General features: G+C 71.3%; 73 protein-coding genes and 1 pseudogene. 24 read left to right on the forward strand and 50 right to left on the reverse strand.

From position 1 onward, the window contains the following. Nucleotides 1-230 precede the first annotated feature (230 nt). Nucleotides 231-926, forward strand: a complete 696-nt coding sequence (locus ABZ707_RS17595; RefSeq protein ID WP_360174971.1) for a hypothetical protein — start codon at nucleotides 231-233, stop codon at nucleotides 924-926. Between the two features lie 268 nt (nucleotides 927-1,194). Here ABZ707_RS17595 and ABZ707_RS17600 read toward each other — a convergent pair whose 3' ends face one another. Together ABZ707_RS17600 and ABZ707_RS17605 are read right to left on the reverse strand one after the other, a co-directional pair. Continuing rightward, entirely contained in the window at nucleotides 1,195-1,332 is a 138-nt protein-coding gene (locus ABZ707_RS17600; protein ID WP_360174974.1) for a hypothetical protein, read from the reverse strand. 52 nt (nucleotides 1,333-1,384) lie between these two features. Next, on the reverse strand, nucleotides 1,385-2,173 hold the full coding sequence (locus tag ABZ707_RS17605; RefSeq protein ID WP_360174977.1) for an SDR family oxidoreductase: 789 nt from the start codon (nucleotides 2,171-2,173) through the stop codon (nucleotides 1,385-1,387). Nucleotides 2,174-2,288: 115 nt separating this feature from the next. Here ABZ707_RS17605 and ABZ707_RS17610 point away from each other — a divergent pair, with 115 nt between their 5' ends. Together ABZ707_RS17610 and ABZ707_RS17615 are read left to right on the forward strand one after the other, a co-directional pair. Next, nucleotides 2,289-2,978: a helix-turn-helix domain-containing protein gene (locus tag ABZ707_RS17610; protein WP_360174980.1), complete on the forward strand. Its 690-nt coding sequence runs from the start codon at nucleotides 2,289-2,291 to the stop codon at nucleotides 2,976-2,978. A 195-nt stretch (nucleotides 2,979-3,173) separates the two neighbouring features. Further along, entirely contained in the window at nucleotides 3,174-3,695 is a 522-nt protein-coding gene (locus tag ABZ707_RS17615; RefSeq protein WP_360174983.1) for an ATP-binding protein, read from the forward strand. A gap of 111 nt (nucleotides 3,696-3,806) precedes the next feature. Here ABZ707_RS17615 and ABZ707_RS17620 read toward each other — a convergent pair whose 3' ends face one another. Then, complete coding sequence (locus ABZ707_RS17620; RefSeq protein WP_360174986.1) at nucleotides 3,807-4,325, reverse strand: GNAT family N-acetyltransferase; 519 nt, start codon at nucleotides 4,323-4,325, stop codon at nucleotides 3,807-3,809. 197 nt (nucleotides 4,326-4,522) lie between these two features. On the opposite strand from ABZ707_RS17620, the gene ABZ707_RS17625 reads away from it, so the two are divergent. After that, on the forward strand, nucleotides 4,523-5,092 hold the full coding sequence (locus ABZ707_RS17625) for a WHG domain-containing protein (RefSeq protein WP_360175992.1): 570 nt from the start codon (nucleotides 4,523-4,525) through the stop codon (nucleotides 5,090-5,092). A gap of 91 nt (nucleotides 5,093-5,183) precedes the next feature. After that, nucleotides 5,184-6,377 carry a GDSL-type esterase/lipase family protein gene (locus tag ABZ707_RS17630; RefSeq protein ID WP_360174989.1) on the forward strand — a complete coding sequence of 398 codons (1,194 nt, stop codon included), beginning with the start codon at nucleotides 5,184-5,186 and terminating at the stop codon, nucleotides 6,375-6,377. Nucleotides 6,378-6,415: 38 nt separating this feature from the next. Here the strand turns inward: ABZ707_RS17630 and ABZ707_RS17635 are convergent, their stop codons facing one another. From ABZ707_RS17635 to ABZ707_RS17660, 6 genes and pseudogenes are all read right to left on the reverse strand, one after another. Then, nucleotides 6,416-6,898 (reverse strand): poly-gamma-glutamate biosynthesis protein PgsC/CapC, encoded by a 483-nt coding sequence (locus ABZ707_RS17635; RefSeq protein ID WP_360174992.1) that lies wholly within the window; start codon nucleotides 6,896-6,898, stop codon nucleotides 6,416-6,418. Next, nucleotides 6,895-8,319 carry a poly-gamma-glutamate synthase PgsB gene (pgsB, locus tag ABZ707_RS17640; RefSeq protein WP_360174995.1) on the reverse strand — a complete coding sequence of 475 codons (1,425 nt, stop codon included), beginning with the start codon at nucleotides 8,317-8,319 and terminating at the stop codon, nucleotides 6,895-6,897. The genes ABZ707_RS17635 and pgsB overlap by 4 nt, the downstream gene beginning before the upstream one ends. A 487-nt stretch (nucleotides 8,320-8,806) precedes the next feature. Next, nucleotides 8,807-9,395: pseudogene (locus ABZ707_RS17645) on the reverse strand (WYL domain-containing protein); the annotation flags it as partial. Nucleotides 9,396-9,549: 154 nt separating this feature from the next. Continuing rightward, entirely contained in the window at nucleotides 9,550-10,170 is a 621-nt protein-coding gene (locus ABZ707_RS17650; protein WP_360174998.1) for a hypothetical protein, read from the reverse strand. 162 nt (nucleotides 10,171-10,332) lie between these two features. Beyond that, nucleotides 10,333-11,769: a rifampin monooxygenase gene (gene rox, locus ABZ707_RS17655; protein ID WP_360175001.1), complete on the reverse strand. Its 1,437-nt coding sequence runs from the start codon at nucleotides 11,767-11,769 to the stop codon at nucleotides 10,333-10,335. Between the two features lie 400 nt (nucleotides 11,770-12,169). After that, nucleotides 12,170-12,709 (reverse strand): YbhB/YbcL family Raf kinase inhibitor-like protein, encoded by a 540-nt coding sequence (locus ABZ707_RS17660; RefSeq protein WP_360175004.1) that lies wholly within the window; start codon nucleotides 12,707-12,709, stop codon nucleotides 12,170-12,172. Nucleotides 12,710-12,943: 234 nt separating this feature from the next. Here ABZ707_RS17660 and ABZ707_RS17665 point away from each other — a divergent pair, with 234 nt between their 5' ends. Continuing rightward, nucleotides 12,944-13,666: a GntR family transcriptional regulator gene (locus ABZ707_RS17665; RefSeq protein WP_360175007.1), complete on the forward strand. Its 723-nt coding sequence runs from the start codon at nucleotides 12,944-12,946 to the stop codon at nucleotides 13,664-13,666. 111 nt (nucleotides 13,667-13,777) lie between these two features. Here ABZ707_RS17665 and ABZ707_RS17670 read toward each other — a convergent pair whose 3' ends face one another. The 7 genes from ABZ707_RS17670 to ABZ707_RS17700 form a co-directional block, all read right to left on the reverse strand. Further along, nucleotides 13,778-13,972, reverse strand: a complete 195-nt coding sequence (locus ABZ707_RS17670) for a ferredoxin (RefSeq protein ID WP_360175010.1) — start codon at nucleotides 13,970-13,972, stop codon at nucleotides 13,778-13,780. Nucleotides 13,973-14,071: 99 nt separating this feature from the next. Beyond that, entirely contained in the window at nucleotides 14,072-15,295 is a 1,224-nt protein-coding gene (locus tag ABZ707_RS17675; RefSeq protein WP_360175013.1) for a cytochrome P450, read from the reverse strand. Between the two features lie 89 nt (nucleotides 15,296-15,384). Continuing rightward, nucleotides 15,385-16,572, reverse strand: coding sequence for an FAD-dependent oxidoreductase (locus ABZ707_RS17680; RefSeq protein WP_360175016.1), 1,188 nt, complete (start codon nucleotides 16,570-16,572; stop codon nucleotides 15,385-15,387). Next, nucleotides 16,569-16,766 (reverse strand): ferredoxin, encoded by a 198-nt coding sequence (locus ABZ707_RS17685; RefSeq protein WP_360175019.1) that lies wholly within the window; start codon nucleotides 16,764-16,766, stop codon nucleotides 16,569-16,571. The genes ABZ707_RS17680 and ABZ707_RS17685 overlap by 4 nt, the downstream gene beginning before the upstream one ends. A 69-nt stretch (nucleotides 16,767-16,835) precedes the next feature. Then, nucleotides 16,836-17,480, reverse strand: coding sequence for a TetR family transcriptional regulator (locus ABZ707_RS17690; RefSeq protein ID WP_360175022.1), 645 nt, complete (start codon nucleotides 17,478-17,480; stop codon nucleotides 16,836-16,838). 4 nt (nucleotides 17,481-17,484) lie between these two features. Beyond that, nucleotides 17,485-18,699, reverse strand: coding sequence for a cytochrome P450 (locus tag ABZ707_RS17695; protein WP_360175025.1), 1,215 nt, complete (start codon nucleotides 18,697-18,699; stop codon nucleotides 17,485-17,487). A gap of 174 nt (nucleotides 18,700-18,873) precedes the next feature. Beyond that, a complete protein-coding gene (locus tag ABZ707_RS17700) occupies nucleotides 18,874-19,881 on the reverse strand; it encodes an amidohydrolase family protein (protein WP_360175028.1) in 1,008 nt (335 codons plus the stop codon). Between the two features lie 276 nt (nucleotides 19,882-20,157). Between ABZ707_RS17700 and ABZ707_RS17705 the strand changes: the two genes are divergently transcribed. Both ABZ707_RS17705 and ABZ707_RS17710 read left to right on the forward strand, forming a co-directional pair. After that, complete coding sequence (locus ABZ707_RS17705; RefSeq protein ID WP_360175030.1) at nucleotides 20,158-20,592, forward strand: protein-tyrosine phosphatase family protein; 435 nt, start codon at nucleotides 20,158-20,160, stop codon at nucleotides 20,590-20,592. An 89-nt stretch (nucleotides 20,593-20,681) separates the two neighbouring features. Then, complete coding sequence (locus tag ABZ707_RS17710) at nucleotides 20,682-21,269, forward strand: hypothetical protein (RefSeq protein ID WP_360175033.1); 588 nt, start codon at nucleotides 20,682-20,684, stop codon at nucleotides 21,267-21,269. Between the two features lie 33 nt (nucleotides 21,270-21,302). Here ABZ707_RS17710 and ABZ707_RS17715 read toward each other — a convergent pair whose 3' ends face one another. From ABZ707_RS17715 to ABZ707_RS17735, 5 genes are all read right to left on the reverse strand, one after another. After that, entirely contained in the window at nucleotides 21,303-22,085 is a 783-nt protein-coding gene (locus ABZ707_RS17715) for a GNAT family N-acetyltransferase (RefSeq protein ID WP_360175036.1), read from the reverse strand. Nucleotides 22,086-22,235: 150 nt separating this feature from the next. Next, a complete protein-coding gene (locus ABZ707_RS17720) occupies nucleotides 22,236-23,105 on the reverse strand; it encodes an endo alpha-1,4 polygalactosaminidase (protein WP_360175039.1) in 870 nt (289 codons plus the stop codon). 156 nt (nucleotides 23,106-23,261) lie between these two features. Further along, on the reverse strand, nucleotides 23,262-23,984 hold the full coding sequence (locus ABZ707_RS17725; RefSeq protein WP_360175042.1) for a VOC family protein: 723 nt from the start codon (nucleotides 23,982-23,984) through the stop codon (nucleotides 23,262-23,264). A 387-nt stretch (nucleotides 23,985-24,371) separates the two neighbouring features. Next, entirely contained in the window at nucleotides 24,372-25,439 is a 1,068-nt protein-coding gene (locus tag ABZ707_RS17730; RefSeq protein ID WP_360175045.1) for a nitronate monooxygenase, read from the reverse strand. Nucleotides 25,440-25,524: 85 nt separating this feature from the next. After that, entirely contained in the window at nucleotides 25,525-26,235 is a 711-nt protein-coding gene (locus ABZ707_RS17735; RefSeq protein ID WP_360175047.1) for an SDR family oxidoreductase, read from the reverse strand. Between the two features lie 368 nt (nucleotides 26,236-26,603). Between ABZ707_RS17735 and ABZ707_RS17740 the strand changes: the two genes are divergently transcribed. Next, a complete protein-coding gene (locus ABZ707_RS17740) occupies nucleotides 26,604-27,596 on the forward strand; it encodes a helix-turn-helix domain-containing protein (protein WP_360175049.1) in 993 nt (330 codons plus the stop codon). Between the two features lie 54 nt (nucleotides 27,597-27,650). Here ABZ707_RS17740 and ABZ707_RS17745 read toward each other — a convergent pair whose 3' ends face one another. The 3 genes from ABZ707_RS17745 to ABZ707_RS17755 all read right to left on the reverse strand — a co-directional run bounded on the left by ABZ707_RS17745 (nucleotide 27,651) and on the right by ABZ707_RS17755 (nucleotide 33,141). Next, nucleotides 27,651-31,856 carry a carboxypeptidase regulatory-like domain-containing protein gene (locus ABZ707_RS17745; protein WP_360175052.1) on the reverse strand — a complete coding sequence of 1,402 codons (4,206 nt, stop codon included), beginning with the start codon at nucleotides 31,854-31,856 and terminating at the stop codon, nucleotides 27,651-27,653. A gap of 333 nt (nucleotides 31,857-32,189) precedes the next feature. After that, complete coding sequence (locus tag ABZ707_RS17750) at nucleotides 32,190-32,654, reverse strand: molybdopterin-dependent oxidoreductase (RefSeq protein ID WP_360175055.1); 465 nt, start codon at nucleotides 32,652-32,654, stop codon at nucleotides 32,190-32,192. A 163-nt stretch (nucleotides 32,655-32,817) separates the two neighbouring features. Continuing rightward, nucleotides 32,818-33,141 carry a GNAT family N-acetyltransferase gene (locus tag ABZ707_RS17755; protein WP_360175058.1) on the reverse strand — a complete coding sequence of 108 codons (324 nt, stop codon included), beginning with the start codon at nucleotides 33,139-33,141 and terminating at the stop codon, nucleotides 32,818-32,820. A 229-nt stretch (nucleotides 33,142-33,370) separates the two neighbouring features. Between ABZ707_RS17755 and ABZ707_RS17760 the strand changes: the two genes are divergently transcribed. Further along, entirely contained in the window at nucleotides 33,371-34,228 is an 858-nt protein-coding gene (locus tag ABZ707_RS17760; RefSeq protein WP_360175061.1) for an NmrA/HSCARG family protein, read from the forward strand. A gap of 64 nt (nucleotides 34,229-34,292) precedes the next feature. Here ABZ707_RS17760 and ABZ707_RS17765 read toward each other — a convergent pair whose 3' ends face one another. The 5 genes from ABZ707_RS17765 to ABZ707_RS17785 form a co-directional block, all read right to left on the reverse strand. After that, the gene (locus tag ABZ707_RS17765) at nucleotides 34,293-34,814 is read right to left on the reverse strand and encodes a hypothetical protein (RefSeq protein WP_360175064.1); all 522 of its coding nucleotides are present in this window, start codon (nucleotides 34,812-34,814) and stop codon (nucleotides 34,293-34,295) included. A 441-nt stretch (nucleotides 34,815-35,255) separates the two neighbouring features. Continuing rightward, nucleotides 35,256-36,599 carry an NtaA/DmoA family FMN-dependent monooxygenase gene (locus ABZ707_RS17770; RefSeq protein ID WP_360175067.1) on the reverse strand — a complete coding sequence of 448 codons (1,344 nt, stop codon included), beginning with the start codon at nucleotides 36,597-36,599 and terminating at the stop codon, nucleotides 35,256-35,258. Between the two features lie 33 nt (nucleotides 36,600-36,632). After that, nucleotides 36,633-37,841: an LLM class flavin-dependent oxidoreductase gene (locus tag ABZ707_RS17775; protein ID WP_360175070.1), complete on the reverse strand. Its 1,209-nt coding sequence runs from the start codon at nucleotides 37,839-37,841 to the stop codon at nucleotides 36,633-36,635. A 219-nt stretch (nucleotides 37,842-38,060) separates the two neighbouring features. Next, a complete protein-coding gene (locus ABZ707_RS17780) occupies nucleotides 38,061-38,150 on the reverse strand; it encodes a putative leader peptide (protein WP_319678986.1) in 90 nt (29 codons plus the stop codon). Between the two features lie 245 nt (nucleotides 38,151-38,395). Beyond that, complete coding sequence (locus tag ABZ707_RS17785) at nucleotides 38,396-39,061, reverse strand: NAD-dependent epimerase/dehydratase family protein (RefSeq protein WP_360175073.1); 666 nt, start codon at nucleotides 39,059-39,061, stop codon at nucleotides 38,396-38,398. A gap of 127 nt (nucleotides 39,062-39,188) precedes the next feature. Here ABZ707_RS17785 and ABZ707_RS17790 point away from each other — a divergent pair, with 127 nt between their 5' ends. From ABZ707_RS17790 to ABZ707_RS17800, 3 genes are all read left to right on the forward strand, one after another. Then, entirely contained in the window at nucleotides 39,189-39,803 is a 615-nt protein-coding gene (locus ABZ707_RS17790) for a TetR family transcriptional regulator (protein ID WP_360175076.1), read from the forward strand. Between the two features lie 139 nt (nucleotides 39,804-39,942). Beyond that, nucleotides 39,943-40,500, forward strand: coding sequence for a sigma-70 family RNA polymerase sigma factor (locus tag ABZ707_RS17795; RefSeq protein ID WP_360175079.1), 558 nt, complete (start codon nucleotides 39,943-39,945; stop codon nucleotides 40,498-40,500). Beyond that, on the forward strand, nucleotides 40,497-41,531 hold the full coding sequence (locus ABZ707_RS17800; RefSeq protein ID WP_360175082.1) for a hypothetical protein: 1,035 nt from the start codon (nucleotides 40,497-40,499) through the stop codon (nucleotides 41,529-41,531). The genes ABZ707_RS17795 and ABZ707_RS17800 overlap by 4 nt, the downstream gene beginning before the upstream one ends. 94 nt (nucleotides 41,532-41,625) lie before the next feature. Here the strand turns inward: ABZ707_RS17800 and ABZ707_RS17805 are convergent, their stop codons facing one another. The 6 genes from ABZ707_RS17805 to ABZ707_RS17830 form a co-directional block, all read right to left on the reverse strand. Further along, on the reverse strand, nucleotides 41,626-43,062 hold the full coding sequence (locus ABZ707_RS17805) for a glycerophosphodiester phosphodiesterase family protein (RefSeq protein ID WP_360175085.1): 1,437 nt from the start codon (nucleotides 43,060-43,062) through the stop codon (nucleotides 41,626-41,628). Nucleotides 43,063-43,199: 137 nt separating this feature from the next. Next, on the reverse strand, nucleotides 43,200-44,720 hold the full coding sequence (locus ABZ707_RS17810) for an aldehyde dehydrogenase family protein (protein ID WP_360175088.1): 1,521 nt from the start codon (nucleotides 44,718-44,720) through the stop codon (nucleotides 43,200-43,202). A 305-nt stretch (nucleotides 44,721-45,025) separates the two neighbouring features. Next, nucleotides 45,026-45,961, reverse strand: a complete 936-nt coding sequence (gene hemC, locus ABZ707_RS17815) for a hydroxymethylbilane synthase (RefSeq protein WP_360175091.1) — start codon at nucleotides 45,959-45,961, stop codon at nucleotides 45,026-45,028. A 122-nt stretch (nucleotides 45,962-46,083) separates the two neighbouring features. Continuing rightward, entirely contained in the window at nucleotides 46,084-47,541 is a 1,458-nt protein-coding gene (fumC, locus tag ABZ707_RS17820; protein ID WP_360175094.1) for a class II fumarate hydratase, read from the reverse strand. Beyond that, nucleotides 47,538-49,199, reverse strand: coding sequence for an NAD-dependent malic enzyme (locus ABZ707_RS17825; RefSeq protein ID WP_360175097.1), 1,662 nt, complete (start codon nucleotides 49,197-49,199; stop codon nucleotides 47,538-47,540). Before ABZ707_RS17825 ends, fumC begins: the two co-directional genes overlap by 4 nt. A 302-nt stretch (nucleotides 49,200-49,501) precedes the next feature. Next, nucleotides 49,502-50,530, reverse strand: coding sequence for a ricin-type beta-trefoil lectin domain protein (locus tag ABZ707_RS17830; protein ID WP_360175100.1), 1,029 nt, complete (start codon nucleotides 50,528-50,530; stop codon nucleotides 49,502-49,504). Nucleotides 50,531-50,717: 187 nt separating this feature from the next. Here ABZ707_RS17830 and ABZ707_RS17835 point away from each other — a divergent pair, with 187 nt between their 5' ends. The 3 genes from ABZ707_RS17835 to ABZ707_RS17845 all read left to right on the forward strand — a co-directional run bounded on the left by ABZ707_RS17835 (nucleotide 50,718) and on the right by ABZ707_RS17845 (nucleotide 57,246). Continuing rightward, a complete protein-coding gene (locus tag ABZ707_RS17835) occupies nucleotides 50,718-51,338 on the forward strand; it encodes a sigma-70 family RNA polymerase sigma factor (RefSeq protein ID WP_360175103.1) in 621 nt (206 codons plus the stop codon). Then, nucleotides 51,335-52,555, forward strand: coding sequence for a hypothetical protein (locus ABZ707_RS17840; protein WP_360175106.1), 1,221 nt, complete (start codon nucleotides 51,335-51,337; stop codon nucleotides 52,553-52,555). The genes ABZ707_RS17835 and ABZ707_RS17840 overlap by 4 nt, the downstream gene beginning before the upstream one ends. A 170-nt stretch (nucleotides 52,556-52,725) precedes the next feature. Beyond that, entirely contained in the window at nucleotides 52,726-57,246 is a 4,521-nt protein-coding gene (locus ABZ707_RS17845; protein WP_360175109.1) for an FtsK/SpoIIIE domain-containing protein, read from the forward strand. 83 nt (nucleotides 57,247-57,329) lie between these two features. On the opposite strand, the gene ABZ707_RS17850 is transcribed toward ABZ707_RS17845, so the two are convergent. After that, entirely contained in the window at nucleotides 57,330-57,635 is a 306-nt protein-coding gene (locus tag ABZ707_RS17850) for a hypothetical protein (protein WP_319678970.1), read from the reverse strand. Nucleotides 57,636-57,748: 113 nt separating this feature from the next. Next, nucleotides 57,749-58,546, reverse strand: a complete 798-nt coding sequence (locus ABZ707_RS17855) for a hypothetical protein (RefSeq protein WP_360175112.1) — start codon at nucleotides 58,544-58,546, stop codon at nucleotides 57,749-57,751. A gap of 185 nt (nucleotides 58,547-58,731) precedes the next feature. Between ABZ707_RS17855 and ABZ707_RS17860 the strand changes: the two genes are divergently transcribed. Together ABZ707_RS17860 and ABZ707_RS17865 are read left to right on the forward strand one after the other, a co-directional pair. After that, nucleotides 58,732-66,072: a hypothetical protein gene (locus ABZ707_RS17860; RefSeq protein ID WP_360175115.1), complete on the forward strand. Its 7,341-nt coding sequence runs from the start codon at nucleotides 58,732-58,734 to the stop codon at nucleotides 66,070-66,072. A 41-nt stretch (nucleotides 66,073-66,113) separates the two neighbouring features. Beyond that, nucleotides 66,114-68,681 carry a right-handed parallel beta-helix repeat-containing protein gene (locus ABZ707_RS17865; protein WP_360175118.1) on the forward strand — a complete coding sequence of 856 codons (2,568 nt, stop codon included), beginning with the start codon at nucleotides 66,114-66,116 and terminating at the stop codon, nucleotides 68,679-68,681. Between the two features lie 145 nt (nucleotides 68,682-68,826). On the opposite strand, the gene ABZ707_RS17870 is transcribed toward ABZ707_RS17865, so the two are convergent. Both ABZ707_RS17870 and ABZ707_RS17875 read right to left on the reverse strand, forming a co-directional pair. Further along, a complete protein-coding gene (locus ABZ707_RS17870) occupies nucleotides 68,827-69,444 on the reverse strand; it encodes a histidine phosphatase family protein (RefSeq protein ID WP_360175121.1) in 618 nt (205 codons plus the stop codon). Beyond that, on the reverse strand, nucleotides 69,441-70,961 hold the full coding sequence (locus ABZ707_RS17875) for an FGGY family carbohydrate kinase (protein ID WP_360175124.1): 1,521 nt from the start codon (nucleotides 70,959-70,961) through the stop codon (nucleotides 69,441-69,443). The genes ABZ707_RS17870 and ABZ707_RS17875 overlap by 4 nt, the downstream gene beginning before the upstream one ends. Nucleotides 70,962-71,327: 366 nt before the next feature. On the opposite strand from ABZ707_RS17875, the gene ABZ707_RS17880 reads away from it, so the two are divergent. From ABZ707_RS17880 to ABZ707_RS17890, 3 genes are all read left to right on the forward strand, one after another. Beyond that, nucleotides 71,328-72,113: a DeoR/GlpR family DNA-binding transcription regulator gene (locus ABZ707_RS17880; protein WP_360175127.1), complete on the forward strand. Its 786-nt coding sequence runs from the start codon at nucleotides 71,328-71,330 to the stop codon at nucleotides 72,111-72,113. A 68-nt stretch (nucleotides 72,114-72,181) separates the two neighbouring features. Then, nucleotides 72,182-73,198, forward strand: coding sequence for a 2-hydroxyacid dehydrogenase (locus ABZ707_RS17885; protein WP_360175130.1), 1,017 nt, complete (start codon nucleotides 72,182-72,184; stop codon nucleotides 73,196-73,198). A gap of 108 nt (nucleotides 73,199-73,306) precedes the next feature. Beyond that, nucleotides 73,307-74,758, forward strand: a complete 1,452-nt coding sequence (locus ABZ707_RS17890; RefSeq protein ID WP_360175133.1) for an FGGY family carbohydrate kinase — start codon at nucleotides 73,307-73,309, stop codon at nucleotides 74,756-74,758. A 15-nt stretch (nucleotides 74,759-74,773) separates the two neighbouring features. Here ABZ707_RS17890 and ABZ707_RS17895 read toward each other — a convergent pair whose 3' ends face one another. The 5 genes from ABZ707_RS17895 to ABZ707_RS17915 are packed head-to-tail and all read right to left on the reverse strand — an operon-like array spanning nucleotide 74,774 to nucleotide 84,997. Then, entirely contained in the window at nucleotides 74,774-78,862 is a 4,089-nt protein-coding gene (locus ABZ707_RS17895; protein ID WP_360175136.1) for a hypothetical protein, read from the reverse strand. 39 nt (nucleotides 78,863-78,901) lie between these two features. After that, on the reverse strand, nucleotides 78,902-79,780 hold the full coding sequence (locus tag ABZ707_RS17900; protein ID WP_360175139.1) for a carbohydrate ABC transporter permease: 879 nt from the start codon (nucleotides 79,778-79,780) through the stop codon (nucleotides 78,902-78,904). After that, nucleotides 79,777-80,781: a sugar ABC transporter permease gene (locus ABZ707_RS17905; RefSeq protein WP_360175142.1), complete on the reverse strand. Its 1,005-nt coding sequence runs from the start codon at nucleotides 80,779-80,781 to the stop codon at nucleotides 79,777-79,779. Before ABZ707_RS17905 ends, ABZ707_RS17900 begins: the two co-directional genes overlap by 4 nt. Beyond that, nucleotides 80,778-82,082, reverse strand: coding sequence for an extracellular solute-binding protein (locus tag ABZ707_RS17910; RefSeq protein ID WP_360175145.1), 1,305 nt, complete (start codon nucleotides 82,080-82,082; stop codon nucleotides 80,778-80,780). The genes ABZ707_RS17905 and ABZ707_RS17910 overlap by 4 nt, the downstream gene beginning before the upstream one ends. Then, nucleotides 82,079-84,997 carry a family 78 glycoside hydrolase catalytic domain gene (locus ABZ707_RS17915; protein ID WP_360175148.1) on the reverse strand — a complete coding sequence of 973 codons (2,919 nt, stop codon included), beginning with the start codon at nucleotides 84,995-84,997 and terminating at the stop codon, nucleotides 82,079-82,081. The genes ABZ707_RS17910 and ABZ707_RS17915 overlap by 4 nt, the downstream gene beginning before the upstream one ends. Nucleotides 84,998-85,380: 383 nt before the next feature. Here ABZ707_RS17915 and ABZ707_RS17920 point away from each other — a divergent pair, with 383 nt between their 5' ends. After that, nucleotides 85,381-87,006 carry an alkaline phosphatase D family protein gene (locus ABZ707_RS17920; RefSeq protein WP_360175151.1) on the forward strand — a complete coding sequence of 542 codons (1,626 nt, stop codon included), beginning with the start codon at nucleotides 85,381-85,383 and terminating at the stop codon, nucleotides 87,004-87,006. Between the two features lie 67 nt (nucleotides 87,007-87,073). On the opposite strand, the gene ABZ707_RS17925 is transcribed toward ABZ707_RS17920, so the two are convergent. The 6 genes from ABZ707_RS17925 to ABZ707_RS17950 form a co-directional block, all read right to left on the reverse strand. Further along, nucleotides 87,074-88,645, reverse strand: coding sequence for a PHB depolymerase family esterase (locus ABZ707_RS17925; protein ID WP_360175154.1), 1,572 nt, complete (start codon nucleotides 88,643-88,645; stop codon nucleotides 87,074-87,076). 166 nt (nucleotides 88,646-88,811) lie between these two features. Further along, nucleotides 88,812-90,845 (reverse strand): SpoIIE family protein phosphatase, encoded by a 2,034-nt coding sequence (locus ABZ707_RS17930; protein WP_360175157.1) that lies wholly within the window; start codon nucleotides 90,843-90,845, stop codon nucleotides 88,812-88,814. Nucleotides 90,846-90,970: 125 nt separating this feature from the next. Beyond that, on the reverse strand, nucleotides 90,971-91,639 hold the full coding sequence (locus tag ABZ707_RS17935) for a peptide deformylase (RefSeq protein ID WP_360175160.1): 669 nt from the start codon (nucleotides 91,637-91,639) through the stop codon (nucleotides 90,971-90,973). A 167-nt stretch (nucleotides 91,640-91,806) separates the two neighbouring features. Beyond that, nucleotides 91,807-93,108 (reverse strand): ThuA domain-containing protein, encoded by a 1,302-nt coding sequence (locus ABZ707_RS17940; RefSeq protein WP_360175163.1) that lies wholly within the window; start codon nucleotides 93,106-93,108, stop codon nucleotides 91,807-91,809. Nucleotides 93,109-93,402: 294 nt separating this feature from the next. Then, nucleotides 93,403-93,846 carry an SPW repeat protein gene (locus ABZ707_RS17945; protein ID WP_360175166.1) on the reverse strand — a complete coding sequence of 148 codons (444 nt, stop codon included), beginning with the start codon at nucleotides 93,844-93,846 and terminating at the stop codon, nucleotides 93,403-93,405. A gap of 265 nt (nucleotides 93,847-94,111) precedes the next feature. Beyond that, complete coding sequence (locus ABZ707_RS17950) at nucleotides 94,112-94,600, reverse strand: MarR family transcriptional regulator (RefSeq protein ID WP_360175169.1); 489 nt, start codon at nucleotides 94,598-94,600, stop codon at nucleotides 94,112-94,114. A 946-nt stretch (nucleotides 94,601-95,546) separates the two neighbouring features. On the opposite strand from ABZ707_RS17950, the gene ABZ707_RS17955 reads away from it, so the two are divergent. Continuing rightward, the gene (locus ABZ707_RS17955; RefSeq protein WP_360175995.1) at nucleotides 95,547-97,370 is read left to right on the forward strand and encodes a non-ribosomal peptide synthetase; all 1,824 of its coding nucleotides are present in this window, start codon (nucleotides 95,547-95,549) and stop codon (nucleotides 97,368-97,370) included. 68 nt (nucleotides 97,371-97,438) lie between these two features. Next, nucleotides 97,439-102,139: an amino acid adenylation domain-containing protein gene (locus ABZ707_RS17960; RefSeq protein ID WP_360175172.1), complete on the forward strand. Its 4,701-nt coding sequence runs from the start codon at nucleotides 97,439-97,441 to the stop codon at nucleotides 102,137-102,139. The last annotated feature ends 87 nt before the right edge of the window (nucleotides 102,140-102,226 follow it).

Raw genomic sequence — 102,226 nt, forward strand, 5'->3', positions numbered from 1 at the left:
GCGAAAGGGCAGCCACTTCCTTGCCTTCCTCGGCCTCGCCGCAGCCCTCACCTGCTACAAAAGACTCGCGAAGCTCGCCACGTGAGACATCCTCTAAGCCGGCAAGATACCCCAAAAGACTTCGCACTCCGCATCGCCGTGATGACGCACGCGAGGCCTTGCGGCCAGGCCCCGGAACGGCGCGGGCCGCCTGTAAAGGGGACAGCCGGGTAGGCGGCATAATGATCCGCATGATGGAGATACCCGGGTACGACGGTCGCCCTCTTGTCCACCAGCCGGAGCTGCTGGAGGAACCTCTTTTCTGGCTTGGCCACCTGTACTCGTGCGCTCACGACGAGGACGCGGAAGAACTGCTCTTCGGTGCGGACTACGAGGCGGCCGAGGTGTTCCACCGGGATCTGCTGGAGAGGGCGAAGTGGCCCGTCTTCACTGTCCCGCTGACCGCCGGACACCTCCTCCGCGTCGTCTACCGCGCGTGGAAGGACGACCCCGGTGTCGACTATCTCCTGCAACACTCCATCTGGGAGCGAGCTCTGTTGCTGGCCAAGGACGACGGGCACTTCATGGGTCCCGCCCTGTCCTGGCCCGAGTTGTTCTCTGCCGCCGACAACGGGCTGCCCGGAGGCAGCACAGCCGATTCACACCGCCGACTCCTGCTACTGTTGCCCGCGCTCGGAGACGACAGCATCCCAACCAACGCGACACACCGCCTGGTGGCAGCTCTCAGTGAAGTTACTGCCGTTGAGACCCCCGAAGAACTCGCTGTCGCTCTCGTTGAAGGCCAAGGCGCGGGAGGGGTCTCCCGCTGGAGCAGCAAGAACGGTGTTCGCGTGGACGACGGCGCGTACTCGTACCGGAACCCGTCCAATGGCTTCGCCCTAACGCCGGAAGACCTGGCGCTCGTGTCGGCTGCCTTCATGTCCTGAGCCAGGTACCTAACAGTGCCTGGTCAGGTCGGTGTTGGTGTGGGTATGTCGCGGTGACAGGTGGGGCAGGCACCGGCCCATGTCGCGAGGATGATCTGCGGCTCCGTCGTTGCCGCTCACGGCCCCGGCCGACCGGCGATCAGAATGTTGTCTCCTCGGTGACTGCCGCCGGTTCAGCTCCTACGGCGCCGTCACTTTGGGCCGGTGTCCTTCGCCGACGTCCGTGTCCGGGGCAGGACGAGATGGGTCAGGGCCAGTCCGATTAGGCTCAGGACCCCACCCGCCAGGCCGGTCCGCCGACCACCACTCCGAGGGCGTACGCAGTCACCGCTTGTCCGGCGGCTCCCACGGAGACCTCAAGATCGTTTCCGACCTGAGGCGGCAGCCCGGCGACCAGATACGTCATTGTCAGCTCTCGAACCGCTCCCCCTGCTCGCCGGGGCAGCTGAGAAGCGCGTTCAGACGACCTTGGTCGCTCCCGCATCGACGAGCCAGTTTGCGCCGATCACACTCGGCATGGTCGGAGAGGCCAGCAGCAGCACCGTCCGAGCGATCTCGGAGGGGTCGATCAGAGTCTCAGTGAGCATCCCGTTGTGTTTCGGCAGACTTGCCACTAGTGTGCCATGATCGACGCCCGCCTTGTCCGCCACCTGAGCGATGTATCCGTCCTTGCCCGTCACCAGGTTCGTGCGCGTCGCTGACGGTGAGATCGCATTGACGCGCACTCCGGAGGGCGCCACGCGCTCTGCGAGCTGTCGGGTGAAAGCGTTCAGAGCCGCCTTGGCGACGCTGTAGGGCATCGGCTCCGCACCCGGCCGACGGGCGCTGTCGGAACTGATGTTGACCACGGCGCCTCGGGCTTCGACGAGTGAGGGCAGGGCAGCGCGGATGGTGCGAACCGCCGCGTGAAGATTGAGATCGAAACCTGCCGCCCACGTGCCGTCCCCGCCGTCGAGCGGATCGCCGAACGCCTCGTCCGGCACGACGCCACCCCCGGCATTGTTGACAAGGACATCGAGCCTGGAATCACCGGCCAGGACGGCCTCGACCATGCGCTGCGGGCCGTCCACCGTGGAGAGGTCGGCGGATACGAAAGCGGCTCCCGTGGCCTTGAGCTCGGGGGTGACGCTCCGCGCCGTCGCGGTCACGATTGCACCCTCCTCCTGAAACGCCCGAACGATTGCGAGGCCAATTCCCTTACTGGCCCCAGTGACCAGCACACGCTTGCCGACGAGCTGAAGATCCATCACGTACTCCCTGGTGAGAAGGTTCTGACGCCATAAGTGAAACACCATCGCCTCACTTGGTCAATAAGTGAGACGCATGTGCCTCACTTACCGATGTGGAGGGTAGGGTGACCCCGTGGACGAGAAAGGAGGAGGCGGCATGGGCCCCTCCCGCCGGATACGCGCTGACGCCGAACGCAACATGGCCCGCATCCTGGACGCAGCCGAGGCGGTGCTGGCGCTGGATCCCCACGCATCCCTGGAGCGGATCGCCGACGCCGCCGGACTCGGCCGGGCCACCGTTCACCGCCGTTTCGCTTCCCGCACCGCACTGCTGGACGCCCTGGCGGAGCGGCTCACTCAGCGCTACCTGCTCGGACTGGCGGAAGCGCGGGTGGAGACCGCGCCGCCCCTCATCGCGCTGCACCGTCTGACGCAGACCGTCTTCGCACTGAAACTCAGCCATCGCTTCGCCATCCAGCTCACCGCAGCCCTCACACCGGCCGTCCTCGACGGCCTCGACCTGCTCTTCGCCCGCCTGCGAGGCACAGGGGCCATCACCGCCACGGACGCCGCCTGGTGCCGGCGCGTCTATCTGGCCCTTCTCCACGAGGTCCACGACCTGCCCGCGGACTCTCCGACCCTGATCTCATCGACCACCTCGGACGACACCGAGGCGAAGGTCAACCTCCTCGTCCGAACGACACTCGGCGCGCTGGGCGGCTCCTCCGAGACCCGGGTACACCAAGCCCCCGACCCCATGGCCGAGGCACTCAACAGTGATCCGCTCCTCCCGCATGCCCTCGAAGACTCCGGTTGCGGCTGACCGACGGCTGCGCCGGCCCCGGCCCGGACCGCTTCTCTCGACCCGGAGCGGGCGCCGGTATGACGTGGTGCGTCATCCTGCGGATGAACGCGGACCGGGGGCCGCACCGTGTACGCCGCGCCGGCGACGAGCAGGACGGAGCCCGCTCCACGCGAGCCCAGCACAATCCCAACAAGAGGCTTTAGAGTCGGGCCCATGATCGTATGGCTCAACGGCACCCACGGCGTCGGCAAGACGACAACCAGTGCACTTGTGCAGCAATTGATTCCGGATTCACGGGTGTTCGATGCCGAGAAGGTCGGCGAGACACTCATGGACATCACGCCGGGGCTGCCCTGGACGGGCAACTTCCAGGATTGGCCGCCGTGGCGGCCGCTCGTCGTCGAGACCGCCCGCCGCGTCCTCGACTACACCGGCGGCACTCTGGTGATGCCCATGACTGTCCTGGTCGAGCAATACTGGCGCGAGATCAGCTCGGGCCTTGCTCAACATGCCATTCCCGTACAGCACTTCGTTCTCCACACTGACCAGGACACCCTCCGTGGACGCATCGAGGGGGACACTGTTATGGGTCCCTCCCCATTCCGTCTCACCTACCTTGAGCCCTATGCCGAGGCGGCCCGCACGTGGCTGCACGACGACGCCGAGGTCGTCGACACCACGCACCTCACGCCCGCCGAGGCAGCTCTCCGGATCGCGGAGGCCGTCAAGGGCTGAGGCCGTGATCACAGAGGCCCGTATCCGTGTACGCCACGCGACCGTCCGTGCCCTGCCGACACAGCCGGCCCCGGCCCGGTCAACTGAACCGCTGCAAAGCTCACCCGGAAATCAACACCCGGACGGCACGACCGAGGACCACACGCCGAGCCACTGCTCGGCGCCGTACTCCTCGAACCGCTCCACCTCGGTGAACCCCAGCTTCACCGCGAGGCGCATCGAGCGGTCGTTGGCGGTCTGGGTGCGGAGCACCACCGGCTCGCTGGGAAGTGCCTCGGCGGCGTACCCGTATCCCCACGCCTCCGGCAGAAGCATGTAGCCGAGCTCGACCTCCCCGGCCTCCGGACGGACGTGCCCCGGACGCCCCGCGTCGCGCCGATCGAGCGTGATCATGCCGATCATCGCTCCGTCGAGATCGATCACGAAGAGGCCAGGGCGCCGCCCGGGCACCTCAGGCACCGCGCGCTCGATCTCCTCACGCGGGCGAGGGCAGCCGATGTAGGCGCCCACCTCTGGCGAGGCGAACAGGTCAATGAACGCCGCACGGTCCCGGGCCCCGGGCTCACGGAGCACGAGCCGCTCCGTCCTGATCCGGGCAGGCGGCCAGGCGACAGCTCCGAGCTCGGTCATGGCGGGCAACCTATCGCACACCCGCCGGGCAGCAGTCTCATACGACCGACAGCGGCAGGGGCTTCCGACCCGTCGGCCGATCCGGATGTCCGACCCCGGTCCAGGGCCCCCGGCCCAGGGCACTGTCAGCGCCATGGATACATTCCTAAAGATATTAGGCAAATGCATAATGGTAGTCATCGAATGGAAGGAAGATGATGGTGAGAGCAGGGCTGACCCCGGAACGCCTGACCCGGGCGGGCGCGGAGCTGGCCGACGAGGTCGGCTTCGACCAGGTAACCGTCTCGGCGCTCGCCCGGAGGTTCGACGTCAAGGTCGCGAGTCTGTACTCGCACCTGAAGAACTCCCAGGACCTCAAGACCAGGATCGCCCTGTTCGCCTTGGGGGAACTCGCCGACCGGGCCGCCGACGCGCTGGCCGGCCGCGCCGGCAAGGACGCCCTGGCAGCCTTCGCGAACGCCTACCGCGACTACGCCCGGGAGCATCCGGGCCGCTACGCCGCCGCCCGTCTCAGACTCGATCCCGAGACGGCGGCCGCCAGCGCCGGGGTACGGCACGCACACATGACTCGGGCGATCCTGCGCGGCTACGACCTGGCGGAGCCGGACCAGACACACGCGGTCCGGATGCTCGGCAGCGTCTTCCACGGTTACGCCAGCCTGGAGATGGCCGGAGGCTTCGAGCACACCGCCGTCGACCCGCAGGAATCCTGGGCCTGGATCCTGGACTCCCTCGACACTCTGCTGCGCAACCGGACCGCGCATTGACCGGCCGGAGGGCCACACCGCCGCACGCGGCCCGCCGCGTGGCGCACCGGCGCACCCGAACCACGCACACCTTGATCTGAAGACTGGAACAATGACCACTGAGCACACCTGGATCACCACACCTGTCACCGCTGACTTCCTGCGCGGTCACCTCGAGGTGGAACCGACGGAGCACGGCCTGTTGCCGCACCGGCTGCCCGCTCGGGCTCGTCTGCAGATCCCCGACGACCAACTGGCCACGGCCGAGGCGCAGCCCTCCGGTGTGCGCCTGGCGTTTCGTACCCGGGCCACGGCCATCGAACTGGACACACTGCCCACCAAGCGGGTGTACCAAGGTTTCCCGCCCCCGGCGGACGGCGTGTACGACCTGCTGGTCGACGGCCGTCTCGCAGCCCAGGCCACGGTGGCCGGCGGTAACGTCCGCACGATCGTCGACATGGTCACCCAGGCCGCCGAACTGTCCGAGGGGCCTGCCGGCACCGCCCGGTTCACCGATCTGCCGTCAGGTGACAAGGACGTCGAGATCTGGCTTCCGCACACGGAGATCACCGAGCTGATCGCCCTGCGCACCGACGCGCCCGTCGAGCCGGCGCCGGACAGCGGACGCAGGGTGTGGCTGCACCACGGCAGTTCCATCAGCCACGGCTCGAACGCCGCCCACCCGACCGCCATCTGGCCCGCCCTGGCCGCGGCCCGGGGCGGTGTGGAGCTGGTCAACCTCGGGTTCAGCGGGAGCGCCCTGCTCGACCCGTTCACCGCCCGTGCGATGCGGGACACCCCCGCCGACCTGATCAGCCTCAAGATCGGCATCAATGTCGTCAACGCCGATGTGATGCGCCTGCGCGCCTTCGCACCCGCGGTCCACGGCTTCCTCGACACCATCCGCGAGGGGCACCCGGCCACGCCGCTGCTGGTCGTGTCCTCCATCCTGTGCCCGGTCCAGGAGGACACTCCCGGCCCTCTCGCGCCCGACGTCGACGGCGGGACCTTGCGGTTCAGGGCCACGGGCGATCCAGCCGAACGCGCCGCCGGACGCCTGACGCTCAACGTCATCCGCGACGAACTCGCCCGGGTCGTCAGCCGGCGGGCGGCCGACGACCCCAACCTGCACTACCTCGACGGCCGTAACCTCTACGGCACAACGGACTACGCGGAGATCCCGCTGCCCGACGAGGTGCACCCCGATCCCGCCGGACACCGTCGCATCGGCGAGAATTTCGCACGGCTCGTATTCGGCGACGGCGGCCCCTTCGCTGCCCGGCCTGGCAGGGGGCCAAAGGGCTGAGCTTGCCCGGGCCAGATCCCGGTGTCTCGGTTGGGGGGTCAGGCGGACGGCAGAGCGCCGAGCAGAATTCCCGCCGTCAGGACGGAAAAGGCCGTGAGTGTGACCGCGCCGGTGGCGAGCACGGTCGCACCCTTGCGCTGCCGAACGAGCTGGTACGTGATGAGGCCCGGCACAATGAAACCCAGCGTCTGGTTCGCGTACACCAGCGGGAATTCGAGCGACAGGACCATCATCACAGCGCCCTGGAGCAGGACGCCGAGCATCACGACCGCCGAGAACAGACGTTTTCCGTAGAGGATCACAACGCGCTGCACGAGCAGTGTGGTCCCATACGTCAGGACAGTCACACCGACGGCCAGAACAACACGCTGAAGGTCTTCGACAAGAGTCAGCGCCAGCCAGCCCGGCGTGATCATGCCACCCGGAGAAAGATTGGTCGTGAGGTAGCAGACCAGGGAAAACATCAGGCCCACACCGATGCCGACAGCGGCGATCTCCGGGGTGAGGACTGCGGGGATCAACGCAACTCCCCCGGCTGCTGTGGCGCCGTCGAATCGGAGGGGTCCGGGGGGTTCGAGGGATGCGAGTGGTTCGAGTGGTTCGGCATGTGCGGCATGTGCGGCATGTGCGGATACCCGGGCTGGTGCGGCCGTGGGCGGCGGGACGAGGGGCGCTCCACTGGGTCGGTGGCACCGGGCGCACCGGGAACGGGACCACCGGCGCCGGCGCCCGGCCCCTCTCGCTGCTCCCCGTGCACCGTCCCGTCCGACGGCAACTCGGCCAGATGCTCCAGCAGCGACTCGCCCTGACCATGGATATTGCCGATCGCCACCAGCGAGGTGTCCGGTCCGAGCATGCCGAGCAGATCCCGGGTGAGCTCGCCGGGATCGCGTTTTTCGCCGCCCAGGTCCACCGCCCGCGACCGCCATTCGGCCGGGATCGCGTCGATCGCGCTCTTCGCCGGGTGCCCGATCACAAAGACCTTCTCCGGCCGGAGTTCGGGGATGATCCCGCCCATCTGGCCATTGCGCTCGACCCGGTCGGGACGGCAATTGATGACCACATGGAGCGGACGGCTGACGGCGCCCAGACCAAGGAGCCGGTCGATGTTCATCAGCGTCGACTCGGGGTCGTTCGCCGCGAAGACATTCGCGAACCGCAGCCGCTTCCCGTCGTGCGTGAGATAGCGCTCCACGGAAAGGACACCCGGGTCCGGCGGCGCGTCGTACATACCCCGGAGCGCCGTCCCGCGCTCCACACCCAGCAACTCGGCCACTTTCAGCGCGATGGCCACGTTCTCCTTGAACGTGAACCAGCTGAAGCCGCGCAGCTCCTCGTCGGAGACCGTCTCCGGGTCCGCGTAGATCAGCCGGCAGTTCCGGGCATCGGCCTCCTCCTGAAGGATCGCGAACCGGTCCTTCTCCGCGGTGACACACACGCCGTCCTCCGGCATGGCACGGGACAGCGAACGCGCCACGTCGTCCAGAGTCGGACCCATCTCGGCGAGATGATCCCCCCGTACGTTGCACAGCACCCCGATTGTGGACCGGATCAGCTTCGACTGGTTGATCTCCTGGAGCGCCGGCGTGACAGCCATGCACTCGACCACCAGGGCGTCGGGGCTGTACGCCACGGCACGCCGCACAATGCCGATCTCCTCCACCACATTGGCCACACCGAACTTACGGTGGATCGGCTCCTCGGTCGCATCCGGATGGATGAACCGAGCCGCCGTACCCGTGGTCTTGGCCACCGTGACCAGCTTGCCGCCGCGCAACGCGCCCGCGCACAACCGGGTGATGGAGGACTTACCACGGATCCCGTTGACCAGTACCCGGACAGGGATGCGGTTCAGGTTGGCGAAGTGCCGCGCCTGTTCGACGACCCCCGCGACCAGCAGGACCGCGCTGCACGCGAGCAGCACGAAATAGAGGAAGAGCACGGTCGGTCAGATCCTTTCGGCGGGGACTGACGCGCCGTCGCGCCTGCGCCGCCCCGGAACCTGCCGACGCGACAGTTCCGGGGAGCGGCAGCACCGAGGCGCGCGACAGACCCGGCCCCGTTGTGTGGCACCACCCGCATTGAAGGCGCGGTGCACCTGTTCCGTGACGGTGTCGGTACGGCCGCGCTCGCTCACCCACTGTTGCGACACGACGAGAACGTCCCCGGCGGGGTTGAAGCGGCAGCAACATCGGGGCGGGACCGGACGTGCAGGAGGATATCGCCGCCGCCCGCGAGGTACGGGTGCCGACACGCCACCCGTACCCACGCCCCTGCCGACGGCGGACAGGGCGGCCGCGCGGGCCGCGAGTGCCACGCGACCGGCGACCGGGGCGCTCCCCTCCGATCAGCCGGCAGGAAGTCACGGTCCCGTGGCCCGGTGGAAACCACCGGAGCCGGATTCCATGGTGGTGGAGACCGCACCGGGCTTACGGGACCGGATATGCCCCGCCGGTCGCGGCTTTCGCACAACGGCGGGCCAGCTCCGCGAAGGCGTCCCTGAGCTCGGCCGGGCCGACGACCTCGATGTCGGCGTCGAACCTGCCGATGGTGGCGGCCAGGCCCGGCCACGACCACGAGCCCAGCACGAGCCGGCAGCGGTCCGCGCCGACTGCCTCGACGACTCCGTCACAGATGTAGCGGGACACCGCGGCGGCGGGCAGACCGAGGATCACCTCGCCGCGGCAGGGCCAGTCACCGGAGCCGTCGGCCCCCCGGAACCCGCCGGCCACCTCGCCTCCGGGCAGTTCGCGCCGGGTGAAGCGGGGCCCCGTGGGGGTGCGCGGGGTGATCCGGTCCGCGCGGAAAAGTGCGCCAGTCCTCGCGGTCGAGGTCCCAGGCGACGAGGTACCAGCGTCCTCCCCAGGTGACGAGATGGTGAGGCTGCACCCGGCGCACAGCGGGTTCGGGGCTGTCGTCAGCGGCTCCGCGTGGGGACACTGAGGCGTAGTCGAAGCGCAGCACCTCGCGGGCGTGGACAGCGGCACTGAGCGTCATGAGCACACCGTCCGCAACCGGGAGGGCGCGCCCCGTACGGAACGCGCGGAGGAAGCAGGCAACCCACAGCCTGGCCCGCGCGCCAACTGAAGAGCCGGCCCGGCAGGGGGACGCTCGCGATGGCCACACGCGCCCTTCGCCGGTCCCGTCCGTTCTGGCGTGAGGCGCCCGACAGTCAGTCGGACACGATGTGGAGGATCGCCGTCCCCTCCGCGCCTGTCGCCGCCTGAATCACCACGGCACGGGGCTGGGGACTCGGCCGGGCGGCGTCCCCCAGACCGCCGCAGGAGTTGCTGCTGCCGTTGCTGCGGAGGACTGTGATGCACCCCTGCCCCGGGCCGGTCGCCCCGCCCTCGGAGCGGCCGTTGCCCGACTTCACCGTGTATTCGACCTTGTTCGGGCCGACCTCGGTCACGGACAGGGTCGCCGGACCGGCCGGGCCCTTGAAACGGAACGTCACCGGCTCCGATACGGCGATCTCGCAGGTGCCGTCCGCACAGGCGCCGACGTTACGTCCGTCCGCCGCCGACACCGACGGCTTGGCCGACGGCGGCGCGGCGGACGGCTTCCGCGCGGAGGGCGGCGGCTTCTGCGCGGAGGGCGGCGGCTTCTGCGCGGAGGGCCCGGCGGACGGGGACTTCGAGATCTGCCGAGTCGGTGGGGCCGCCTCGCCGGCCTCGTCCGGGCTGCCGCAGCCGGCCACCGTCAGGCTCGCCAGCGCGGCAAGCGCGATGCCCGTCCCCCACCGGTCCGAACGCCCGGCCCGGGGCCTGCGTGCCAGTGCCGTCGCGGCCATGATGTCCCCCTGTTGTCCATTCCTGCATGGGTTGTTCGGCAGCCACTCTTCCTCCTTGCCACCGTCGCCGCTCGCTACGCCGGCGGGAAGAGAAGAAAGAGCATACGAGGACGAGGGGCGGTGCCGGGACGCGCGAGCCCGGCACGGGGCACACAAGTCGCCTCAACCGACGGCGGCGCCGAACCATGTGGGCAGCCGGCTGAGCAGATCCTGCTGATCCTCGCCGACCCAGGCCACATGGCCGTCCGGCCGCAGCAGCACGGCGGGCACGTCCAGTTCCTCGCTGACATCAACGACATCGACGACATGGTCGACCCGGTCTGCCCAGCCCGCCACCGAGAGCCGGCCGGTCTGGTCGAGCAGCAGCCCCCGGCCGCCGTGCGTCAACTCGTAGAGGCGCCCGCGCTTCAGTCCCACGTCCCGCAGCCGCCGGCCGAGCAACCCGTGGCCCTCGCCGAAGTCGTAGCGGACGTCCACCGCGGTGATGATCCCGGTCACGTACCGGTTCACCTCCTCGAAGTCCATCAGCTTCGAGAACAGCTCCCGCAGCGCGACCGCACCCGGGTCCGTCCCCAGCAGCGTGATCTGCGCACGGGTGTTGTCCAGCACGTCGGCGGCCACCGGGTGCCGTTCGGCGTGGTAGCTGTCCAACAGCCCGTCCGGGGCCCAGCCGTTGATCTCGGCGGCGAGCTTCCAGCCGAGGTTGAACGCGTCCTGCACACCGAGGTTGAGCCCCTGCCCGCCGGTCGGCGGGTGGATGTGCGCCGCGTCGCCGGCCAGCAGCACCCGGCCGACCCGGTAGCGCTCGGCCTGCCGGGTGGCATCGCCGAACCGGGACAGCCAGCGCGGCGAGTGCACGCCGAAGTCGCTGCCCGCGACAGCCCGTAGCCGCTCCCTGAACTCCTCAAGGGTCGGCGCGGTCGCACGGTCCTCGGTCACCCCTTCGGCGGGCACGATGACGCGGTACACCCCGTCTCCGATGGAGACGGCGCCGAACCGCAGCTGGGTCTTGCGGACTTCGGCGACGAGGGCGGCGATCGTCGCCGGATCCTCGGTCACCTCCATCTCGCCCAGCAGCGTCTCGACCGTGGCCGGCTCGCCGGGGAAACCGACACCGAGCCGCTTGCGCACCGCGCTGCGGGCGCCGTCACACCCGACGAGGTAGCGCGAGCGCAGGAGCGTGCCGTCGGCCAGTTCAACGCTCACCCCGTTCTCGTCCTGGCTCAGCCCGACCAGTTCGCAGCCGCGCCGGATCTCGGTGCCGAGTTCGAGGGCGCGCTCATGGAGCAGCCGCTCGGTGACCGGCTGCGGCGTGGCGAGGCCGTACGGGTGAGCCGTGTCCAGCCGGTCCGGCCATCCCTTGTGGACACCGCCGAAGAAACCACCGGCCTGGAACTTCTTACTGACCGCGAGGAACCGGTCCAGCATTCCGCGCTGGTCCATCATCTCGACGCTGCGCGTGTGCAGCCCCTGCCCCCGGGACTGCCTGGTCGGTTCGGTCAACTTCTCCAGCACGACCACATGCACTCCGGCCAGCCGCAACTCGCAGGCCAGCATCAAGCCGGTCGGTCCGCCGCCGACCACGATCACATCAATCATCAGAACGCCCGTCTCACAAAAATGGATTTCGGCAAGCCGCCCCGCGCGGCGCACACGCGCACCACCGCGCCGAGCCCCCGCGACCGCGCCGCGAGTCCCTCCCGCGGTGCGACGTTCGTGCGCGTGCCCGACACAACACACGCTCGTCGCGAATCTGGTGTTTCCGCAGGTTCTGGGCCTGGGCCGACCATTCTGCGGCACGATACGGGCCTTGCCGCAAGCCCCCCGGTGCGCTATACGTTGAAGAGGGCAAGGAGCGAATGCTCTCCTTGCCCTTTGCCGTGCGCTGGAGCCGGACAGGCTCGTGCCGAAGCGGACACCGGGCCGGCCGGCGCGGCAGGCGTCCTTGAGCAACCGTGGGGAAGCAGCGACCGCTGCTTCCCCACGGCCTGAGGTGTCGTCAGGCAGGCGTCTCGGCGGTGACGGTCAGGACCGCGCGGCCGAGGATGTGGCCGGCGATGGTGAAGCCCAGGAAGGCCGGGGTGGCCTCGGCCGGGACGCCGATGGACTCCACGTCGAGCGCGTGCACCACGATGACGTAGCGGTGCGGGCCATGTCCGGCCGGCGGGGCGGCGCCGATGAAGCGGGCCGAGCGCGCGTCGTTGGGCAGTTGGAAGGCGCCCTCGGGCAGACCGGAACCGTTGTCGTCACCCGCGCCCTCCGGAAGCTCGGTGACGGTGGCCGGGATGTCGGCAACCGCCCAGTGCCAGAAGCCGGAGCCGGTCGGGGCGTCCGGGTCGTACACCGTCACCGCGTAACTCTTGGTGCCCTCGGGAGCGCCGCTCCACGACAACTGCGGGGAGACGTCCTTGCCGCCCGGGACGCCGAAGAGGCCGGAGAACTGCTCGGCGGGCCAGGGGGCGCCGTCGGCGACGGTGGTACTCGTGACGGTGAAGGTCGCCGCCTCGGGGAGGCGGGCGAAGTGGTCGTTGGCGGTCATGCCGCTGTTCCTTTCGGGGTGCTACGGGGGGTTCTACGGAGGTACTGGCGGTCGCGGTCGACGTGGTGGGTGCCCATGGTGGATGCGGTCCCGGCGGGCATGCTGCTGGTGACAGCGGACCTCGGTGACAGCGGACCTCGGTGACGGGGTGAACGCGGAAGGGACCGCGTCGCCCCTCGTGATCGACCATAACACTAATAATCGATTATCCATGAGATCGTCTATGCTGAGCGCATGACTCAGACGGCTGACACCCCGGCCCCCTCGGGGAAGCAGATGCTCTCGGAGCGGGTCCATGCCCGCCTGCGGGACGCGATCATGCGGGGGGTGTACGCCCCCGAGCAGGCCCTGAAACCGCAGGAACTGGCCAAGGAGTACAAGGTCAGCCTGGCGGTGGTGCGCGAGGCCCTGGTCCGGGTGGTCGGTGAGGGGCTCGCCGACCGGCTGCCCAACAGGGGCTTCGCGGTGCCGGCCCTCTCCGACCGGCGCTGGCAGGAGATCACCGAGGCCCGCAGGACGATCGAGCCGGTCGTCCTGCGCATGGCCGTCGAGCGTGGCGACATCGAATGGGAGGCCCGGGTACGCGCCGCCCATCACCGGCTGTCGCGGACACCGGTGCGTGCCGCCGAGGAGGGCGAGTCCTACAGCAGCGTCTGGGCCGAGGCCCACCGCGTCTTCCACCGCACCCTCCTGGAGGGCTGCGGCAACCCGGTCCTGCTGGACACCTTCGACCGGCTGTGGACGGCGAGCGAACTGGCGCGCAGATGGTCCGGACATCGCACACCGGCTCGTGACCACGTCGGCGAGCACAAGCGGCTCGAAGCGGCGGCGCTGGCCCGCGACGCCGACGCGGCTGCCCAACTCCTCGATCGGCACCTGACCCGCACCGCCGCCGCCCTCTCCCCAGACGACGACTGCTCACATCCCCAGGGGAAGAGCCGCGACGCGTCTCGCTGACCACTCTGGCCATGTCGCCCGAGCAGCCGGCGGACGCGTTGCGAAAGTGACACCGACCGCCCGGGGCCGGACGGGACTTCCGCAACGCGTCCTGGTAGGCGAGGCCGGGGGCTACTCCTCCAGGCGAATGGCGAGAGCCGGGCAGACGGCGGCGGCATGACGGACGTCGTCCGCGTCGCCTGCGGGGGGTGCGGCGTCAAGGAGGACGGCGACGCCGTCCTCGTCACGCTGGTCGAATACCTCGGGCGCGGCCACAACACACTGGCCGGAGGCGACACACCTGTCCTGGTCGAGGCTGACTTTCATGATGCTCCTTCAGAAGGCGGACAAGGGAGGAAAGCAGAGGTGGAAGACGGGAAGTGGGACGTCCGCACGCCGTGCGGAACACCGCGGAGGCGGGACACTTCACCAGGTGACGGGAAGCTCATAGACACCGTAGACAGACCCGTCGTGTTTGAAGGGGATGTCCTCCAGCGCGGCCGCGAGCCGCAGAGTGGGGACGCGCCGGTAGAGAGTGGCATAGACGACCTGGAGTTCCATCCGGGCCAGCGGCTGTCCCAGGCACTGGTGGACACCGAAGCCGAAGGCCACATGATGGCGGGCGTCACGGTGGAGGTCGAGGCGGTCCGGGTCGGGGAAGGCGTCCGGGTCGCGGTTGCCGATGTCGTTGGGGATGACCAGCCCCTCACCGGCCCGGATGACCTGTCCCGCGACCTCGATGTCCTCCAGCGCCACCCGGCGCCGTCCGCTGTGCGTGATGTGCAGATAGCGCAGCAGTTCCTCGACCGCCCCGGCGACGAGCTTCGGGTCCTCCGTCTCACGCAGCGCGGCCAGTTCCTCCGGGTGCTGGAACAGGGCCAGGGTGCCGAGCGCGATCATGTTCGCCGTCGTCTCGTGGCCCGCGATCAGCAGCAGCACCCCGATCCGGGCCGCTTCCACCTGGGACAACTCCCCCGCGGTCACGCGCTCGGCCAGCCGGGAGAGGAGATCGTCCGCGGGCCGGGCCCGCTTCTGGGCCACCAGAGCGTCCAGGTAGTCCAGCAGACGCCCGTGGGCGGCGCCGCGCTCCTCCGTTGTGGCATCGCGATTGATGATCTTCTTGCTGTTGTCCTGGAAGAACTCGTGATCGGCGTAGGGGACACCGAGAAGCTCACAGATGACCAGTGAGGGCACCGGGAGGGCGAACTCCTCGACCAGGTCGACAGGACCGGAGCCGGCGAGCATGCCGTCGATGAGATCGTCCACGATGCGCTGCACCCTCGGCCGCAGCGCCTCGACTCGTTTGATCGTGAACGGCGCGGTGACCATCCGGCGCAGCCGCGCGTGTTCCGGATCGTCCATCAGAATGAAACCGATGCTGTTGCTTCTGCTCGCGGCCGGGCTCGGATATCCCGGACGGGTGATGTCGGCGCTGACACGGGGGTCGGCCATCAGCGCCCGCTGGTCGGCGTACCGGGTCACCAGCCACGGTGTACTGCCGTCCCACAGCCGGACCCTGGTGAGCGGCCCCGCCTTCTGCTGTTCCCGCAGGGCGGGCGGCGGATCGAACGGGCACCCGGCCGCGCGGGGCATCGGGAACTCCGGAATCCCGCTCGTCCGCCCTCCGGCCGAGGACATGGTCTCCGTCATGGCGTCCTTTCCTGTGCGTGACAGTGCGACCCGCCTCGCGGCCGGCGGCACACCGGCGTTCACGGGAGGGTCGGAAGGAGAATGAGGGTTTACGGCGCCGGCGCGAGAGCGGCGTAGGCATCCACCAGGCGCTGCCGGTGCAGACGGGCCTGTCTGGGCATGTTCCAGCCGAGGACGCCGGTGACCGCGCCGCCGGCGCGATAGACCGCGACAAAGCGGCGGTCGGCCATGTCCCCCTCGACAACGCTCAGTTCGGCGTCGGCAGAGGGTGCCCCGTACACCTGGATCCTCGCGTCGAACTGATCCGTCCAGAAGGAGGGCACGGGCCGGTAGGGGCGGACATCGCCCAGGATCGCGCGGGCGACCGCGATGCCCTGCTCAGTGGCGTTGGTCCGGTTCTCCCAGCGTACGTGTGTGCCGAGCCCGTCGTGGTGCCAGCGGGTCACATCCCCGGCCGCATAGATGCCGTCGGCCGCCCGGCAGCGTGAGTCGCACACCAGGCCGTCGTCCAGGGCCAGACCACTGTCCGCGAGCCACTCCGTATTGGCACTCGCACCGATCGCGACAACAACCACATCGGCCGGCAGGGTCTCACCGGTGTCCAGCCGTACCCCCGTGACACGGCCGTCCGCCGCCGTCAGACCACCCACACCGGTCCCCGGCAGCAACCGCACGCCGCGCTCGGTGTGCAGACGGGCCAGACACACCGCGGCATCGGGGCCGAGCTGAGCGGCCATGAGGGCCGGCTGAGGACCCACCAGAGTGACATCCGCCCCCATGCCGCGAGCGGTCGCGGCGATCTCGCCGCCGAGCACACCGTCACCGACAACAACAAGCCGTGCCCCGGCCCGCAATTCCCCGCGCAGGGCCAGCGCGTCGTCAAGAGACCGCAGTACATGAGCGCCTGACAGGCCCGTCTGCTCCGGAAACACCCGGGGACTCAGACCGGTGGCGATCACCATGGCATCCGCTCGCAGAACCCGTCCTGCGGCGGTCCGGACCGCCCTCGCCCCGGCATCGAGTGCGACAGCGGGATCGGCGAGAACGATCTCGGCGCCCAGCGCCGCCAGCGTTCCCGGGTCACGCAGCCTGACACGGTCGGCGTCCCAGCGCCCCGAAAGCACCTGCTTGGACAGGGGCGGCCGGTCATAGGGCAGATGCGCCTCGGCGCCGAGGAGTGTCACATCACCCGGGTAACCGCCGCGGCGTAACGCCTCGACCGTCGCGAGCCCCGCCGCGGAGGCGCCCACCACCAGAACACTGGCCGGAGCGGTCATGAGACATCCAGCGCGATGGCCGCGGCGGGACAGACCTGGGCGGCTTCGCGCACCGCCGCCTGCGACGACTCGTCCGGCTCCGCCTGCAACAGCACCACGATGCCGTCGTCTTCGCGCTGATCGAAGATGCCGGGCGCGATCAGGACACACTGCCCGGCACCGCAGCACTTGTCCTCGTCCACAGTCACTTTCATGGGGGGGTTCTCCTCGGTCACGGGGCGTGGGGCCCGCCCGCGGGCGGGGCTCCGGACAGTCGGCGGGTGCTACCGGGCAGGCGTCACGGGCGCCAGCCACAGGCCGGTTATCGCGTCGATGAGCCCGGCCGCGTACGCCTGCCAGCTACTGCGGGCGGTGTGGGCGCCCACGGCCAGCGCGCGTTCACGTTCGGCGAGCATGTGCACCATCAGGTTGCGGGCCATGTCACCGCGTTCGATCCGCACGGGCAGCGGAAGATCGGCCAGGCAGCGGTTGAGGCCGTCGAGGGTCCGGTGGATCGAGGGGCCGAACGTCTCATCGATCACCAGCTCCCGCAGCACCGGATCGGTCATCAACTGGGCACCGAACCGCGCGTACCAGGTGGGACGTCCCAACGCCGCCAGATACTCGGTACTCGGACACACCAGACACCCGACCCAGTCCCGCACGCCGACGAAGCCGTCCGCCTCTGCCAGCATGCGCTCGCGCAGGGCGTCGATCGGCTCACTGTGCTTGCGGACGATCGCGCGCAGCAGATCCGTCTTCGTACCGAAGTGGTAGCCGACGGCGGCGTTGTTGCCCTGCCCCGCCGCCTCGCTGATCTGCCGGTTGGACACCGCGAACACACCGTGCTCGGCGAACAACCGTTCCGCCACGGTGAGTATCAGCTCTCTGGTCTCGCCCGCCCGCTCTGTCCGGGCCGTTCTGCCCATCACGTCACCACCTCACCGGAACAGTACGCAGACCGCCGACGATCAGACCCTCGACCGGGCGCAACTCCGTCACGGGCACAGCGAGTTCCAGGGACGGCAGGCGACGCAGCAGGACATCGAGTACGGTCACCAGCTCGGTGCGGGCCAGTGACTGCCCCAGGCAGGAGTGGGGACCGGCGCCGAAGGCCAGGTGCGGGTTGGGGCTGCGGTCGAGGACCATCGCCGAGGCCCCGGTGAAGGCATCCTCGTCCCGGTTGGCTGCCGCCATGCTGCACACCACTGTGGTGCCCCGGGGCAGGACGGTGCCGGCGACCTCGATGTCCTCATTCACATAACGAGGCATTCCGAAGCCGGGGTTGGCGTCGAAGCGCAGCGCCTCCTCCACCGCCGTCCGTACCAGCGAGCGGTCGGCGACCAGGCGCTGCCACCGCTCGCGGTCGGCGAGCAGCATGGCCATCATCTTGCCGATCATGTTCGCGGTCGTCTCGTGCCCGGCGACAAGCAGCGCCTGCCCGGTGAAAACCAGTTGGGCGTCGGTAAGACCTTCGCCGTCGGCGTCGGTCGCGGTGATCAGTGCGCTGAGCAGGCCGTCGTCCGGATCGGCACGCTTGGCGTCCAGGTGCTCGCTCATATACGCGTAGAACTCGGCCTTCGCGGTGTCGATCTCGTCCTGGCCGTAGCGGGTGAGGTTCAGCAGCAGGTCGGACCAGCGGGCGAACCGGTCCCGGTCCCGGTCCGGGACACCGAGCAGGTCACAGATCACCCAGACCGGCAGCGGGAACCCGACGCCGGCCTTGAGGTCCGCCGGATGGCCGCGCTCGACCATCGCGTCGACCAGTTGGTGGGTCATCGCCTCGATCCCCGGGCGCAGCGCGTTCATCCGCTTGGCCGTGAACCACTTGGTCAGCATCCGCCGCCACCGCGCCTGCCCGGCGCCGCTGAGGGACTGCGCCATCGAGTCGTTGAACACCCCACCGGACTCATTGTCCGAGATCCTGGCCGCGTCGTCCGCGCCCAGCGAGCGTGTGCAGCGCGGATCGGACAGGACCCGCTTCACATCGTCGTAGCGGGTCAGCAGCAGCGCCGCGTCACCGCTGGGCAGCGTCACCCCCGCCACCGGACACCGCTCGCGCAGCTCCGCCCACCGTGCCGGCGGCTCCAGGGCTCCCTCCGGTGGCAAGGGATACCTCAGCGCACCGCCGTGCTCGCCCAGGCTCATCACAGTCCCCTTCCGGCGTCCGACGTGTGTGATCAGCTAAAGCGGCCGACCAACGTAAGTCAAGCGGTTGACTTAAAACACGCCACGGGTGGAGTTCACGCTGCTGGCGGACACGCGCCGTGGTCGCGGCGGGCCCTGGTCCACCGTCGTCGGAGCCGGAGACGGCCCGCGCGGTCATCCGCCCGCGCCCGGAGGGTCGGTCGGCTGAAGCCCCAGAAACACACGGCCGTTGGCTTCAAGCGTCCCGGCGTCGATCCCGTTGTCCAGAACGAAGCGCACGGGATCCGGCTGTGCCATGTCGAACGGATAGTCGCTTCCGCACAGGATCCGGTCCCGCGAGGCGCGGACTCTGAGAAGCCCCAGCACTTCAGGATCATGAGTGACGGTGTCGAAATACAGCCGGGCGAACATCTCGGCGGGCGGACGGCCGCTCTCCCCGCGTACGTCCGCGCGCACCCGCCAGCCGTGTTCCCACCGCCCCAGCAGCGACGGCGCGCAGCCACCGCCGTGAACGAAGCAGACACGCAGGTCCGGCAGTTCCTCCATGGTGCCGCCCAGAAGCACCGAGGCCACGGCGGTCGCGGTTTCCACCGGGTTACCGAGCAGGTTGGCCAGATAGTGGCTCCCCCACTCCGGCTGCGGCAACTGCATCGGGTGTACGAGAACGGCGAGCCCCAGCTCCGCGGCGACAGCGAGCACTTCGCGCAGGACGCCCTCGTCGTAGGACCGCCCCCGCACCACGGGCGGAACAGCGACACCGGCGACACCGTCCATGGCCACCAGCCGCGTCATCTCACGCCGGGCGGCGGCCACGTCGTCCAGGCGCACCAGTCCGAGTCCTACGAGGGCCCCGTCCGAGGCGGAGACGGCCCGCGCGAGCTGCTCGTTGTAGGACGCGATGTAGTCGTCGGCCCGGGACGGTGCGTGGACGGGGAACGCGAAGGGCGGTGGGGAGATGACGCGGGTGCCGAGACCGGCTTTCACGGTATCGGCGACGACCCTTTCGACATCGGTGATCGCTTCAGTGGGGAAGGACAGCGGAATGTCACCGAGGAACAGCTCTCCGCCGCGGTCGTTCATGCCTCCGAGCGGTGATCCCGGCGGCAGGCCGAGCAGTCCCCGAGGCAGCCAGTGCGCGTGAACGTCGATGACTCCCGCGCGGATCCCACCCGTTACAGCCATCTTCTTCTCCTCGACCGCCGCCGGGACGTGTCCACGACACCGGTTCCGTGAACGCGCCCGACCGCACTGCTGGTCATCCTTTACCGGTCGCCCTGGCGCCCATGGGTAACAAGCCGGGCGGGTCGTTCGAGTGGCCCATCGTTTCGTTCGAGCCGCTTCTCCTTCTCGCGTGCTCGCCGATGAACGGGACGAGCCGCTGCCCTCGCAAGAGCGGCTCCTCGGTGCCGGAGAGCCGGCGGAGGCCGGGGCCCGTCGCCGTCCCGGTAGAGTCCTCGCATGGCTGAGACGTGGGCTCCGAGCGACCCCGGGGTCATGCGCTTGCCCTCGGGTGTTCTGGTGCGTGGCCGGGGGCTTCGTCACCCCCTGCCGACCGGCTCCGTGCCGTCCTTCGGGGTGTACCTCCTGGGGAAACGGCCTCCGCCGACCGCATGGGAGGCGACGTGGCTGCGCTGGCCGGATTTCCGGCTCCCCTCGGACCGCGAAGAGGCCCGCCGTGTCGTGCGGGAGGCCCTCTCCCGCGCCGCGGAGCAACGGGTCGAGATCGCGTGCGGCGGTGGTCTGGGGCGGACCGGGACGGCGCTGGCATGCATGGCCGTCATGGGCGGCGTCCCGGCCGGGAAGGCCGTCGCGTACGTACGCGAGCACTACCGCCCGCGAGCGGTGGAGACCCCCTGGCAGCGACGCTGGGTGCGGCGCTTCGACAACGGTTAGCGACACGGTTTGCGACACGGGCCGGCGACATCGGCCGGCGCGGCTGCCGCGTGATCGCGAGTACGGAATCACCCCGCACAGGAGGAAATATGCCGGAGGTACAGGTCCTGCCGGGACTGCCGGTGAACGAGGATCTCTTCGACGCCGCCGTCCGGGGACTGGCCGACTTCGCACCGGACGACGCGATCACTTGGGAGGACTTCACATCCGAGGACCGGTGGCTCCTGGTGCCCCGCCCCGACGGCCTCGCCTACAAGGCCGAGCTGCTGGTGCGGCGCGAGGAGTCCCGTACGGTCAAGGTGAACCTGTGGCTCGGTCCCGACCGGCGCGGCGGCGAGCAGCCGCGACCCCACAACCATCCCTGGGAGTTCACCGCCCATGTGCTGCGCGGCGGCTACACGGAGGAGCGGTACGAGCTGGTCGACGGCGAGCTTGTCACCGAGACCCGGGTGCATGAGGCGGGCGGCACGAACCATGTGCCGCTCTCCACATTTCACGAGGTCACGCGAATCGCCGCGCCCGGCGGGACCCTGACGCTCATGGTGTGCGGCGCGGGCAGGAAGGGTGCCTGGGGATACATCGATCCGGAGACGGGCCGGACGGAGCCCCATCAGCCCGACCCGTCGTTCCGACAGCACCTCGCCGCACTCAATCCGCGGATGGGCCGACCACACTGAGGGGCCCGGTCCCCGAGGGGGACGACGTCAAGGTCACGGGGTGAAGAGCGTCCAGTTCTCCGCGTGACGGAACCCCATGGTCTGGTACAGGGGAACGCCAAGTGTGCTGGCGTGCAGGAAGGCCGTCCGTGCCCCTTCCTGATACGCGTCACGCACCACGGCCGCCGTCACCGCTCTGCCGTAACCGCGCCGGCGGTGCTGCGGTGACACCGCGATGTTGAACACACCCACCAGATCGTCCACCAGAACGCCGAAGGAAGTCGCCACGGGAACGCCTTCCACGTCGGCGACGTATGCCCGCATCGAGGCGTGATTCATCACGGAAGGAACCGCGAAAGCCGTGAAGACCTCTTCCGGACCCTCGAACCCGGTGGCCATCGCCTTCCGGTACAGATCCTCCTCGTCGCCCAGTACCCTCCGGATCTTCACTCCGTCGGCCTCGGGCTCCAGGAGATCGTCCGCGCCGAGCTCCTTCAGCATGAAGGGCAGCTCCTTCCGCTGCTGGAGTCCCCGCTCGGCCGCCGTGGCAACGATCCGCTCGTCGATCTGCTCGCCGCGTACCTGCACACTCCATGTGACGGATGCCAGCTTCGGAGAAGCGGCGAAGGCCGCTATCTCGTCGGCGTCAGCGTTACGCGCGGTGCTGATGACACCGTTCATAAAAGGCAAGGGGGCGCCGGTGACGAGCTCCGAGGTGCCACCGGCACCCGCTCGGTAGTGGCCGTCCGGCTGAGCTGCCGCGAACATGGCGAGAGCTGCCATCCATGCCCGGGCGGCGGCATCCACAGCGTCCAGCGGGCTGTCAGTGTTCGTCATATGCGCAGTTTACGCAGCTCAGAGCCGGGCAGCCGCACCGCCCCGGGGCCTGCTACCGCCGTGCCGGAGCCATCGCCTCTTGGCGCTCCGAGCCCGGCCGGTGCCCCGCTCGCACCCATCTCGCCGCCGGCCGCCAGGAGTTCGGCCGGGTCAGCAGTGCTCGTGGACATGGCCGTCCGCATCGACGGGACGCACCTCGCGGTCGCGCAGTGTGATCGACAACTCCTCGCCCCAGGAGCGGCAGGCGGCGGTGAAGTCCTGCTCCTCGTACTCGATGTCGAAGACCCTGCCGTCATAGGCGGAGGCGAAGTCGGGACACTCCTGATAGCGGGCGCACTCCTCCACCACGGCGAAGTCGAACCCGATGAGACGGCGCTGACCGAGCAGTTCGGTGGTGTTCTTCTGGGCGACGGCCAGGCCCCGCTGGTGGGCGCGGCGAGCCAGAAGCCCGGCGAAGGCCGCCGCGTCGTCCGCGGTGAGCAGGCCGTCGGAGCGTTCATAGGAATCGAGGTTGTCGGGTTCCACGGCGTCGAAACCGGCGTCCGCGCACCGGTCGATCCAGGGGCCGACGATACCGAGGAGTGCCTCACGCTTGTCGTCGGTGGAGATGTCGAGGAGGGGTTCCTCCCATTCCCCGTCGATGACCGGCTGCCCGTCGGCGCCCCGCAGAAGGAGACCAGGATGTCTGTGGTGCCACCAGTCCACCGCGTCTCCGGGCTGCGCCTGAAAGGCGTTGACGTAGCAGACGTTGTACAGGCCCGTGGCCGGTTTCGCCGCACGGTCGCGGGAGACCGCCCGTACTCCGGCCGGGGGCGCGTAGGCACCGCCGAGCTGGTAGTCGAAGACGGCGTCGGCACGCGGCGGGCGGACGTCGGCTGTGCCCGTGCCGGCCGTCGACCGGCCCTGTCCCGCGCTGGACGGGTGCTCCTTCGGGAGCCCGGACGTACCGGAGGAACACCCGGCGAGCAGGACCAGGAGAAGAGCGCATGTGCCGGCGGGCCGGCGGAGCGGAGAAAACACGGAACCAGCTTTCGACGGGACAGCCCTGAGGTAAGAGTGGCAGCTTTCACGGCTGGGCAGCGCCCTCGGCGGCCGGTGAGTACGAGCCCGTCACCCGCACCGGGGGCCGGGGAAGGCCGCCGCCTCCGGACCGGTCACGTTATCGGGGGGCCAGCGTTATCGGGGGGCCAGCACACCGAACTCATGGCCGTCGGGGTCGGCCATCACCACCCGGCCTGCCTCGCCCCGGCCGGTGCCGAGTCGGGTCGCCCCGAGGGAAACGAGACGGTCGACCTCCGCCTGCTGATCAGCGCCGCCGGGTGGCGCGAGGTCGAAACGCAGCCGGTCCCTCCCTGTCTTCGGCATCAGCGGCGGACCGCCCCACGTGATCTTCGGCCCGCCGCGCGGCGAGCGGATCGCGGTCTCCTGATCCTGGTCCCAGACCAAGGGCCAGCCGAGCGCTCGGCTCCAGAAGTACCCGACGTCCTGCGAACCGTCGCACGCGAGCGCACCGATGAATCCGCAGTCCGCAAGGAAGTTGTTGCCCGGCTCGATGACGCAGAACTCATTGCCCTCGGGATCGGCGAGCACCACGTGGCCCTCCTCGGGGCGTTGGCCGACGTCGATGTGCCGGGCGCCGAGTCCGAGCGCCCGCGCCACCGTCTGCTGCTGGTCGTCGAGGGACGTGCTCGTCAGATCGAAGTGCATCTGGTTCTGGCCCGACTTCCGTTCCCGGGTCGGAGGAAATCGGATCCGGAACCCGGTGTCGTCGCTCGGCAGGAGTGTGATGCCGTCGTGGGAGTCGTCGGCCGCCTCCCGGCCCAGGAGGCCGGCCCAGAAGCGCGCGAGACGGATGGGGTCATTCGCGTCGAAGCAGAGCGCGTGGAGGTGGGACGTCATCCCTCGGCATCCGATCTGCCGGCTCGCTGCCCCGTCCGCCGATCGCACAGGACAGTTCACCGGCAAGGTGGCTTTCATCCAGGTCGTGACCGGAGCCTGCCCAGACGGCACCCGCCGGTCAACTGATTAACGCCCCCGTGGTCCACGGCAGTTCGTCACAACAGGCCCCTCGTCCAGCACGTCACGGGCCGGTGAGGAGAGCGTCGCGGGTACGAGGGCCGCCACGAGGAGGCGGCCGTAGCGGATCCCTCGGCCCTTCTTCGTACCGAGGAAGCGGCGCACCTGCTGATGCCGGGGCGGCCCTGCGGTCGCGCGCTCGTCCGCCGGCGGCTGCGCCGGGGGTGTTCGCGCGCTCGGCGCGGCGGCGGGCGCCGCGTCCTCCGCCTGTCACCCCGGCAGCAGCCCGCGGGCACTCGTCCACATCCGGGTGATGACATCGGCGGCCGGCTCCTCGGTGGCCAGCGCAGCGCTCTGTCCCGCCCAGTAGTTGCTGCGGTCGAGCCCGTCGGTGGTGCCCCGCCGCCACTGGCTGACGAGTCTCAACTGGTCAGGGAAGCACGCGGGGCTCGGGGCGCCGGGCTCCTCCCACGCCATCACATAGGCGGTGCGCACGGCCCGGGCCAGGCGGCCCGAGTAGGCACGTGTGGTCACGGTGTCCTCCGGGCCCAGATCCTCCAGCGTGGCCGCCCACTCCTTGCTGGTCCCGGTCTCGGGGCAGCGCAGCAGTACGGTGCCGACCTGGACCGCGCTGGCGCCCAGGGTGAGCGCGGCGGCCACGCCACGTCCGTCCGCGATGCCTCCGGCCGCCACGATCGGCACGCGCAGCCGGTCGGCGAGTCGGGGCAGCAGGGCGAACAGACCGACGTCGGCGCGTTCGGCGTCCTGCCGGAAGCTGCCGCGATGCCCGCCGGCCTCCATGCCCTGGGCCACGACCACGTCCGCACCGGCGTCCTCGGCGGCGAATGCCTCGTCCAGTGTTGTGGCGCAGGCGAACCAGGCGATGCCCCGCTCGTGCAGTCGGCGGACATACTCGGGCTCGAACAGACCCATGATCGAGGAGACGGCCGTCGGACGGGCGGCGAGCATCGCCTCACACTGTTCCCGGAACACCGGCGGGTCAGGCCCGCCCGGCTCGCCCGGGGTGCCGAAGCCGCCGAGGAACTCCCGCGCGCCGTCCATCTGACGTTGCCGTTCCGCTGGGTCGGGGCCGGCCGTCTCAGGAATCCAGACGTTCAATTGGAACGCACCGGACGAGCCGGCCCGGAATTCCTCCGTCCATTCGGCGATGCGCCGGGGACTGTCCTGGAGCACGCCCCGGGCTCCCATACCGCCGGCTCCCGCCACGGCCACGGCCAGTTCCGGAGGGCTGGATCCGGCCATCGGCGCCTGGAGGACCGGCAGGCCGAGTCCGAATCTGTCGCAGAACGCCCGTGCCCGCTGCCGCGCTTCGGTCATACCGGACGCTCCTCGTTCACCGTCGGTGTCTCGTGTGCCGGTCTGGCGGCCCGTCAGTGCCCGGCCGCCGCGGGGGCCGGGCGCCTCAGCCGAAGTCCCGCTCGATCTGCGGATAGAGCGCGGCGGGATCCCGGCAGAGCTTGGACTTCACCATGCGGGCGAAGTCGTCGGCGATGACTTCCTCCCGGTCCTCCTCCAGCCCGACCAGCACGGCCCGCGCGACGTCGGCGGGCGCGATCTTCTCCAGTTCGACGCCTGCGGCCAGGTCCGTGTCCGCGAAGTTCAGGTGGACCCCGGTCACCAGAGTGCTCTGTCCGCGCAGGCTCGACCGCAGGGCGTTGCTCAGGGCCCACTCCGCCGCCTTGGACGCCGAGTAGGTGGGGATGCCCGGCAACGCCACCCAGGAGGCGACGGACAGGATGTTCACCAGGGCGCCGCCGCCGTTGCGCCGCAGTACCGGAGCGAACGCCTGGGCCACCCGGAGGGAGCCGAGGTAGTTGACCTCGATCTCCTGGCGGGCGTCGTCGATGGATGCCCGCAGGACGTCCTGCGGCCTCGCGATCCCGGCGTTGTTGATCAGGATGGTCACCTCGGGGCAGTTCTTGGCCGCCGCTGTCACACTCGCGTCGCTGGTGGTGTCGAGTTCGACGGGGATCACGCCCTCGTCGCTGACCGCCGTCTTGTCCCGAGCCGCTCCGTAGACGTTCGCCCCCGCCGCGGCGAGCACTCGGGCGAACTCCCGCCCGAGGCCGCGATTGGCTCCGGTCACGAGCGCTGTCGCGCCTTTGACCTCCATGGTGTGCTTTCCTCTCGCAAGTGGCAGCCGCGTCCACGTGGACAGTGGTGGACAGCGGCGGTGCCCGGATCACAGGGCCGCCACGCCACTTCGTCCCGGCGGGCCTGGCGAGCCGCACTCGTCTTCGTCCCTACCTCCGGTATACGCCGGGTCGGCCGGACGGGCGAACCCTGACGCGGTGTCCGGACGGGCTCCGGGCCGTGGTGCGGCAGTCGTCACGCTCACCGGCGCACGGGCAATGACCCTCAGTGTCGGCACCCGCGCGTGTGACGCCTCCGGGCGTGGGGTTACCTTTCCGAGGGCGCCGGACGATCACGGAATCACCTGGTCGAGGGCAGCCACGCGGTAGGCCGATGCGGAGGTGCGCCATGTTGGAGGTGCTGGGGCTCGATCACTGGGCGGAGGTCGCCTATTTCGCCCTGGTCGACGATTCACCGCTGAGCGTCGGCGACCTGGAGAGCCGGACCGGCATCGAACATGACGCGCTCAGGGGCGCGTTGGTCCGCCTGGAGGACCGTGGCCTGATCTCGCGGATGGCGGGGCGGCCCGTACGGTACGCCGCGCTGCCGCCGGAGAACGCGGTCGAGGTACTGCTGCTGGCGAGGGAGCGGGACATCCAGCGGGTCCGGGCGCTGGCCCAGCGGCTCGCCGACCGGCACCGGAAGGCCCGGACCGGACGCGACTCCACCCCGCTGATCGAGGTGATAACGGGCCCGGACGGCGTGGCCAGGTGCGGGCAACAGGTCTTCCGCAGGGCGGAACGGGAGATCCGAGGCATCGACGCACCGCCGTACGCGCAGACGATCGACGGCAGCATGGTCAACTCCAGTACGAACATCGAGGGCCGGCGGGTGCGCAGCCGCTTCATCCATGCCCGGGACGCTTTCAGCAGGCCGGACGCGACGCTGCGCATCGAACGGGATGTCGCGGCCGGGGAGGAGGTGCGCTTCCTGCCGGAGGCGCCCATGAAGATGGTCCTCGCCGACGACCAGGCGGGGCTGATCCCGCTGCTCGCCACACCGCGGGTACTGGACTCCTGCATCCTGGTCCATCCGTCGGCGCTGCTCGACGCGCTGTCCGCGCTCTTCGAGACGCTGTGGCAGCACGCGCAGCCGTTCATACCGGGAGGGCCCGCCGACGACGAGGGCGGCGAGTTCGTCAGTGAGGAGGAGCGCCGGATCGTCTCGCTGCTGGCCACGGGACTGCCCGACGAGGCGATCGCCAGACAGCTCGGCGTGGGCCACCGTACGGTGCAGCGCAGGGTCCAGGCGTTGCTGGTCAGGCTGGGTGCCAGCAGCCGGTTCCAGGCCGGTGTGCTGGCCGCCAGCCGGGGCTGGTGGCTGCCCGGAGGGCCGGAGTAGAAGCCGTGCGGGGGCGGCCGCCGCGGCGGCCGCCCCCTTGGTGCGGGTGCGGTGTTACTGGTGCAGCAGGCTGAAGTCGCTGGTGACGACCCCGTCCTTGACGATTCTCACGGTTCTCGTCGTCGGCTTGTAGCCCGTGGCGGCGACGATCACCGTCAGCGGGTTGTCCTTGGCCGGCAGCCAGAGCTGATAGCCGCCGTCCGTGCCGGTGCTGAGCGTGAAGTCGCCGTTCTTCGTGTCGATCTGCACGGTCGCGCCGGCGAGAGGTGTGATGTCGCCGTCCGTGCTCGTGCCGGTGACGGTGCCGGTGAGCAGGCCCCAGCCGGCGGGTGCGGTCACCGTCATGGTGACCGGTACGGTCACCGCTCCGTAGGGTGTGTCGGTGTCGATGACCAGGGCGGCCCGGTGGTCACCGGCGTCGGCCGGTCCCATCGCGCTCGCGTCCAGTGTCACCGTGACGGTGGCCGACGCGCCCGCCTTGACCGTGACCGACTTGGTGGACTCGGTGAGCCACGGCACATCCGCGTGCGGCTGGTCGTAGCCCGCCAGTTTCTGGGCCGCGGTCTGGGTCGCGCCGGCGGCGTTGCGGCCGCCGATCACATACCAGCCGGGTGCGGACACCGCGTTGATCAGCGGGTTCGCCAGGTTCGGCAGCGCCGACCAGGCGTCCGCCGCCGGGTCGTAGGCGTATGCCTCGTTGGTCAGTGCCTGGGCGCTGATCACGCTGCCGCCGGAGATGAGCAGTCTGCCGTTGGCGGCGGTGCCCGTGGCGCCCCAGAAGTCGATCGGGGCGTCCGCGATCTTCTTCCAGTCACCGGTCTTCGCGTCGAGCGCGTAGCCCGCGGCGGTGTCGGCGGGCGGCTGGCCGTTCGGCTGGTACGCGCCGCCGGCGCAGTAGAGCACGCCGTCGGTGGTGGCGCAGGACTCGTAGGAGACCGGCTTCGGGTACGGCTTGCCGGCGGACCAGCGGTCGGCCGCCGGGTCGTAGATCTGCACGTCCTCGGTACCGCAGTTGAGCTGGTCGCAGCCGCCGATCACATACAGCTTGTCTCCCAGGACGGCCGAGCCGGCCGAACCGTACGCGAGGGGCGCGTCGGCGATCTGGGACCAGGTGTCGGTCGCCGGGTCGTAGACGTCGCCGCCCGGGATCGGTGTGCCGGCGGCGTCCTTGCCGCCGGTGACATAGAGCTTGCCCCGGATGAAGCCGTACGCCGGGGCGAACCGGCCGGTGACCGCGTCGGCCAGCTCCTTCCAGCCGCCGGTCGCGGGGTCGTAGGAGAAGAATCCCTTGTTCCACTGGCCGCTGGGGCTCTGGCCGAGGCCCGCGTAGAGCACACCGTCGTTGACGGCGGCGAGACCGCCGTACGCTCCGCCGGGCAGGTCCGCGACGGCCCCCCATGCCTGGCCGGTCTCCGGGCCGGTGGCCTTCGCCGCCCCGGTGGACCCGCGCGTGGCGGTGTTGGGCGTCAGCTCGCTCCTGACCCGGTGTCTGGCGGCTCCGGCGGCCTTGCTGACGGGGCCGCCGAGCCCCTTCTCGCCCAGGGAGACGGTGGCCGCCGAGCCGCCGGTGTTCTTCACCGTCACCTTGACGGTCGCCTCGTCGCCCCACTTCACCGAGCGGCCCACCGCGGTCTCGTTCAGCCGCAGTTGGGCCGGGTGCAGCGCGATGTCGGCCGCGGTGACCGTGTCCGCGGTGACCTTGACCTTGGTGGTGACCTCCGGGTAACCGAATCCGGCCAGTCCGGCCGTGAACTGCTGCTGCTTGCCGGTGCGGCTGGAGAAGGCCCAGTACAGGCCGTCGCCGACCGCCGGGTCGCCCGGCGAGGCGACACTGTGACCGGAGTCCGACGGGACGGCGACGCTCCGCACCGTGGCACCGAGCACCCCGGCACCGGTGTTGGAGTCGGTGATCTGCCCGACGAGCAGGCCGCCGGGGATGGTCTCCAGGGCGCGGGTGCCCACTGCCACGTTGTCGAGCTGCCAGGTGCCGGTCAGGCCGCCGACGAAGTGGAAGCGGACGCGTACGCCGGACTTGCCCGCGTACGCGGTGAGCGGGACCGCCTCGTGCGACGGGCCGTTGACCACATCGGTGTGACGCCAGACGTTCGTCCAGTTCCGTCCGTCGTCGGTGCTGACATCGACGTCCGCGGTGAGGTCGTCGAGCCGGTAGAGCGGCGGGAGGGCGGTGTCGAAGTCGAGTTCGGGCCTGGTCTCCCTGGAGAAGTCGTAGCTCGGGCTGATCAGTTCGGTGTCCGCGGGGGCCCAGCCGAGGGCGTAGTCGTCGACGATGGCGAACCGGCCGTCTCCACCGGTCTGGTTGCCCCGGTTCAGCGGGTCGTCGAACTGCCAGCCGCCGGCCTCGGTGTTGTTCTTCACCGTCCAGCCGCCCGGCTTGGAGCTGCTGTCGAAGCTCTGCAGGCCGCCGCCGTGGTAGGTGATCGCGTAGCCGGGCGGGAGCGCCCCGGTGCCGGTCAGCGGAAGACCGATGTCGGCGGTCTTCGAGGAACCGGCGACCGCCACGGTCGCGTTGCCCGGCTCATAGCCGGGGTAGAGCGCTGCGGCGTGCAGCTTGTAGGTGTGGTCCATCGGCACCTTGACGGCATAGTGGCCGGTCTTCGGGTCGGTGAAGACACTGCCGGGCACGCCGTCGACGGTGATCTTGGCGTATACGCCCCAGCCGTGGCCGCCGCCGTCCTTGACGGTGCCGGAGATGGTCTGGGTGGCCACCTCGGCGAGCGGGATGTCCTTGGTCAGGGTGTCTCCGTCGGCCAGGTCCACCGTGCCGAGGCTCTGGTCGCCGTACCCGAACGCGCTGACGGACAGCGGATAGGAGCCGACCGGAACCGCCAGGTGGTAGCGGCCGTCCGCATCGGTGGTCGCACGGTACTGGCCGAGGGTGACCGTGGCGCCCGGGACGGGCTTGCCCGTCGACGAGTTGGTCACCGTACCGCCGAGCGTGCCGTGCGGGCCGGGCCTGAAGGCCGCCACTCCCTGGGGTGTGCCCAGGCCGGTGGGGCCGTCGTAGCCGGGTCCTGCTATGCACTCGTAGCTCGGTGTGCACTCCGGTGTGGAACCGAAGCCGCAGAGCGAGCTGTCCGGGCAGCTCGCGTCGTCGCCCTCGGTCACGTCGTTGAGCGCGCCCGGGCTGAGGTACGGGTACGAGGCGGGGTAGGTGTCGGCGACCGGGGAACCGGCCAGCGCGTACACACCGGCGATGATCGGTGCGGAGGCGCTGGTGCCTCCGTAGACGTTCCAGCCGCCGTCGGAGAAGCTGTTGTAGACGGCGACCCCGGTGGCCGGGTCGGCGACCGCGCTGACGTCCGCGACCGAGCGGCCGGCGCAGCCGGAGTCGGTCTGGAACGAGGGCTTGGGCTCGACCTCGGAGCATCCGGAGCCGGGTGCGCCCCAGTACTTCTCGCCGGACGCATGGGTGATGACGCTGTTCCAGACCTTCTCGGACCAGCCACGCCCGCTGTTGTCGCGAGTGAGTGAGGTGCCGCCGACGGAGGTGACGTACGGCGACGAAGCCGGATAGCTGACGCCGTATCCGCTGTCCGCCGAGCTGGCCACGATGGCCGTTCCGGGGTGGTTGAAGTACGCCTCGTCGTAGGCCCGGTTGCTGTAGTCCTCGCTGTACGCCCCGTACGAGTTGGACACGTATTTCGCACCCAGCTCGACCGCCGTGTTCACGGCGGTGCCCAGGTCGTCGGAGGTGGGTCCGTCGGCCTCGACCAGCAGGATGTGGGCCTTCGGTGCGACGGCCGAGACCATGTCGACGTCGAGCGAGATCTCACCGGCCCAGTCGCCGTTCGACTGCGGGTAGTCCGCTCCGCCGCGCTGGTCGACCTTGCGGAAGCAGCCGTTCTCGGTGGTGCAGGCGGGGAGGCCGTACTGCGCCCGGTAGATCGCCAGGTCGGCCTCGGCGTTGGGGTTGTCGTAGGCGTCCACGATCGCGACCGTGGCGCCGGCGCCTCCGTCGGCGGGCAGGCCGTAGGCGGACAGCAGGTCGGCGGGGGCGTATCCCTCGGGCCCCGCGGCGGCGGCCCTGGCCGTGGTGCGCGGCTGGACGCCGAGCTTCTTCGCCACGTCGGTACGGCGCACCGCGAAGCAGGTGAACTCGCCCGGCTTCGGTTTTCCGCACACCGGCTCCGCGGCGGCCGTGGTGCCGCCGCCGGCCGGCGCCGCGGCGGCCTGCTGCGGCACCTGCAGTGCCAGCACACAGAGCAGCGCGGCGCTGACCGCGGCGATCAGCCGGTTCACGCCGGTCCGTCCGGGTCGTGCGTATCGGGCGACGCGGCTCGTACGAGCACCGCCCGGTACGGGTCTCGCCGTATGGCCCGGTCTCGCCGGGGATGGTCTTTGGGCACGCAAGAAGGACTCCACTTGATGACGCAGTGGGCCGACGCGGGACGTCACGGTCGGCGGCGATACGCGGATGGCCTCGCTGGGAAGAAAGATCCACCTGCCCGGAGCGGCCGGTCAATGCGGTGAGCTGGCGGTTTGACGCCGTGACGGGTTAACGCCAGGAGGCCGCGCCCGGGCCTGCCCGGGTACGGGACACGGCTCTCTCCGGTACCGCTCCTACCGCCGCGGTCACCGCGGCCCGGGAATCGCCTGCCCGATCCAGATGCTGGTGATCGCGCTGATGTACCGCGCCCCGCAGCGGTCCGACGGCACGACGAGCTGGCTTCCTTCGGCATCCAGCGGACGGCCGTCCATGCGCGTGGCCAGCAGGACGGGCGTGTTGGTGAAGTCGGCGTCCAACTCCGCCCAGGACAGCACCGTATGGTGCCCGTCCCCGCCGGTCACGGCCAGCAGATAGCGGGAACGGTCCTTGCGCCGCCGGGGGTCGAAGGCCGGACCGGCGCCGATGACGACCTCACGCAGCAGTGGCCCTTCGAAAAGGTGGCCCTGGGGGCCCTTGGAGGCGCAGTCGAAGGAGACCTCGGTCCGGTGCTGCTCCCAGCCCTCCCTGAGGTCCCCGACGGACAGCGTCGCCGGCCGGAGCAGCTCTCCCCGCAGAGTGAACCGCCTTGTGTGGGTGGAGAGTCGGCTCATCGGCTGCTCCCTGGGAACGGTCCGCCGTGACGGGTGCCCCCAGGTGATGCCCTGCAGCGGAGATCGAGAACCGCGAACGCCAGCCGCAATCGCTTTTCTCCTGGCATCTGTGCCCGATCCAGGGGTCTAATGCCCGCAGATGCCGCCGAGTTGGTGGGGCGTTTCAGTCGCTGACGCTGCTCTTCTTCGTGTAGAGGAGGTCCTGGTAGTCGGGGTGCCGGGCGATCCAGCCGGTGTAGAAGGGGCAGACGGCGAGCACCGCGAGGCCCTGTGCGCGTGCCGCGTCCAGGGAGGTCCTGACCAGCGAGCCGCCCACTCCCCTGCCCTCGAACGCCGGCTCCACCTCGGTGTGCACGAAGGCGACCAGCTCGTGGGTGCGGATGTACTGCGCCACACCGGCCAGGGTGCCGTCGATGTACGCCTCGTACCGGCCGGCCTCCGGGTTGTCGGAGACCGTCACCGCGCCGGTCGTGCTCGAATCGCTCATGATCTCGCCTCAATGCTCTGGGGTGGCGGAGGAGAGTTTCTCCACCACGGTCGGCCTATAGGATGATCGTAAAGTGCGGAGAGCGCGATGGTGGACCGGCCGTCGTCGCGGCCCGCCCCGTGCCGGTTCCGCGCCCGTCCGCGGTGGTTCCGCTCGTCCGTTCGGCGAGTGCGGTGGCCACCGGGCCTTTCAGCCACGAACATGAACACGGACCGGCGGAGGAGGCACAGTGAAGATCGCGGTACTCGGCGCGACCGGGGGCCAGGGCGGCGCCGTCGTCAGGGCTCTCCTCGACGCGGGCCACGCGGTCCGGGCGGTGGTACGCGACCCCGGTGAGGCCAGGGCCCGCGCACTGGAGTCGGCGGGCGTCGAGGTGGTCACCGGCGAACTGTCCGACGCGGCGTCCCTGACCCGGGCCTTCCAGGACACCTCGGCGGCGTTCGCCGTCACCACGCCTTTCGGAGCGGGGCTGGAGGCGGAGAAGGCACAGGGGCTGGCGATCGTGGAAGCGGCGGCGCGGTCCGCGCTGCCGCATCTCGTCATGGCCTCCGTGGCCAGCGCGGACCAGAACACCGGGATCCCGCACTTCGAGACCAAGGCCCGCACCGAGGAGGCCCTCGCCGCCTCCGGGGTGCCGGCCACCGTGGTCGCGCCGACGTATTTCTTCGACAACGCCCTGGGGGCGCGCCAGGAGATCGCCCGGGGCGAGATGACCTTGGCGCTGCCCGCCGGGACCCCGCTCCAGCAGGTCGCCCGGCGGGATCTGGGCCGGGTCGTCGCGGCCGTCGTCGCGGACCCGGACCGGTGGATCGGACGCCGGGTGGAGGTGGCGGGCGACGACCCCACGCCCACGCAGATGGCGCGCGCCATCGGGGCGGCGGCGGGCGGGCCCGTGGTCTTCCGGCAGATCCCGCTGGAGGCCGTCAGACGGGCCAACCCCGACATGGGCGCCATGTACACGTTTCTCACGGAGTCCGGTTACAGCGTCGACCTGGAGGCGCTGCGCGCGGACTTCCCCGACATCCCCTGGGTCTCGTTCCCCGACTGGGCCGGGGATCAGAGCTGGCCGGTGCCGGGCGATGGCTGAGCGCCTTCGGTTCCGGCGCTCCGGCCCCGGGTGCCGCGGCCCGGTGGCCGGACGGACCACGGCGTCAGACGCTCCGGCAGGCCACGGCCCGGAAGTCCGCCATCGATGTCGTCCGGTAGATGTCGCCGTCGCTGTCGCGTTCCCCGGTGTAGTAGCGGACCTGGCCGGGGGCGAGGGCGGCCAGGTGTCCGACGGTGAAGTCGACGGAGGCCGCGGACCACGAGTTGTCGTTCGTGCCCCCGAAGAGCGTATAGACCCGGTGCGGGGCGAGAGCGCCGGAGGATGACCGTTCGACGGTCCAGCCGTCGCCGCCTTCGTCCAGCGGCCAGGTGGTGAAACCGGTGGCGGGATCGGTCCGCGCCCATCTGCCGACGGTCTTCGAGGGGGCGTCCGGCTTGTCTCCGTCGGTGTACAGCTCCGCGACGTCCATGTGGTCGTGGCAGACCACCATCACGCCGAGCGGCCGCCCGTCCTCGGTCACGGAGATACCGGTCACCCCCGCGGTGGGCACCGTGCAGCCCTGCACCGTCACCGCCGCCGCGCAGACGGCGGTCGCCAGGGCGAGGCGGCGAACCGTTGTCCTCATCCGCTTCCCCCTTCACGTCACCGCCTTACGGGACCCGGCGTTTCCCCGGCCCTCGGCCCGGACCCCGGCGGCGCGTGACCGCGAACGCCTCCGCACAACATCCGTCCGGACGGCGGGAGTCCGCTCCCCCGGCCATGGCGGCCCCTGATGTTCCACACGCCGCGGGGGCCGTGCCGGTTGCACCGCCCGGCCGCCGTTCTCCTGGCGTGCGGGTCGCATCCCGTCACGTCCGGGACAGCGATTCCCCCGCGACGCCACCCGCCTGACCGGATGTGTGCCGCCCGCGTGGCGGTGGACCCGCCCCGCGCCGGAAACACGGGCGTCCTGCCGCCGGTGCGCCCGTCCGGCCGGCGGCAGGACATGCCGGAGAGCCGTCCGGAGGCGCGGAACACCTCCGGACGGCTCTCCCGTCCGCCGCTCGGCCGCTCGCCCGCGCGGGTCTCAGAACGCGGCGAGCCCCAGGTGCTCCCGGAGCGTGGTGCCCTCGTACTCCGTGCGGTAGACGCCGCGTTCCTGGAGGATCGGCACGACGCGGTCCGCGAAGTCGTCCAGGCCGCCCGGCGTCAGGTGCGGCACCAGGATGAATCCGTCGCTCGCGTCGGACTGCACGAAGTCGTTGAGGGCGGTGGCGACCGTCTCCGGGGTGCCGATGAACGACTGCCGGCTGCTCACCTCGATGATCAGCTCGCGGATCGACAGCTTCTTCGCCTCGGCGAGTTCGCGGTACTGGCGTGCGACGGCCAGGGGATCGCGGTTCATCCGGACACTGGCGCGGCCCCTGGCGACCGTGTGCTCGCCGGGGTCGGGATCGATCTCCGGCAGTGGTCCGTCCGGGTCGTAGGCGCTCAGGTCACGGTTCCACACCTGCTCCAGGAGCTTGATCGCGGTCTGGCCGCTGACCTGCTGACGGCGGATCACATGGGCTTTCTCCTGGGCGTCGGACTCGGTGTCGCCCAGTACGAAGGTGACCCCGGGCAGGACCTTGAGTTCGTCGGGGGACCGTCCGTAGCGCGCCAGCCGGCCCTTGACGTCGGCGTAGAACTCCTTGCCCGCCTCCAGTGTGCCGTGTCGGGTGAAGATCGCGTCGGCGTCGGCCGCGGCGAACTCGCGGCCCTCGTCAGAGTCTCCGGCCTGGAAGATCACCGGGCGGCCCTGGGGGCTGCGGGGGACATTGAACTGGCCGGTGATGTCGAACTGCTGGGTGTGGTAATCGAAGTGCCCGGCCCCCGGGTCGGACAGGAACGTGCCGGACTCCTTGTCGGCGACGATCTCGTCACCGCGCCACGAGCCGAAGAGTGTCTTCGCCGCGGCCAGGAACTCCTTGGCCCGTTCGTAGCGGGCGTCCTGCGGGAGGAATCCGCCTCGGCGGAAGTTCTCGCCGGTGAACGCGTCCCACGAGGTGACCACATTCCAGGCGGCACGGCCGCCGGAGAGATGGTCCAGGCTGGCGTACTGCCGGGCGACCTCATAGGGCTCGTTGAAGGTCGAGTTGATCGTGCCGGCCAGCCCGAGCCGGTCGGTCACGGCGGCGAGGGCGCTCAGGACGGTGAAGGTGTCCGGCCGTCCGACGACGTCCAGATCGTAGATGAGGCCGTTCTGCTCGCGGAGGCGGAGGCCCTCCGCGAGAAAGAGGAAGTCGAACTTGGCGCGCTCGGCGGTCCTGGCGAGATGGACGAAGGAACGGAAGTCGATCTGGCTGCCCGCGGCGGGGTCGTTCCAGACGGTGGTGTTGTTGACGCCGGGGAAATGCGCGGCCAGATGTATCTGCTTGACGGGCTTGCTCATGTCACGTCCTCGATGCTCGGTGATGGCGCCGGGTCACGCGGCCGCGTAGCGATTGGCCGGCCTGCTGAGTCCGAGCAGCCCGCGCAGGGTGCCGGCCCCGTACGCGCTGCGGAACGCCCCCCTCCGCTGAAGCTCGGGGACCAGGTCGCGGGTGATCGCGAGCAGGTCGTGCGGGAGGGACGCCGGGCGGAGCCGGAAGCCGGAGAGTCCGGCGGACCGCCAGTCGAGCAGCAGGTCCGCCAGTCCGGCCGGGGTGCCGGTGAAGACGAGCGCGTCCGAGGACGTGGCCTCACCCGCGAGGTCGTCGAACCACGCCTTGCGGGCGCGCGCGGCCTCCTCGGTGCTGTCGAGAAAGACGACCAGATCGCCGAAGACGTGCAGCGGTTCCCCGGCCCGCCCGGCGGCGGTCTGTTCGCGTCGTATCTCCTGTTCGATGGTCCGGGCCTGCTCGCTGTCGAACGGCGTCACATGGACGACGTCGGCGGACCGCGCACCGAGCCGGTACGGCACGGTGGCGTGCGCGAGAGCCGTGACCACGGGCTGCCCCTGCGGAGGACGCGGGGTGATGGAGGGACCCTTGACGCTGAACCACTTTCCGGCGAAGTCGATGTAATGCAGCCGGTCGCGGTCGACGAAACGGCCGGTGGCCGCGTCGCGGATCACCGCGTCGTCCTCCCAGCTGTCCCAGAGGCGGCGCACCGCCTCCACATAGTCGGCGGCCTCCTCGAAGAGATCCGCGAGCAGAGCGGCCACCGCGGGGTCGTCCCGGTCCTCGATGCGGAACTCCGGGAATTCCCTGCGGCCGAAGAGCGCGGCCTCGTACGCGCGGGCGGAGACCTGGATCCGCAGCCCGGCCCGGCCGGTGCTGACGTAGTCGAGGGTGGCTATCGCCTTGGAGAGGTGGAATGGCTCGGTGTGCGTCACCGTCGCCGCCGGCACCAGACCGACATGGCTGGTCAACGGTGCGACGCGGGCCGCGATCAGGACGGCGTCCAGCCGGCCGCGGACCCGGCCGGGGGTGTCGCCGGTGTCCGTCCGGTCGTAGCGGGCGGACTGGAGTCCGAGTGAGTCCTCGATGGTCACGAAGTCCACCAGGCCGCGCTCGGCCTCCTGGACCAGATCGACCCAGTAGCGCGGGGTGAAGAGTTCGTCGGCGCGCGCGTCGGGCGCGCGCCAGGCCGCGGGATGCCAGCCGGCGCCTTCGAGCGCTATGGCGAGATGCAGGGGAGATGTCTCGGGCACGGAGAAACACCACTTCCGGAGAGACGCGATGGCGGATATGCCGGGAAAGGGGCAGCGGGCCGCCCGGGCGGTCGCGGGGGCGGCGTGCTGTGGAGGAGAACGAGAGCGCTCGGACGACGAGGCCGGGTACACGGCAGGGCGACGGGCCCGAAATCACCGTCGGACCGCGGGCCCCCGGTCAGCAGGCCAACGGCTGGAGAGCGCGGGGACGGCCCGGAGTCAGGCGCGACAGATGGCGCCGGCGACGCGCAGCAGATCGATGTGCAGGCGCAGAAAGGCGGTGTGTGATGTGCGCGGTCCGATCGCCATCGCCGCCTCATCCCTCGTCGCTCTGTCCGCGCTCGTCCGCCGGGGTCCGGCGGACGTGGTCTGCGACCGGGGGCCCCACGACGAACGGGGACTTCCGGCCGGCGGGCCAGACCTCAGCGCCGGTGCTCGCACCCGGATCCAGCGTAACCGACCATCGCCGCGGCCATCAATGCGGCAGGACTGACGGTGCGCCGGCCCCGCCGTTGCCCAGGGGCGCGGGAGCGACCGGCCGCCCGCCGCGCGGGTCAGGCCGCGAGCTGATTGATCTCCCGGCTGTGCAGGATGTGCGGTCCGGCGCCTCGGAGCCCCACCACCGCGAGCATCGCGCGGCCGATGTGCTCGGTCGTGGTCACATGGCCCGGCGCCAGTCTGCGCAGCACCGGATAGAGCCAGGCGGTGAGGGCGTACATCAGCCGGTACAGCCGGGTCCTGGACGTCGCTCCGTGGCGGGGCCGGATGTAACCCGGCCGGAACATGTACGCGTGGAAATCCATGGCGAGCAGTTCATTTTCCGTGCGTCCCTTGACACGCGCCCAGGCCGATCGGCCCTGTCCGGTGCTGTCGGTACCCTCGCCCGAGACATAGACGAAGGTCAGGGCGGGGTTGCCCGGGGCGAGCGCACGCGCGGCGGCGAGTGTGCAGTCGTAGGTGATGCGGCGGTACTCCTCCTCGCTCCGGCCGGCCGAGGAAACGCCCAGACAGAAGAAGCAGGCGTCCAGGCCGGCGAATTCGTCCGCGAGGGAGGTGAAGTCGGTGAAGTCGTCGTGGACGATTTCACGGACCTTCGCGTGATGGCCTCCGCCGGGTGCGCGGCTCACCAGCAGGACGCTCTCGACCCGTTCGTCCCGCACACACTCACGCAGAACGCCTTGGCCGACCATGCCGGACGCCCCAAAGATGATGACCTTCACTTCAACCGCCTCTCGCTGTGCGCGACCGCCAGCATAACCACATGGTTAGAAAAAGTGCGCGGCACCTGCCGCGAGTCGGCTCCGGGCGGGAGATAAGGACTGGTTGGTCAAGAGATATCCTCGGTCCATGGTGAAGAAATCCGATGTGACGAAGGCGAGGCTGCTGGAGGCCGCGACCCAGGAGTTCGCGACGTACGGGATCGCCGGGGCGCGAGTGGACCGTATCGCCGTCTCCGCATCGGTCAACAAGAACCTGATCTACGTCTACTTCGGCAACAAGGAGCAGCTCTTCGACACGGTCTACGCGGCCGCCATCGAGGAGTTGCTGTCAGCGGCGCCGTTCGACGCGCGGGACCTGCCCGGTTACGCCGGCGCGCTCTTCGACTTCTATCGCGCGCATCCGCATCTGCTGCGGCTGGCACGCTGGTACGGCCTGGAGCGGCCCGGGGCGGACGCGCTGCCCGTCGCCCAGGAGTCGACCGTGGCCAAGCTCCGCGAACTGGCCGCCGCCCAGGCGGACGGGCTGGTCGACGCCGGTATGCCGGCGCACGCGCTGCTGACCCTGGTGCTGGTCCTCGCCGGCGCCTGGAGCGACGGCTCCCCCGAGGGCCGCACCCCCGACGAGGACGCCGCGCTGGTCAGCGTCCGCCGGCATTCCGTCGTCGTCTCGGTCGGTCGCCTCACCCGTCCCCCGGGGACGCGGAACGGCGCGGTGTGGGAGCCCGCGGAGATCTCTGACTGACCAGTCAGTCCGGCACGGGATCCGGACAGCCGGCCCGGGTCAGGGACCGCCCGGCGGGACCGCTCCGCGAACGCTTTCGCGCGTACTCGACAAGTACCGGGTGAGGCCGCAGTTCACGCGGCCACGGAGGGGAGGTCCAGTGGAAACGGACGACGAGCTTCTCACCCGCTCGGTGCGGGACACAGAGGCGTTCGAGCCGCTGGTGGCGCGGCATTCGACGGCGCTGCACGGCTATCTCGCACGCCGGGCGCCGCGGGCGGCGGACGATCTTCTGGCCGAGGTGTGGCTGCAGGCGTACACGGCACGCGGCACCTACGACTCCGGCCGGGGCGCCGCGCGGACCTGGCTCTTCGGCGTGGCCAGGAACGTACTCGCCGCGCACTGGCGCCGGCACTCGGACGACCGGCGCACGCCGCGCGCCGCCGAGGAGAGCGACGACCCCTGGCAGGCGGTCGACCGGCGGCTGGACGCCGCCGCGGTGGCGCCGCTGATCCGCCGCACACTGGCCGGACTCCCCCATGTGGAGCGGGAGTTGCTGCTGCTGGTGGCCTGGGAGCAGCTCACGCCCACAGAGGCCGCCGCCGTGGTCGGCATACCCCCGGGCACCGCCCGCTCCCGGCTCCACCGGGCCCGTACGCGACTGCGCTCGGCGCTCGGCACCCCGCAGACCCCTCCCCTGGCAGGAGACCTCGCATGACCGGCACTCAGTACGACAGGGAACTCCTCGACTTCGACGGCGCGGACCGGCTGCGGGCCGCGGGTGCGACCGCCCCGCCCGGCCCCGCCGTGGTCGGTGCCGCGCTGGCGGCCGTACGGGCCGCCGCCGCGCGGGAGGACGGCGTGGCGACCGTCGCCCACCGGCCGGTCCGCCGCACCCGGCGGCTCATCGTCTCCGCGGCGACGGTCGCGGCCGTCGCCGCCGGTGTGGCCGTCTATCCCACGCTGGGCTTCGGGGGCCGGGCCCCGACGACCGCGGACGCGGCGGGCTTTCTCCACGAGGTCGCGGACAGCGCCGCCGACAGGCCCGCTTCCGGGGCCCCTTACTGGAAGGTGACCGCCTCCTCGGTCCTGCCGGCGACCGGAAAGCGGACGGTGTCCCGGGTCTCGTGGCTGAGCAGGACCGGGATGGTCACGCGCATGGGTGAGGGCCCGGCCTTTGACTTTCCCGCGGGAAAGGGCAAGGACGCGCTGATGGCGTGGGACATCGTTGGCAAGGCGGTGACCTGGGACGATCTGGGGACGCTGCCCACCGATCCCAGGGCGCTCCAGGCGCGGCTGCTCGGCGGGGCCACCGGGCCCGCCGCCTGGGAGGCGCTCTTCAACGGTGTCGACGCGCTGCTGTCCCGGGCGCCGGCCGGCCCTCGGCTGCGCGCCGCGCTGTACGAGGTCCTCGCCGGCATTCCGGGGGTGCGCCTGGCGGGCGAGGTCAAGGACAGCACAGGACGTGACGGTACGGCGGTCGAGCTGGACAACGGCGACCGGAGCAGCCGTCTGATCATCTCCCCCGCGACCACCCAGCTCCTGGAGACCGAGGTGCTCGTCCGGGGCGGCAAGAAGGACGGCGACCTCGTCAGCCGCACCACCTACCTCTCGGCCGAACCCGCCTGGGACGCTCCCCGTGGCCGCAGCCCCCTGCCGGAGACCGGTGGCGGCTCCCCGGGCGTCCCCCGGCTCCCGGCGGGCATCGCCACCCCGAAGCCTCTCGCGCCACCGAAGCCCGCGGAGTGAGGCCCTGACCGGCGGCCCCGGCCCATGAGGTCGTAGACCGGCCTCACGGGCCGCGGCCGCCGCACCCGGCGTTCTCCCGGCGGTGGGCGCGGTGCTACTTCTGCGCGAAGGCGGCGTTCCAGCCGGTGAGTTCCGCCGGGCGGTTGGTGATGATGCCGTCGACCCCCATCGCCTCCAGCGCCTTCCAGCGAGCCGGGGTGTCGACCGTCCACACCATCAGCGCGACGCCGGCGGCGTGCAGAGCGGCGACAACACCGGGCCGCTCGCTCAGGGCTTCGTCCGACGGGTTGTACGAGGCGAGGTGCAGCTCTTTCGCCGTGGCCACCGGATCCGCGTCCAGGTCACTGCGGAGCAGTCCCAGAGGCAGTTCGGGTGCGAGCTCGTAGGTGTACTTCAGGGCGTTCACCTCGAAGCTCTGCACGAATACGCGACCGGTCATCTGGTGATCACGGATGGTCTTGACGATCGTCGCGACCTCGGCCCGGGTGTGCGCGCCCTTGATCTCCAGCAGCAGGTCCCCGCCCCGGGTGCGCAGATCGTCCAGTTGCGCCGCGAGGGTCGGGACACGCGTCCCGGCGTAGGAGGGCGCGAACCAGGAACCGGCGTCGAGTGCCTTGAGCTGGGCGGAGGTGAGGCTCCGGATGGCGCCGGTGCCGTCGGTCGTCCGGTCCACCGTGCTGTCGTGCATCACATGGGGGACGCCGTCCTTGCTCGGCTGGACGTCGTTCTCGATGTACTCCGCCCCTCCCCTGCGTGCCACCTCGTCGGAGACCAGGGTGTTCTCCGGTGCGGCGGACGCGGCGCCGCGGTGCCCGATGACGGTGAGCGGCGACCCCGCGGGCCGGATCCAGTTCCGCGCGGGGAGTTCGGTGACGAGCAGATCGTCGAAGGACACGGTCGCGCCGTTGACCAGAAGCGCCTCCACACCCGCGGCGGAGCGGGCGACACCGCTGGTGCGCAGGGCCTCCTTGCCGTCGAAGAACCAGCGCGCCATCGAACCGTGCACCTCCGCGGCGATCCGTACGTCCCGGCCGGTCCCGGCCGCCGTGGGCGCCGCGGCGGTGTCGGTGACATTCCAGGTGTTGGCCGTCGTCCGCTGCGCGAACTCCAGTCCGTTGGCGGCCGTGGTGCCGGTGCGCAGGGTGGCGATCGACCAGGGCACGGCCCCGGCCGCCGGAACGTCCAGCCCCATGGCTGCCCAACGGGCGGTGTCGGCGGCGGACTCGAAGCGGGCGGTCACCTCGATGCGGTAGTCGTCGAGGTGTTCACCGAAGGTGATACGGCTCTGCTGGGAGGAACTGGTTGACGCCCCGTACAGACGGCCGTTCCTCACCTGCCAACTCCCCTCCACCGCCCGGAAGCCCGCCGGCAGCGCGCTTCCGGAGAAGTCCGCGGAGAGGACGACCCGCTCAGCGGCGGCGGTGGCCGCGGCGTTCCCGGCGTCGGCCGGGGCGGTCGCGAACACGGAGCAGGAGACGATGACGGAGGTGGCGAGCAGCGCTGTACGCGCGCGAGACAGTGGTCGGCCCATGGCGGACAACGTATGAGCGGGGCGGCAACGCGCGTGAACGCGGAGGGGAACGCCAACGGACGGTCAGAAGACCGTTGGCTCCGTTCCGGCGGGCGGCACGGAGACGGAACCCCGGCCCGGCACGTCTCCCGCGGGGGTCAGAATCGGAGATACACGTTCTTGGTCTGGGTGTACTCCTGCAGTTCCTCGATGCCTTCCTCCCGGCCGATGCCCGAATTGGCCACGCCGCCGAACGGCGTGCCGGGGACATGGGCGGCGCTCCAGTTGATCCAGAGATAGCCGGTCCGCAGATCGCGTGCCGCCGCCATGGCGGTCCGCAGTTCCTTCGTCCAGACGCTGGCCGTCAGTCCGACGGGCAGGGCGTTCGCCTCCGCGATGGCCTCGTCGTAACTGTCGAACGGCGACGCGACGAGTACCGGGCCGAAGATCTCCTCCGTGAACAGCGGGCCGGTGGCGCCCGAGGGAGCGGAGAACAGCGTGGGCCGTACGTAGTATCCCGGCCCGTCCGGGATCTGGCCGCCCGCGACGAGTTCCAGCGCGGGATCGGACAGGCCCGCCGTGATGTAGCCGGTCACCTTGCGGTACTGGTTCTCGGAGGCCAGCGGTCCCATGTCGGTGTCCGGCCGTGTCGGGTCGCCGACCCGCATCCGGTCCAGGCGTCTGCCCACTTCCGTGACCACCTGGTCGTAGACGGAACGGTGGATCAGCAGCCGTGAGGTCGACCCGCAGGACTGCCCCTGCCAGGTGAAGTTCATCCCTCTCACCGCGCCTTCGACCGCGTCCTCCAGATCGGCGTCGGGGAAGACGATCAGCGGGTTCTTGCCGCCGAGTTCCAGGGTGACCGTCTTGACCGCGACGTCGGCGGCCTGGGCCTGAATCCTGCGGGCGACCGGCTCGGAGCCGGTCAGGGCGATGCGCGGCACGTCCGGGTGGGTCACCAGGCGCTCACCCACCACGCCGCCGAGACCGCTGACGATGTTCAGCACACCGGCGGGCACGACACCGGCGGCCAGCTCGCCGAGGCGCAGCGCCGACACGGAGGTCGCCTCGGCCGGTTTCAGGACCACCGTGTTGCCGGCGAGCAAGGGGGCGGCGATACGCGCGGCGGCGAACATCAGCGGGTGGTTGAAGGCCACGATCCGTCCGACCACACCGAACGGATCGCGCAGTGTGAAGTCGGCGGAGTTCCGCCCGGCCGTCGGAATGGTCTCTCCTCGCAGGTGCAGCGCGAGGCCGGCGAAGTACCGCAACTGCTGTACGGCGATGCGGAAGTCGTCGCGCATCACGGCGATCGGGCTGCCGTTGTCGACCGTGTCGATCCAGGCCAGTTCCTCGCCGTGGGTCTCGATCGCGTCGGCGAGATCCCTCAGTACCTGGGCCCGGTCGGTGACCGATGTGGCCGCCCAGTCCGGGGCCGCCCGGGACGCCGCGGCCACGGCGTCGTCCACGTCGGACGGGCCGCCCAGGGGGATGCGGGTGACGACCGTCTCGTCGGCCGGGTTCACCACGTCGAGTGTCCCGGCCGAGGCGGCGTCCTTCAGTTCTCCGCCGATCAGCATCCGCCAGTGCCGGTCGACGATCTCGCGGACGTCCGGGACGGCGCCCGGCCCCGATGGGCTGTCCTGGCGGACGGACTCGCTGATCGATGCGGCGTTCATGGGTCAAGTCCTCTCCGGCCGGCAGGTCCTCTCCGGTGTGTCCGGCGCCGAAGCCCCTGACCCGTACGGGCACGCTGGCGGGGGGGCCGGCTGAGGGCCGCCGTGTATCGGCGACGCCATGGACGGTTACGTCGGTGCCCGGACGGCACGAGGGACGCGGACCCGAGGACGGCGCCTGGGGGCGCGGCCGTCTTGCCTGATCCGGCCGCTTCTACCCCAGGCTATGCCACCGCGCCGCACAGCGGCGTTCCCGTGTGCCGTCCCGGCGACGCTCCGAAGGCGCCGCCGGGACGCACGGGCCGCTCTCAGTGCGCGATGGTGTCGATCAGCTCGCGGGCGCCCTGGCGCAGCAGCGCGAGGGCGACGGAGGCGCCGAGGTCGGCGGGGCTGAGCAGGCCGGCCCACTCGTGGGCGTTGAGTACGGTCTTGCCGTCCGGGGTGAAGACGCAGGCCCGCAGCGAGAGGTCACCGTTGCGCCGGGCCTTGGCGTAGCCGGCGATGGGTGAGTTGCAGTGGCCCTGGAGGACATGAAGGAACATCCGTTCCGCGGTCGTCTCGCGGTAGGTGTCCGGGTCTCCGAGCTCGCTGACGACATCGATGAGCGTGGTGTCGTCCTCGCGGCACTGCAGGGCGAGGACTCCCGCGCCGATCGGTGGGCACATCGTCTCGGGCGAGAGGATCTCGGTGATCACGTCGGCCCGGCCGATGCGCTCAAGACCGGCGACGGCCAGGAGGATGGCGTCGGCCTCACCCGCGGCGAGTTTCTCCAGCCGGCGGTTGGCGTTGCCGCGGAACGGCACGCATTCGAGGTGCGGGTGGGACGCGGCGAGCTGCGCGACGCGGCGTACCGAGGAGGTGCCGATCCTGCTCCCGGCCGGGAGTTCGTCGAGCGTGAGGCCCCCGGGGTGGACCAGGGCGTCACGGATGTCGTCACGCTTGAGGAACGCCGCGAACGTCGTGCCGGCGGGCAGCGGGCGGTCCGCGGGCACGTCCTTGACGCAGTGCACCGCGAGGTCCGCCTCGCCCGCCAGGAGCGCGGCGTCGACCTCCTTGGTGAAGGCCCCCTTGCCCTCGACCTGCGAGAGGTCGCCCATCCACTTGTCGCCGGTGGTCTTGACCGGGACGACCTCGGTCGCGGTGCCGGGGTGGAGCGCGGCCAGTTCGGCGCGGACGCGCTCCACCTGGGCCAGGGCCATGGGCGAGTCGCGGGAGACGATACGAATGAGTTCTGGGGCGGGCATGCGGTCCACGATAGCCCGTCGGATCAGCGCCCTGACGACCAGCCCTGAGGCCGTCCCGGCGGTACGACGAGCGCCGGGGAGGCCCGACCCCGCGTCCACGCCGCACAGGTGAAAGACCGAGCTCAGACCATGTCCTCCGGCCGCACCACGCGGTCGAAACGCTCGGCGTCGATATAGCCGCTGGCCAGAGCCGCCTCGCGCAGTGTGGTGCCCTCCCTGTCCGCCTTGTGCGCGATGGCGGAGGCCCGGTCGTAGCCGAGCACCGGAGAGAGCGCGGTGACAAGCATCAGGGAGCGGCCGACATAGTCGGCGATCCGGTCCCGGTCGAGCCCGGCTCCCTCGACGCAGTATTCGCGCAGCTTGACACAGGCGTCGCCGAGGATCCGTGCCGAGTGCAGGAAGTTGCCGATGATGATCGGGCGCATCGCGTTGAGCTCGAAATTTCCCTGGGAGCCGGCGAAGGCGATCGCCGAGTCCTCCGAGAGCACCTGGACGCACACCATCACCATGGCCTCACACTGCGTCGGGTTGACCTTGCCGGGCATGATCGAGCTGCCCGGCTCGTTCGCCGGGAGAGTCAGTTCACCGATCCCGCAGCGAGGTCCCGACGCGAGCCACCGGATGTCGTTGGCGATCTTCATCAGTGATACGGCCAGCCCGCGCAGCCCCGCCGAGGCGGCGACCATGGCGTCGAGACCGCCCTGTGCGGCGAACTTGTTGGGCGCCGTGCGGAACGGCTGTCCCGTCAGCTCCGCGATCTCCGCGGCCACGGCCGCGCCGAAGCCGTCCGGGGCGTTGATGCCCGTGCCGACGGCGGTGCCGCCCACGGCCAGTTCATGGAGTCCGGGCAGGGTGGCCCTGACCCGGTCGAGGGCGTCGCCGAGCTGCTGTGCGTATCCGGACCACTCCTGACCGACCGTCAGTGGTACGGCGTCCTCCAGGTGGGTGCGACCGATCTTGACGACGTCGTGCCAGGACCGGGCCTTGGTGTCGATCGCGGCGCGGAGCCGCTCCACGTGCGGCACAAGCCGGCCGCCGATCTCCCGCACCGCCGCGATGTGCATCGCCGTGGGGAAGGTGTCGTTGGAGGACTGGCCCATATTGACGTGGTCATTGGGGTGGACCGGGGTCTTGGAACCGAGTTCACCGCCGACCAGTTGGACGGCCCGGTTGCCGATCACCTCGTTGGTGTTCATGTTCGACTGTGTGCCGGAGCCGGTCTGCCACACGTAGAGGGGGAAGTGCTCGTCGAGTTCTCCCGAGATGACCTCGTCGGCGACGCGGGCGATCAGTCCCGCCTTCCAGCCGGGCAGCCGTCCCGCCCGGCCGTTCACGACCGCGGCGGCCTTCTTGACATAGCCGTACGCGTGGTAGACGGCGGACGGCATCCGGTCGTCGCCGATGGAGAAGTGGATGAGTGACCGCTGGGTCTGGGCTCCCCAATAGCGGTCGGCGGGCACCTCGATCGCGCCCATGGAGTCGGTCTCGCGGCGCCGCCCGGTCGCCGTCAGCCCGATGGGCACATCAAGGATCCGCGGCGGATGCTCCGTGCCGGCCGCGCCGTCCCCGGCGGCCGTCATGTCTCTCCGTCCGGATAGACCGGCTGCCACATCGCGTCCAGCACGGCCTGCACCGGGTCGTCGACCGGCTCCTCGGCCACCGAGTCGGCCATCGCGGCCCGGACCACCGCGACCGCCACCGCGGCCGAGGAGGCCCGCAGGTCGGCGACGGGCGGCAGCAGCGAGGCCCCCGGCTCGCTCACGTCGACCTGTCCCGCGACCGCTTCGGCCGCCGCCAGCAGCATGCCGTCGGTGACCTTGCGGGCCCGGGAGACGATGGTGCCCAGGCCCAGCCCCGGATAGAGCAGCGCGTTGTTGGCCTGGCCGATGATATGGGTCACGCCCCCGTACTCGACGGGGTCGACGGGGATGCCGGTGGTCACCAGCGCCTTGCCGTGCGACCAGGCGATCACATCGGCCGGCATCGCCTCGATGCGTGAGTCCGGATTGGACAGCGGGAAGACGACCGGGCGTTCGGCCGACGCGGCCATCGCCTCGACGATCTCGCGGGTGAAGGCGCCGTGCACGGTGGACGTACCGATCAGGATGGTCGGGCGGGCATGGGACACGGTGTCCAGCAGTGTGATGTCCGCACGGCGGTCGGGAGCCCAGCCGGAGACCTCCGACGCCTTACGGGCGTACGGCTGCTGGAAATCGCGCAGTCCGGTCATGTCGTCGGTGAGCAGGCCCTGTTTGTCGACGAGCCACACCCGGCCGGTGGCCTCTTCCCGGGTGGCGCCGTCGCGCACCATCGCGTCCCGGAGCTGGTCGGCGATGCCCACTCCGGCGGTACCGGCTCCGAAGACCACCAGGCGCTGCTCCCGCATCGGTACGCCCGTGACGCGCAGCGCCGAGAAGACGCCCGCGATGCTGATGGCGCCGGTGCCCTGGAGGTCGTCGTTGAAGACGCGCAGACGTCCCCCGTACTGCTCCAGGATCCGGCGGGCATTGCCCGGTCCGAAGTCCTCGAAGTGCAGCAGCGCCCGGGGAAACAGCCGGGAGGCCGTCTCCAAGGAGGTCTTGATGAAGGCGTCGTACTCGTCTCCGCGCCGCCGGGAGTGCCGGTTGCCGAGGTAGAGCGGGTCATTGAGCAGAGCCTCGTTGTCGGTACCGACATCGAGTGACACCGGAATCGTCCGGGAGGGATCCACCCCCGCGGCGGCGGTGTAGACGGCGAGTTTGCCCACCGCGATCTCGATGCCGCCCACACCCCAGTCCCCGATTCCGAGGATCTCCTCGGCGTCCGTCACCACGATCAGGTCGACGTCGTCCGCGCCCAGACCGAGCCCCGTGAACGACGCCTCGACGTCCTCGGGGTGGTCGACGGAGAGATACACACCGCGCGGACGGCGGTACTCGTGGCTGTACTGTTCGATGGCCTCGCCCACCGTCGGGTCGTAGACCACCGGCAGCAGCTCGCTGAGATGGTCGAGCAGGACCTTGTAGTACAGGGTCTCGTTGTGATCGTGGAGCTGCTCCAGGTAGATGTTCTTGGCCAGATTGCCGGGCTGCTCCTCCAACTGGCGGTAGGCGCGCTCGGTCTGCTGGTCGAGACTGAGGACCGCCGGGGGCAGCCGCCCGGTGATCCCCAGCTTCCGGCGCTGCTCCCGGGTGAACGCCACTCCGTGATCGAGCGCGGGATTGTCCAGAACGTCCTGCCGGCGTGGGTTCTCGCCCATGGCATCTCCACTGGAGTAGGCGCGTCCGTCCCCCGGTACGCGGGCGCCTCACTGGATCACTCGGCCGTACCTCACCAGTAAGTCTAGGCAGGGGGAAGGGACATCGCACTCGCGGGAAGGAGGGCCCGCCGCGCACCGCCGGCCGGGGGACGGGCGGAAAGGCTCGCACCACGGCGCCGCCGTCGACGGCGGCGCGGCGGGTGAACGCCGTCCGTCACCGTCCAAACACCTGACGTGACTTCACGGCGCGGTGCTGATCGCCGCGCCTGCCACGCGCCGCCGGCCCACGGCACAGCGGCCGGTCAGGCCGTGCGCCACTTCTGGTTGGACGACCCCTTGCAGGTCCAGAGCTGCAGTTTGGTTCCGCTCGCGGTGCCCTTGTCGAGGACGTCGACACACTTGTCGGCCGCACGGTTCACCAGATCACCGGCCGCGGCCAGATAGAACTGCTGCCCGGGGCCGCCGTTGCAGGTGGCGAGCTGGATGGCGGCGCCGCTCTGCGTGGAGCCGCCCGCCACATTCATGCACATCCCGAGGGAACGCACGGTGCCGTCGGACTGGAAGGACCACTTCTGGTTGTCCTGCGGGGAACAGGTCCAGATCTGCAGCCTGGTCCCTGATCTGCCCTTGCCGTTCTGGGAGTCAGTGACATCGATACAGCGGCCGGAAGCGGCGCCCACCAGCAGCACTCCGGGAACGGTGGTGCCGGCGGGCTGGTCCCGCGTCTGGTTCGCCGGCGCGTCCTGCGCGGACTTGGCGCCTCCGCCGGAGCCGCCGGACGCCGGGGACCGCGTCTGCTGCTGTCCCTGGTCCCCGGCCGGGGAGTTCGTCGCGGTGTGCGGGCTCTCCTCGGCCACCGCGCCGCCGGGCGCCGGCGCCCGGCCGCCCGGAGCCACCGGGACGAACGGTCCGCCTGCCCAGGGCGCGGGCGCCGAGTCCCGCTCCCGGCCCGGTGCGGCCGGGCCGTCCGGCTTCCCGGACGGGGCCGGCGAGACGGTGACGGTGGCCCGGCCGTCCGGTGTCGCGACGGCCACCGCGCTGCTCGGCTCCGCCTGATCCGAAGTCAGGTCGATGCTCGCGAGCAGCGGCAGTGTCATGGCGCCGGCACCGGTCAGGGCGGCCGCCGCGGCCGTCGTGGCCCACACCCGTGTGCCCGGCAGCAGACCGCGCCGCGGGACGGTGGGACGCCGGGCGAAGGTCTCGGCGAAAGGCGCCGTTTCCGGGTCGCCGGACCGTCCGGAGTTCGGTGTGTGGGGCAAGGACGGCACGTCGGGCTCCAGAAGGATCTGATCGGACGAAGCGGGTGGTGCCCCGAGGATCTCCGTCGTCACCGGTGCCGCTCCACGCACATTGGGAAAACGGTTGGTTAACACGGTCTCCACACGCTTCCGGTTCGTCATGATCAAGCCATGGATGCGCAGTTGAGAGCGGTGTTCGCTCGGAAACACAACACACGACCGGCACCTATCCTCCTCTCGTCCGTACGTCACATCTCGATCGAATCCGGGGGCTGAGGCCGTGAGCCGCATCGACCGCGACCGCGTTGACGAAGTCCCGCCGGCGGCCACCGCGCTGCCCGCCGCGGACCGCGCCCTCGCTCTCCTTCTCGCCGAGCGGGACAGCCTGCGGCACTATGTCGCGGGGCTGATGGGCCGGGACGCCCATGGCGCCGAGGACGTCGTCCAGGAGACCCTGCTGCGCGCCTGGCAGCTCACCGCACGGCTGGACTGGCACGAACGGCCCATCAGGATGTGGCTGTTCCGCGTGGCCCGCAATCTTGTGATCGACACACGGCGCAAGGACCGGTCGGTGCCGGTGGGGATCTCGGCGGCGGACTTCGCCTCGGCGGCCCCCGCGCATGTGCCCGACCACGCCGAACGGATCGGTGACCGGTGTCTGCTGGTCGCCGCGCTGCGCACCCTCGACCCGCCTCAGCAGGAGGCAGTCGCCCGCGTCCATCTGCTCGGCCAGCCGGGCGCGGATGTCGCCCGGCTGCTCGGTGTGCCGAGGGGCACGGTCAAATCCCGTACACACCACGGCGTACGGGCGCTCCGGACAAAGCTGGCGGAGTTCTCCGGGAGCCCGGTCGGGGCCGAGACCGAACGCAGGATCGGATCCGGAAGCGAGGTCGCCGCATGAGCGCGCCGAGTGGAGGGCTGACCCAGTGGCTCGGACTCGCCGGGATCCTGATCCTGGTGGTCGCGCTGACCCACTGGCTGGTCCGGCGGCAGGGCGGCTGGCGAGTGCTGCGCCGTCGCGTCGGGCGCCAGGCGCGGCTCACCGCCGAGGCGTTCACCGCGCCCGTCCGGGCGCAGCTTCGCTACCGGCGGCGGTTGCGCCTGCTCACCCGGCTGCTCAGGGACCGGTCCGGCTGGGCCGACGCGGAGCGGGCCGTACGTCGCGCTGCCGGGCTGCGTCCCGGATTCCGGCCGTACGGGGCGCTGCTCGGGCCCGACCGGGTCGGCGTGCTGGTCGCGGGGGTCGCGGAGAGCGGCCGGGCCGAACTGCCTAATCCATGGGCGGCGGACGAGGCGGAGCCCCGCCTCTGGTGGATCACCCGTGCCGACCTGGCGGCTCCCGGCCCGGACGCCGAGCCGGAGACCGGGGCGCCGCTGCTGTGCTGCGCCGGGACCGACGGACGGCACGCCGTATTCCTGGACCTGCTCACGGGCCCCGCCACGGTGTCCGTCTTCGGCGTCCCCAGAACGGCCCGCGCGGTGGTGCAGTCGCTCGCGGCGCAGCTCGACGCGCGCCTCCCGGCGGGCTCCGTCGAGGTCACGTCGGGGGTGCACCAGCACCACACGGGACGGACGACCGCCGATGTGCTGGCCGCGCCCGGCGGCATGTTCGCCGTGTGCGCCGAGCCGCCAGGGAGCCGGCTGCCGGACGGACTGCGGCTGTTGTGCCTCGGCGCGGGCCGTGACCGGGCGCGGCTGCTGGAGGCCGGTTCTGACGGGCTGTTGGAGATACACGGAGCCGCGCCTTCGCTGCGCGTAGACTCCCTTCCGCTGGCGCGGGCGGTGGTACGGGCCCTGCGCGGACTGCCGCCGTATCCGGCAGACGGCGAGGGCGGCGCGCCGGGCGGCACCGCTCTCCCGGCGGCCGGTGCGGCTTCCGCCGTCCATGACACGGCGCCGGACGTGCCGGACGAACTCGGTGAGGACGCCGCCCCGGCCGGTGCGGCGGGCGTCTCCGCCGCGGCGGGGACCTCCGGCGCCGGCGGACGGCGCGCCGCCCCGGCCGGAGCGCCGTCCCGGGCGACGGCGCCCGCGCCGTCGGGCGACGACGACCTGGCGGAACCCGTGGAGTCCGGCGGCGCCGGGGTCTCGGCGGCCGGCGCGGCGCCGGCACCCTGAGCCACCGGCGCCTCGGGGACTGTCCGGCGGTCCGGTACGCCGACAGGGCCGAGGCCGCCACGCCACCGCCCGCCCGCCCGCGACAAGGGCCGGCCGACACGGCTCGGCACACCGCTCCGTCCGCCGCCACGGGGCAAGCGGCGTCAACGATCAGCGCACCAAGGGGAGACGTGAACCTCACCATCACCACCGTCGACAGCGCGGACGGCGTTCGACGCGATCATCTGCTGCGGCTGCCGCCGCAGGCCACGGTCGGCGACATCGCCGACGCCGTGGCGGGGCCGGGACGGACGCTCTACCGGGGCGCCGACCGCCTCGACCCGGCGACCGCCGCGGCCGGTGCCGGTCTGCGCAGCGGGGCCCTGCTCGGGATCGGCGGCCCGGCCGCCGGGACCGACCTGGTACGGCTGCCGGCCGGCGGAGCGGAACCGGTCCTGGCCGAGCTGCACGCGGTGTCGGGACCGGGTGCGGGACGGACCTGGCGGCTCGGGCAGGGAAGCTACGAGATCGGTTCCGACCCGCTGTGCGCGATCCGGCCGGCCGGCGCCGTGCCGGACGGGGCCGTGGACGGCGTACCGGAGCGCGGCCTGTGGGTGACGGTCCGCGCGGACGGTTCCGCGTACTGGCACCGTACGGCCGGGGAGCCCGGCGACGCGGTGCGCGGCAGGACCGTGCAGCCCCCGCCGGACGACGCCGTCACCGCGGCCGGCCGGGTCCCGCGTCCCGAGCCGGTCCCCACCGCCTCCGCCGCGGTGAGCCCGGGCGGCACCCCGTGGCCCGCCGGGGAGGACCTGACCGTCGGTCCCACGCTGCTGCGGCTCACCGCCCCCGTCGAGCCGGACGCGGCGGTCACGGAGTCGGCCGACGGTTTCGGTCTCGACTACAACCGGCCGCCGCGTATCGCACCGCACCTCGACGGTGACCGGGTACGGCTGCCGCAGCCGCCGTCCGCCTCTGCCAAGCGGCCGTTCCCGGCGCTGATGATGGTGCTGCCGATCGTGCTCGGCCTCGTCATGGTGTGGGTCTTCAATTCGTACTACTTCCTGGTCTTCATCCTCTTCAGCCCGCTGATGCTGGTGTCCAACTGGGTGACAGGACGCCGCTCGGGGCGGAAGCTGCACGAGGAGGCCGAACGCCGCTACACCCAGCGGCGCACCGCCCTGGAGAAGGAGATCCGGGAGGCGGTCGCGCGGGAACGGCGGATCAGGGATGTCACGGGCCCGGACCCGGCCGCCGCGGCGCTGACCGCCACCGGCCCGGGCGGCCGGCTGTGGGAGCGGCGCAGGCACGACCCGGACCATCTGGTCCTGCGGCTGGGCACCGCCGACCAGCCGTCGCTGAAGGAACTGGAGGACCCGGCCAGGGAGGAGAACCACCGCACGGTCAGGTGGAACATCCCCGATGTCCCGGTCGGCGTGGACATACCGGCGCACGGCGTGGTCGGGGTGGCCGGCGCGGGGCCGGACGTACGGGGCCTGGCGCGCTGGCTGGTGATCCAGTCGGCTGTCCTGCACAGCCCGCGCGACCTGCGGATCGTCGTCCTGACCGAGCAGGACCGGGCGGCCGGCTGGGACTGGGTCCGCTGGCTGCCCCATCTGCGCCCGGCCGGGACGGACGGTCCCGCCGCCGCGCCCGCGGTCCTGCTCGGGAACGACAGCGCGTCGACCACCGCCCGGGTCTCCGAGCTGGTCTCACAGATCCAGTCCCGCCGCCGTGCCATGGGCAACGCGAGCCGGCCGGAGATACCCGGCCCCGACGTCCTGGTGATCGCCGACGGCGCGCGGCGGCTGCGGGATGTGCCGGGCATGGTCCAGATCCTCACCGAGGGACCCGGCGTTCGTGTCTTCAGCGTGTGTCTGGACGACCAGGAGCGGCTGCTGCCCGAGGAGTGCACCGGTGTGGTGCTCGCCGGCGGCGGACTGCTCACCGTGAAGCGTCCCGGTATGCCCGACATCCCGGCGGTCCGCGCGGACCAGGTGCGGGCCGACTGGTGCGAACAGCTCGCCCGCGCGCTGGCGCCGGTACGCGACGTCAGCCCGGAGCACGACGCCGGACTGCCGCAGCGGGTGCGGCTGCTGGACCTGCTGGACCAGGAACCGCCCAACGCCGGGGCCCTGCTGGAGAGCTGGCGGCGGCGGCCCGCCACCACGTCCTTCGTGCTCGGCACCGGCTTCGACGGGCCGCTCGTACTGGACCTGGTGCAGGACGGCCCGCACGGGCTGGTCGCCGGCACCACCGGATCCGGCAAGTCGGAACTGCTCCAGACGTTCGTCATCTCGCTCGCCGCTGTGAACCGGCCCGACGAGCTGACCTTCGTGCTGATCGACTACAAGGGCGGCAGCGCCTTCAAGGAGTGTGCCGAACTCCCGCACACCCTGGGCATGGTGACCGACCTGGACGCCCATCTGGTGGAGCGGGCGCTGGCGTCCCTGGGCGCCGAACTGCGCCGGCGCGAGCGCGTGCTGGCCTCGGCCGACGCCAAGGACCATGTCGAGTACCGGGCCAAGCGCGCGGCCGACCCCTCGCTGGCGCCGCTGCCCCGGCTGCTGCTGGTGATCGACGAGTTCGCCACACTGGTGCGCGAGGTGCCGGACTTCGTGCCCGGTCTGATCAGCATCGCGCAGCGCGGCCGGTCGCTGGGCATCCATCTGATCCTCGCCACCCAGCGCCCGGCGGGCGTCGTCACCGGCGACATCCGCGCCAACACCAATCTGCGGATCGCGCTGCGGGTCACCGACCAGACGGAGAGCCACGACGTCGTCGACACCAAGGAGGCCGTCGACATCTCACCGCGCACCCCGGGACGGGCCGTGGTGAAACGGGGGCCGCGCCTGGCCGAGCCCTTCCAGACCGCCTGGGTCGGCGCCGAGCGGCCGGCACGCATGCCGGAGGAGACCGCCGCCGTGCCCGGTGCGCGCGCCGAGGTGCGGTCGGCCGAACTCTCCTGGGAGGCCCTCGGACGGCCGGCGACACTGCCCGAGACGGCCGAAGTGACCACAGGGGCCCCGTCCGCGCCCGCTCCCACCGATCTCCAGGCCCTGGTCATGGCCGTCCGGGAGGCGGCGGACGGCCTGGAGGACTTCGCCGAGCAGAGCAGCCCCTGGCTGCCGCCGCTGGACCAGGAAGTGCTGCTCGACGACCTGGAGCCGCTCTCGGCGAACCGCCCGCTGCTGATCCCGTACGCGCTGGAGGACGTGCCGGAGTTTCAGCAGCGGCGGCTGGCCGTCGCCGACCTCTCCTCGTTCGGTCATCTCTATGTGATCGGGGCGCCGCGCTCCGGCCGTACGCAGTTGCTCCGTACCCTCGCCGGCTCCGCCGCGCGCGTCGCGAGCTGCGCGGACGTGCACATGTACGGGATCGACGCGGGCGGTGGCGGGCTGGCCGCGCTGACCGCGCTCCCGCACTGCGGCAGTGTGGTCTCCCGGCACGACATCGAGCGGCTCGGCCGGCTGCTGCGCCGGCTCACCTCCGAGCTGACGCATCGTCAGGACCTGGCCGGTGAGCGGAGCGCGACCGGGATCACCGAGCTGCGCCGGCTGCTGCCCAAGGCCGAACGCCCGCCGCACATCATGCTGTTCATCGACGGCTGGGACGCCCTCGCCGGGGTCCTCGACGACCACGACCACGGACAGCTCGTGCAGGAGGTGACCCGGCTGATCCGCGAGGGCGCGGCGGCCGGCATCCATGTCGTCGCGACCTCGGAGCGGGCACTGCTCGGCGGACGGCTGGCGGCGCACAACGACCACAAGCTGCTGCTGCGGCAGGGCGACCGCAGCGACTACCAGGCGGCGGGCCTGAAACTGGGCAGAATCCCGGCGGCGATACCGGCCGGGCGCGGCTGGCATGTGCTCACCGGCACCGAGACCCAGGTGGCGCTGCTCGCCCCGGGCGGGGGCACCGAACAGGTCGAGGCGCTGCGGGCGATCGGCCGCGAGGCGCGCAAGCGGGACAGCCGGGTGGCCGGGGAACTGCGGCCGTTCCGGGTGGAGTCGCTGCCCCGGTCGGTGGAGTTCGCGGAGGCCTACGACAAGGTGCCCGAGGGATCCCGGCGCCCGATGTGGGGGCTGCTGGGGCTGGGCGGGGACGACGCGGGTCCGGTGGGCGTCGATCTCGCCGCCTCCTCCTCGGTCTTCGCCGTCCTCGGCCCCGCAGGTTCTGGGCGCAGCAACGCCCTGGCCGCGCTCGCGGTCTCGCTGCTGGCGGGCGACACCTCGCTGGTGGTGCTGACACCACGGGAGTCGCCGCTGCGGGCGCTGGCACGGCACGCCCGGGCGCGGGTGCTGACCGAGTCGGATCCGTCGGCGGAGGCGGTACGGGAGGCGCTCGACGCGCTGCCCGGCCCGCGGGTCGTCCTGATCGACGACGCCGACCTGCTGATGACGCCGGCCGCTGACAAGGTGTTGCGGGAGATCGCCCTGTCCGGCCGGGACCAGGGCCTGGGCCTGGTGTTCGCGGCGTCGGCGGACGGTCTCCAGTCGGGTCTGAGCGGCTGGACGACGGCCGCCAGGAGGGCACGCCGGGGGCTGCTGCTGGCCCCGAAGAACCTGGCCGAGGGCGATCTGACGGGGCTGCGGCTGTCGCCCAGCGTCATCCGGTCGATGACCCAGCCGGGGCGGGCCTGGACGGCGGGTCCCGGCGGCGCGGCCATGGCCGTACAGGTGCCGCTCACGGTGCTGCGCCCCGCGCAGTGACGCGCTGACCCGGCCGGACGGACGGGACGGAGAGAAGGGAGAGGGGGGCGGGACCGGCCGGTCCCGCCCCCCTCTCCCCCTGATCAGCCCTGGTTCAGGCTGTTCTTGATGCCCTCGTCGAAGTCGATCGCGTTCTTCATGATGCCGTTGAACATCTCGGAGAAGTCGTTGATGCCCTTGACGGCGGCGGTGAGGCTGGTGTCGAAGTTGTTGTACGTGGTCCTGATGACCTCGCTGGACTGCTGGAAGACCATGCCGTCGTCGACCAGGAGGTTGACCCTGTTGTGGAGGTTGACCAGCATCGGCACGATCTGCTCATGGGCGGCCAGCAGCAGGCCGGCGACGTCCTCGATCTTGTCGTACTGGAGATTGATTCCGTTGTAGGCCATGTCGTCCTTCGCTTCTCTTGTGAGGTGCGGTTGTCAGGTTTCACTTCGGTGTGGGGCTTCGGCTGCCGGGGGCACGGCGGCAGGAGTCCCGGGGCAGGGCGTCGTCCGACGGGTCACTCCCCGTCGGGATCGCCGCCCACCACCGACCATTCCGGCGGGTTCTGTCCGTCGGCGGGACGCGGGCCACGGGTGTACTCGGTGTGTTCACCGTCGCTGTTGGTGACCGTCATGGTGCCGCTGCCGTCGGCGTTGAGATGAGTCTCCGAGCGGACCGTGCTGCCGTCCGGGTACGCGGTGTCGGTGACATAGCTGTTGCCGTTGTCGCTGTAGGTCGTGGTGGAGGTGTACGTCTTCCCGTCGTAGGTGACGGTCGACTCCTCCTTGACCACATGGTTGTTCTCGTCGAGCGTCAGATGCGTCTGCACGCTGCCGCGTTCGGTGGTGATCGTCTGGTCGAGCGGCGGGGTCGGTCCCGGGTCCGTCGCGGAGCAGAAGTCCGGCATCGAGCCGTCGGGGCCCGGCACACACTGGTCGAGATGGGCCTGCCGGTAGTCCCACTGCTCCTTCTGCCGGAAGTAGTTCCCGAGACCCAGGTTGCTCCCGGTGATGCCCATGCCCTGGGCCAGTTCGGAGTCGAAGGAGAGGAACGCCTCGCCGACGGAGCCAAAGGCGTTCGATAGTTCCATGAGCCCGTCGTAGGCCCTGCTGAGCGTGTTCTTGGCCTCGGCGCGCAGTCCCGAGACGGCGTCGGCGACATCCACGCTGCCCAGGATCCTGGCCGCGTCGTCGCCCACGGCCAGTTCGGTGAAGAGGCTGCTGTCGAGGATCGGGCCGATGTCCCCGGCCAGTCGCTGCATGTCGCGCTTCGCGTCGTTCAGGACGTCGTAGTCGATCTTGAGCCTGTCCGGCACGGTATGCCTCCCTGGCGCCTTCACTACCCCGGTCGGCAGGACCACGTGCGGGGCGGCGATCCGGTTCACGGCCGTTCAGGGCTGTTCAGGGCACCCGCGGCGGAAACCCGGCCGCGCCGTGAACCGCGGCCCGCACTGCCACGTGGTCTCTCGGGAGCACACGGGGTACGGAGGGGAAGGCCGTCATGCCACGTCCGACCGACTGGAACGCGATCGGCCTCTCGGGAGACCCCACACCGGGCGAACCCGACCAGATCACCCGGCTCGCCGACCTGTTCACCGAGCTCGGTGGAACGGCGCGGCGCATCTGGGTCGCCATCGAGGCGGTGATGAGCAACGCCAATGACAGCGTGTTCGTCGGCGAGGCGGCGGACGCGCTGCGGGGCAAGGTCGACAACCGGCTGCGCGGCCATGTCGAGGACGTGGCCTGGGCGTTCGAGACCTCGGCCGGGGCGCTCCGCGAATGGGCCACGACGGTCACCGAGCACCAGCAGCGGGCCGATTCCGCCCTCGCGTCCGGGCGCGGGCTCGCGGAGGACGACCCCACGCGGGAGCAGTACACGACGACCGCCCGGGAAGCCGGTGAGAGCCAGGCGGAACAGGGCCGGAGCGTGGCCGGGCGGATCTCCGCGGTCTCTCACATCTCGCTGCCCGTCTCCGCGTGCAAGGTCTTCTGGGAGGCCTTCCAGTGGCTCGCGATCATTCTGATCATCCCGGCGCTCATCCTCGGCGGCCCGATCGCGCTGCTGGCCCTCGGTGTCAATCTGACGCTGTTCATCAAGACCGTCGTGGACTTCGCGCGTGGTGACGCGACCTTCCTCGACCTGTTCCTGGCCGGGCTCGGTCTGATCGCCCCGACCACGAAGGGCCTGCCGATCTTCCAGATCATCAAGGCGGGCACCAAGGCGTTCACCCAGGGCCTGGCGAATTTCGGACGCGGCGCCCTGGTGCTGCTCCGTAATCTCTTCACCGGCGGCGGCTTCCGCTTCGCCCAGATCCTGCCGGGCATGCGGGACCTTCTGGTGCTGGGCACCGGCTGGGTCAGGCAGGGCGGTCTGTGGGTGATGAGGGGTGTTCAGCACATGCCCCAGCTCGCCGGGATGGTCGTCCAGCGCGGCGGCCTGATCGCCATCCAGGGCGTCAAAGCCGTTCCCGGCCTGGTCCGCGCCCTGCCGCCAGCCCTGGGCAGGGGTGCGGTGATGGCGTGGCAGGGCGGCCGGGCCGGGCTCGGCGCGACCTGGAACTTCGCCAGGGCCGAACTCGGCGACGGCAAATGGCTGCGCCTGCTGCTTCCGGTGGACGCGCGGGAGATCGGCCGGTTCGGCCTGGCGAAGGCCCTGAAGATCGGCTTCTTCGAACGCGGGGTCCTGGGCCAGTACAGGTACGGCGCGGCCCTGACGGGCGCGACCGGCCGCGCCGTCAGCGCCGCTCCGATCCCGACCGGCGCGGTGGACGGCCTGGTCGACCTCCCGCGCTTCGAGCTGGCGCAGGTACGGCTCGGCGACTGGGCCGGCCAGTGGTCGGGGCTGCGGCCCTTCGAGGCCGCGAACGGGCCGCTCCACACGGCACTTCAGCCTCCGGCGCTCCATCTGGGGCCGGTGGGCCAGCTCGGCGCCGGGGTCGGTGACCGCGCCGGACTGGGCTTCCACGCGTCGCGCCAGTTGGACGCCCTGGTGGACATGCCCGCCGCCCAGCTCGGGGCGGTGCGGACCGGTGGCTGGGCGAACCCGGCGGGCCGGATGGACGCCGTGCTCGGCGTCAGCGGGAGCGGCGCACCCGAGATCGCGCACCCGTCCGGTCTCTATCTGCCCGCCTCGGCGGGCGCCCCGTCCGCCGTGGGACACGGCGCCGCGGGTACGCTGCTGCCGGGCGCCGCGCACGCCGGAGCGGCAGGTGTCCAGGCCCCGCCGTCCGGGACGGTCACCGTCGATCTCCTGGCCCTGACACGGCCCGGGACGACGCCGGTCCCCGTACACACCGCTCTCACCGCCACCGCGGTCACCCCGCCCGGCGTCTCCGCGACACCGCAGCTCCTGACGCCCCCGGCCCCGGGCGGGACCGCCGGCATCGGGCACACCGCGCTGACCGCGGTGCAGGCGCCGCCGCCCGGCGCGCACCCGGCACTCACCGGCGCCGGAGCCCCGCCGCCCGGCACGGTGGGCACCGCCGATCTGCTGGCCCCGCCGCCCGGCGGGACGGTGCCGGGAACCGCTCACCCGGCGGTCCAGGCACCGCATGTCCAGACGTCCGCCGGCGGCGGGTTCTCGGCCCTCGACCTTGTCGCGGGCGGCCGGGCACGCCCGGATGTCACGGTGAGCGGCGGCGCCGCACTCGCCGACCGCACCACCAGCGCCCTGACGGCCAATCACGTACGGCTCCACCTGGACGAGTTCGTACGCTCGCCGGGCCCCGCCCTGCCCAGCACCCCTGCTCCCGTCCTCTCTTCCGCCCAGGCCACTCCCCCGCACCCGGCCGGAGCCGCCACCGACCGTCTCGGCTCCGCCTTCGACCTGGTGGACTCGGGCCGGGCCGGACGGGCTCCCGGCGGCGGGGACCACGCCCTGGCCGGAGCGCCGGGCGGGCACGGCGCGGTGGTGACGCCCGGCGACGGTCCGTCCGCTCTCGACAAGGGCAAGGGCAGGGCCCATGCCGGAGTACCCGCCAGGGCCGGCGCCCCGCTCCCGCCGGACACCCCGGCCGGAGTCACCGGTGTCCCCGGCGGGACCGGCACGCCCGTCGTGCCCGCCCCCCTCGACGGCCGTCCCGGCCTCCCCGGCGGGACCGGGCCGACCGGTGCTCCCGGGCAGCCCCACCGCCTCACCCCCGCGCAGATCGAACAGCTCTGGGCCAGGGACTCCGACCGGGTCGACGCGCTGTTCGGCGCGGCCGACGACCCGCTGCGCGACATCCGGCGCGACGCGTGGCGGGACTTCAGCCAGGCCCGCCACGACCTCGGCCGGGCGCGGGACAGGGTGCGCGGCGTGGTCGGCGAGACCTCGCACGGACCGGGGGTCCATGAGATCCGGCTCCAGAACGCCCTGGAGAGCGCCGGGCAGCACTACTCCGACACCTACCGCAGGCTCACCGACCTCGGCGTGGAGCCCCGCCGTGTCGACCAGGGCATGAACGCCGTCTACGCCCAGAGCCTGCTGGAACACCCGCGTCTCGTCGCCGGCATGCAGGCCCCGAACGACCTCCCGGATCCCCTGCTCCCGCACGGGCACCGCGGTCCCCTGGTCCCGGCGCCCACCGCGCCACGGCCCGACGGCCCCCGGGGCAGCGGCGGCCCCGGCCCGGACGGCGTGACGCACGCGCTGGACGACGCGCCGCTCCTCCCGGCCCGCGACCCGGCTCTCCGCGGTCCCGGCGCCATCGAGGTGGACGGCCTGCTCGCGGGGCGGGCGGACACCCGCCGCCTCGGCGGTGACGCTCCCGCGCCTCCCGCCGGCAGGACCGTGCCGCTCACCGGGTTCGACGGGCGGCCGACGGGAGACGTACTGCGGCTGGGCGCCGACGGCCCGGGGGCCACCCCCGCTCCTCCCCGGATCGAGGGCCCCGGCGCGGGCGCCGGTGCCGAGGTGCGCGACGGCAGGATCCGGCTCACCGGACCGGACGGCGCGTACCGTGACTTCGACCCGGCCGACGGCCGGCAACTCGCCCAGCGCACACCTCTGTACGGGCGGGACGGCGCCCCGTACCACGGCATGGCCGTCGACAGCCTCCCCGGCGCGCACCGCCTCCACCAGGGTGGCGGCCGGCACTTCGAGGTGCTGGACGGCGGCGGCTTCCGCGTCAGCGACCCGGCCACCGGCCGTACGGTCGCCTTCGACGCGGGAGGCGTGTACACGGGCGACGGCATCCGGCTGCGCGGTCCCGGCGGCGGCTTCGCGGCCGCCGACCGGATCGTCACGGCGGGCGGCGGCGGGCGCGTCGTGACCGACCTCCGGGGCACCCCGCTTCCCGGCAGCCGGCCGGATCTCCTCGACGGCGGCGGGATCCGGGTCACCGACCCCGCCACCGGTGTGTCCGTCCGCTTCGACGCCCGCGGAATCGAGGTGGAGCGGGGCGTCGCCCTCGCGGAGCCCGGTGGCCGCACCTCGTATGTCGTGGCGGGCGGTCCCGGGACGGGCGGACACCGCCTCACCGATGCCGCCGGCGGGCCGCTGCCCGGCCGGGTCGGAGCCGTCGCGGACACCGGCGGGTTCCGCGTCGCCGACGGCCCCGGCTATCAGCTGTACGGCCCCGACGGCGCACACACCGGCCGGGGAACCGCGCTCACCGGACGGGACGGAAACCCCGCCGGGTATCTGGACGTCCGGACGGACGGCGGCCTGCGCTGGATCGACGACGCCTTCAACCCGACGGACGGCCGGGCCGCCGCGCGGGGAGACGGCGGACGCTTCGAGGTCGCCCTGCCCGGCGGGGGCCGGCAGGTCTTCGACCCGGCCTCCGGCGCGCTGTTGCGCGAGGTCACGCCGCTGCCCGGCGGCGCCGGCACCAGGACCGAGTGGGCCGGTCACGGCAGCCTCCGCCAGGGCGAGTTCCTGGAGGTCCGCGCGGACGGCAGCCGGATACGCCAGGGCCTCAACGTGATCCAGGACGGCAGGCGGACCGACTTCCAGTACGTCGTGGAGTTCCCGCAGGGCGGCGGGAACGCCACCTGGCACCGGACCAGGGCCGGGCAGCGTGCGGTCGACGGCACCTTCCACCACGGCAAGGTCACGTCCTACGGGCCCGAGGGGAGCTGGCTGCGGCTGGACAGTTCCACCGGCAAGGGCGTCGAGGTGTTCCAGCGGCGGGTGCTGCCGGACGGTGATGTGCTGGACGCCTTCCGCCGCACGGACACCGTGGGCTTCGGCCACTTCAACCGCCGTACGGTCTGGACCCGGTGGAGCGACGACGGGCAGCTCAGGGGCTGGGGACACCGGCACTACGACACCGCGGGCACCGGCTGGTGGGACACCCCGCACACGAGTGTCGGCGAGGGCAGGTCCGGCCTGAGCGCGGTCCGTGAGTACCGCGACGGCCTCCAGAAATACGGCGACGGCGCCGGACATGTGATCGGGGTCAGGGACCCCAACGGTGGCTGGACCTGGCACCGCTACGACGGCGCGGGCAACGAGCTGGGCAGCGGGCGCCGTACCCACGAGCGCGGCGGCTGGACCGACACCGACGCCGACGGCGCGGTCGTACAGCGCCAGTGGGGGTCCGCGCATCTCCCGGGGAACGCGGGGCACTTCGAGGAGCACCGGCTGGTGGCCCGGGACGGCGGCTGGCACCGGTCCGACCTGTGGGAGCGCCAGTCGCCGCACGGCAAGGAGAGCGGCAGGAACGAGACCCTGGCACCGGGCGTCCAGCTCAGGACCGAGCGCCTGGGCGAGCAGCGCCCGCCGGCCCTGTTCCGCAACCACTTCATGCGGGACGTGGGACACACGCCGCCCAGTCATGCCCATCTCGCGGGCGACAGCAGATTCCAGATGTTCCTGTGGTCGAAGGAGGCCCCGGGCGCGCAGGTCACCGGTGGCGCCCGCTATGTCGGTATGGACGGCGGCGCCGTCGACATCGGCGCGCGGGGGGACTTCGTACGGTCCACGAACAAGCTGCACAACGGCAACACGCTCAAGGTGGGCGACCACGCGCCCCGGCCCGCCCACGATCCCGACGCGGCGGCGAGGGCGTGGCACGAGTCCGGCGGCCGTCCCGGCGGCTACCGGGTGGACACGCCGGGCAGCGGCAGGACGCTCTGGGAGGACCGGATCGCCGTGCAGGGCTCGCCGCCCGATCAGTGGCCGGTCGCCCGCGAGGGGCTGCTCGACGGCTCGGTGCGCGAATACCGCGACCCGCCGCTCGCCCACCAGCCCCGCGAGCGCGGCGAGTGGGTGACCCGTGACGCGCACGGGAACCTGACGGGTATCCAGCATCCGTCCCGGTCAGCCGTTCCCGCCGGCCAGGGAGACCGTTTCGTCCGGGGCTCCGGGCATCCCGACTCCGACAGGTGGACCTGGAAGCTGGTGGACGGCGACGGCGCGGACATCACCGCGGGCCCGGGTCCCTTCGCCGGACGCCGTGAATTCTTCCGCGGCTCCAACAACCCGGCCCTGTCCTGGGACGACTCCTTCCGTGACTTCGACGCGGCCGGGAATCTGGTCCGCGAGCGGCGGATGCTCGACGGCGGCTCCTATGTCGACGCCTGGGCGGACGGCGACCGCTGGCTGAGCGCGAAATACCAACGCGGTGGCAACGCCGTCGACTTCGGCGGCGGACAGCAGGTACGGCAGTGGTGGCGGGACGGCGCCTGGCGCGACGACTGGGCCCCCGGCGCCCGGCACTGGCAGGACATCCTGCGGCCGGACGGCGCTCCCGGCGGCGGTACGGTGCTCCGTTCCGTACCGACGCACGGAAACGGTCCGCTGCGGGTGCGCGAGTTCCGGGCCGACGCCAACGCGCGGGCGGCGGACGGCGTCTGGAAGGAGTTCGACCACGGTTCGGTCGTCCGTCAGCGCAAGGCGCTGAGCGACGGGACGTTCCTGGAGACCGACGCGTGGCGCGGCCAGTGGCGCACCTACGACGCGAACGGTTCGCTCGTCGCGCAGCGCACCGACAGCGGGCTGGTCTTCGAGACCCGCGACGGACGCCTCCAGCTCACCGGGAACGAGTACGACTTCCGGGGGCAGCTCACCGAGGTCCGGGGCTGGGGCCGCCGGGTCCGCGAGGCCCAGCGCATGCCGTGGAGCGGCACACCCCAGTTGGGTGAGTCGCTGTACCAGCCGTACTGGCAGACGGTGGCGGGCAAGGCGGCGCTGGAGTTCGGCCAGGAGTTCATCCTGGAGTTCGGTGCCAACCTGGCCGTGAACGGCATCGTGGCGGCGGCGCAGAACAAGCCCTTCACGGGCAAGGACGCCCTGAAGTCGTTCGCCAACGCGGCCGTGTCGGCGGGTATCAAGACCGGCGTCGGCACGCTCGTGCACGAGAACAGCCTGCCGCTCTTCCGCGATCTCGGCTCGGGACGGGCCGGTCTGGCCAATGTGGACGGCGGCAAGCACTGGAACCGCAGGCCCATGAACCACGACAAGACCTGGGCCAACGAGTGGGGCGGCAACGAGACCGCGACACGCTGGCGCGGCGGCACCTACGACTTCGGCTTCGGTGTCGGCACCAGTGTGCTCGCTGGCTGGGTCAACGGATCCATGAACGCCGCGGTGTGGGGCGTCAGCGACGCGAACGGCAACACGGTCAAACTCACCGGCTGGGACGCGGTCGGCGACGGCGGTATCAATGCCCTGGCCTCCCTCACCACGTCGGTGTCCACCGGTCTCGCGAAAAACATCGCCCTGCTCAGCACCGGTGGCCGGCTCTTCCACCGCCAGGGCTTCGCGGACTTCTGGCTGCAACTGCCCTTCAAGATCTTCGAGAAGAGCATCCAGTCGGTCTTCCTGACCTCCGCGTACCGCGCGAGCATCAACCCGTCCTGGTACCAGGTGCCGCCGCCCGCGCCGTCCCCCGGTCCCGGGACCACCGCCCCGTAGGCATCCGTGCCCCAATCCGCAGAACCCGCGAGGAACAGACCATGACCCGTCTTACGGTGGCGCCCAGAGGACAGGGCGGCCGGGGCACCTTCCGCCGCATCGGCGACGCCGTCCGCGCGGCGGCGCCCGGCGATCTCGTGGCGGTCGCACCCGGCACCTATACGGAGACCGTCCTGCTGGACCGTGCCGTCGTCCTGGTGGCGGAGGGCGGTCCCGGCAGCGTGACGCTCACCGCTCCCCCCGGCGGGGGTCCGGCCCTGACCGCCACGGGCCCGGACTGCGCGGTGCGGGGCGTCACCGTACGGGGCGCCGATCCGGCGGAGCCGGTGGTCACCGTCTCGGCGGGCGCGGGACTGGTCCTGGAGGACTGCGCCGTCGTGAGCGGCCGGGTGCAGGCGCGCGGCGCCGACGGCGAACCGGCCGAAGAGCAAGAAGAGCACGAAGAGCACGAAGAGCACGACGAGCCGGCCGGCGTCGCAGTGACCGCCGTGCTGCTGCGCCGCTGCCGTCTGGAGGGCGCTCGTGGCGCCGGACTGCATCTGGCGGGCGGGGTGAGGGCGCGGCTTGAGGACACCCTGGTCCGCGCCGTCGAGGGAACCGGTGTCGTCCTGTCCGGCACCGCCCGGCTGGAGGCCGTACGGATGCGGCTGGAGGGCTCGACGGGCTCCGGCATCCGGCTGCGCGGCCGGTCGCGGCTGCGCCTCGCCGACTCCGTGCTCCAGGACGCGGGGCGGGCCGGTCTGCTGCTGGAGGACGCCTGCCGGGCGACGGCGGACGAGCTGCGGATCGAGTCGCCGGGTTCGGCCGGTGTCCATCTCACCGGTACGGCGCGGGCCGAGCTGTCCGACTGCCGGATCCGGCACGCGTCGGCCAGTGGTCTCGTGGTCCAGGAGGACGCCGTCCTCACCGCACGGGGATGTTCGGTCGCCGATGCCGGGGCCAATGGACTGCTGGTCACCGGCGCGGCCGGCGCGACGCTGACGGACTGCCGCATCGACCGCAGTGCCTTCAGCGCCGTCCATCTGTCCGGCACGGCGACCGGACGGCTGACGGACTGTCTGGTGCGCGACGGCGCGGAGCACGGCGTCCACGCCACGGACGCGTCCCGGGCGGAACTCGCCGACTGCGCCATCGGCGGGGTGGGCATGACCGGGGTGGCCGTACTCGACCGGGCCGCCGCCACGGTGACGGGCTGCCGGATCACCGGCGCCGCCACGGGGGTCGTCGTGGGCTCGGCCGCCGGCACCACTGTCGAGCACTCCACGGTGAGCGGGACGACGGACATCGGCGTCCAGCTCGCGGAGGGCGCGGCGGCCGTACTCGCCGGCGTCCGGATCACCGGCGCGGGAGCGGCCGGGGTCGTGGTGGACGCGGGAGCGGACGCCACGGTGAACGGCGGCTCGGTGGAGGACTGTGCCGGTTCCGGTGTCGTCGTGTGGACGGGAGCCCGGCCCGCGTTCAGTCATGTACGGATCGAGCGGCCGGCCAAGAACGGCGTCTTTCTGGCCGAGGGCGCCGGAGGCGCCTTCACCTCACTGGACGTGGTCGGTTCCGGATTCCCGGCGCTGCACATCGGCGCCAAGGCCGACCCGGAGTTCCGCCACTGCCGGATCCGGGACTGCGCCGAGGCGCTCGGCGAGGACGAGGGCGCGGCCGCGGTGCTGGAGGACTGCACGGCGGACGGTGTCCCGCTGGCCCCCGTGCCCGCCGTCGCACCGGCGGCGGGGGCTGCCGCCGCCCGTACGGCCACCAGAGGGCCGGGGGCGGCGGAGGAGCCGGACGCGCCCGAGGAGCACCTTGACGACCTGCTGGTCGAACTGCACGAACTGGTCGGTCTCGACCGCGTCAAACACGATGTGGGCTCACTGGTCAAACTGATGCAGACGGTCCGCCGCCGGGAGGAGGCGGGCCTGCCGGCCCCGCCGCTCAGCCGGCATCTCGTCTTCGCGGGCAATCCGGGCACCGGAAAAACGACGGTGGCCCGGCTGTACGGCAGGCTGCTCAAGGCCCTCGGCCTGCTGCGCCGCGGGCATCTGGTGGAGGTCGACAGAACGGCCCTGGTGGGCGAGTACGTGGGGCACACCGGCCCCAAGACCGCCGCCGCCTTCAACCGCGCCCTGGGCGGGGTGCTCTTCATCGACGAGGCGTACTCCCTGGCGCCGCTGGGCGGAGGCAATGACTTCGGTCTTGAGGCCGTGACCACGCTGGTCAAACTGATGGAGGACCACCGGGACGACGTGGTGGTCATCGCCGCCGGCTACCCCGGCGAGATGACCCGTTTCGTCAACTCCAACCCGGGGCTCGCCTCCCGCTTCGGGCGCACTCTCGTGTTCGAGGACTACGACGCCTCGGAGCTGGTCTCGATCTTCGAGTACGAGGCGAAGGAGCACCAGTACGAGCTGACCGCGTCCGCCCGGGAGGGGCTGACGGGCCTCTTCGAGCGGGTGCCGCGTGGCGAGGGCTTCGGCAATGGGCGCTCGGCGCGGCAGATGTTCCAGGAGATGACGGAACGCCAGGCGCAGCGGGTGGCGATGCTGGGCGCGCCGACGCCGGAGGAGCTGATGAGCCTGGAGGCGCAGGATCTGCCGCCGGCCGCATCCGGGTCCTGAGGACCCCGTGTGTTCCGCCCTCCGGGCCTTCTCGCCGATCCGGACCGGCGGGGCGGCTCGAGGCCCTGTCCGGTGGCCGGGCCGTCAGGCGCCGGAGCGGTTGGCCACAGCAGTCTTCCGCCAACAGGGGCCGGGGCTCGCCGTCCTATGCCGTCGGCACGTTGTACGAGATCAGCGAGGTCTGCCCGGCCGACATCCGCAGTTCGGTGACCGCGCAGTTGCGGAGCCCGGGGAACACCCGCCGGTACTCGCTCTCGGGAATGCCGAGCAGCCGGCACAGGACCAGCCGGAACAAGGTGTTGTGCGCGACGGCCAGGACACGGCGTCCCGGGTGGGTGTCCGCCAGGCGGTGCAGGGCCGCGGCGCCCCGGGCGGCGGCGGCCCTCGGGTCCTCTCCGGCCGGCAGCGGGTGGCCGGCCGGGTCGCGGCGGAACGCCGCCACCTCACGCGGATGTGACGCTTCGAGTTCGACGAGGGTCCGGCCCTCGGCGAGCCCGAAGTCGGTTTCGAGCAGGTCCGGTTCGACCACGGCGGCCAGACCCGTCGACCGGGCCGCGGGCGCGGCGGTGCGGCGGGCGCGGGACAGCGGTGAGGTCACGATCGCGTCGAGCCCGGCGCCCGCGGCCCAGACGCCGAGCGCGGCGGCCTGCTCGATCCCCCGCCGGGTCAGATCGATGTCGCTGACGCCCGCGTAACGGTTCTCGGCGTGCCAGACGGTCTCGCCGTGCCGCGCGAGGAACACAGTGGTGGGTGCGGACGTCATCCGTGCTCCCGGGCGTAGGCGGCCGTCCTGGAGGGCAGCCAGCCGCGTCGTTCCAGTTCGCCGACGAGGGTGCCGAAGGGCTCGGCGAAGCGCCGGGCGGCTCCGGGCCGCGGCTCCAGGACCGTACGGACGCGCACCATACCCCGGACGGCGGACAGGGGCGTGGGGCCGGCCCCGCCGGAGCCCGCGCCGTCGCGTGTCACACCATAGGCGGCGAGGACCGCCATGCCGAGGGCGGAGTCCGTGTGCTCCGGGACAACGGCGCTCCGTCCCAGTACGTCGGCGCGGAGCTGATTCCAGTAGGGACTGCGGCTGGCGCCGCCGGTGAAGGTGACCGGCCCCTCGACCGGGGCGCCGAGCAGCCGGACATAGGCGAGACAGAGCCGCTCGACCAGTGCGACGCCCTGGAGCAGCGCGGCGTGCCGGTCGGCGTCGTCGGCCGGGCGGCCGAGCATGAACGCCTCGGCGTCGGAGGCCAGGAACGGAAACCGTTCGCCGCGCGAGACCAGCGGGTAGGCGACGGCGCGCGACGGCTCCCGGGCCGCGGCGAGGCGATCGAGGCGGGCGAGGTCCGCGTCGGGGAACGCGCGGCTCAGGGCGCCGGCGCCGACGCTGGAGGCACCGCCGGGAAGCCAGTGGCCGTCCGGGGAACGGTGGCTGTAGAGCACGCCGTCCGGGTCGTGGAGCGGTGCGGCGGTGACACCCTTGAGGACGAGGGTGGTGCCGAGGACGGTGTTCCACTGCCCGACTTCCCAGGCCCCGGAGCCGAGTTGGGCGGCGCATCCGTCGGTCATGCCCGCGAGGACGGGGGTGCCTTCGGCGAGTCCCGTGGCGTCCGCCGCCTCGCGGCAGACCGTACCGAGCGGAGCGCCGGGAGGCAGCACCGCGGGGAAGTCGAGCCCGGACAGGCCGAGTTCCTCGTGGACCGCGGTCGGCCAGGCGCCGGTGTGCTGGTCGTAGCCGGTCTTGAGGGCATGGCTGGAGTCGGTCGGCACGGGCCGCCCGACGAGCCGGGTGGTGATGAAGTCCGCCTGGTGGCAGACGCGGGCGCCGCGGAGAGCGGAGGCGCCGCTGTGCCGGCCGTGGCGGGTGAGCCAGACGAGTTTGGGAAGGGCCCAGCTCGGCTGGATGCGGTGGCCGAGTGACCGCCATACCTCGGCGCCCGCCTCCTGGGCGATCCGGGCCTCGGCGCCGGCCCGGCCGTCGTCGTACATGAGCGCCGGTGTCAGTGGTGTCCCGCGTGAGTCGGTCAGCAGCACGGTGCCGGACGTGCCGCACACCGCGAGCCCCCGCACCCGAGCGGCGGCGAGCGGCCGCAGGGCCCGGCGGATCGCGGCGCGGACACCGTCCCACCAGTCGGAGGGGGACTGCTCGTGGCGGTTCCCGTCGCGGTGTCCGGCGAGCGGGGCGGAGCCGCGGCCGAGCACCCGGCCGTCGTCGGTGACGGCCAGCGCGCGTACTCCCTGGGTCCCCAGGTCGACTCCCAGCCAGACGTCCTGGTGGCGTGTGTCCGTCACAAGTTCCCGCCTTCTGGTCGTCCGGTCGTCTCGGCCGTCCGGTGATCCCGGCTGTCCCGTACATCGCGGCCGGCCGGCGATCCCACAGTACTTTTCACACGGTGGCCGCGCTGTGAGCGGAGTGCTCCGGTACTGTCCCGGCGCGGCGGGCCGCCGCCGTATGCCCTGATGGGAAGGGTTCCGAAGCAACGCCCCGGATCGGCCGACGGGTTGACCCGGCGGGCGCCGGTGGTGAACACTGCCGACGGTACCTCAAGAAGCTGTGTTATATCCTCAGAGATTGATGTTACTGGTGAGATGCCCCGGGCGGAGGAGTAGATATGTCCCTACCTGTCCGTGGGCGACGGACGGGAACGGGACCGCGGAATGTCACAGGGCAAGCACCAGCGGGGTCCCGCACAGCGCCGCCGGGAAATCTCCGATCTCGTGCTCACGGAGGGGCCCGCGTCGGCGTCGGATCTGGCGGAGCGGTTCGGCGTGAGTCCGATGACGATCTACCGCGACATCGACGAGCTCGAACGCGAGGGCGTCCTGCGGAAGTTCCGCGGCGGCGTGACCGCCCAGCCCTCGGGTGTGTTCGAGAGCAATGTCGCCTACCGCAAGAATTCCATGCGGCCGGAGAAGGAGGCCGTCGCCGCCCTGGCGGCGGGCATGATCGAACCCGGTATGTCGGTGATGATCGACGACTCGACCACCGCGCTGGAACTGGCGCGGCTTCTGCCGAGCGTCGGGCCGCTGACCGTTGTCACCAACTTCCTTGAGGCGCTGAACCTGCTCGCGGAAGAACGCGGGATCCATCTCATGGCCCTGGGCGGCGACTACGACCCGCTGCACGGATCCTTCCTGGGGGTGCCCTGCGTGGAAGCCGTCGAGGCCCTGCGAGTCGATCTGTGCTTCGTGTCCACGTCCTCCGTCCACGGCGGCTTCGCCTTCCACCAGGAACAGCGCATCGTCGCCGTCAAGCGCGCCATGCTCAAGGCCGCCGGCCGCAGCGTGCTCATGATCGACCACTCCAAGCTCGGCCGTACGGCGCTGCACCGGCTGGCCCCTCTCGGCGCGTTCGACGTCGTACTGATCGACGACCGCATATCCCAGGACGCGCTGCGTTCCCTCGACGAGAGCGGGGTCCGCTACGAGATCGCCCCGACCTGAGCCCGAGCCGTGTCCCCGGACAGCGGCCAGGGCCGGGTGCCCGATCCACCGCCAAGGAGACCTCGCCGATGAGAATCCTCGCCGCGGGCGACCACTTTGTCGCCCCCGAACTGTTCGCCCGGGAGCTGACGGCCGCGATCGGGACCGGTCACACCATCGATGAGCTGGTTCTGCCCTGGCCGCTGACGCCCTTCGGACCGGTCCGCGAGGTCGACGAGGCGTCCGGTGACGAGGAGACCGTCATCATGGCGCTCCAGGGGGTGCGGATCTGTGTCACACAGATGGCCCCGGTCACCCGGCGGGTGCTCGGCAGCGCACCCGATCTGCGTCTGGTGGTGGTCGGCCGGGGCGGCCCGGTCAATGTCAATCTGGACGCGGCGAGGGAACGCGGCGTCCAGGTGTGCAACACCCCGGGGCGCAACGCGGCCGCCACCGCCGAGTACACGGTGGGACTGATGCTGGCGGCGATGCGCCGCATCCCGGAGACCTCGGCGGCGCTGGCCGCGGGGCGCTGGGCGGGAGAGTTCTACACGTACGCCAATTGCGGCCCGGGGCTGGACGGTGCGAGGGTCGGACTGATCGGCTGCGGCGCGGTCGGCAGCCGGGTGGCCAGGGCCCTCACCGCGCTCGGCGCCGACGTCAGCGTGTACGACCCCTACGCCGACCCCGGGACGCTGAGCCGCTCCGGCACCCCGGTCGCCGGCCTCGACGAGTTGCTGCGGCGCTCCGACGTGGTGTCGCTGCACGCGCGGCTGACCCCGGAGACCCGCGGCCTGCTCGGCGCCCGCGAACTCGCCCTGCTTCCCGAGGGCGCCGTCGTGGTCAACTGCGCGCGCGGCGCCCTCCTGGACGAGGACGCGCTGTGCGACGCGCTGGAATCGGGCCGGCTGGCCGCGGCGGCGCTCGACGTGTTCGCCGTGGAGCCCCCGCCGCCCGGTTCACGGCTGCGTTCCGCTCCCCGGCTTGTCATGACGCCCCATCTGGCGGGGGCGAACACCTCGGTCGCGCACAACGCGGCGCGGACGGCGGCGGCCGAGGTGAGCAGATTCCTGCGCGGCGAGGAGCTCGCGCACCGCGTGGTCTGAGAGTTCACAGCGATACCGCGAAACCGCGAAACCACCAAGTGACGCCGCGCCGGCCCGGCCCCCGCGAGTCGGGGACGGCACCGGGGGCGGCCAGGGAAGGGAGACACGGTGCTGGTCGGACTGGACATGGGTACCTCGGTCGCCAAGGCGGCGGCCTTCGCCGAGGACGGCACGGCGCTGCGGGTGGAATCGAGGCCCGTCTCGCTCGGCGGGCGGGGCGAGGAGGTCGAGCAGGATGTCGAAGAGGTCGTCCGCGCCGCCACCGACGTCCTGGCCGCCGTGACCGAAGGCCGGGCGCCGGACCTGGTCGCCATCACCGGCCAGGGCGACGGCCTGTGGCTGCTCGACGCGCGGGGACGCGCCGTACGTCCCGCGCTGTCCTGGATGGACGGCCGGGCGGGCGGCCTGGTCGCGGGATGGATGGAGGACGGCACCGCGGCCCATCTGTACCGGCGCACCGGAAACGTCCTCTTCCCCGGGTCCGCCGGCCCCCTGATGGCCTGGCTGGACCGTTATGAGCCGGAGTCGCTGGACGCGGCCGCGATCGCCTCGTGCTGCAAGGACATGCTGCATCTGCGTCTCACCGGTGAGCGCGGCACCGACCTGTCCGACGCCTCGGTCCCCTTCCTCGACCCGCGCACCCGCGGCTACTCCCAGGACGCGCTCACGGCCCTCGGGCTCGGACACCGCGCGGATCTGCTGCCTCCCATCGCCGCGACCCTGCCGTACGGGGAGGCGCGCGGGCACACCTCGTGTCTGCCGCAGGGGACGCCGGTGACCTCCGGGCCGTACGACCTTCCCGCCTGTGCGACGGGCGCGGGTGTGACCGAACCCGGCGACGGACTGCTCATCGTCGGTACGACACTGGCGTGTCAGGTCGTCGTCGAGCGGGTCGCGTTCGACGAGGACCCCGTGGGCTTTCATCTCGCCACGGCCAGACCGGACCGTCACCTCCGGGCGCTGCCCGCGATGACCGGCACGGTCGCGCTCGACTGGGTGCTCACCCTCACCGGCGGCTCCCACGACCAGGTCTCGGGAATGCTGGACGAGAGCCCGCGCGGTGCCCGGGGCGTGGCCGCGCTGCCCTATCTCTCGCCCTCGGGCGAACGGGCCCCGTTCGTCGACCACACCGCGCGGGCCGAGTTCACCGGCCTGGATCTGCGGGCCTCGCGTGCCGATCTGGTCCGCGGCATGTGCGAGGCGATCGCCTTCGCGGCCCGGCACTGTCTGGACGCCGCGGGCCTCACCGGGGAACTCGCCATCTGCGGCGGCGGCACCCGCAGCCTCGCCTGGCTGCGGCTGTTCGCCGATGTGCTCGGACGGCCGCTGCGGGTCGCCCGGGGACCGGAACCGGGCGCGCGCGGAGCCGTGCTGGCCGCCGTGGCGGCCCGGGGCCGGGAGCTCGGCCGCGACCTGGACATCGCCGCGTGGACGGCGCCCGAGGTCGTGGTGGATCCGGATCCGGCGGGCGTCGCGTTCTACGACCAGGCGTACATCGACTATCTGTTCCGGGTCGCGAGCGCCCGGACCCGCTGGCGGGGCCCCGCCGACAGGCGCTGACCCCGCGCCGGGACGTCAGGGATCGCTGTACAGCCGGACGGGGCCCATCAGCCCGGTGACGCGCTGTCCCGGGAAGACGAAATGGGTCGGCCCGACCGAATCCAGATACGGCGCGAGCGTCCCGAACACGGTGACCTCGATCCTCTGGGCCCCGGGCCCCACCAGCCCCGTCACATCGAACACATACGGGGAACACACACGCACACCGGCGGGGACGCCGCCGATCCGCACCTCCGCCGTACCGCGCACCCGCCCGAGGTCGAGCCGCACCCGTCCGGCGGCGGCCCCGGCCGGCCAGGTCACGACCCGGCTGTAGCGCACCCCGCCGCTGTACTCCGCGAGGCCGCGTGTCTCCCAGTCTCCGAGCCCGATCAGGCCGGGGCCCACCTCGCAGCGCAGCGGACCGGCCAGGGCGGCCCCGCCCTGGCGGTCCGGCCGGGTCTCCACCCGCAGGGCGGCGGTCCGTGTTCCGGACGGTGCCCCGGCCGACAGTTCGACGGTCAGGGTACGGACGTCACCGGCGCCGGTGACGGTCTTCGCGGCGCGCTCTCGGCCGTCCACGAAGACGGTCGTGTCTCCCTGCACGTCCACCGTCAACCGGAGCGCCCCCGGGGGCAGTCGGCACCAGAACCACTCCACGGCCGGCCGCGCTCCCGGGACCGCGAACCGGACCGGCGCCACCGTGCCGTCGTCGGCGTCCGGATCCAGCCAGGCGGCGCCGGGCAGCGGATGCGGCCTGCGGCGCAGATGCAGGGCGGCCGGATCCCCCACCGGCTCGCGGCGCACCACGACCGGCACCCGCCGGCCGGCCCGCTCGGCCCACCAGGAGGCGTCACTGTGCAGGGTCACGGCTGCACCGGTGGAGAACACCGCGTCCACCAGGACGGCGGGATCGCCGCCGCCGGCGCTCTCCACGGTGATCTCGTTGTCTCCCGGGCGCAGGGCGGCGGCGACTTCGTGCCGCCGTACGCGCGGCACGGCGTGTTCGGCGTAGGGATCGAACCCGCCCTGGGCGCCCGCCACCCGGCCGTTGACCCGCAGGACGCACGACCCGGTGGCGGCGACCTGGATCACGGCGCGGGCCGGGACCTCGGTCAGTGTCAGGGTGGTGCCCACGACCGCCCGGTGGCCGTCCCCGGGTGGGCCCGCCGCGAGGATCCACTCCGGCCGCCGATAGCGTCCGGGGTCGCGGACCAGCGCCATGTGCGCCCGCAGATCGATGTCCTGATCGGGTGTCAGGTCCAGTTCGAGGAGGTACCGGCCCGCGCTCCGGCGCACCGGCCCCATGGCGAGGTGTCCCCGGTCGTCCAGCGCGACGGGTACGCCACCGAGCCGGGCCGTCTTGGCCGCCGCAGCCCCGACCGCGAGGTATCCGTCGAACGCCTCGTCGAGCAGCAGTTCCACGCGTACACGCGCGAGCGTCCCGGCGCTCGTCGGGCCGATCCTGACGAACTCCTCCGGCACATGCCCCTTGGGCCCCAGAACGGCCCGGTGGACCGGGTCCTTGTGGATGCCCCTGCTGTCGGACCATTCGAGCACCGACCGGATGCCGCCGTCCGGGCCGAGCAGCACCGCGCGCGGCCCGAATGTCGCATGGACCCACGGCCGGGCCGGATCGTCGTCCGCGAGGTCCGCCACGGCACGTCCCCCGCGCGGGCCGTCCTCGCCCGCGGCTTCCGTCCGGTGCCGGAAGCGGCGGCATTCGGTGACGGCGGGGCCGCCGGGCGGTCCGGTGGCGGGCCGCGCGAAGTCGCCCCAGGTGTTGTCGAGCGTCGGGACAAGGGTCATGTCCCAGTCCGCGCCGGAGGGGATCTCGACCAGGACGGCGGGCCCCGCCCCGCCTCCGCGCGGCTGCGTGGGAGGTGCCTCCGGATGGTCACCGGTCCCGGCGTCCCCGGCGGTGCGCGCCGGGAAGACCAGCACGGCGGCGGGTCCGGTGTCAAAGCTGACATCGGCCTCCACGGCCCGGGGATCGTCCCCGGCCGGCCGGACGGGCACCGTGCGGGGCGCACCGCCGAAGGGATCGAGCAGCACCGCCGGGCCACCGGCGTCACGGACCCGTACGCGGGCGCCGCGCGCGTACCGCTCCGGGTCGAAGTCGTAGCGTGCGTCGAGCCAGCCCAGCGCGGCCCCCCGCTCGTCGGGCGCCGCCACGGCCGCGCGGGTCGCGCGCGGGGAGGCCGCGGTCAGAAACACCACCGTGGCATCGTCCACGCGCCGCGCCAGCGCGGGTACGGACGCCCGCACGGCGGGCGGCGGCGCTCCGGCGAGGGCCTCGGCCAGACCGTCCGACGACGGGACGAGCACCGCCCGGCCGTCGGCGAAACACGCGCGCACCGCCTCCAGGGCGGCGGGCCCTCCGGGGCCGACGACATGTCCGGGCGGCGCCCCGAGCGCGATCACCGTTCCGCCCGCCGAGGCGAACTCGACCAGCCGCCGCGCGGTGTCCTGTTCCAGGACCGTGCAGGCGGGCAGCACGATCGCCGCGTACGCCTCGTCCGCGACACACAGCCGTGCGCCGTCACCGGTGTCCCGTACCCGGGCGCGGGCGACAGACGCGTCGTCGATCACATCGGCGTCGAGACCGAGCCGGTCGACCACGCCCGGCCGGGTCCTGAACCAGGTCATGTCTCCGACGAGTTCGAGATAGACCTCCTGGGCCCTCACCGCCGCCGGGGAGACACCGTCGAGCGCCGCCCCGGCCTGCGCCGTACTGGTGGGCAGCAGGATCGCGAGATCACACAGGTGGCGGCCGAGACTGAGGACGGCGCACAGCCGGCTCACGGCGTCGGCGAAGACCCGGTGGTGGACCCAGTAGGGCTGGCGCCAGTCCGTGGCGGGCGGCGCCCACTCCCACCAGCCGCCCTTGGTCGTGTAGTAGACGGCGTGCGGGTTGTAGAGGGTCGCGCCGGCGCGCAGCCACGGCAGGAGCCAGTCGAAGGTCTCCTCCAGCGTGCCGCCCCAGCCGGTGGAGTGGAATGCCTCGATCCAGGTGCGGGGGCGGCCGTAGAGATGAGCGAGCGAGGAGTGGATCCGGGCGTCGCCGTGATGGTCGGAGCCGGGCGCGGAGAACCAGCGGTGGGTGCGGGCGTAGTCGGCGTACAACTCCACACCGGCGACGGGATGTCCGGCGCGGGCGGGGTCCTGCTGGTCGCAGCCGACGAGCAGCCCGTGCCGGTCGTGCCACGCGGCGAGGGGCCGGAAGAACGCCTCCTCGGCGAGTTCGGCGCGGGTCCGCTGGTAGTCGTGGCGTACGCGGTGGGTCTCCGGGTGGGCGCTGTCGTCGTACAGGGCGTCCAGGCAGCGGGTCAGGTCGTAGCCGCGGAGCCGGAGGAAGGCGTCGGCGAAACCTTCCGACCAGGTGGGCAGGGCGGGCAGTTCGTCCTGGAAGGAGCCGACGACGACGGTCCCGAGCCGGTGGCCGAGGCGCCGTTCGAAGGCCCCGTGCACCCGGTCGAGCAGCGCCGCGCAGGCGTCGGTGCCGAGGTAGTCGAATCCGGCGGCCACATGGTGATGGAGCGTCAGGCGCCAGCGTCCGGGACCGGGCGCCCGCAGGACCGGACCGTCCATGGCGACGGGGATCGCGGGACCGGTGGTCCTGCCGTCCCCGTCGACCGGTTCGGCGTGGCCCGCGACGGACCGGCCGCGGGCGGGGCAGCGGAGCTGTCCCGTGCCGTCGGTCAGGGCCCGTACGCGTTCGAGCCGGCGCCCGGCGTGGGCGGGCTGTTTGTCGACGAGACGAGCCTGGAGGTCCGCACCGGAGAAGCCGAGCTGATCGTAGAACCAGAGGCTGACGCCGAGTTCACACGCGTCCTCGCACACGCCTTCCAGCAGGGCCCACCACTGGTCGGACATGAACGGCGGGTCGTCGGCGTCGGCTCCGAACAGCGGCCCCGAGGGCGCCAGATTGAGCAGGACGAGGTTGTACACGCCTCCTGCCGCGAAGCGTTCGAGCTGGTCCCGCAACCGCGTACGGTCGAGCCGTTCGCCGCTCCACCACCAGATGGCGGTGGGCGAGAAGGCGCGGGGCGGTCCGGCCAGGGCGGCCGCGATGCTCGGGGGCAGCGGGCCGGCGCCGACGGCGGCGGGGGCGGGTCGTGTCATGAGTCGGCTGTCTCCGTCGGTCGGGGCGGCGCCGCGCGTTCAGCCCTTGAGGCCGCCCGCGAAGCCCTTGATCACATAGCGCTGGAGAAGCAGGAAGACCAGCAGGACGGGCAGCGCGGCGAGGACGAGGCCGGCGAAGACAAGACCGTAGTCGGAGACGTACTGGCCCACGAACGAGAACACGCCCACGGGGACGGTCTCCTTGCCGGAGCCGCCCAGGTACAGCAGCGGTGTGAAGAAGTCGTTCCAGATGAAGACCGCGTTCAGGATGATCACTGTGCCGGTGATCGGCCGCAGCAGCGGGAAGACGATCCGGGTGAACGCCTGGCGGTGGTCGCAGCCGTCGATGAGCGCGGCCTGTGCGTAGTCGGGCGGCAGGGCGCGCATGAACCCGGTGTAGAGGAACACGGTGAACGGCAGTTGGATGCCCGTGTAGAACAGGACCATGCCCTGGTAGGTGCCGAGCCAGCCGAGGTCGTCGACCAGCTTGTACAGCGGGATCATCCCGAGCTGGAACGGCAGCACGATGCCCAGCAGGAACAGGACGTACAGCCCGTAGCCGAGGCCGCGGGCCCGGCGCGCGAGGTAGTAGGCGCCCGTCGAGCCGAGCACGACGAGCAGGAGCAGGCTGACGGCCGTGATGACCGTGCTGTTGACGAGGGCGGGGCCGAGGGACGCCGAGGACCAGGCGTCACGGAAGTTGCCCAGCGTGGGCGGGGACGGTGGCGCCAGGGGCGATTCGGCGATCTGCCGGGGGTCCTTCAGCGCGAGGGTGACCAGGGCGTAGACGGGAAACAGGAAGATCACCGCGACGGCGACCATGACGAGTTCGAGGCCGTAGCGTCCGTATCCGGCCCCCGGCCTTCGGCGGCCCTGCCGCGGTGCGCCTGTCGTCGGTGGCGCGGTGGCGGTGCTCACGCGGTTACCTCCCGGACGCGCAGATAGCGCAGTTGGACCAGTGAGACCGCGGCGACGAACAGCGCCAGGACCAGGGCGACGGCGGTGCTGTAGCCGAACTTGCCGTAGACGAAGGCTTCCTTGTAGAGCACGGTCGACAGCGTCTCGCTGGACGAGCCGGGTCCGCCGTTGGTGGCGGCGTATACCTGGTCGAAGAGTTTCAGGCCGCCGATGGTCGACAGCATCAGATTGATGGTCAGCGCGGGCGCCAGCAGCGGCCAGGTGACATAGCGGAAGCGCTGCCAGGTGCCGGCGCCGTCGATTCTGGCCGCCTCGTGGAGTTCGGCGGGGACGCCTTCCAGACCGGCGAGAAAGACGACCATCGAGTAGCCGACGTACTGCCACACGACCATGGCGGCCACGGACCACAGGGCGAGCGAGGGGTCGCCGAGCCAGTCCTGGCGCAGGCCGCCGAGTCCAAGGGCGCCGAGAACGCCGTTGAGGCCGGCGCCGTCGTCGGGGTTGTAGACGTACTTCCAGAGGAACGCGACCATGACGGGGCTGACCACGGCGGGCGCGAAGAAGACAACGCGCAGCAGGGAACGGGACGTCACATTCGCGTGGACGCCGAGTGCGAGCAGCAGGCCGATGCCGTTCTGGACGACGACCACCGCGAGGGTGAGCATCAGTGTGTTGCCCACGGACTCCAGGGCGCGGTCGTCGTCCAGCAGGGTACGGAAGTTGTCCAGGCCGACAAACGAGAAGTCACCGACGCCGGACCAGTCGGTGAAGCCGTAGACCACACCCGCGAGGCTCGGGTAGAGGACGACGACGGCGTACACGGCGAGCGCCGGGGCGACAAAGATCCAGGGCGGGACGGCCTGGTCACGGCGGTGCCGCCGCCGTCGGGGTCCGGCAGGGCTTCCCGCCCGGTCGCCGGTGCCCGGACTGTTCGCGCCGGGACTGGGCGCGCCGGGGGCGGCACCGCCGGTCCGGGCGAATGGACCGGGCGGGGAACTCATGGCGTCTTCCCATAGGCCTCGTCCATCTGCCCCAGTGCGCCGTCGACGTCGGTCTTGCCGGCGAGCAGATCCTGTACGGCCGCGAAGTGGGCGGGCTGCACCTCGGCGTTGGGCCAGCGCTGGTCCATGAAGGGGACGGCCCGGCCGCCGTCGATGATGGGCAGGAAGTCGGCCAGGACGGGATCGATCCGGGTGGACGCGTCGCGTGTGAAGGGGATCGCCGAGACGGCCGTCGCCCAGCGGTTGGTGTTCTCCTGCCGTCCGAGGAACTCCACGAACGCCTTGGCCCGCGCCGCGTTCCTGGAGCGCGCGGAGACGCCGAGGCCGACGACGATGCCCGCCGGAATCCATTGCCGCTCCGGGTCCTCACCGCCGGGGAAGGGAAACATCCCCAGGTCGTCGGGGCTCTGGGCGGCCTGGCGGTAGTTGGTGAGCACGGCGGAGACCTGGACGGCCATGGCCGCCTTCCCGGTGGCGACGAGCGAGGTCTGCTGCTCGAAGGTGGTGCCGTTGGGGTTGGCGTTGAAGAAGCCCCGGCGCTGCAGTTCCTGGTACTTCCCCATGGCGTCGGCCCAGCCGGAGCCGCGGAAGTGGGCGCGCCCCGCGGCCATCGCCTCGTCGAAACGCGGGTCCTTGGCGTAGACGGCGCCGGGGACCAGGGCGTAGGTGATCAGTTGGGTGACCCAGGGGGTCCCGGCGCCCAGCGCGATGGGCACGATGCCCCTGGCCTTGAGCCTGGCGCAGACGTCGAGCAGTTGGCCCCAGGTCCTGGGCGGGCGGACGCCGGCCTCGGCGAAGGTCTGCTTGTTGTAGACGGTGCCGATGACACTGCTGCCCGCCGAGTACAGATGTGTCTTGCCGTCGTGGCGGTAGGCGGCGTCGAAGTTCGCCGGGATCTTCCGGGTCCATGCCTGCCCGCCGAGATCGGCGAGGAGTCCGGCCCTGGCCAGCTCGACCATGGACATGGCGCTGCCGCTGCCGGGGAACAGCACGTGCAGGTCGGGGGCGTTCCCGCCGGCGAGCTGGGTGCGTACGACGGTCTGCACCTGGTCCGTCGGGGCGAAGGAGGTACTGAAGTCGTCGTCCGGGTGGCTCCGGCGGTACAGGGCCAGGAGTTCCTCGATCGGCTTCTGCTGGTCCGCGACGCCGACTACGCGCACCGTGCCCGAGCGGTCCGAGCCGGAGCACGCGGTGAGGAGCGGCGCGAGCCCGGCGGCGGCCGCGACCCCGCCGCCGGCACGGAGGAACCCCCGGCGGCCGACCGTGCCCGGGCCGGGCCGGCGTCCGGAAACCGTGTTCATGGTGTGTCCTCCTCGTAGGGGCCTGCGAACGAAGGCGCCGTCGCGCTCGGTGCGGGCCGGTGCGGGCCGGCCGGCGGCCGGGTCCGGGCCGCCCGGGGCGCCTCGGCCGGCGCGCTCGCCGGGCGGAAGGCGGCGGTGAAGTGGTAGACGCCCGACGACACGCGAAACACGACATGGCCGGAGGCGGTGGCGAGACGCGTGATGTGGTCGCTGTCCGCCGCGGCCGCACCCGATTCCCGGACCGAGCGGGGATCCGTGGTGGGCACGGCGACCTCGGCGGTGGCGCCCGGGGGCACGCGGACCCGCAGGGAGAGTGTGCCGCCCTGCCGCTGCCAGCCGGCCGAGACGGTGCCGCGCACCGATTCGTACCGGGCGCTCGCGTGGGTGAGGCCGCCGAGGCTGGGCCGTACCCTCACATGCCGGTATCCGGTGGAGTCCGCGCTCTGGTCGAGGCCCGCGACACCGCGGTAGAGCCATTCGCCGATCGAGCCGAGCGCGTAGTGGTTGAAGGAGTTCATCGACGACGCGCGGAACCCGCTCTCGGGCGTCCAGCCGTCCCAGCGTTCCCAGATGGTGGTGGCGCCGTGGCGCAGCGGAAAGAGCCATGAGGGCACCTCGGTGCGGCGCAGCAGGGCGTGCGCGAGGTCGGCCCTGCCGTACGCGTCCAGCACGGGCGCGGCGAGCGCGACACCGAGGAAGCCGGTCTGGAGGGCGGGACCGGCCGTCTCGATCAGTTCCGCGAGCCGGCGGGCGGCGGCCTCGGCGTGACTCTCGGGCAGCAGGCCGAACGCGAGTGCGACGAGATAACCGGTTTGGGTGTCGCCCGCGACGCGCAGAGTGAGCCGGTCGGTGATGGTGTTGTCGTTGACGGTGACAAACCGTTCGGCGAACGCGGCGCGGATGCCGGCGGCGAGTCGGTGGTGGGCGCGTGCGACGTCCCGGTGTCCCAGGACGTCGGCGGCCCTGGCGGTGAGGTGGGTGCTGTGGGCGAAATAGGCGGTGGCGATGACATCGCGCGGGGTCGGGGTGCCCGGGGCGAGCCAGTCGGAGAAGTGCGGGCCGACCCGACGGCGCCAGATCAGATCGGGGTTGTGGCGGTGGATCAGGCCGACCCAGTCGCGCATGGAGTCCAGCGCGCGGGCGAGGAAGCGCGGGTCGTCGTAGGTGCGGTAGAGGTGCCAGGGGATGATCACGCCCGCGTCGCCCCAGCCGGGGGCTCCCTCGTCCGCGACACCGGTGAGCCGGGGCGCGACATTGGTGAAACCGCCGTCCGGGGTGCGGGCGTCCCCGATGTCGCGCAGCCACTTGGTGAAGAACGCCGCCACATCGGCGTTGAGCGCGGCCGTGGGCAGGAACACCTGCGCGTCGGCGAGCCAGCCGAGCCGTTCGTCGCGCTGCGGGCAGTCCGTGGGGACGCTGACGAAGTTGGAGCGCTGTCCCCAGGTGACACACTCGTGGAGCCGCCGGATGTCGGGATCCGAGCAGTCGAACGTACCGGCCCACGGCGTGTCGCTGTGCAGCGCGACGGCGACGACGTCAGAGCCGGACAGCTCGCGGACGCCGCTGATCTCCGCGTAGCGGAAGCCGTGATAGGTGAAGCGCGGCTCGAACACCACGTGGTCGCGTCCGTCGCCGATCAGCACATCGGTCGCCGCCGCCGTACGCAGATTGGCCGTATACAGGCGGTTGGTCTCGTCCAGCGCTTCGGCGTGGCGGACGACCACGCGCGCGCCGGAGGCGAGTTTGCCGACACGGAGCCGCACCCGGCCGGCGATGTTCTGGCCGAAGTCGACGACATGGACGTCGTGGGCGACGCGGGTGACCGAGCGGGGCCGCACCTCGGCCATGGCCCGTACGGGTTCGTCGACGGACGCCACGAGCAGCCGGTGGCCGGCGTCCGTCACCCGGGCCGGTGCCCAGCCGGTGTCGTCGAAGCCGGGCAGGTCCCAGCCGTCGACCGCGTGCCGCAGGTCGTGGCACTCCCCCATGAGCAGGTCCGCGTGGCGGATCGCACCGGTGTGGGCGCGCCATGTGCCGTCGGTGACGATCGTGGTCGCGCGGCCGTCCGCGGTGGCGAGCCGGAGTTCGGCCAGGAACTGCGGGAACGACCCGTAGTGGGCTCCGGCCCTGCGCGGTTCGAAGCCCACGAATCCGCTCCACCAGCCGTCGGCGACGGTCGCCGCGAGGACGTTCTCGCCGTCGCGGATCAGCCCGGAGACGTCGTACGTCTGGTACTGGACGCGGTGGTTGTAGTCGGTCCAGCCGGGCGCGAGTTCCGCGTCGCCGACACGTGTGCCGTTGAGCCTGACCTCGTACAGACCGCGCGCGCTCACCCGGAGCCTGGCGTGGCCGCCGGCCGCGCCGGTGAAGGCGCGGCGCAGGAGCGGACAGGGGGCGAGTCCGTGGTGGTCGAGGGCGTGTTCGCCCTCGGTCGGCGCGTCCACCACGTCGATCGGGTGCGGATCGCGGGTGATCCACGAGGCGCGCCACGCGCCGGTGTCGTACAGGGCGGTCTCGAACCAGGACGTGGCTTCGGCGGGCGCCGCCGCGCCGGACGACCATACGGCGACCCGCCAGTGGTAGCGCGTACGGGACAGCAGCGCCGGGCCGGCGAAGACGACTCCGATCGCGGCGGGGTCCTCGACCCGGCCGGTGTCCCAGAGCGGACGGCCGCCGTGGTCCAGGTCCTCCGGCCGTTCCGCGACCCTGACCCGGTAGGCGGTGGGATCGTCACCGCGCGCGTCCGACGCCAGGCGCCAGGAGAGCAGCGGTGCGGGCTCGTCGATGCCCAGCGGGGTGGCGCGGTGGTCGCATCGCAGGGCGTAGGGCCGCAGGGCCCGGTCCCCCGGCGGGCCGGCCGGCCGTCCTCCGGCGGGGTGGGAAGCGGGCATGTCCGCTGCCGGGGAACCGGACACGAGCACGTCCTTCCTTCGCGCCGGGGAGGGCGCGTCACCGCGGGCCGCTCGTCGTCACTCGCCCGGCGTGAAGACGGCCGTTCCTGGATGTTAAATCCAACGCCAATTCTGTGGCGTGGAGACTATGAGCCCCTCGCGAGAGGTGTCAAGGGTGTTACGGGGGCGTGGATTCGCCGACGCGCGACGGGGTCTGCGAACCCGAACAGCCGCCTCACACAGGCGTTCCCACCCGGCTGAGGGCGCTCTTGTGACGCGTGATTCCCCGTGATATTCACACTGTGATTACCACACCGAGGAACGTTAAATCACGCGCGGATCCCGTCGTGTGCCTGGCAGTACTGGCGGTTCTGGCGGTTCCTCGCACGACGAACGGACCAGCTTTCATGCGCATGAGCAGTCGGATCGGCGGCGGAGGCAGAGGGGCCGGAGGGGTGGGCAGGCGCTCGCTGCTCGGCGCCTCCGGAGCCGTCGCGTTGGCACTCGCCGCGGGAGGACTGTCGGCGGGCAGGGCCGGCGCCGAGGAACTCCGCTTCCGCCAGGACCCCTTCACCCTGGGAGTCGCGTCCGGCGATCCGTGGCCCGACGGATTCGTGCTGTGGACCCGCCTCGCGCCGCATCCCCTCGCGCCGGACGGCGCCGGCGGTATGCCGCCGCACCCGGTCGGGGTCTTCTGGGAGGTCGCCGCCGACGAACGGTTCCGCTTCGTGGTACGCCGGGGCTGGACCAGGGCCATGCCGGAACTGGCCCACTCGGTCCATGTCGAGGTGTCGGGGCTGATGGCCGGCCGGCCGTACTACTACCGTTTTCGCGCGGGCGGTGTGGTCAGCCCGGTGGGCCGCACCCGCACCGCGCCTCCTCCGTACAGCCGTCCCACGGTCCTCAATTTCGCCTTCGCGTCGTGTCAGGCGTGGTTCGAGGGCTTCTACACGGCCCACCGGCACCTCTCCGAGGAGGACGTGGATCTCGTCCTGCATCTGGGCGACTACATCTACGAGAACGCGATCGACGCCATGGGCGGGGTACGCGGCGTCCCGGTGGACGCCGAGCTGCGCCCCGAACCGGTGACCCTCGCCCAGTACCGGAACCGGCACGCCCTGCACCGCTTCGACGCCGACCTCATCGCCGCCCACCAGGCCCACCCGTGGGCCGTCGTCTGGGACGACCACGAGGTCGAGGACAACTGGGCGGGCGACATCTCCAAGGTCGACGGCGAGCCGGATCAGGACCCCGCGGTCTTCCGCGAACGGGCCGCCGCGGCCTTTCAGGCCTATTACGAGCACCTTCCGCTGCGGCTGCCCAACAAACCGCGCGGCTTCGACACCCGTATGTACCGAGGTCTGCGGTACGGCCGGATGGCCACGTTCCATATTCTTGACACCCGCCGGTTCCGTGACGACCAGCCCTGCGGCGACGGCATCAAGAGCGACTGCGACGAACGGCTGACCCCCGGCCGCAGCATCCTCGGCGCGGAGCAGGAGAACTGGCTCTACAACAGCCTCGGGCGTTCGGGCGCGATCTGGAATCTCATCCCCCAGCAGATCCCGGTGACCCAGGTCGACACCGACACCGGACCGGGGCAGTCCTTCGTCATGGACTTCTGGGACGGCTACGCGCACGCGCGGCAGCGGCTGTTCGAGGAGATCGCCGCCCGGGGCGTGAACAATCCGGTCGTACTGACCGGCGACATGCACCGGCACCTCGCCGCCGACCTCAAGCGGGACTTCGACGACCCGGACTCGCCCACGATCGGGGTGGAGTTCGTCGGCACCTCCATCTCCACCAAGTCCGACGGCATGGACCTGGACCCCTCAGGGGCGGACCTGCTCGCCGCCAACCCGCACATCAAATTCACCAACTACCAGCGCGGCTACGTACGTTGCTCGCTCACTCGGGAGACCTGCCGCGCCGACTTCCGGGTGCTCCCCTATGTCACCAGACCCGGCGCCCCCGTCAGCACCCGTACCTCTTACGTGACCGAGGCGGGCCGGCCCGGTCTGCGGCCCGCCTGACGGCCTTACCGGGGGCGCCCGTTCACCCGGAGCGGTGCCGGGCGGTGACCGCCCGGCACCCGGTGGTCTACTCCCACTCCACCGTGAGGGTCGCGCCGGAGCCGGACCTCAGGAACGCGTACGCCGTGCCGGCCGGTTCGGACGCGAGGCGCAGCCGTACCTGCGTGGTGCCGGTGCGGTTCACCGCGGTGAAGTCGCCCGACGCCTTCGACCCCGACGTGAAACCGCCGATCTCGGCCGCCGCGGCCACCGAGGCCGGGGCCGCCCAGTCGTCGGCGCCGGTCGCGCAGGCCGCGCCGAAGCAGCCCGTCCTGATGTCCAGGAGGATCCTGTTCCCCGCCGCCCAGAGGTCACCGCTGCCGCTGGCGCGCGTCACCGTCACATAGGCCCTCTTCACGGTCGCGCCGTCCGGGACGGAGGAGGTGTCGAACGAGAACAGGGTCCGGTTGTGCAGCCCGTCGGTGCCCCGGCCGACCGCCACACCGAGACTGCTTTCGAGGGTGCCGACGGCCGGGCCCGCTCCGGTCGCGGACGCCTTCACATAGCCGTCTTCGGCGGCGACGCTCGAAAACACTGTGGTCTGGGTCCCGTTGCCGGGATCCGGGTCGCCGGGATCGCCCGGGTCGCCGGGCGTGCCGCCTCCGCCGTTCAGGCCCCAGAACTGTCCGATCCGGTACGAGGCGCAGAGGTTGACGTCGAGGATGTACGCGCCCGCCGTGCCGCACTGCTCCGCTCCCGTGCCCGGGTCGACCGGCTGGCCGTGTCCCATGCCGGTGATCGAGTACGTCTCCACCACGGCGCGCCCGGCGGTGTCGCGGTAGACCGCGTGCGGATAGCCGGCGACCGTGTCGGTGGCGTCGGCCGCCGTGTCCGTGCCGTGCACCGCGGTCCACTGCTCCACGGTCTCGGTCATATTGGCGGGAGCGACGGTCGTGTCACTGCTGCCCTGCCAGACGGAGACCGCCGGCCAGGGCCCGCCGTAACCGGGGTACGCGGCGCGGACCTTGGCGGCCCAGGCGGCCGGCGTCATGTTCGTCCCCGGGTTCATGCAGCCGAAGGCGGCGACCACGCCGGTCGCGCAGCCGTAGGGCAGTCCGGCCACCGGCGCTCCGGCGCTGAAGACGTCCGGATAGGCGGCGAGCATGACATTGGTCATCGCCGCGCCGGCGGAGAGTCCGGTCGCGTAGACCCGGGCGGGGTCACTGCCCAGGTCGGCCTTCATCCGGTCCGTCATCTGCTTGACCGACAGCGCCTCGCCCGAGCCCCGTCCGATGTCCGCCGATTCGAACCAGTTGAAACAGGAGTTGAGATTGTTGCCGGACTGCTGCTGGGGCAGCAGGAGGGCGAAGCCCCACCGGTCGGCCCAGGTGGTCCAGCCGGTCTCCGAGTCGTACGCGGCGGCCGACTGGGTGCAGCCGTGCAGGGCCACGACGAGAGGGCGTCCGGCGGGCAGCCCGTCCGGCACATAGCGGAACATCCGCAGATTGCCGGGGTTGGTGCCGAAACCGGTGACCTCGGTGAGCGTCGCGGCCTGCGCCGGGGGCACAAAACCGGGCCCGCCCGCACCGATCAGGGCGATCAGCAGCGCGAGCAACAGTCCCGCGGTGGAGAGTCTTCTCGGCGTACGGGTTCTCTGCATGGCGGCTCCTTCTCAGGGCGTGTCCCCCCTCGTGCGGGATAGGGACACTAGAGCCGCTCACGGGCGCCGGAGGACGGGCCGGACCCCTATCAATCGCGCGCAGCGATGGGGCCCGGCCATATGGACGTCCACCGGGCCCCGGGGCGCGGTGGACGTCGGGTGAGCGTCAGGGCCCTACGGGCTGCTCGGCCCAGATGGTCTTGCCGTGCGGCGTCTGACGGCTGCCCCAGCGCTGGCTGAGCTGGGCGACGAGGAAGAGTCCCCGTCCGCCCTCGTCGAAGGCACGGGCCCGGCGCAGATGCGGGGAGGTGCTGGTGGCGTCGGACACCTCGGAGATCAGGACCCGGTCCCGGATGAGGCGTAGCTGGATGGGGGCGTCGGCGTACCGGATGGCGTTGGTGACCAGTTCGCTGACCACCAGTTCGGTGGTGAACCCGATGTCTTCGAGCCCCCAGGCGATCAGTTGGCTGGACACCTGCTCCCGGGCGCGGGCCACGACGGCGGGGTCGGGCGGCAGGTCCCAGCAGGCCACCTGGTCGGCGTGGAGGATGCGGGTGCGGGCGATCAGCAGGGCGATGTCGTCGTTGCGGCGGTGGGGGCGCATGGCCTTCAGCACGCTGTCGCTGAGGTCGTCCAGCGACATGACGGGGTGGGCCAGCGAACGGCGCAGGTCCGCGAGCCCGTCGCCGGTCCCCGGTCCCCGGGGCTCGACCAGCCCGTCCGTGTACAAGGCGACGAGGCTGCCTTCCGGCAGCTCGATCTCCACCGACTCGAAGGGCAGTCCGCCCACGCCCAGCGGGGGCCCCTGCGGCAGATCGAGGAACTCGACCTCACCGTCCGGCCTGACGAGGGCGGGGGCCGGATGCCCGGCGCGGGCGACGGTACAGGACCGGGAGACGGGGTCGTAGACCGCGTACAGACAGGTGGCGCCCAGCTCGCTGCCGCCTCCGGCGTCGTTCTCCACGGAGTCCGAGAGCCGGAGGACAAGATCGTCGAGGTGGGTGAGCAGTTCGTCGGGCGGCAGATCGATGTCGGCGAGCGTACGGACGGCGGTGCGCAGGCGTCCCATGGTCGCGCTGGCCTGGACGCCGTGGCCGACCACATCGCCGACGACCAGGGCGACGCGGGCTCCGGAGAGGGGGATCACATCGAACCAGTCGCCGCCGACACCGGCCCGGGAGGCGCCGGGCAGATAGCGGGAGGCCACCTCCACCGCCGCCTGCTCGGGCAGATGCTTGGGCAGGAGGCTGCGCTGGAGGGTCAGCGCGATGGCGCGCTCGCGGGTGTAGCGGCGGGCGTTGTCGATGCACATGGCGGCGCGGGCGCAGAGCTCCTCCGCGAGGCGCACATCGTCCTCGCCGAACGCCGCCGGGCGCCGGTGGCGGACGAAGACGGCCACCCCCAGGGTCGTGCCGCGGGCACACAGCGGCACGGTGATCACGGAATGGACCCCGTAACCCCGATCCTGTTCGATGTGGCTGGGGTCGTGCACCAGCCAGTGCGCGATTCCGGGGTCGTCCGCCACCTGGGAGAGCACAGGACGGCCGGTGATCAGGCTGCGGGCGGGCGCGGAGTGCTCCGGATACGTCTCGATCCCGCCGAGCGCGAGCACCGCGTCGGGGGCTTCGTCGAGGACGGACACATGGGCGGCCCGGCGCATCACGACGGGGCTTGTGATGGGCCCGGGAGGCGGTTCCCGGCCGGAGAGCACCCAGTCGAGCAGGTCGACAGAGGCGAAGTCGCTCAGCTTAGGCACGGCCACCGCGGCAAGTTCGTGAGCGGTGCGCGTCATGTCCAGTTTGCTGCTCAGCCGGCTGCTCGCGTCATTGAGCAGGGCGAGCCGAGCCCTGGCGACCGTCAGCCGCCTGACGCGCTCCTCCCGGTCCAGCCGTACCCGGCAGACGACCAGGCTCACAACGGCCGCCAGGGCCACCGCGGTGAGCACCACGACACGGCCGCCCACGGACGTCTCGTAGTCCGCGAACCCGTAGGTGCCGACGACCGCCGCCAGGGTGATGACTCCCACGGTCAGCGTGCGCCAGAAGGGCAGCAGCGCGCCGGCCACCAGCGGAGCGAGCACGGAGTAGCCGGCCCACCGGACATGTCCCTGTCCTTCGAAAAACTGCACGACGGAGATCACGCCGATGGATATCAGGAGCAGAACGAAGATGCCCCATTCCCCGTACCGATTGCGCACCACCTGAGGCACCTCCCGGGCTCGGGCACAACCTCAGGCTCGCACACAGAGGGCAACCAAACCATCCCAGGAAGCATCAAATCGTTCGACAATCAAACAAGTCCGGCTCACCCGGGCCGTCACGCCCGTCACGGCGCGGGGGACGGGGCCTCTCCGATGCTCTGTCCCGGCAGGGTGAAACCGAGCTCGCGGGCGGCCACGGCGGGGGTGGGATGCGACCAGCGCCCGATCACGGCGTCCGTGGTGGAGAAGGACCGGGTCTCGGCGCGGTCGAGATAGAGCGTTCCGCCGAGATGGTCCGTCTCGTGCTGGACGATGCGCGCCGGCCAGCCGGAGAACAGTTCGTCGATCTCCCGCCCTGCCTCGTCCTGTCCGCGCAGTCTGATGGCGTGCGGGCGGGCGACGACCGCCTGCCAGCCCGGAATGCTGAGGCAGCCCTCGAAGAAGGCCGCCCGCTCGTCGCCCACGGGCTCGTAGGAAGGATTGACCAGCACCCGGAACGGCTGGGGAACGCGGCCCCTCGCCTCGCTCACCTCCGGTGGCAGCTCCGCCGGATCCTCGATGACGGCGAGGCACAGCGGAATTCCCACCTGGGGCGCCGCGAGCCCGACACCGGGGGCGGCGTGCATGGTCTCGCGCATCGCTCGCACGAGCCGGTCCAGCCGGTCGTCGCCGAGCTGACCCTCGTACGGTGCCGCCGGGCGGCGCAGTACCGGGTCGCCGGCGGAGACGATGGGCAGCGGACGGGGGCCGTCGAGAAGTTCGTCGACGCGTTCGGTCAGTGTGGTGGCCTGCATGGATCCACCCTCCCAGAAGCGGCCCCCCGGTGAGGGCCAGGGGTCCGGGCGGATCCCGTCGGCGACGCGGCCCGCCGGACGATCCGGCGGGCCGCGTACGGATACGGCCGGCGTCTCCCGGGGAGAAACGGGTCAGTCCACGGGGAGGGGTCCGGCCGGGCCGCCGGTCATGGCTGCTGGGTGAGCTGGAACGACTGGGCCGCCGAGCCGTCGCAGGCACGCTGGACGAGCTGACTGCCGGAAGTCCCGCCGTTCGGCGCGCTGAGGCATTTTCCGGTGTGCCGGGCCGTGAAGTGGTAGCGGCCGTTGGCCTCCGCGACGGCCCGCCACTGCTGGTTGGATCCGCCGGAGTAGTTCCAGAGCTGGAGCGGGGCGTTGTCGGCCGTGGACACATTGGTCACGTCGATGACCTGCTGGCTGTTGCCGCGAATGCCGATGCGGGAGAAGCCGCCGTCCGTGGCGCGGAACTGGAACTGCTGGGCCGTGGTGCCGTTGCAGGTGTACTGCTGGATCGCCGTCCCGTTGGCGGTGGCCGCCGCGCGGGCGTCGACGCACAGGCTGTTGCCGCCGTTGGCGAGGGAGTACCACGCGGTCTCGGAGATGGGGCCGCTCGGTGTCTCGCCGCCCCCTTCGCCCGCGCCCAGCCACTTGAGGCTGTCGATGACGAAGCGGTTCTGGGTCTCGCTGCCGAACGTGGACGACAGGGTCTGGCCCGTGCTGTAGTTCATGGCGTTGTGCCCGAAGTTGGCATAGACCATTTTGTAGGCGGTGTTGGTCCACATGATCGGGTAGTCGCCGCTGTACCAGGACTGGTTGGGATCGGTGCCCAGCGGGAAGCTCACGGGGTCGACCGAGGCCAGGGTCTTGATGTCACCCCTGTTCCTGAGGTTGTTGCTCCAGCTGTACCACTCGCTGACCGAGGAGGTGAAGGTGGCGGGCAGGCCCGTGGTCGAGGGATGGGTCCTGTCCTCGACCCGCAGGGTCGCGGTGGTGGGGCCCCAGGTGTTCGACCGGAAGTTGCCGCTGCCGAGGAATTCGTTGTAGTACCAGGGCCAGCTCTGGGCCTCGGTGGTGAACGCCGCGACATGGAAGCCCATCCAGCCCCCGCCGGCGCGCATATAGCGCTCGAACCCGGAGCGCTGGGCGGCCGACTTGGGCGCGTCGTCCAGGAACAGCACCACCTGGTACTGCTGCGGGGTGATGTTGTTGAGCTGGTCCCAGTTGGTGGTCGCCGTGTACGTGAAGTTGTTGCTCGCACCGGTCCTGGGGAACCACTCATTGGCCTCGCGCACAAAGCTGATGTGGGCGTCGTCCCAGGTGCCGTTGTAGAAGGCCAGCACCTTGAACGGCGCCGCGCTCGGCTGCCGCACCGCCGAGTGGGCCGGTGCGACGGTCAGGCCGAGCAGTACGGCCAGCAGCGCGAGCAGCCGTAGGCCGGCTTGCCCCGCACGAACTCTGTTCCTGGTCATCCGAGGACGGTCCTTTCCGCTGCCTGCTGAGGTGAGTACGCGTCGAACTGTCATGTATATGACAGAACTGCACGCCACAATCGCCCGGGAACACGCCATCCGGGCACGCGAAACAGGGCTCACTTCGTGATTTAAGAAGTGAACCCTTCCCCTGTCAAGGCTTTGGTATGGACCAATGTCCCAGAGGCCCACCGCCCGAACCGGCCCCGTCGCGGGGCGAGTTGCGGAGAGGACCTCCGGTACACCGGACACGCGGACGGGCCGGCTCGCCCTGGGGCGGGCCGGCCCCGCGGTTCAGGTCTCCCTTCGCCCGCTCTTCGCCGCCGCCCCCGCGCACACCACGCCGAGCAGGATCGTCAGACCGCCGATCACCGCGTTGTTCGCGATGATCCCGGCGTCGGGGCCGCTGCCGACGATCCAGGGAGCCACGATCAGCCACACACCCATGGCGCACATGGCCCAGCTCAGGCCGTACATCCTGGCCGGCCTGGCGGTGAAGCCGAGCGCCAGCACGCCTATCGCGATACCCAGGATGAGGTTGTGCACCGCCAGCGCGGGCTGAGCGCCGGAGAAATGGATGATCCACGGCGACACAGCGCAGTAGAGGCCGACAAGAAACACCGGTCCGTCCACTAGCGCAACGTCATGTCCGCCGAGCATGCGGGCGTATCGGGCCCTCATCTCGGGGGCATCGGGATGACCAGCGAGGTCTGCCCTCGTATGAGAGACGTCGGCCATACGACTCGCCTCCTTCGTTTGCCACAAGTCGGGCCGTGCTGCGCGGCATCGAGCCGCGACATATCCATTTTGCGCCCATTTCACGCTTTTGTGTAATGGAACCCCGGCGTTCGGCCCATGCGCCCCGGGCCCACGGCCGCTCATCCCGGCCTTCCACGGGCGTGCGGGCCGCCCTTCCCGGCAGGATGCGCGGCCGGGATCCTCCCGATTCGCGCATCCTGCCGGACCACCGGACCGACCGGACGGCGGGGCACCGCGGCCGGCGCTACAGCTCGACGGGCAGATCGACCGGCGCGAGGGACCGCGCCTCAAGAGCCGCCGTCACCTTCTCGCAGAGCTCCGCGAACATGGCCCGCTCACCGGCGGACAAGGCGTCCGTGGCGACCCTGGCGTTCTCGCGGCGGCTGTGCGCCACCCGGGTGAGAAAGGCGAGCCCCGTGGTGGTGAGCGAGGTGATCAGCTCACGCCGGTCCTCGCCGGTCGTCTCCTGGCCGACCAGCCCGAGGTCCTTGAGCACTCTGAGCGCCTTGGAGGTGGTCTGCCGGGACACACCCAGGGCCGTACTCATGAAGGACGGCGTCATCGGACCGCGAATGCGGAGGAGCTCCAGCAGGTCGTACTGCTGCCAGGTCACCCCCTCGGGGTTCGACCGGGTCCGCTGCGCGACCAGGATGCACTGGAGGTGTGAGAGGGCGTTCTCCAGCTCACCGGGCTCGCCCGGCGGCATGTCGAGTGAGCCGTTCGATCTCGTCATGAGGGACTCTCAATACTCGGGATACTCGGGATGACAAGGACACTCCGGGGACGCGAGCGACGGTGGCGTGTCGCACGGGGCGCCAGGTAGTTGCCGGACAGTAACGAGCCCGCCGGGCGGGCCAGTTGCCCGGGCCGCGGCGGGCACGCCGGGCACCCATCACATTGAGACACCCGCCGCGAGCGTCGAGCGATTTCCACGCGGAAACCATATGTCACATCACGCTCGATCGACAATCGTTTTCCCCGACGAAACCGGTCGCGTGACGAGCACGACGGATCCCGGCCGCCCCCTCCCCCGCCCCGGACCGACCGCGTCTTCCAGCCATCATCCCCGGCGCCCGGCGCCGATCGAGCCCCGAATCCGGTGGCACAGCGGCCTCCCGGCCGGACCGCCGCGCCCCTCCGTCCTCCACCCGGACCCCGCCGCCCACCCCCGGGGACCGCCCGGCGCCGATGGAGCACCCATGACCGCATATGATTTCCCATCGGAAATCGATTGCCCGACGAGTGTGATCAATTGAGCTACGCGATTTCCTCTCGAAAACCATCCCGTCCACCCATCGGGCACACATTCGGACCGCCACCCCCGCACTTCCGGCCCGCCACGCCGGGGAACTCCGCCACACAGCCCCGACAGCGGCCCCTTATATGCGCATCGACAAGACATGTCCATCTTCGTCCACCGTTACAGGAATTCGATCACGCACCTCGATCAACAAGCACCGGCTACCGGTGCGTACGCCAGTACATGTACGCGTCCGGCCCCGCATTTTGGGCGGGCTTGACACTCCAACGCCGGGCTGCCTAGGGTTAATTTCTGTTCGACAATCATCCTGATCCATCATCGTCCCGGAGCGTCAGAGGCGCCCGGAGCGGGCCGCGCCCCGGCGTCGAATTCACCGGTGATGGGCAGGTCATACGCCCTCCTCAGGAAAAGGGGCATGATGATCAAGGGAACAGATTCGCCGACGTCACATCATGAAGCTCCGCTGACGCTCACCGCTCAGTTCGAGGAATCAGCGCACAGGTGGGCGGAAAACACCGCGCTGGTGCACGGCGCGGAAACTCTGACCTACGATCAACTCAACCGGCGGGCCAATCGCATGGCCCGCCGTTTGCTTGAGAGGGGAGCGGGTAGCGGCACCCGTATCGGGGTGCACATGTCCCGCTCACTCGATCTTTACACGGTGATGCTCGCCGTACTCAAGGCCGGCGGCTGTGTGGTGCCGCTGAACCCCGAGCATCCCAGAGAATTCATCGGCCGTATCGTCATGGAATCGGCGCCGCACTCGGTGATCTGCGACGACACCAATGTGCTCGCCGACGAAATCGCCGCGCCGGTAATTCCGATCAGCACCCTCGCCGAAGAAAGCTCGGGTCTGGCGGAGACGGATCTCCCCGGGACCGCGGAACCCGAGACCACGGCGTTCCTCATGTTCACCTCCGGCTCGACCGGCGCACCCAAGGGAGTACGGATCGCGCATCGCGGTCTGGCCCGCCTCGGTCCGTACCGCGGTGATCTCGACATCACCGAGCGGGACTGCCTGGTGCAGGCCGCGGCCTTCTCCTTCGCCGCCTCGACCATCGAGATCTGGCTGTCCCTGCTGCACGGCGCGCAGCTCGTCGTGATGCCGCCGGGGCTGCCCTCGCTCGCCGTCCTGCGCGACGCGGTCGTCCGGCACGGCGTGACCACGCTGAGCCTGCCGTGCGGCCTGTTCAACGTCCTGGTGGACAACGAGCCGGAGTGCCTCAAGGGCGTCAGGATCATTCTGCTCAGCGGCGACTTCCCCTCCCCCGCCCATCTGGAGAAGGCGATGTCGTACACCTCGGCGACGGTCTACAACGGCTACGGGTGCACCGAGAACTCCTCCATCTCCGCGCTGTATCCGATCCGGTCCGCCGATGACGTACGACGTCAGGACCGGGTGCCGATCGGCAGGCCGCTGCCGATGGTCTCGATGGAGGTGCTCGACGACGCGATGGCGCCGTGCGCGCCCGGCGAGGCGGGCCAGCTCTGTGTCGGCGGCGCCGGCGTCGCCCAGGGCTACCTGGACCGCCCGGAACTGACGGCCGAGAAGTTCACCCGGGCACCGGACGGCGGGCTGCTCTACCTGACCGGCGACCTCGCCCGCAGGACGCCCGAGGGCGACATCGTCCTCGTGGGACGCGCCGACAGCATGGTGAAGATCCGCGGCTTCCGCGTCGAGACCAGCGCCGTCGCCCTGGCCCTGCGGTCCCTCGACGAAATCTTGGAAACGGTCGTTAAGGCATTCCCGGATGGGGCAAACGAAAAAAGTCTGGTGGCCTTCTACACCACCACGACAGGCCGGGAGGCCGACCCGGCGGATCTTGTTCACCGGCTGGGCGAACTGATCCCGTCCTACATGATCCCCTCGTCCTTCCGTCATCTGGAAAGGATGCCGACGAACGTCAACGGCAAGATCGACCGTGCCGCGCTGACCGATCCGGACGGCCCGGCCAAGGAAACAACGAAAGGTGACTCGGCAATGCAGAATCCCCTGGAATCGGTCGTCCTGCAGGCATGGAAAGATATTTCAGGAGACAATGACTTCACCACGAAGGACTCTTTCCTCGGACACGGCGGCAACTCCCTGCACTTCGTCCAGCTCGCCTCCCGCCTTCAGAAGATCTTCGGGACAGAGGTGGCCACCGAGGACGTCTTCCGGCATGGCACGGTCGAGCAACTGGTCCGTTTCATCGAGGAATCCCGCGAAGCGGATCAGAACTCCGTCACGCAGACCAAGTAGGCCGGCCCTCCCGAGATGTCGGGGTCGCGTCCGAAGTCGGCGAATCGGTTACGGAGGGCAACGGACCGGTGAACGAACCACTGGAAAACGCAGTTCTGGAACTGACGCGGGGCATTCTGGGGACCAACGATCTGGGTACCCGTGAACCATTCACCGGCAGAGGCCGTGACCAGCGTGATCTCGACAGGCTCGCCTCGGCGCTCCACGCGGTCTTCGCGGTGGACATCACTCCCCGGCGGCTTCAGCAATGGGAAACCGTCGACGCGGTCGCCGCCCATATCGCTCAGCAACGGTCCGGAAAGGAGACGGGCGAGCTCCGGGCGGGCCTGGCGGTCCGCTCGGACAACGCTGCGGAAGCGTCCTTCGGGCAGAGCGGAATATGGCTCATCGATCAATATCTGGCCACGCCCACGGCGTACAACGGGCCCTTTTTCGTGCGGCTTCCTTTCCGAGTCGACACCGAGAAAATGTATGCGGCCGTCAAAGCGGTGACAAGGCGGCAGGAGATCTTACGGACCACGTACTCGTTGCGTGACGGAAAACTGTTACAGATCGTTTCGGACGACGACAGCGCGTTTCTCTTCAGCGTGGACCACTACCGGGACGACAAGGAGTTCGACGCGGTCGCGCACCGCGTGGCCAATCTCCGGCTCAACCTGGAGCACGGCCCGGTCATGGCCGTGACGTGCGCCCTCGGGGGACCCGACGAGAGCGCCGTGATCTGCAACATCCACCACATCGCCTCGGACGCGGCGTCCGCGGGAGTGTTCCTGCGTGAGCTGTTCGCGGCATACGGACGCATCGTGCGCGGCCTGCCGGTGGACCCGGCCCCGGACCGGCCGGCGTACGCGGACTTCGCGCAGTGGTACCGCACCCGAGTCGACCCGCCGGCCATGGAGAAACTGCTCGACCACTGGGCCGGCCGGCTCGCCGGCGAACTGCCGGTCCTCGACCTGCCCGTCGACCGGCCCCGGCCGGCTGTCCAGCGCAACGAGGGCGGTGTGGTCCCGTTCGACATACCCGGTGCCGTCGCCGACGACTTCGGAGCACTGGCGGAACGCGAGGGCGTCACCCTGTTCATGGCCCTGTTCGCCGCCTACGCGGTGTTCCTGGCCAAGCACACCAACCAGAGCCGGATCCTGATCGGCAGCCCCGTCTCCCTGCGCGACGACCCGGGTACCCACGACCTGATCGGTTACTTTGTCAATCTGGTCGTACTCCAACAGGACGTGGACGACCGGATGACCGTCCGGGACATCCTGCGACAGGCCCGTACGGAGGTGACCGAAGCACTGCGGCACAAGTGGGCCCCCTTCGACAAGGTCGTCGAGCGGGTGCGGCCCAGGCGCGGCAGCGGCTACTCCCCGCTGATCCAGACCATGCTCGTGCTGACCCAGACCGGCTCCGGGGAGATCACCCACGACGGCGCGAGCCTCCGTGTCGAGCGCGGCATCGGACACGGCGCCAAGTACGACCTGTCCCTGGTCTTCGAGCGCGACGCCCAGGGTCTGCACGGCTTACTGGAGTACGACTCCGATCTGTTCGACGAATCCACCGTGCGCGCCATGGCGGCACGTCTGCGGTATGTCGTCGAACAGTTCGCGGCGAAGCCGGACGCCCCGCTGCGGGACATCGCCGCCCTCACCCCGGACGAGGCACGCGACCTGCTGCGCGGCGGCGACCGGGTGGCGCGGGCGGCGGCCCCGCGTCCGGTGACCGAGCTCTTCGAGGAGCGGGCGGCCGCCACCCCCACCGCGGTGGCCGTCGAGCACGCAGGACGGTCCCTCACCTACCGGGAACTCGACGAACGCGGCAACCAGCTCGCGCGGACACTGCGGGCGCGTGCCATCGGCGCCGGCACCCGGGTGGGCGTCTACCTGCCCCGTTCGCTCGACATGGTGGTCGGCCTCCTCGGCGTCCTCAAGTCCGGAGCCTCCTACGTCCCGATCGACCCCTCCTATCCGCGCGACCGTGTCGCGTACATGCTCGCGGACGCGGGCGTCTCACTGATCCTCACCGACAGCTCCGTGGCCGGGGACCTCCCCGATGTGCTGGACCTCTTCGCACTCGACCGGCACGCGGACCTCGTGGCCGGCGCCGGACACGGGAGCGTGGGCCGGGTGAAGGACCCCGGCGACGAGATCTATGTCGTCTACACCTCCGGCTCGACGGGCACACCGAAGGGCGTGGTGATCCGGGACCGTACGGTGTCGAACCTCGTGGTGGCCCAGGACCGGATCTCCCCCGAGGGAGCCGCCGGCACGACGCTCCAGTACATGACCCTGTCGTTCGACGTCTCGGTGATGGAGATCCTGGGCACGCTGTGCGCCGGCGGCACCCTCGCGCTGATACCCGAGGAATTACAGAAGGACCTGCACGCCCTCGCCGCATATGTCGCCGAGCGCCGGATCAGCCGTATGTACCTTCCGTACATCGCGCTCCAGCAGTTCGCGTCGATCGCGGTCAGCTCGGAGATGCGGTTCGAGGCGCTGCGTGAGGTCACCTCCGTGGGCGAGGCCCTGGTGATCTCCCCGCAGATCAGGGAGTTCTTCACCCGGCATCCACGGGCACGGCTGCTGAACATGTACGGCCCCTCGGAGACCCATCTCGCCTCCTGGCACGAGGTGGGCGGTGAGCCGGCCACCTGGGACGAGGCTCCGGCGATCGGCCGGCCGATCGACGGCGTACGGCTGGTGGTGCTGGACCAGCACGGCGCTCTTGTGCCGCCCGGGGTCGCGGGCGAACTCCACATCGGCGGCCCCGTCCTCTCCCCCGGGTACCACGGGCGGCCCGAGGAGACGGAACGGCGTTTCCTGGCGGACCCGTTCGGCGGCGCCGGGGACGCGCTCTACCGCACCGGGGACCTGGTGCGCTGGAACGCCGCCGGTGACCTCGAATACCTGGGCCGTGCCGACCACCAGATCAAGATCCGTGGTTATCGCGTCGAACCCACCGAGATCGAGGCCGCACTCAACGCGCTCGACGGTGTGGAGGCGTCGGCGGTCGCCGCGGTGGACGGCGCGGCGGGAGACCGGAAGCTGGTCGCCGTCGTCGAGGGAAGCGGCGGCGGGGACGACACCGGCTCGCTCCGCCGGCGACTCGCGGCTTCCCTGCCGGAGTACATGGTGCCGGCGCACATCGTCCCGCTGGACCGGATACCGACCGCGCCCAGCGGGAAGATCGACCGCAAAGCGCTGCCGGACGTGATCTCGCAGCGTCTGGAGGCGCTGCTCGACTCCTCCCCTGCGGTGGCGGCGGAACCGCCCAGGACCGAGGTCGAGCGGGAGATCGCCACGCAGTGGGCCGACGTACTGCGGAGCGGCGCCGTCGGCAGAAACGACGACTTCTTCGCCGTGGGCGGTCACTCCATCATCGCCACCGAGCTGGTCTACCGGCTGCGCCGTACCTACGGTGTCGAGATTCCCCTGCGCGTCCTGTTCGACAACCCCACGGTGGCGGGGATGGCCGCGCGGATCGAGGAATTCCGCCGCGGCGACCACAGCGGCGGAGGGGCCTCGGCCGGCGGCGTCGACCTGCGCGCCGAGGTGTGGCTGCCCGACTCGCTGCGAGCGGGTCCGCTGCCGCCCGTGCCGGTGGCCGAGGCGGCCGATGTCCTGCTCACCGGAGCCACCGGCTTCCTCGGCTGCTACCTGCTGCGCGATCTGACCGCGCACGGTGACCGTACCGTGCACTGCCTGGTCCGGGCGGCGGACAGCGGGACGGCGCTGGACCGGCTGCGTACCGTGGCCGGCGGCTACGGACTGGCCGAGCTGATCGACTGGGACCGGGTCCGGGCGGTGCCCGGCGACCTGGCCCGGGAGAATCTGGGCCTGGCCGACGCGGCGTACGCGGAACTCGCGGCCACGGTGGACGCCGTCTACCACGCGGCGGCGCACATCAACTTCGTGCTGCCGTACGCCTCGGTGAAGCCCACCAACGTCGACGGGTTCCGCCGGATCCTGGAGTTCAGCGCGACGGGCCGGCCGAAGCCGGTGCAGTACATGTCGACCATCGCGGTGTTCTCCTCGTCCGACTCGTCCGACTCGTCCGACTCGTCCGACTCGTCCGCCTCCTCCGCCTCCTCCGAGGACGGTGGTGTGATCACCGAGGACGCGGTGCCCGAGAAGTGGGAAGACCTCGGCATCGGCTACACCCGCAGCAAGTGGGTCGCCGAGCGCATCGCGTACGCGGCCCGTGACCGCGGCGTCCCCGTCACGGTCTACCGGATCGGGCGCATCTCGGGTGACAGTGTCACCGGTGCCTGTCAGACCGACGATTTCCTGTGGCGCCAGATCAAGAGCTTCATCGAGCTGGGCTCCGCGCCTCCCGGCGAGGAGCTCACAACGGACCTCCTGCCCGTCGACTTCGTCAGCCGGGCGGTCCTGGCGCTGTCCCGCGACCGCGCCACCGAGAACCGCACACTCCATCTGTTCCACCCCCAGGGCGCCGACTTCACCACCGTGTACGCGGGCATCCGCGCCTCCGGTCACCGGCTCGATGTGATTCCGGCCGACGAGTGGCTGACACGTCTGGAGGATTCGGCACGGCGGCCGGGCGGCAATGCCCTGGCGGCGGCCGTTCCGCTGTTCCGGGAAGGCGCCCTCGAACTGGGTGACAACCGCTACGGCAACGAGGCCACCACCCGTCTGCTGCACAGCCTGGGACTGCGATATCCCGCCATCGAACCACTCTCCGTCTCCCGGATGATCGGCTTCTTCCGCGCGAGCGGGGAGCTGACGGAACCCAACCGGCCGGAGCGTTCCGGCTAGCCGGAACGCTCCGGCCGGGGGGGGGGGGCTGCGGCGCACCCCCCCCGCGGGGGCCGCCCCCCGGCACCCGGCGGGGGCGGGGGGCCC

Origin of the sequence: Streptomyces sp. NPDC006923, from assembly GCF_040635655.1 — a bacterium.
Lineage (GTDB): Bacteria > Actinomycetota > Actinomycetes > Streptomycetales > Streptomycetaceae > Streptomyces.

What these genes read in the sequence shown, in the direction of transcription:
- ABZ707_RS17630 (WP_360174989.1), top strand. Translation starts at nt 5,184, where the DNA reads ATGACCACTGAGCACACCTGGATCACCACACCTGTCACCGCTGACTTC.
- ABZ707_RS17615 (WP_360174983.1), top strand. Translation starts at nt 3,174, where the DNA reads ATGATCGTATGGCTCAACGGCACCCACGGCGTCGGCAAGACGACAACC.
- ABZ707_RS17850 (WP_319678970.1), bottom strand. Translation starts at nt 57,635, where the DNA reads ATGGCCTACAACGGAATCAATCTCCAGTACGACAAGATCGAGGACGTC.
- ABZ707_RS17865 (WP_360175118.1), top strand. Translation starts at nt 66,114, where the DNA reads ATGACCCGTCTTACGGTGGCGCCCAGAGGACAGGGCGGCCGGGGCACC.
- ABZ707_RS17810 (WP_360175088.1), bottom strand. Translation starts at nt 44,720, where the DNA reads ATGAACGCCGCATCGATCAGCGAGTCCGTCCGCCAGGACAGCCCATCG.
- ABZ707_RS17625 (WP_360175992.1), top strand. Translation starts at nt 4,523, where the DNA reads ATGGTGAGAGCAGGGCTGACCCCGGAACGCCTGACCCGGGCGGGCGCG.
- ABZ707_RS17735 (WP_360175047.1), bottom strand. Translation starts at nt 26,235, where the DNA reads ATGGAGGTCAAAGGCGCGACAGCGCTCGTGACCGGAGCCAATCGCGGC.
- ABZ707_RS17680 (WP_360175016.1), bottom strand. Translation starts at nt 16,572, where the DNA reads ATGACCGCTCCGGCCAGTGTTCTGGTGGTGGGCGCCTCCGCGGCGGGG.
- ABZ707_RS17730 (WP_360175045.1), bottom strand. Translation starts at nt 25,439, where the DNA reads ATGACCGAAGCGCGGCAGCGGGCACGGGCGTTCTGCGACAGATTCGGA.
- ABZ707_RS17605 (WP_360174977.1), bottom strand. Translation starts at nt 2,173, where the DNA reads ATGGATCTTCAGCTCGTCGGCAAGCGTGTGCTGGTCACTGGGGCCAGT.
- ABZ707_RS17755 (WP_360175058.1), bottom strand. Translation starts at nt 33,141, where the DNA reads ATGAGCGATTCGAGCACGACCGGCGCGGTGACGGTCTCCGACAACCCG.
- ABZ707_RS17805 (WP_360175085.1), bottom strand. Translation starts at nt 43,062, where the DNA reads ATGGGCCGACCACTGTCTCGCGCGCGTACAGCGCTGCTCGCCACCTCC.
- rox (WP_360175001.1), bottom strand. Translation starts at nt 11,769, where the DNA reads ATGATTGATGTGATCGTGGTCGGCGGCGGACCGACCGGCTTGATGCTG.
- ABZ707_RS17725 (WP_360175042.1), bottom strand. Translation starts at nt 23,984, where the DNA reads ATGACGTCCCACCTCCACGCGCTCTGCTTCGACGCGAATGACCCCATC.
- ABZ707_RS17910 (WP_360175145.1), bottom strand. Translation starts at nt 82,082, where the DNA reads ATGAACACGGTTTCCGGACGCCGGCCCGGCCCGGGCACGGTCGGCCGC.
- ABZ707_RS17675 (WP_360175013.1), bottom strand. Translation starts at nt 15,295, where the DNA reads ATGACGGAGACCATGTCCTCGGCCGGAGGGCGGACGAGCGGGATTCCG.
- hemC (WP_360175091.1), bottom strand. Translation starts at nt 45,961, where the DNA reads ATGCCCGCCCCAGAACTCATTCGTATCGTCTCCCGCGACTCGCCCATG.
- ABZ707_RS17770 (WP_360175067.1), bottom strand. Translation starts at nt 36,599, where the DNA reads ATGAGCAAGCCCGTCAAGCAGATACATCTGGCCGCGCATTTCCCCGGC.
- ABZ707_RS17880 (WP_360175127.1), top strand. Translation starts at nt 71,328, where the DNA reads ATGTCACAGGGCAAGCACCAGCGGGGTCCCGCACAGCGCCGCCGGGAA.
- ABZ707_RS17955 (WP_360175995.1), top strand. Translation starts at nt 95,547, where the DNA reads ATGATCAAGGGAACAGATTCGCCGACGTCACATCATGAAGCTCCGCTG.
- ABZ707_RS17690 (WP_360175022.1), bottom strand. Translation starts at nt 17,480, where the DNA reads ATGGGCAGAACGGCCCGGACAGAGCGGGCGGGCGAGACCAGAGAGCTG.
- ABZ707_RS17670 (WP_360175010.1), bottom strand. Translation starts at nt 13,972, where the DNA reads ATGAAAGTCAGCCTCGACCAGGACAGGTGTGTCGCCTCCGGCCAGTGT.
- ABZ707_RS17660 (WP_360175004.1), bottom strand. Translation starts at nt 12,709, where the DNA reads ATGACCGCCAACGACCACTTCGCCCGCCTCCCCGAGGCGGCGACCTTC.
- ABZ707_RS17695 (WP_360175025.1), bottom strand. Translation starts at nt 18,699, where the DNA reads ATGAGCCTGGGCGAGCACGGCGGTGCGCTGAGGTATCCCTTGCCACCG.
- ABZ707_RS17885 (WP_360175130.1), top strand. Translation starts at nt 72,182, where the DNA reads ATGAGAATCCTCGCCGCGGGCGACCACTTTGTCGCCCCCGAACTGTTC.
- ABZ707_RS17765 (WP_360175064.1), bottom strand. Translation starts at nt 34,814, where the DNA reads ATGAGGACAACGGTTCGCCGCCTCGCCCTGGCGACCGCCGTCTGCGCG.
- ABZ707_RS17935 (WP_360175160.1), bottom strand. Translation starts at nt 91,639, where the DNA reads ATGCAGGCCACCACACTGACCGAACGCGTCGACGAACTTCTCGACGGC.
- ABZ707_RS17920 (WP_360175151.1), top strand. Translation starts at nt 85,381, where the DNA reads ATGCGCATGAGCAGTCGGATCGGCGGCGGAGGCAGAGGGGCCGGAGGG.
- ABZ707_RS17925 (WP_360175154.1), bottom strand. Translation starts at nt 88,645, where the DNA reads ATGCAGAGAACCCGTACGCCGAGAAGACTCTCCACCGCGGGACTGTTG.
- ABZ707_RS17740 (WP_360175049.1), top strand. Translation starts at nt 26,604, where the DNA reads ATGTTGGAGGTGCTGGGGCTCGATCACTGGGCGGAGGTCGCCTATTTC.
- fumC (WP_360175094.1), bottom strand. Translation starts at nt 47,541, where the DNA reads ATGACGGCCGCCGGGGACGGCGCGGCCGGCACGGAGCATCCGCCGCGG.
- ABZ707_RS17870 (WP_360175121.1), bottom strand. Translation starts at nt 69,444, where the DNA reads ATGACGTCCGCACCCACCACTGTGTTCCTCGCGCGGCACGGCGAGACC.
- ABZ707_RS17825 (WP_360175097.1), bottom strand. Translation starts at nt 49,199, where the DNA reads ATGGGCGAGAACCCACGCCGGCAGGACGTTCTGGACAATCCCGCGCTC.
- ABZ707_RS17780 (WP_319678986.1), bottom strand. Translation starts at nt 38,150, where the DNA reads ATGGCGATCGGACCGCGCACATCACACACCGCCTTTCTGCGCCTGCAC.
- ABZ707_RS17715 (WP_360175036.1), bottom strand. Translation starts at nt 22,085, where the DNA reads ATGACGAACACTGACAGCCCGCTGGACGCTGTGGATGCCGCCGCCCGG.
- ABZ707_RS17685 (WP_360175019.1), bottom strand. Translation starts at nt 16,766, where the DNA reads ATGAAAGTGACTGTGGACGAGGACAAGTGCTGCGGTGCCGGGCAGTGT.
- ABZ707_RS17945 (WP_360175166.1), bottom strand. Translation starts at nt 93,846, where the DNA reads ATGGCCGACGTCTCTCATACGAGGGCAGACCTCGCTGGTCATCCCGAT.
- ABZ707_RS17790 (WP_360175076.1), top strand. Translation starts at nt 39,189, where the DNA reads ATGGTGAAGAAATCCGATGTGACGAAGGCGAGGCTGCTGGAGGCCGCG.
- ABZ707_RS17800 (WP_360175082.1), top strand. Translation starts at nt 40,497, where the DNA reads ATGACCGGCACTCAGTACGACAGGGAACTCCTCGACTTCGACGGCGCG.
- ABZ707_RS17905 (WP_360175142.1), bottom strand. Translation starts at nt 80,781, where the DNA reads ATGAGTTCCCCGCCCGGTCCATTCGCCCGGACCGGCGGTGCCGCCCCC.
- ABZ707_RS17950 (WP_360175169.1), bottom strand. Translation starts at nt 94,600, where the DNA reads ATGACGAGATCGAACGGCTCACTCGACATGCCGCCGGGCGAGCCCGGT.
- ABZ707_RS17595 (WP_360174971.1), top strand. Translation starts at nt 231, where the DNA reads ATGATGGAGATACCCGGGTACGACGGTCGCCCTCTTGTCCACCAGCCG.
- ABZ707_RS17710 (WP_360175033.1), top strand. Translation starts at nt 20,682, where the DNA reads ATGCCGGAGGTACAGGTCCTGCCGGGACTGCCGGTGAACGAGGATCTC.
- ABZ707_RS17840 (WP_360175106.1), top strand. Translation starts at nt 51,335, where the DNA reads ATGAGCGCGCCGAGTGGAGGGCTGACCCAGTGGCTCGGACTCGCCGGG.
- ABZ707_RS17860 (WP_360175115.1), top strand. Translation starts at nt 58,732, where the DNA reads ATGCCACGTCCGACCGACTGGAACGCGATCGGCCTCTCGGGAGACCCC.
- ABZ707_RS17600 (WP_360174974.1), bottom strand. Translation starts at nt 1,332, where the DNA reads ATGACGTATCTGGTCGCCGGGCTGCCGCCTCAGGTCGGAAACGATCTT.
- ABZ707_RS17705 (WP_360175030.1), top strand. Translation starts at nt 20,158, where the DNA reads ATGGCTGAGACGTGGGCTCCGAGCGACCCCGGGGTCATGCGCTTGCCC.
- ABZ707_RS17895 (WP_360175136.1), bottom strand. Translation starts at nt 78,862, where the DNA reads ATGACACGACCCGCCCCCGCCGCCGTCGGCGCCGGCCCGCTGCCCCCG.
- ABZ707_RS17940 (WP_360175163.1), bottom strand. Translation starts at nt 93,108, where the DNA reads ATGACCAGGAACAGAGTTCGTGCGGGGCAAGCCGGCCTACGGCTGCTC.
- ABZ707_RS17650 (WP_360174998.1), bottom strand. Translation starts at nt 10,170, where the DNA reads ATGGCCGCGACGGCACTGGCACGCAGGCCCCGGGCCGGGCGTTCGGAC.
- ABZ707_RS17665 (WP_360175007.1), top strand. Translation starts at nt 12,944, where the DNA reads ATGACTCAGACGGCTGACACCCCGGCCCCCTCGGGGAAGCAGATGCTC.
- ABZ707_RS17620 (WP_360174986.1), bottom strand. Translation starts at nt 4,325, where the DNA reads ATGACCGAGCTCGGAGCTGTCGCCTGGCCGCCTGCCCGGATCAGGACG.
- ABZ707_RS17700 (WP_360175028.1), bottom strand. Translation starts at nt 19,881, where the DNA reads ATGGCTGTAACGGGTGGGATCCGCGCGGGAGTCATCGACGTTCACGCG.
- ABZ707_RS17750 (WP_360175055.1), bottom strand. Translation starts at nt 32,654, where the DNA reads ATGAGCCGACTCTCCACCCACACAAGGCGGTTCACTCTGCGGGGAGAG.